Source organism: Geobacter psychrophilus, from assembly GCF_056821595.1.
The window spans coordinates 4533287-4648629 of the sequence record NZ_JBXDTU010000004.1; the positions used below are offsets into that span (position 1 = coordinate 4533287).

Here is a 115343-nt window from a genome sequence, read left to right on the forward strand (position 1 = left end):
AGGCCAAAATACTGGAGCGCAAGGCGCAATTGAACGAAGCGGAACTGCAGCTTTCCTATACAAAGATCTATGCGCCCCGTGACGGCTATATCACCCGCAAGTCCGTCGAACCGGGCGTCAACATCCAGGCCGGACAGGCCCTGATGGCGCTGGTGCCACTGCAGGACGCCTGGATCACCGCCAACTACAAGGAACGCCAGATCACCTATCTTCAGCCGGGTCAGAAGGTTGAGTTCCGGGTGGACGCCTATCCCGGCCGGGTCTTCACAGGCCGGGTCGACAGCATCATGGCCGGTACCGGCGCGGCCTTCTCACTGCTGCCGCCCGAAAACGCCACCGGCAATTACGTCAAGGTCGTGCAGCGGATACCGGTCAAGATCGCCATCGACACCAGTTCGGACCCCGGGCGCCTGCTGCGGGTGGGCATGAGCGTGGTGCCGACGATACTGACCGGCCGCAGCAGCGGAGATGTGTTGAAGGAATTGAATCCGTTCTGATGAGCGACGAACGGAACATCAACAAATGGCTGATCACCATCACCGTCATGCTGCCGGCCATCATGGAGATCATCGACACCTCGGTGGCCAACGTGGCCCTGCCGCACATGCAGGGCAGCCTGAATGCCGGCACCGATGAGGTCACCTGGGTGCTGACCTCCTACCTGGTGGCCAATGCCGTGGTCCTGCCCATGACCGGCTGGCTGTCGCGGGTCTTCGGCCGCAAACGCTTCCTGATGACCTGCATCGTGCTCTTTACCCTGGCATCGCTGCTGTGCGGTGCGGCCCCCAACCTGGGGGCGCTGATCTTCTTCCGGGTACTGCAGGGAGCGGCCGGCGGGGCCCTGATCCCCATTAGCCAGGCCATCCTGATGGAGACCTTTCCGCCCAATCAGCGCGGCATGGCCATGGCCATCTTCGGCGTGGGCGCCATGTTCGGCCCGATCGTCGGCCCGGCCTTGGGAGGCTGGATCACCGACAACATGAACTGGCGCTGGATCTTCTACATCAACCTGCCGATCGGGGTCATCGCCATGATCATGTGCGCCTTCTTCATCTTCGATCCGGCCTACCTGAAGCAGAAGGCACATGCGCTCAGGATCGACTACTGGGGACTGTTCCTGCTGACCACCAGCATGGGCTCACTGCAGGTGGTGCTGGACAAGGGGCAGCAGGAGGACTGGTTCAGTTCCTCCTTTATCATCACCTTCAGCCTCATTTTCATCATCTCGATGATCGCCCTGATCCGGGTCGAGTTGACCCATGCCCACCCTATCATCAACCTGCGCCTGTTCAAAAACGTCTCCTTCTCTGCCGGCAACCTGATCATGTTCGTGGTCGGATTTGCCCTGTACAGTTCGATCATGCTGATCCCGCTCTTCCTGCAGACCCTGATGGGCTACTCGGCCACCGATGCCGGCATGGTCATGGCCCCCGGCGGAGTAGCCACCCTGATCACCATGCCCTTTGTCGGCGCGGCCCTGGCCAAGCGTGACGGCCGCAAGATCGTATTCTTCGGACTGCTGCTGGGGGCCTCAGCCATGTTCATCATGCAGGGGCTCAACCTGCAAGGTTCATTCTGGGACTATACCTGGCCGCGTATCGTGCTGGGTGTCGGACTGGCTATGATCTTCGTACCCTTGACCACAGTGACCCTGGCCACCATCTCACGGGCTGAAATGGGCAACGCCACCGGCATGTTCAACCTGCTGCGCAACATCGGCGGCAGCGTCGGCATCGCCATGGCCGCCACCCTGCTGGCCAGATACGGCCAGTTCTACCAGACCGGCCTGGTGGCCAATATAACCCCCTACAATCCGATCTTCCAGATGCGCTACGCTGAATTGAAGCAGGCTTTGATTGCAAAGGGGATCTCCATCAGCCAGGCCGGTCACACGTCGCTGGGGATGATCTACGGCGAGGTACGGCGACAGGCCGGGGTGTTGGCCTTCAACCGCATCTTCTTCATCATCGGCCTGGCCTTCCTGGTCATCATCCCGCTGCTGCTGCTTTTGAAGCGGCCGGCCCACCAGAACGCCCCTCCACCGGGACATTGACGCAAGCGCCTACGGCAGCGCCCCACTCTTCTTCAGCAGTTCAAACACCGCCTCGGCCAGCTGCCGGTACCCGGCCGCATTGGGGTGGATATGGTCGGACTTGAGAGCGCCCTTCCCCAGGATATGTGACAAAGCCTTGCGCTCGAGGGGAATCCGGAACTCCCCGGCCAGCTCTTCGTATAAGGACGGCGGCTTCAGCGTGAGATCAGGTGATGGGACCGCCACCAGCAGCACCGCCACTCCGCGTTCCCGGGCTATGCGAAGCATGGCCCGCAGATTGTCAGCAATCAGCTGGTGGTCCTGGCGGGCAAGCAGGTCATTGCCGCCATGGCAGAGGATCAGCAGGGCGGGATGCTCCCGATCCAGCAGTTCCGGCAACCGCAGCACACCGCCGGCCGAAACCTCGCCCGGAACCCCGCCATTGATCACCTTTCGCCCGCTCAGACGCGCCAGCACCGCCGGATAACTCTCCGCATCTCCGGCGCCGTTCCCGGCGGTAAGGCTGTCGCCGAAGGCCAGGATAGTGGCATCGCCAGCCAGAAGCGGCAGCTGTGGCGCCTTGCTGCAGGCAGAGGGCAGCAGGGCTGCAACCAGAAGTATAACGGCACAGATGAATGTTCGTATGGCAATCATATTTCCCCATTGGTTCACAAATTCACTTCAGTTAGGCATCATAGCGATAATCCTTCAAGCCGACAAGCGCAGCATGTGCAACGACAGGTTATACGTCCAGCATGAGGCAAAACATGTCTACAAGTGCCCTGACTACTTCACCCACTTGTCCCAAGGAGCGTACCAAAAACCAGCATCTGCCAGCAATTGGCGACATGATAATCCGAATCAGAATTTAACATAATTTACTGTGGAATAAATATTGCGTCAGTTCTTTGTATACGGTATAAACAACCGTTTTAATGAGTCCCTGATTCCCGAAATTATCGTGCGATGCACACCGAAACGGATAAAAAATATGATGGTGAAAAAATATATCCGCCTGCGCAACTGGAGCATTTTCGCCAAGGTCTTCGGTATTTCTCTCGTCACAATCGTAACCTGCTTCAGCGCCGTTTATTTCCTGCTGATCCCGCTCTATGAAAAACAGCTCCTGAATGAACGCATGGATGCAGCAAAGCATCTGGCAGATGTTGCCATTTCCATCCTGCAGCACAATGACAGGCTGGTACAGCAGGGTGTGCTGCAACAGGATGCGGCACAAAAGTCAGCCCTGGATAACCTGCGTATGTTGCGCTATGGAAATGATGATTATTTCTGGGTACATGACCTCAACATGCAGATGGTAATGCACCCGACCCACCCGGAGCTTGACCGTACCGATATGGCCGACTTCCAGGACGCTGCCGGCAATAGATTTTTCATAGAAATGAATAAGGTCGTTCGATCTTCCGGAGAGGGATTTGTCAGCTACCAGTGGCCACGCCCAAACAGCCGGAACCCGATTCCGAAGCTGTCGCGGGTTCAACTGTTCAAGCCCTGGGGCTGGGTGGTCGGCACCGGTATCTATGTCGATGATGTCTACAGCAAGGCGACTGCGGTACGCCATCAGGTCGTTGCGGCAGGCTTTCTCTTCCTGGGGTTGATCGTGACCTTTTCACTGTATGCCGCCCGGCGGATCAATCAGCCCTTGCGGGAAACCCTGCAGCTGGCGTCACAAATGACCAGCAATGCTGCCGATTCAACCCAATTTGCGGCGATTGGCAATGACGATACGCGGCGTCTGTTACAGGTCATGCAAAACATGGTGGCCGATCTCCATGAAGCCCGCGATGCTGCTGATTCAGCCAATAAGGCCAAAAGCGAGTTCCTGGCAACCATGAGCCATGAAATCAGGACCCCCATGAACGGTGTCATCGGCATGACGGACCTGCTGCTCGATACAGATCTCGACGAAACGCAGCGTGAATATGCAAACCTGGTAAAGCTGAGCGGTGATTCCCTGCTGGACCTGATCAACGATATTCTTGATTTTTCCAAGATTGAAGCCCGCTGCATGGAACTTGAACATCTGAATTTCGAGATCCGCTCCGTGTATGACGACATTTACTCCATGATGAGTTTAAGCACACGCGACAAGGGGCTTGAGCTGAAACTGGAGATTGCTGCGGATATTCCTGAAACAGTAACCGGGGATGCCAAACGTCTCAGACAGGTGCTGATCAATCTGCTGGGCAATGCGATCAAGTTTACGGAACGCGGTTCAATAACCATCCAGGTCTGCATACAGCAACAGAGCGGGACCACACTACTGCTCCGTACGTCTGTAACCGACAGCGGCATCGGCATTCCGGCGGATAAGATCGGGCTGCTGTTCAATCCCTTTACCCAGGCAGACAGTTCCACTACCCGTCGTTTTGGAGGTACAGGACTGGGGCTTGCCATCTGCAAACAATTGACGGAACTGATGGGAGGAACCATCGCCGTGGAAAGTTCAAGCAACGGCGGGTCAACCTTTTGGTTTACGGCAGAGTTCGGCGTTGCCAGTCAGGCAAAACCCGCGACGGAAATAATTGCCGGGAAGGCCGCTCATACAAGCCCCAACGACTATGCACATATCCTGATCGTTGAAGATGACGCGGCCAACACATTCGTGCTGCAGGAACACCTGAGCAAAAACAGGTATCAAATCGAGACCGTTGCAACGGGGTCTGAAGCGCTCGCTCGGCTGCAGCAGGATCCATTTGACCTGTTATTCATGGATTGTCGACTGCCGGGGATGGATGGCTATGAAACGACTGCCTGCATACGAGACCCTGGTTCCAGCGTTAAAAACCATGCGATTCCGGTTATCGCCTATACTGCCAATGTCATGCAGGAGGATCGGGAACGTTGCCTGGCCGCCGGAATGAATGATTATCTATCAAAGCCACTGCGGATGCAGGAACTTAAAATCGTACTGGAGCGCTGGCTGCCATGAGGGTTCACCTGTGGCTGGACATAAAATGACCGCTTGACAAACACGGAACAGTTCAATTATTGTCATATCTCCATAAAGGGGAGTAGCTATCAGCCGGAGACATGGCTGATCCCACGTCCGTCAACACAGTCGCAAGACTCGGGCCGGGAACGATATATCGCAAGCAAGACCTTTATCCAATGCGTTTTCCGCCGTGGGTAAAGGTCTTTTTTATTTGTACCGCGAGCAAAATACGATGAACTTGACAGGAGGTTCTGGCAATGGAATGGATGAGGGATCCGCAGGTCTGGATGGCACTGGTGACACTGAGCGCACTGGAAATTGTGCTCGGGATCGACAATATTATTTTTATCTCCATCCAGGCCGGCAAACTGCCTGCCCATCAGCAGGAAAAGGCCAGACTGGTCGGACTTGGACTGGCAATGTTTATCCGCATCGGGCTACTGTTCTCGCTGACCTGGCTGATGGGACTGACCGCTCCGCTGTTTACGGTTTTGGGCAACGAAATCTCCGGTCGCGACCTGATCCTGATCTCCGGCGGCCTGTTCCTGCTCTGGAAAAGCACCATGGAAATCCACGAAAAGCTGGAAGGAGAGGAGGAGATCTCAGCGGCCCGCGTAGGGGCGACCTTTGGTGCGGTGATCGTCCAGATCCTGCTGCTGGACATCGTCTTCTCGCTCGATTCGATCATCACTGCCCTGGGGATGGCCAGCCAGCTTGCCGTCATGATTGCCGCGGTCGTCATCGCCGTCGGCTTCATGATGCTGTTCTCGGGAAAAATAAGTGCCTTTGTGGAAAAGCACCCGACCATCAAGATGCTGGCGTTAAGCTTTCTGCTCCTGATCGGTGTGGCACTGATCGGCGATGGTTTTGACATGCACATCCCCAAAGGCTACATCTACTTCGCCATGGCCTTCTCGGTGATGGTAGAGATGCTCAATCTGAGACTCAGAAAGGGTACTCCGGTCAAGCTTCACCAGCCGCATCTGAAGCATTCGAATAGTAAGTGAACCATCACCATCACCATCGCCTCCGGCTCAACCACTGGCGAAACACACAGGGAGATACACATGAACAGGCACATTGTCACATTATTTACTGTCGTTGCAGCGGTTCTGTTTTTAAGCATCACCGTGCTGGAGCTGAACGCCGAGGCCAGGGCCGGCGGAAGCCGCTCTATGGGCAGCCGAAGCTCGCGCAGCTATTCCCGGCCGGCCAGCCCCTCCGCCCAACCCGGCCCGTCACGGCAGCAGGCTGCGCCTGCACCTGGCGCATTTCAGCAGCAGGCCGGCGGCGGATTCATGAGAAACATGGCCGGCGGCATGATGGGCGGTATGCTGGGAAGTATGCTCTTCAGCAGCTTTGCGGGTGCCGGTGGCGGCATGGGTGGCGGCACGGGTGGCGGCGGCATCGGTATGTTTGAAATCGTGCTTCTGGTAGGCGGGGGCTATCTTATTTACCGTTTTATCAAGAGAAAAAAGGCTGACAATTCCTCTACGCCCTTTAACCGGTGATATAATCAGAATGTAATTTTAGCCGCCTGTTTTGCAGAAAGTCATTGTTGACACGTATCCTGATTATCAGGCTCAGAACCGAACTATAGAGGGGTCGCGCATGTTTAAAAACAGGTTCATTCTCATTCTGGTAATTGCCTCAGTATGTATCCCCCTGCTTTCGTACCTGCTGAATTTCTACACCGACTGGCTGTTCTTCATCGAGACAGGTTTCTCTTCGGTGTTTACGACGACGCTGTATGCCCAGACCGGTGCCGGGGTGTTCTTTGGAGCAGTGATGCTCGGATTTGCGCTGATCAATCTGCTGCTAGCAAACCGATCTGCCTTCCCCTCTGCCAGCATGTTTATCGATGCAGGCAGCTTGAGATTGCACCGCAGCGAGATCCTGCGATTTGTCAAACCGCTGGGCATCCTGGTCTGTACCGCTCTGGCGCTGTTTGCAGCCAACTGGGGTGCCCTGCAGTGGGAAAACATGCTGCTGTTCACGAACAGGCTGAACGTCGGAACGGTTGATCCCGTGATCGGCAAGGATATCGGTTTCTATCTGTTCAGCCTGCCGTTCATGGAGGTACTCAAGGGCTTTGCGAGCTTCATGCTGCTGGCAACGGCTGCCGTAACCGCAGCGGCGTATTATGTCCGGGGGGGCATCACCCTGACGGAGCGCGGCGCGGCGGTTGACCAGAAAGTCCGGCAACATCTGGCGGTTCTGGTGGGGATCTTCGCCTGTGTGATCGCCGCGGGCTTCTATCTGGACAGCTTCAACCTGTTATTTGCCAACAACGGTGCCTTTTATGGTGCCGGATATGTGGATGTCAATTCCCGACTGCTGACCTACAGAGTCCTGACGTTTCTGACACCTCTGGCGGGGGTCGTGCTGGCGGTCGGTATCTGGAAAGGCGCCTGGCGCATGGCGCTGCTGCCGCCGGTAATCGTGGTGGCAGTGTATATGATCGGCATCCGGGTCTATCCGGGTCTGCTCCAGAAGTTCAAGGTTGCTCCCAACGAACTGGCCCTGGAAACTCCCTATATCGAGAACAACCTCAAATTCACCCGCCTCGGCTACGATCTGGACAAGATTGAGACCATCCCCTTTGATGTTGATACGAAGCTGTCTGCTGCCGATATTGCCAGCAATGACGCCACCATCAAGAATATCCGGCTCTGGGATCATGCCCCGCTGCTCAAGACCTACAGCCAGCTGCAGCAGATCAGGACCTATTACAAGTTTTTCGATGTGGACAATGACCGCTACCTGGTGAACGGCCAGTACACCCAGGTCATGCTGTCGCCGCGCGAACTTTCCTACGCGGATCTGCCCAGCAAAAACTGGATCAACGAACGCCTGATCTTCACCCACGGCAACGGCATCACCTTCGGTCCGGTCAGCCGGATCAGCAAGGAGGGGCTGCCAGAGTTTTTCGTCAAGGATATCCCGGCTGTCAGCCTGGCCGATATCAAGGTTACCAGGCCGGAAATCTATTACGGCGAGCTGTCCAACACCTATGTGGTCGTCAAGACCAAGGTCCCGGAATTCAGCTACCCGACCGCCACCGGCAATATCAATACCACCTATGCCGGTAAAGGCGGCGTAGCGATCGATTCCCTCCTTAAAAAGGCCCTGTTCGCAGCCAAATTCAAGACAGAGAAGATCCTGCTCTCATCCGACATCACCGCAGAGAGCCGCATCATCTACAACCGCAACATCAATCAGAGGGTCAGAGCGGTGGCGCCCTTTCTCCGTTTCGACGGCGACCCCTATATGGTCGTAACCCAAAACGGCGGGCTCACATGGATTATCGACGCCTACACCTACTCTGACCGCCTCCCCTATTCAAAACCGCTCAAGGGGGGCATCAACTACATGCGAAACTCCGTCAAGGCGGTTGTAGATGCCTATGACGGATCGCTCAGCTTCTACATCAGCGACCCGAACGATGTACTGACCAAGGTGTATGCCCGCATGTTTCCGGCGCTCTTCAAGCCGATGTCAGCCATGCCAGATGACCTGCGCAGACACATGCGATACCCGCACCAGTTCCTCCAGGTACAGGCCGCCATGTTTGCCGCCTACCACATGACCGATCCCAAGGTGTTCTACAACAAGGAGAACCTCTGGGAGATCCCTGCCCTCGGCGAAAAGCAGATGGAACCCTACTACACCATCATGAAACTGCCAGGCGAAAAGGTGGAGGAATATATCCTGCTCCTGCCGTTTACCCCCTCCAAGCGGGACAACCTGGCGGCCTGGCTGACGGCCCGCTGTGACGGTGCGAATTACGGGAAAATCAAGGCTTATACCTTCCCGCGCGACCGCCTGATTTACGGGCCGAAACAGATCGATGCCCGCATCAACCAGGATTCCTTTATCTCCCAGCAGTTGTCGCTCTGGAACCAGCGCGGTTCAGAGGTCATCCGGGGCAGCCTGCTGGTGATTCCGATCGAAAAATCGCTACTGTATGTACAGCCGCTGTTCCTGGCAGCCGACAAGGCCGCTCTGCCGGAATTGAAGAGGGTCATTGTCGCCTTCGGTGACCAGGTTGTCATGGAGGAGAACCTGGAACTGGCCCTGCAGCGACTCTTCGGCGGCAAGAAGTCTGCCGCTGCCGTGGCCATGGCGGTCACGCCAGATTCAAAAGCGACTCCGGCCACACTGGCCAAGGAAGCGATGAGCATCTATGAAAAGGCCACAACTCTCCAGCGCCAGGGCAACTGGGCCGGTTACGGCGAGGAGCTGCGCAAACTGGAGCAAGTCCTGAAGCGGATGGCGCAGTAGCTATATATAAAATGCGATTTATAACGGTTTCTGAGAGGTTTTGATGCCCCGACATACCACCATCAGCTATCTGCTGGCCGCAGCCGCTGTATTCCTTGTCCTGCATTTTCACCTGCTGCCGGCGGTATTCGCCGGACTTGCGGTGTATGTGCTCACATTGAAGCTTGCCCGCCACCTCCCCAAAAATATGAACCGTTTTGCCCGCAAGGTCTCTCTGGGAGTTGTCGTGATCTGCGTCATAACCTGCCTGACCAGCGCCTGCGCCGCTATCTGGTCGTTCATCGGCAGCAGCCACGGTATCGCAGCCCTGCTGGCTACAGTGGTCGACACGCTTGGAAGCCTGCGACGGGCCCTGCCCGACTCGGTTGCCGATGTGCTGCCAACGACCATTGAAGGGCTGCGGCAGCAGCTCATCGAAATGTTCGGCGATCATGTCCAGAAAATATCTGTCGTCGGCATGGAGGGGGTCAAGGTCTTTGCCCATGTGCTGCTGGGAATGGTCGTAGGCGGCATGGCTGCCGTACACCATTTCACGGACCACGACCAGTCGCCGTCTTTTATCAGTGCACTGCGCTCCCGGTTGCGAACCCTTACCACAGCCTTTGACAAGGTGGTTTTTGCGCAGGTCAAGATATCGGCCCTCAATACCGCCTTGACCGCCGTGTACCTGCTGATCGCCCTGCCGCTCTTCGGCATCCACCTTCCCATGGCTACCATTCTGGTCCTGCTCACATTTGCCGTCGGTATGCTGCCGGTGGTGGGAAACCTGGTATCCAACACCCTGATTGTCGTAATCAGTCTCGGCGTATCCCCGGCGGTCGGCGTTGCATCGCTGCTGTTTCTGGTCTTGATCCATAAGGCCGAATACTTCATGAACGCCAGGATCGTCGGTCACGAAGTACAGGCCACCGCATGGGAACTGCTGAGCGCCATGCTGCTTATGGATGCCGCCTTCGGCATTGCCGGTCTGGTGGCTGCTCCGGTGGTGTACGCCTGGCTCAAGGCAGAGATCAAGGCACTGGGGATGATCTGAGTAGTACATCGCACGTTAAAACCTAGCCCACCGCCAGAACACTACATATCGACGTTTGAAACACAAAAAAGGCCCGCTGCTTTCGCACCGGGCCTTTTCTTTACAAGCTGAAACCGTACAACTAGGCTTTGGCTGCTGCCTGGGCTCTTTCAAAACCCATTGTAAATGCCTTTTTGTTCAGTTCAAGAAATGCTTCAGGAACGCTGGAAAGAACAGCCTTTTCGGCATTTTCAAACGTAACCTGACCGGTCAGAGCAACCATAGCACCCAATGCAACGATATTGGCAACGATTTCACGACCAACATCATTCTTGGCAGTATTGATAATCGGAAATGCAACGGTTTTGAAATTGCCTTTGGGAAGCGTTTTGACAAGATCAGAGTCAACAAGTAACACGCCGCCTTCTTTAAGATCGTGTGAATACTTGTTGGCAGCTTCCTGTGTCATGGCCAGCAATGCATCACATTTTGTGATCTTGGGATAATCAATCGGACCATCGGAGATGATGACTTCCGATTTTGATGCACCACCACGGGCTTCAGGCCCGTAGCTCTGGGATTGAACAGCCTGCTTGCCTTCATAGATGGAGGCAGCTTTGGCCATGATGATGCCGGCGGTAATCAAGCCCTGCCCGCCCGCACCGGAAAATCTGAGTTCATAACGTGACATCTTTATCGCTCCTTTTCCTGTAATTATTTGGCGGCCTTGGCACGCTCGATGACCTTGGCGTACTCGTCGGTGTAATGTGGCTTCTCTTCTTTGTAAAGAACACCGGTGAGCACCTTGCCCTGCAACTGCTCGGCGGTCATTTTTTCGGCGGCCTTGACGGGAACAGCAACCTCTTTCAAGCGGTTCATCATCTCGATAACCGATTTGTATTTATTGCGGCGACCATAGGTTGTCGGACAGTCGTCCAGAATTTCAACAACAGAGAAGCCTTTGTGCTGAATAGCCTCGACGATCAGTTTGTCGATCTGGTTGGCATGGAAGGCAGTTCCGCGGGCAACGAAGGTAGCACCGGCACCGATGGCCAGTTTGGCGATATCGAAGCCTGGATCAGGGTTGCCGTAGGGGGTGGTGGAAGCCTTGTGGCCGGTCGGGGTACAGGGAGAAAACTGTCCGCCGGTCATGCCGTAGATATAGTTGTTGAGGATGATGTAGGTCATGTCGATGTTTCGGCGACAGGCGTGGATGAAGTGGTTACCGCCGATGGCGGTACCGTCGCCGTCTCCGCCGACCAGGATCACGTTCATCTCCGGTTTTGCCATTTTAACGCCGGTAGCAAAGGCTGCAGCGCGTCCATGGGCAGTATGCAGGGTACAGCAGTCAATGTAGCCGGGCAGACGTGATGCACAGCCGATACCGGAAACAAGAGCGGTATCTTCTTTTTTGAGCTGCAGTGTTTCGAAAGCCCGGATCAACCCCTTCATAACGATGCCGTGACCACAGCCGGGACACCAGATATGAGGAAGTTTGCCGGGACGAATCCATTTATCGTAATCAAATGCCATGGTTACTTAACCTCCTTGATTTTCTCGAGGATCTGGTCGGGATTGATCGGCTCTCCGTCTACACGGAAGATGCCAAGGACCGGAGCCTTGCCCTGAGCGTTACGTTCGATTTCCAGCGAGCACATTCCCAGGTTCATTTCCGGGATAACAAAGCCCTTGACCTTGGCTGCCAGCGCTTTAATCTGCTTGTCAGGGAACGGCCAGAAGGTCTTGATGCGGAACATGCCGGCCTTGATGCCCTGCTCGCGGGCAACATTGACCGCATAGCGGGCCGAACGGGAGGTAGAGCCGTAAGCAACTACAACAACCTCTGCATCAGCAAGCTGGTACTCTTCGAACTGAACGATATCGTCCACATTGGCATCGACCTTGCGGACCTGACGCTCTTCCTCGGCCTGAACGATCTCGGCTTTGGTGGTCGGGAAACCGTCCTGCATCTTGTTAAGACCGGTGACATGGAATTTGTAGCCGGAACCGAATGCGGCCAGCGGAGGTACATCGCCGAAGCTGGTGTCATAGGGCTTGTATTGCTCAGGCGGAACAGTCGGAGACTTGCGCGGTGTCACTTCGATCTCGCCCGGCTCGGGGAACACAACACGCTCACGCATGTGGGCTACGATCTCGTCCGGCATAACCATGACAGGTGTGCGATATTTTTCGGACAGGTTGAAGGCGCGGATAACCTCTTCATAGGTTTCCTGCACAGAGGCCGGTGTCAGGCAGATGGCCGGATGGTCACCATGGGTACCCCATTTGGCCGACATCACGTCGGACTGGCTGGGACCGGTCGGCATACCGGTGGAAGGGCCACCACGCATGACATTGTAGATAACGCAGGGAATTTCGGCGATACAGCCGTAGCCGATCAGTTCCTGCTTCAGTGAAAGACCGGGGCCTGATGTTGAGGTCAGAACCTTGGATCCTGCCAGGGAAGCTCCGAGAATGGCGGCCATAGCCCCGATCTCGTCTTCCATCTGAATGAATTTCCCGCCAACCTTGGGAAGTTCAATTGACATAACCTCAGCAACTTCAGTTGAGGGGGTAATCGGGTAGCCACCGAAAAAATTGCAGCCTGCATACAGCGCGCCTTGTGCTGCAGCTTCATTACCCTGGAGAAACGCTACTTTTTTGGACACAGTTAATTTCCTCCCGTAGAATTATTCGGTAATAACTTTAATTGCGAAGTCTGGGCACCTGAGTTCGCACTGCATACATTTGATGCAGGCTTCCAGGTTCTTGACGCCAACTACAAAGCCCTGCATTTCCAAAACCTTGGTGGGGCAGAACTCGACACAGATATGGCACCCCTTGCAGTACTTTTCGATAATCTCAATTTTTGGCAATTTTTTCTCCATCTGGAATTACTCCTTTATTCCGTAGTAAAAGGTGTGAAATATCAAGCCCATAATGTGGCAAAAGAAGGGCACGTGCCCTTCTTTTGCTTTACACAAAAGAATCTTGATTGGATGAAATCTACTTCATGCTGCCGACAAGTTCCTTAACCGCTGCAACAGACTTGTCCATCATAGCCTGCTCCGTAGCATCCAGCTTGAACTGGATGATTTTCTCAACACCTTTTTCGCCGAGTACAGCCGGTACGCCGACGTAGAAACCGTTAACACCGAACTCACCCTGCAGGTAGCAGCAGGTTGGGAGAACGCGTTTCTGGTCCTTGAGAATAGATTCGGCCATTGCAATGGCGGAAGATGCAGGCGAGTAGAACGCAGAACCGGTTTTCAGCAGGGCAACAACTTCGCCGCCGGCACCGCGAGTACGCTTAACCATTGCTTCCATAACTTCTTTGCCCTTTTCTGCGCCATATTTCTGCTCGAGCAGTTCCGTAACCGGAATACCATTGACACTGGCATAACGGACCAGAGGAACCATGTCATCGCCGTGGCCGCCAAGGGTCATGGCAGTTACGTCCTTCACGGACACACCCAGTTCCCAGGCGATAAAGGTGGCAAAACGTGCAGAGTCAAGCACGCCGGCCTGGCCGATAACACGGCTGTAAGGGAAACCGGTAATTTTCTGGCAGAGGGTAACCATTGCATCAAGCGGATTGGAGATAACGATTACGATGGAATTAGGGGCATACTGTTTGATGCCTTCGGCAACCGAGGTCATGATCTTGGAGTTCACTTCGATCAGATCATCACGGCTCATGCCCGGCTTGCGAGGCAGACCGGCGGTCACGATAACAATATCGGAACCCTTGATGTCTTCGTAGCTGTTGGTACCTTTCAGGTTAACGTCATAACGATCAACAGGGCCGACTTCAGCGATGTCGAGCATTTTCCCCTGGGGAAGTCCTTCAACGATGTCAAACAGCACAACGTCGCCAAGTTCACGCAATGCGCAAAGCTGGGCAAGAACACCACCAATCTGACCACCACCGATGAGAGAAATCTTTTTACGAGCCATTTCTGTTTCCTCCTGGTTTTTTTGTTGCTTAATTGATTGTAGACTGGATTAAAATCTGTCCTACAACGGGTATGTAACAGTTACATATTTTCGATCAAGGCATCGGCAAAACCGGAACAGGAAAGCAGCGTTGCCCCTTGCATCATGCGCTCGAAGTCGTAGGTTACACGCTTCTGGCCGATTGTCTTGTCAATGGATTTGACTATGATTTCAGCTGCTTCCAGCCACCCCATATGTTCGAGCATCATAACGCCGGATAGTATAACAGAACCGGGGTTGACCTTGTCAAGGTTTGCGTATTTTGGAGCTGTTCCGTGAGTTGCCTCAAAAATGGCATGTCCGGTAACATAGTTGATGTTGGCTCCCGGAGCAATACCGATACCACCTACTTGTGCCGCCAAAGCATCCGAAAGGAAATCACCTTCTAGATTCATTGTGGCAACAACATCAAACTCCTTGGCACGGGTCAGAACCTGTTGCAGAGTTATATCTGCAATGGTGTCTTTAATCATCAGGAGCCTTTTCCACTTGCCGCCACTGTGGGTCGGCATCAGGGTAATGGCTTCTTCGACTTCGCTACAGATATCCTCTTTCTGCCTGGGGGACATCATATCGTAGCCCGGATCAATCGCCTTGGCGTTTTCCACTACTGAAAAGCCCGGATTGCGATCCTGATTGTCAATAATCCAGCTTTCTCGTTCAGTGACAACCTGGTCGCGAAACTCCCCTTTGGCAATTCCGTAGCCCCAATCCTTGAATGCGCCTTCAGTAAACTTCATAATATTGCCCTTATGGACAATAGTCACAGACTTGCGTTTGTGATCAAGCGCATACCGGATTGCCGCCCGTATCAGGCGCTCGGAACCTTCCCGGGAAATCGGTTTGATTCCGATTGAGGAACTGTCCGGGAAGCGGATTTTGTCAACACCCATTTCCTTAATAAGGAAATTGATGATCTTTTCACATTCCTCAGTACCGGTCATCCACTCTATACCGGCATAGATATCTTCACAGTTCTCACGAAAGATAACCATATCGACATCTTGCGGCTTCTTGACCGGTGAAGGAACACCCTGAAAATAGCGAACCGGCCGAAGGCATGTGTACAGATCAAGCATTTGACGAAGGGCTACGTTCAGGGAGCGAATTCCACCACCGATTGGTGTGGTTAAAGGCCCTTTGATGCCAACCAGGAACTCCCTGAATGCAGCAACTGTCTCGTCGGGCAACCAGGCCTTATCGCCCATCTTTTCGCGGAAAAGGTTGAATGGCTTTTCACCGGCATACACTTCCATCCAGCTAATTTTACGACGGCTGCCATAAACCTTCTCTACTGCAGCATCGAAAACGCGTACCGAGGCCTTCCAGATATCGACCCCGGTACCGTCTCCTTCAATGAACGGAATGATCGGGTTGTCCGGTACTCGCAGCTTTCCGTCAGTTCCCATGGTGATCTTGTCCCCTGAGGGGACTGTCAGATACGTATAAGCCATCCAACCCACTTCCGCTGGTAGTTCAAGTTTTAAAAGAGCATCAGAATCTTCAAACTATGCAATGGCGTCAATGATAGCATTCAGGGTCGCACTGGGACGCATTGCTTTTTCAGTCAAAACTGGGTTTGGATTATAGTATCCGCCGATATCCTGTGGTTTGCCCTGGGCGCCGATCAGTTCCTCGTTGATCTTTGCTTCGTTTTCCTGCAGCTGTTTGGCAACTTTGGCAAAACGGGCAGCAAGATCCGCATCCTTGGTCTGGGCAGCAAGGGCTTCAGCCCAGTACATTGCCAGGTAGAAGTGGCTGCCCCGGTTGTCTATCTGCCCAACCTTACGGGCCGGGTTTTTGTTGTTGTCGAGGAACTTGGTATTGGCAACATCAAGTGTATCGGCCAGGAGCTGTGCCTTTTCATTCTTGAAGGTAGCGGCCAGATGCTCCAGCGACACCCCAAGAGCCAGGAATTCGCCGAGCGAATCCCAACGCAGGTAGCCTTCCTGTAAAAACTGCTGAACATGCTTGGGAGCCGAACCACCTGCGCCAGTCTCGAAGAGTCCGCCACCAGCCAGCAGTGGTACGATCGACAGCATCTTTGCGCTGGTCCCCAGTTCAAGGATCGGGAACAGGTCGGTCAGATAATCCCTCAGTGCGTTTCCACTGACGGAAATCGTGTCCAGACCGGCTTTTGCCCGTGGCAATGTGAAGCGCATTGCTTCCACCGGAGACATGATATGAATTTCCAGACCAGTGGTATCGAGGTCTTTCAGATATTTTTCTACTTTCAGAATCATCTGGGCGTCATGAGCCCTGTTTTTATCGAGCCAGAAAACAGCAGGGGCACCGGTTGCACGTGCTCTGCGCACTGCCAGTTTGACCCAGTCCTGAATCGGCAGGTCTTTTGCCTGGCAACCGCGCCAGATATCACCCTCTTCGACAGTGTGCTGGATCAGAACAGCTCCGGACTCGTCAACAACTCGCACGGTACCGTTTGCAGGAATCTTGAAGGTTTTGTCGTGTGAGCCGTACTCCTCAGCCTTCTGGGCCATGAGACCGACATTGGAGACGCTTCCCATGGTGGTCGGATCGAACTGGCCGTTTTTCTGACAGAATTCAATACACTCCTGATACCACTCAGAATAGGAGGTATCCGGGATTACACACTTGACGTCGTGCAGCTTGCCGTCCGGACCCCACATCCCGCCGGAGTCGCGAATTACAACCGGCATGGATGCATCAATGATGATGTCATTACTGGCATGCAGGTTGGTGATGCCCTTATCTGAATCAACCATCGCCAGTGGCGGCTGTTTCTTATAGACTTCCTGAATATCGGCTTCGATTTCAGCCCGTTTTGCTTCCGGCAACTTCTGCAGTTTTGCGTAGAGATCACCCATGCCGAGATCCGGATTGACACCAAGTTCACTAAATGTCGAAGCATGTTTTTCGAATACGTCTTTGTAGAATACGGAGACGAAATGACCGAACATGATCGGATCGGAGATCTTCATCATGGTAGCTTTAAGGTGGACCGAAAACAACACACCCTTTGCCTTTGCATCCGCAATCTGCTCCGCAATGAATGTGCGCAGGGCGCGAGCACTCATGAAGGCACCGTCAAGCACTTCGCCGGCCTGAAGAGGCAATTTTTCTTTCAGAACCTTGACGTTACCGGCCTGATCCACAAACTCGATTTTTACGTTACCAGCCTTTTCCATGGTAACGGATTTTTCGCTGTGGTAAAAATCGCCGGCGGTCATATGCGAAACGTGGGTCTTTGAATCAGGACTCCACGCGCCCATTTTGTGAGGATATTTTTTTGCATATTCCTTAACTGCACGCGCCGACCTTCTGTCGGAATTTCCTTCTCTCAACACCGGGTTTACTGCACTGCCCAAGCATTTTGCATAACGGGCATTCAACTCTTTTTCCGCATCGGTTTTCGGCTCTTCAGGATAGTCAGGGAGTTTATAGCCCTGCTCCTGCAATTCCTTGATGGCAGCTTTCAGCTGGGGAATTGAAGCGCTGACATTGGGCAATTTGATGATATTGGCCTCAGGCTTCTGTGTGAGCGCGCCAAGTTCGGCCAGATAATCCGGCATTCTCTGGTCTTCGGTCAGATAGTCGGGAAAGTTCGCTATTATTCTTCCTGCTACTGAGATATCCCTTGTCTCAACAACAACACCGGCGGCCTTTGTAAAGGCGTTGACAATCGGAAGCAATGAATACGTAGCAAGTGCGGGAGCCTCATCAATCTTAGACCAGATAATTTTTTGCGTAGTCATGTTCTCTCCTTAGTTTTTATGCCGGTATACGGCGGAGTCATAAGAATAAATTTCTGCAGTTACCGGCAGTGATTCTTCCGTTCCATTTCCCTGACGAAGACCGGCATAGTAATTATACGCCGTACAGCAAACCTACCCGTTGAGTATCACCTGATATACATAATCACCATCTCAGCAAGCACATTAAGCCATACTATAACTAATTGAATTTGAAAGCTTTTACAGTGTATACTATAAATTTTGTATACAGTATACAAAAGCGTTTTGACTGTCAAGAAAAAAACTTTTCCGCAAGACGTACCTAAGCGCTCCAAAAAACGATGTATCTATTATTTTCTGCCGGAAAAACGTTTGGCTTCTATGGCTTCGTCGCGGGAAAAATGACGCGGAATCTTGAGTGCCTGACCTGGCCAAAGCTGTTTGGGGTTGCGAATCTGGTCGCGGTTGGCACGATAAATGAGGGGCCATAAGGTTGCATCATTGTATATCTCGGTACGGGCGGCAATCTGGGGAAGGGTTTCTCCGCGGCGCACGGTGTAGACTGATGTTTGCGAGACAGGTTGTTCTTTCGTAGTAGCATCACGTTTTGCCGCCGCAACGGCTTGCTCCTCCTGGGCGGCTTTCAACAATTCCTGTTCACGCAGTCTCAACTCCGCTTCTGCAGCCTGAACCATCAGGCGTTCCTCTTCGTCCCTGGCAGCCGCTTCGGCCTCTCGCTGACGCTGTTCCTCTGCCATAAGCTGTTGACGGCGCAGCAGTTCACCCTTCAACACCGTTCCCTTTTGAAGGGCAAGCAGATAAAAGATGTCAGCTTCCCGTTCATCTTCATGAACATGCAGCACGGCCTCACCATGTTCGAATGTTTCCAACAGGTTATTATACTCCTGGGGAAACATTCCGGTGACATTCTGACGGGCAAGCTCATCAACCATTGCTGCAGCTTTTGCACGCCAGGTCGGAGACGGAGCTGAGCAAGCCGTCAGTATACATAGTATCAGAGCAGCTATGAGTCGTGCCACCCCACGCATCATGAATGGCAGCTCAAACCTGTTTTTCAGCAAGACGGATACCCAACTCGCGTAACTGCTTGTTATCTACCTGTGAAGGCGCTTCAGACATCATGCAGGTACCCTTCTGGGTCTTGGGGAATGCAATCACGTCACGGATCGAGTCACTTCCGGTCAACAGCATGATCAGACGGTCCATGCCAAAGGCAATGCCACCGTGGGGAGGTGTGCCGAACTCCAGGGCATCCAGCAGAAACCCGAACTTGCTGCGGGCTGATTCTACAGAAAGGCCCAAAAGTTTAAACATCAGTGACTGTACCTGCTCCTGATGAATCCTGATGGAGCCGCCACCGATCTCGTTTCCATTCAGCACCAGATCGTAGGCCTTGGCACGGCAACGTCCCGGGTCGGATTCAACAAATTCGACATCTTCATCCATTGGAGCAGTAAAGGGGTGATGCACCGCACACCAGCGTTTTTCATCCTCATCCCACTCCAGCAAAGGGAATTCTGTTATCCATACAAAGCGATAATCATCCTTGCTGGTCAATTTAAGGAGATTGGCCAGATGGTTACGCAGCCTGCCGAGCGAATCGTTGACGACCTTGGGCTTGTCAGCCACAAAGAACAACAGATCCCCCTCTTCAGCACCAAAGGCGTTGTTCATGGTGGCGATCTCTTCCGGTGTAAAAAACTTGGCTATCGGGGAGTGCCACTCGCCGTTTTCAATCTTGACATAGGCCAGACCCTTGGCACCGTAGATTTTGACGAACTCCGTCAGATCATCGATATCCTTGCGCGAAAATTTCGCGCAGCCCTTGGCGTTGATGCCTTTGATGATGCCCCCCTTGGAAGCCACATCGGCAAAGACCTTGAAACCGGAGGACTTGACAGTATCCGTCAGATCGCACAACTCCATGCCGAAACGCAGATCCGGGTTGTCCACTCCGAAGCGGCGGATGGCCTCGGCGTAGGTAAGGCGCTCCACCGGCAGTTGAACGGAGACCCCTTTAGCTTCGGTAAAGATCCGTGCGATCAGGCCCTCCATGACCGTAATGATATCCTCCTGGTCAATGAACGACATCTCGCAGTCGATCTGGGTAAATTCCGGTTGACGGTCGGCCCGCAGATCCTCGTCACGGAAACAGCGCACCACCTGAAAATATTTGTCAAAACCGGATATCATAAGGATCTGTTTAAAGATCTGGGGCGACTGGGGCAATGCATAAAAACTGCCCTGGTTGATGCGGGACGGCACCAGAAAATCGCGGGCCCCCTCCGGCGTTGATTTCGTCAGAAAAGGTGTCTCCAGTTCGATAAAACCGTTTTCCGTTAAATAACTGCGCGTTAGCTGAGATACCTTCGAGCGCAGGATAAGGTTATTCTGGAGTTGGGGCCTGCGCAGATCCAGATAACGATATTTAAGGCGAATATTTTCGTTGATCTCACTATGCTCGTCCAGCATGAACGGCAGAGGCTTGGAACGATTGAGCAGCTTGCACTCACTGACCTGGATTTCAACCTCTCCGGTCTTCATGGAAGGATTAACCGTACCTTCCGGACGGGGTATAACCGTTCCCTTGATTGCCAGAACGAATTCACTGCGAACCGACTCTGCCACCGCATGTCCCTGGGCATTTACCTCCGGATCAAAGACAATCTGGGCAATCCCTTCCCGGTCGCGAAGATCGATAAAAATAAGTCCGCCATGGTCCCGCCGGCGCAGGGCCCAGCCCATCAGGATGACCTCTTGGCCGATTTCCCTGGCCGTAAGATCGCCGCAGTAGTGTGTACGTTTCCAATTTCCCAGTGTATGCATATAGTGCCTCCAATCAAAGTCTTGAAATCTAAAATCTGAATCTCACGGAGCTCACAGAGCCCACGGATAAAATTTGAAAAATATCACATGCTGCAAACTAAATCGATACATAGTAGGTAAAGAATTAACCTCTTGACAGATTCCACTCAGTGTCTCGCTTACAAGCGCCTACTTTTGGCTGTGAACTCTGTGAGAAAAGAGTTGTTCAGTTTATAAGCTTGCCGATGCTGCCGAAACGTGGCCGGAACTTTTCCCGGTCCCACGACCAGTACTTGATGAATGCCAGCCCCTTGATCTGGTCCCGCCGGACAAACTTCCAGAAACGGCTGTCATAGGAACGATCGCGGTTGTCCCCCATCACAAAATAGGAATCAGGTGGAACAGTAACCGGTCCAAAGGTATCACGAGGATTCATCTCTTTCGGGATGACCTCCTTCTCTTTATGAACTTCATGCGGATTTTCATACGGCTTGCCGTTGACAAAGACCTTCTTGTCCTTCCCTTCAACCACATCCCCGGGAGTACCGACCACCCGCTTGATAAAATCCTTGCTGGGATCTTCAGGATACTCAAATACAATGACATCTCCCTGACGGGGGTCGCGGATTTTAATGACTGACGTTTTAGTAAACGGTATTTTGGTGCCGTAGATGAACTTGTTCACCAGCAGATGATCGCCTATGGCAAGCGTATCCTCCATGGAACCGGATGGGATCTTGAAGGCCTGAACCAGATAGGTTCGAATCACAAGCGCCAGCAGAACGGCAATGGCAATTGATTCCGCATATTCCCGAACAATACTTTTCTTTTTATACTCAGGACCCGCTACCGCCTGCTGATTGGCAGCATTCATGGCAGTCGGTGCGGATGCTGTTTCCTTGGATTCTTCCATGGTCTTTCCTTGTACATACGTATTTAATCAGCTTACTCAGGCAGTGTTTCCAGCGACTCAATCCACCTTTAAAATTGCCAGAAAGGCTTCCTGGGGTAACTCCACATTTCCCACGTTCTTCATGCGCTTCTTGCCTTCTTTTTGCTTTTCAAGCAGTTTTCTCTTGCGGGTTATATCGCCACCATAACATTTTGCCAGAACGTCCTTGCGCATGGCCTTGACCGTTTCGCGGGCAATAACCTTGTTGCCGATAGCGGCCTGAATGGCAACCTCGAACATCTGCCGTGAAATCAGTTCCTTCATCTTGGAAACCAGATCACGGCCACGGAAATATGCCTTTTCACGATGGAGGATCAGAGACAGGGCGTCAACCACTTCGCCATTGATCAGGACATTCATTCGTACCAGATCGCTGCGCCGGTACTCCAGGTGTTCATAATCCAGGGAAGCGTATCCTTTGGTGATCGATTTGAGACGGTCATAGAAATCAAGCACTATCTCGTTCAGCGGCAGTTCGTAGATGATCATGACCCTGGTCGGAGTCAGGTACTTGATCTCGCGCTGAACGCCGCGTTTATCCTCACACAATGCCAGTACGCCGCCGACAAACTCGTTGGGCACGTGGATATGGGCCAGAATGAAGGGCTCCTCCAGAAACTCCATGCTCTGCAGTTCCGGCATCTGATTGGCGCTCTGGATTGAAAAGACCTCGCCGTTCATTTTATGCACACGATAGACAACCGTCGGGGCGGTGGTGATCAGCTCCAGCCCGAACTCCCGTTCCAGCCGTTCCTGGATGATCTCCATGTGCAGAAGCCCCAGAAACCCGCAACGGAATCCGAAGCCCAGGGCAACGGAGGTTTCCGGCTCAAAGGAAAATGAGGAATCGTTCAGCTTGAGCTTGGCCAGGGCATCGCGCAATTGTTCATACTGGACAGTATCAATCGGGTACAGGCCGGAGAAAACCATCGGCTTGACCTCTTTAAAGCCATCCAGCGGCACCAGGCACTGCCGGTTCAGCAGGGTAACCGTATCGCCGACCTTGGCATCGGCAACATCCTTGATGCCGGCGATGACAAAACCGACCTCACCGGCTGTAAGTTGCGGTACTTCAACCATTACCGGTGAAAAGATACCGACCTTGAGCGCCTCATAGGCCTTGTTGGTGGACATCAGCTGAATCTTGTCACCTTTTTTTAAGGTGCCGTCAAACAGCCGCACCAGGATGATGACACCCTGGTACTGATCGTACCAGGAATCGAACAGCAGCGCCTTCAGCGGGCCGGTTTTATCTCCCTTGGGTGCCGGTATCTTCCTGACGATCTGCTCGAGAATCTCATGGGTGCCGATGCCCTCCTTGGCACTGGCCAGCACGGCATCATGGGCATCGATTCCGATGATCTCCTCGATCTCGTGCTTGACCCGCTCCGGGTCGGCGGCCGGAAGGTCGATCTTGTTGATGACCGGAAAGACCTCCAGGTTGGTGTCCAGCGCCAGATAGACATTGGCCAGGGTCTGGGCTTCAACCCCCTGGGAGGCATCCACCACCAGCAAACCGCCTTCGCAGGCCGCCAGTGAGCGGGAAACCTCATAGGTGAAGTCCACATGGCCGGGGGTGTCGATCAGGTTGAGAATATAGTCGACACCATCGTTGGAACGATAGTTGAGCCGAACAGTCTGGGCCTTGATGGTGATGCCGCGTTCACGTTCCAGATCCATCTTGTCCAGGAACTGGTCCTGTTTGTCACGGTCGGAAAGGGCGCCGGTAAATTCCAGCAGACGGTCCGCCAGCGTGGATTTGCCATGGTCGATATGGGCGATGATGGAGAAGTTGCGAATTTTACTGATATCCATGAATTCCTTCGGGTATGTTCATCAAAATAGAATTGTGTACAATAAATAAAACCAACGGCAATGTAAAGGTCAAATGGGTAAAACGTTCCCCAATCCCCTTAGAACATGAACCTCCGCATGCTGATATTCTGCAGCAAGCCGATACCCACCATGGACGTAATCATCGAGGTTCCGCCGTAGGAGAAAAACGGCATCGGCACACCCACCACCGGGAACATGCCGATCACCATGCCCATGTTGATCACGATATGCCAGAACAGCATGGCCGTGACTCCGACCGCCAGCAGGGTCCCGAAGCGGTCGTTGCAGCGCCAGGCGATATTGAGCCCCCACAGCACCAGTGACAGGTAGAGAACTATCAGGACAAGACAGCCGACAAACCCCCATTCCTCGGCAAATACCGAAAATGCAAAATCCGTGTGCTGCTCCGGAAGGAAACGGAGTTGGGACTGGGTGCCTTTGACAAAGCCCTTCCCGATGATGCCGCCGGAACCGATTGCAATCTTGCTTTGAATGATATGGTATCCGCTGCCCAGGCGGGAACGCTCCGGATTCAGGAAATCAAGGATACGGTTCTTCTGGTAGGGCCGCAGGAAATGACTCCACCCCAGCCACGCCATCGGAATGGTGACCAGGACGATCGTCACTACCGTTGTCCAGCGCAAACCGCGATATACTGTCATGGAAAGGGCTATCAGGATCACCAGAATAGCCGTACCCAGATCAGGCTGTTTCATTATCAGCAAGGTCGGCACCGCCAGGATACTCAACGGAAAGAGCATATCCTTAACGGACAAACCGCCGATCGACTGAAAGGTGTTAAAGAAACGGGCAAATGTTATGATGATGACAATTTTCATCAGTTCGGATGGCTGGACATTGAAAAGTCCCAGGTTAAGCCAGCGGGTGGCACCCATGGAACGGCGGCCGACGACCAGAACCGCCACCAGCAGCACGATCAGTACGCCGTAAAACCAGTAGGAGAAATCCTCCAGAATGTGGTAATCAACCGTACAGACCGATAACGCAATGACCGTCCCGACCAGAAACCAGTAGAACTGTTTGATGTAGTAGGGCGTTGCCAGAATCTTGTAGGGCGCGGTTGCGCTATAGATGTTGAGCATGCCCAGCAGACAGACAGTTACCACCAGTCCGGCCAGCGTCCAGTCAATATTTGTCAGAAGGCGGCGATCAATCATTGGCTGTATTCCCCCGTACGGCCGGTTTTAATGGCAATGGCAGATCCTCTTCCTCACTGTCCTCATCGTCTGATTTCCTGTTGTTTTCCACCGGCCTGGCCAACGGTTTTTTGCCATCAAAATAGGCCCGCAACATGCGGCCGGCAATCGGAGCGGCCGCGGAACCGCCATGCTCGCCATGTTCGATGATCACCGCGATAGCAATTTCGGGTTTTTCGTATGGTGCAAAAGCCACAAACAGGGCGTGATCGCGAAACTGATACTTTGTTTCGCGCTTGCTGTCACGCATCTTGACGACCTGCGAGGTCCCGGTCTTTCCGGCTACACGCACATCATACAGCCGTGCCGAGGCGCCGGTGCCGCCAGGGTCATTCACAACCGAAAACAGGCCCTGCTTGACCAACCGGAAGTGCTCCGGCGAAATCCCTGTCCGACCAATGACCTCCGGCTTGAATTCCTTTAATGTCCTGCCTTCCGTATCTACAATCTTTTTGACAAGAAACGGCCGATATACGGTCCCTTCGTTGGCAACCGTGGCAATCATCGAGGCCATCTGGATTGGAGTCATCAATACATAGCCCTGCCCGATGGCAACCGGCAGGGTCTCACCGTGATACCAGCGTTTGCCGAAACGCTTCTGCTTCCATTCGGCCGTGGGGATCAAACCGGGCTTCTCATTCGTCAAACCGATCCCCATCGGAGCACCGAGCATGAATTTATGGGCGGTTTTGGCAATCAGATCAACCCCCAGGTGTTCTCCCAGCTGGTAATAATATACGTCACAGGATTCCCTCAGGGATTTTTTGAGACTGGTCGTGCCATGACCACGCTTGTTCCAGCAATTGAAGGTCGACCCGCCCAACTCGTAGGAACCGCTGCAGTTGACCGAGGTGCTGTCGGTGATCTTGCCCTCCTCCAGCCCTGCCAGAGCAGTAATGACCTTGAAGGTTGACCCGGGGGGGTATTGACCGGTCAAAGCCTTGTTTTCCAGGGGGTGGCGTTTATCTTCCAGATAGGATTTCCAGATATCGGCGGGGAGCTTGCCGCTGAACAGGGCGGGATCATATGACGGATAGCTGACAAAGGCCAACACCTCACCGGTATTGACATCCATTGCAACTGCCGCACCGGCCTGGTCACCGAAAGCCTTTTCGGTCTGCCTCTGAAGTGCCGCGTCAATGGTAAGCACGACACTGTTTCCTACCGTCGGAAAGGATTCGGAAATAGTCCGCAGCACCCTGCCGCGGGCATCAACCTCCAGCTGCCGGCCGCCGTCATCACCGTGCAGCTCCGGCTCCCAGCTGCGCTCAATGCCGTTTTTGCCGATATAATCGCCCGGATTGTAATCCTCGTAACCCTTTTTATCCAACTCATCATCAGATATTTCACCGATATACCCCAGCAGGTGGGCTGCCAGAAGATTACTCGAGTATTCCCGGACCGGCTTCATCTCGATCTCAACCCCCGGCAAACGCAGGCGGTTCTCTTCGATGATTTCAACCTGATCGCGGCTGATATTGGATGCCAGCACAATCGGGTAATATTTGGCGCGACCCTGGGCCTTTTTCCAGCGTTCTTCCAGCTCAACCCGATCAAGGCCAAGCAATCTGACAAGTTGATCGAGCAGAGCGTCCTTGTCTTTTACTTCCTGAGGAACTACCGCCAAACTGAAGGAGGGCCGGTTACTGACCAGAACCTTGCCTCCCCTGTCCATAATCGCCCCCCGGGAGGCGGCCACCGGCACAAAACGCAGTCGATTGTTCTCTGACATGCTGCGGTAATCATCTGCGCTCAGGATCTGCAGGTGCCACAGCCGCAGCAATAACAGGAAAAAAATTGCTCCGACTACAAATGAAATGGCCAAAATCCGCTGTTTGGACTCCAGCACCTCGCGAACAAAGCGCTGCCCCTTCATAGCACTTCCTGGGGAGATGAAAAGACCGGCAGAAGTGTAACAAGTGATGCCGCAAAGGCATTTGCCAGCAGATGGGGCAAAAGGTTGGCGGTCATGGAATACGATATGCCGGGTGTTGAAGTGAACATGATCAGCAGGATCAGATCTGCAGACACGCACGCCAGGGTCGCAGCAGTGACAGTGACGACAAAAAGCTCACCGCTTTCAGCATACAGAAGATCCGAGACACTTTTTATGACGAGAAATATCAACAGGAAGGTGAAAGCATTCAATCCAAGATAAAGACCGCTGAAAACATCCTTGACGACCCCCAAAAGCCACGCCAGAAAAACACCTGTTTCAATGGAGCCACGCAAGGCCAGATACACCATTGCAATCAGGAGCAGATCCGGTTTGAAGGGGGTGGCGACATGAATCGGCAGCACGGAGGTTTCAACAACCACCGCCAGCATGATCACGAGCAGCGCGCTAAGGTTCCTAGTCATTGGGGTTCCTCAACACCACCAGGATCTCCTCAAGATGCGAGATGTTGGCTGAGGGGCGAATGGTGACTGTCTGGAAAATTCCGTATTCTCCGCGTTTTACCATGGTTACCTCACCGATCGGCACCCCCTTGAGAAATACACCCCCAATACCTGAGGTAACAACCATGTCACCGACCTTGACGTCTTCTTCGCGGGTAGTGAATTCCAGTGAGCAGAGACCTTCTCCCTTGCCCTTTACCACGCCACGTGCGCGTGAACGCTGTATGGTTGCGGCAATGCCGCTGGCATGGTCCGTCAGCAGCAAAACCCTGGCAGAAGTGGGCGCAACCTTGACTATCTGACCAACAACACCGTCAGCCGCCACAACGGACATACCCTCGGCAATTCCACTGGAACTGCCGCGGTCAATCACAAGCGTTTTAAACCAGGAACTGACATCCTCCCCCACCACGGTAACAGGAAGTGTCGGTATTTTCAGTGTGGTTTTCATGCCCAGCAGTTTTTCCAGGCGCTGGTTGGCCAACCTGGTTTCCTCGGCGGTTATGATCCGGGAATTGAGTCCCTTGATCTCATCCCGCAGTCGCAGGTTTTCCAGTCGAACATCCACCAGATTGATGTAGTTATCCCAGACATCCTCAAAAAAACCGCTGACCTTGGTCGCCGGCTTCATTACGGGTAAAAAGGCCGTCATCACGCCACGCTCGATGATATTTGCATTGCGTTTATGAGGGATATTGAGTGAATAGAAAATCAGGGCAGCAAGAATCCCTATGCCAGTCAGGAGTACGAGACCAAATTTTTTAAAGAATTCCATTATATATTCCCATCAGGTAGACATCCACAGCACGGTAACAGGCGCAAGCCTGCCTGCAGCAAAAAAACGGATGTCATTCAGCTCCACACAACAGGGTTTCATCGTAGACCTGCTGGAGGTACTCACGGTAGGGCGATGTGGGGGTTTCGCCGATGATCTGACGCATATGGGCACAGTCTATAAAGCGGCGCCTCAGGGCTATCTCCTCCAGGCAGGCAATCTTCAATCCCTGGCGGGATTCAATGATCTCAATATAATTGCTGGCCTCCAGCAGACTCTTGTGGGTTCCGGTATCAAGCCATGCAATACCTCGCCCCAGTCGCTCGACCGTTAATTCACCTCGCCGCAGATAGTGTAGGTTGACATCGGTAATTTCCAGTTCTCCGCGAGGCGAGGGAGCGATAGACTGTGCAGTTTTCACCACGTTTTGATCGTACAGGTACAACCCGGGAACGGCATAGTTGGATTTGGGCTGCTTCGGTTTTTCTTCGATACTCAGCACCTTGCCGTCCGCATCAAACTCGACCACGCCGTAGCGTTCCGGGTCATGCACCGGGTATCCGAAGATGCGGGCGCCCCCTTCAAATTCCGCCACAATGCGGTCCAGGTTCATCTTGCCATAGAAGATGTTGTCGCCCAGGATCAGGCAGACCGGTTTGTTATCGATAAACTCCTCACCGACCAGAAAGGCCTGAGCAATTCCCTTCGGTTCTGGCTGGACCTTGTAGCTCAGCTTTATGCCCCAGCGCGAACCATCACCCAGCAAGGCCTGGAAACGAGGGGTATCCAGAGGAGTGGAGATCAGCAGTATATCGCTGATCCCTGCCGCCATCAGAGTCGCCAGTGGATAGTAGATCATCGGCTTGTCATAGACCGGCTGCAGTTGCTTGCTGGCGACCAGCGTCAGAGGATACAACCTGCTTCCGGCGCCTCCTGCCAGGATTATGCCCTTGGTTATAGGTTGTGCCATGGATTTCTTGCTCCTTCCAACGTAGTTACAACAAAATAAATAACTTTACACTCCTGCAGGTTGACTGTCAAACCTCAAACGCGCAATCCCGCAATGCTTCCTGCTGCCGCCAGCAGGTCGTCAAGCACCTCGACCCCTTCAGAAAGTCCGGGCTCCTCCTCACGACCATAGCCGGTCCGAACAAGGATTGTCCTGCACCCGGCCGCGCGGCCCGCTTCTACATCAACCCGCTTGTCACCGATCATGATCGATGACTCAAGATCGATGTCAAAACGGCGGGCCGCCTCCAGCAGCATGCCAGGCTGAGGCTTGCGGCACTTGCAGGGAAGTGCGTAACTTCCACGCCCCGAGGGGTGATGCGGGCAATACAGCCATGCATCAACCCTGGCATTGGCCAGTTCCAGCTGCGAGGCAATGTGACGATGCAGGAGATGCACATCTTCTTCGGTGTAGTAGCCACGAGCGACACCGGACTGATTCGTTACAACAACCACCAGAAAACCGGCCGCATTCAGCATCCGGATAGCTTCCGGCGCACCCGGAATGAATTCAAACTCCTCTGCCAGGTACAGATACTCTTTTTCTACGTTAATCGTGCCATCACGGTCAATAAACACGGCCCGCTTCATATCCGATCCCCCGCCTTGATAATCGTTCAAAAATCACAGAAATATATTTGCAATGTACCAAACATCCTTTTGGCTAAAATTAACATATTGATTTAGTTACGCAAATATCCAGACTTTGATTGACAATAACAGCAATAAACACTATAAATGTCAGATTACTTTACTGGGAGCCTACCTAGATGATCAAGACCAATAACCTCAAAATTTCCGGCATCACCCCAATCATCGCTCCAGCCGACCTGCGTCAGGTTTTTCCGTTATCGGCATTGCGGGCAGAGTTTGTCAACAAAAGCCGTGAGCGGCTCAAAGCGATTCTACACCGTCGGGATCAGCGACTGATGGTGGTTGTCGGCCCCTGCTCCATCCACGACCCGGACGCAGCCGTTGAGTATGCCCGGCGACTGGCAGCCCTGGCACGACGCGTAGATGACCAGCTGTTGCTGGTAATGCGGGTCTATTTTGAGAAGCCGCGAACCACCGTAGGGTGGAAAGGCTTGATCAACGATCCCGACATGGACGGCTCGCACCTGATATCCAAAGGGCTGGGGATTGCCCGGGGCCTGCTCCTGAGAATAACTGAACTGGAAGTACCGGTTGCCAATGAAATGCTTGATCCGATTACACCGGAATACGTAGCCGATATGATCAGCTGGGGAGCTATCGGCGCCCGGACTACCGAGTCCCAGACCCATCGCGAGATGTCCAGCGGATTGTCCTTCCCGGTCGGCTTCAAAAACGGTACGGACGGCAACCTGCAGATCGCCATTGACGCCATGAAGGCCGCCCAGCATCAACACAGCTTCCTGGGCATCAATCGCGAGGGGCGTACCTCGATCATCCAGACTACCGGCAACCCTGATGTACACATCGTTCTGCGGGGAGGGTCGCGAAAAGTCAATTACCATCCGGAAGACATTCTCCACACGGAAGAGAGTCTGCAGAAAAACGGCCTGATTCCGACCATCATGGTTGACTGCAGCCATGGCAATTCCAGCAAGGATTACCTGAAACAGCCCGAGGTGCTGGAAAGTGTTGTGCAGCAGGTCGTAAACGGCAACAGATCCATCTCCGGCGTGATGATCGAAAGCAATCTCGAAGCCGGGAACCAGAAGATCGCCGCGGACCTCAAGCAGCTGAAATACGGGGTATCCATCACTGATGCCTGCATTGACTGGGCCACAACCGAAAACATTCTTCTGGCGGCACACGCCAGACTGCAGAAAAGAAAATAAAGCCCGGGGCTCTGTGTCAGGGTTTGCGGGTTCGCCCCCTACCCTGACATTCCCCTACTGATACATCAACTGCATCCCCCGCCCGGCTTTATTCAATGCCCCATCGAAGCTTTCCTCAACCCCTTCAGTCAGAAAATCCAGATAATTGAGCTTCTTCTTGGGAGGCAGGATCACCTCAGGTTCACCCTTGATGCCGGCCAGCTTTCCGGCCTCTTCAATGGCATCCTGAAATGTGCCCAAACGGTCAACCAGCTTGAGCGCCAGGGCCTGCTCACCCGAGAGCACCCGACCATCGGCGATTCTGCGCACCTCCTCTTCCGGCAGCTTGCGCCCGCTGGCGACCGCTTTGATAAACTGGTTATGGGTACTGTCGATTACCGACTGGAACATGGCCCGGTCCTCTGCAGTCAATGCCCGCACCGGCGACCCTGAATCCTTGTATTTTCCGGTTTTTATGACCGTTGACTTGATGCCGATCTTGTCCATCAAGGCCTCGATATTGGAGAGCTTGATAATAACGCCGATACTTGCGGTTATCGTTCCCGGATTGGCATAGATCAACGTAGCTGGCGCGGAGATGTAGTACCCGCCCGATGCTGCCAGGCTCCCCATGGAGACGACAATCTTCTTCTTTGCAGCAAACCGTTTGACCTCTTCGTAGATTTCCTGGGAAGGCGCCACCACGCCACCCGGAGAATCCACCCGCAACACCACAGCCTTGATATCGTCTTTCTTCAAGAAGTGCCGCAACTGGCGGACCGTTTCCCGTGAGTCAAGAATCATCCCCTTGACTTCAATCAAACCGATCCCCGGTTTATCTACGAACTGTCGTTCTCCATCAGACAGCAAAGCTTTAACAATGAAGACGCAGCCGACAAAGAGCAGGGTGATGAAAACCACAATCACCGCAGCTGTCAGTAGTATTTTTTTTGTCATGGTTCAATGCCCCGGAGTGCCTTTTGTATTTTCATTAAAAACCGGTTTCTGCTAGACTTACTTCATGCGCATTCTTGTCATTTCAGATACCCATGGCAATTTCCCCCTGGCGTTCAAGTCCTGCACACTGGCGGAACCTTTCGACGTGCTGATCCACCTGGGGGACGGCGCTGAAGATGCAGCTCTCCTTGAGGATGCCCTGGAGGTGCGCGTCATTCATATTGCCGGAAATTGCGACCTCGGGTCCACCTCGCCACGAGAACTGCTTTGGGAGTTTGAAGGGAAAAGGTTGCTGCTGGTCCACGGGGATGCCTACGGGGTCAAATACGGGTTGGCCAGACTTGATAAGCGTGCCCGGGAGGTCGGTGCTGATGCCGTACTGTTCGGCCATACCCACCGTGCGACAATCACCAACCTGTCAGGGATCCTGGCCGTAAACCCCGGCACCATGATGCTCGCAGCGCAGCGTGCATCCTACGCAACACTGGAAATCACTCAACAAGGCATTACTGCAGATCTGTTTGACATCCACTGATCATACTCAGCTTCTGCAACGTCAAGGCTCCCCATCACGCAGAACCGCTTCGTGCCCCTTATGGACGGCTTTTTCAAGGCGACGGCGGCGCGGCCATGTCAGAATGAATCCAACCGGACCGGAGAGTACATATACCAGCATAATAGAAAAAGTCATTACAACCGGTTTCAGTACGACAACAATCAGCAACACAACCGCCAGGAGCAGGAATCCAAAGGGTTGCCGCCTGATCAGTGCCGGATCCTTAAAGGAATAGTAACGAAAGTTGGAAACCATCAGAAAGGCCAGCAGATAAATCAGGGTTATGATTGCCACACGTTTGAACATGAACGGGGCCTGAAAAAGGTCCTGCGGCAATCGGTTCAGGTGTTGTAAAAACAGCACGGTGGAGGCGACCATGCATGCTGCCGCCGGTATGGGCAGTCCTACAAAACGCTTGCTTTCAACCGTATTGACCTGCACGTTGAAACGCGCCAATCTCAGCGCTCCACAAGCCACAAACAAAAACGCAGCCACCCAGCCGAGTTCATGATAGGGAGTGAGAGCCCAGGAATAGGCCAACAGTGCGGGGGTCACACCAAAGGCAACAACATCGGCCAGTGAATCGTATTCCACACCGAATTTGCTGGTAGTGCCGGTCATGCGGGCAACCTTGCCATCCAGACCGTCACACACAGCCGAAACGAAGATCATTATGGCAGCCGTGCGGAAATCCTTATTGAGTATGGACACAAGACTATAAAAACCGGCAAACAGGCTGGCAGTGGTCACCAGGTTGGGAAGTATATAGATTCCCCGCTTGATGCTTTCGGTTTTTTCAACCCGCTGCTCTTGCATTTCAGTGTCCATATGAGTGCCTCTCCGCTTACTCGATGCGTCCCAATACCGTCTCGCCGGCTACAGTGATATCGCCCAGCTTGACCAACGGCTCAACATCTGCAGGCAGGTAGACATCTACCCGCGAACCGAAACGAATCAACCCGTAGCGTGTACCACGCACCAGAACATCACCCACTTTCGGATAGCAAATGATCCGCCGTGCAATCAGCCCGGCAATCTGTACAAAAGCAATCCGTATGCCGGATACTGTCTCCAGCACGACACCGTTACGTTCATTTTCACTGGAAGCCCGGCCATCCCTGGCGTCAAGAAACCTACCGGGATGATAGGCAATGTTAACCACCCTGCCATCGAGCGGGGCACGGTTGACATGCACATTAAAGACCGACATGAAAATACTGATCTTGAGTGCTTCCGTCCCCAGGGGTGTTTCAGACACGCGTTCGACAACGATGACCGTACCATCAGCCGGGGCAACAACCGTCTTATCATCGCCAGGCGGCGTACGCTCAGGATTACGGAAAAAGGATATGACAAACAGGGTCAGAAGAAAAGAAATTGCAGCCGGTACAGCCAAGACAACAGAAAGCAGCTTCCAGGCGGAAAGAGTCAGTAGTGCGGTCAGGATGACTGAATATGCGATGAAGGGATATCCTTCTCTGGCGATGATACCGTTGTTGTTCATTATCCCTGCCTGGCCCTGATATACAGGATTGGTGCGTTAATGAATTGTTTTCTGCTTGCCCCGATGCTCAGAATAAGTACGTTCACGAACTTTTTCTGATAACCGTAGAAAGAGTTCTAACGTACTAAAAGCCTCAGAAAACAATTCTAACTTACTAAATGCACAGACACCCCTTTCCCGCAAGGGCAAAGGGGTGTCGTGATGAGCACTGACTATCGGTTAGTTTTTGGTTTTATCAACAATTTTCTGGATCCAGGGCATCATACTCCGCAACTGAGCACCGACCACCTCGATCGGGTGGGCTGCATTGAGACGACGACGTGCCGTCATCTCCGGGTAGTTCGTCGCCCCTTCGAGAATGAACTGCTTGGCATAATTGCCATTCTGGATATTGTCCAGACACTCCTTCATGGCCGCACGGCTCTGGTCGTTGATGACCTTCGGGCCGGTGACATATTCGCCATACTCCGCATTGTTGGAGATGGAGTAGTTCATATTGGCGATGCCGCCTTCATACATCAGGTCTACAATCAGCTTAAGTTCATGCAGACACTCGAAATAGGCCATTTCAGGGGCATAGCCGCCTGCGACCAAAGTCTCGAAACCGGCCTTCACCAGCTCCACCGCACCGCCGCAGAGCACGGCCTGCTCGCCGAACAGGTCGGTTTCGGTTTCGTCCTTGAAGGTGGTCTCAATAATGCCGGTACGGCCGCCGCCAATAGCGCTGGCATAGGAGAGAGCCAATTCGCGGGCCTTGCCGGAAGCATTCTGGAAAACCGCGATCAGGTCGGGAATCCCGCCGCCTTTCACAAACTCGGATCGGACCGTATGACCGGGCGCCTTGGGGGCGATCATGATGACATCGAGGTCGGCGCGCGGCACAACCTGGTTGTAATGGATGGCAAAGCCATGGGCAAAGGCCAGGGCTGCACCCTGTTTGAGCTTCGGTGCGATCTCGTCGCGATAGAGGGTCGACTGGAACTCATCCGGAGTCAGGATCATCACCAAATCTGCCGTGGCCACTGCTTCGGCCACGGTTGCCACCTTGAGGCCGGCGTTCGTCGCCTTGACTGCTGAGGTCGAACCTTCACGCAGCGCCACTGTTACATCAACCCCGGAATCCTTGAGGTTGCAGGCATGGGCATGTCCCTGGGAGCCGTAACCGACTATGGTAACTTTTTTCGCTTTTATCAATGCGAGATCACAATCACGATCGTAATATACATTCATCTGTTCTATTCCTCCATTATAAGTATCCGGCAAACCGGTCAAACTGTTAGTAAGTTAGAAATATATCCTGAGGCTGTTGCCAGAAATATATTCGTCAAGACACGTTATCCTTTTTATCTGAACAAGATAAAAAGGAGCTGAAAATACTATATAAACCGTCAGCTGTCAACGTAAATAGCTGTTTCGGCCATGGTCAGGGCAATTGAACGAACTGATTAACAGAAAAGAAAAGCCGCCAGTTTCGTGGCGGCTCTTCCTTGACTTTATCGCAAAGAGCCGCTTATCCCTTCCACCCCTTGGCACCGCGCCCAATGGCAACGGCACCGGTACGAACCAGCTCCTTGAGTCCCAGTGGACGCAGGAGATCGAGGATGGCGTCGATCTTGACCGGATTGCCGGTCGCCTCAATGGTGTAGGACTTGGGTGTTACATCGATAATCTTGGCCCGGAAGATATCCACGATCCGCAGCACCTCCGCGCGGCTCTCGTCCTCGGCCGTAACCTTGACCAGGGCCATTTCACGCTCAATGCCGCTGCCGTCGGTAAAATCGATGACCTTGATGACGTCGATCAGCTTGTTGAGCTGCTTGTTGATCTGCTCCAGGATCTGCTCATCGCCGCGCGTGACGATGGTCATGCGCGACATGCCTTCTTCATTGGTCGGGGCAACAGTCACAGAATCGATATTGAAACCACGCCCCGAAAACAGGCCGGCCACGCGCGACAGCACACCGAATTCATTTTCCACCAGTACTGATATTGTATGTTGCATGGAAGAACCCTCCAGAATTTCTTAAAAATCGATTATGCGTTCAATACCATCTCGTTCAGTGCCGCCCCGGCCGGAACCATCGGCAGCACCTTTTCCTCGCGGGCGATCTTGAACTCCATGATCACCGGGCCTTTTTCCTTGAAGCCCTGCTTGATGATCTTATCCACCTCAGACGGCTTGGCAGTACTGAAGCCTTTGGCTCCGTAGGCATCAGCCAGCTTGACGAAGTCGATCGGCAGCTCCATGCAGGTGCTGGAATAGCGCTTGTCAAAGAACAACTCCTGCCACTGACGAACCATACCAAGGAAATTGTTGTTGAGGATGACAATCTTCACCGGAAGTTTGTTCTGCACCAGGGTGGCCAGTTCCTGAATGTTCATCTGGACCCCGCCGTCACCGCAGATCGTGATCACCTGGCGTCCGGGAAATGCCGCCTGGGCGCCCATGGCAGCAGGAAGGCCGTACCCCATGGTTCCAAGACCGCCGGACGTCAGCAGGGTACGAGGCTTATTGAACTGAAAGAACTGGGCCGTCCACATCTGGTGCTGGCCGACATCGGTCGAGATGATTGCGTCAGCGTCGGACAGTTCACGCAGTTTCTGGATGACAAACTGGGGCTTGATGATCGTGGTGCTGTTCTTGTATCCGATCGGGTGTTTTACCTTCCAGCCGGCAATATCATCATGCCAGGTGGCGAGTGCGGTCTTGAATTCCGTCACTTTCTCCTTGAGCTTGTCCGCCTGCTTGATCATCTTGGTCAGGACGTCCCGGACATCACCAACGATCGGCAGATCAACCCGGACGTTTTTCTTGATGGAGGTAGGGTCGACATCAACATGAATGATCTTGGCATGGGGTGCAAAGGTGGTCAGTTTGCCGGTCACCCGGTCATCGAAGCGTGCCCCGATGGCGATGATCAGATCCGAGTTGGTCATGGCCATATTGGCGCAATAGGAGCCGTGCATCCCCAGCATGCCCAGCGAATTCGGGTCATTTTCGGGGAAGGAACCCAGTCCCATCAGGGTGGTTGTAACCGGGATCGTCAGCTTTCGGCAGAGAGCAGTTAATTCTTCGGCTGCGTTCCCCAGCACGGCCCCGCCCCCCACATACATGACCGGCCGGTGTGATGCCAGCATCATGTCCATGGCCTTTTCTACCTGGCGCGGGTGACCGGTGATGTTCGGCTTGTAGCTGCGGATATCAACCGTTTCGGGATAAACGAATTCGGTCTGGGCGATCTGCACATCCTTGGGCAGGTCCACCAGCACGGGTCCGGGACGGCCGGTCCGGGCGATATAAAAGGCCTTCTTCATGATCAGGGCCAGATCCTTGACATCCCTGACCAGGAAGCTGTGTTTGGTACAGGGACGGGTAATGCCAATGATATCGACCTCCTGAAAGGCATCGTTGCCGATCAGGGGGGTTGGCACCTGGCCGGTGATGATCACCATCGGAATCGAGTCCATATAGGCGGTAGCGATCCCGGTCACCGTGTTGGTCGCACCCGGCCCTGAGGTAGCAAGGCAGACCCCTACCCTGCCGGTGGCACGGGCATAACCGTCTGCGGCATGTGTGCCGGCCTGTTCGTGGCGCGGCAGGATATGGCGAATCTCCTTGAAACTGAAGAGTTCGTCATAGATATTGATAACTGTGCCTCCCGGATAGCCGAAGATCGTATCGACCCCCTCTTTCTTGAGACATTCCAGCATGATTCGTGCACCGTTCATTTTCATGGTGATACCTCGTATTGTTTAGTTCAATTTGTAACAATCTGTTTACCGCAGAGTACGCGGAGGGTCGCAGAGAAAATCAATACCTATAAAAACACATAACTCGCTCTTCCAGTCTTGCAGACTAATTGATGCAAGCATCTGTTTTTCAGGGTTTCCTCTGCGTCCTCTGCGGTGAATTAAAACATCTAGTCCGCCGTCGTAACCGCTCCCGTATGGGCCGACGTTACCGCCTTGGCATAGCGTGCCAGCCAGCCGGTCTTGATCTTCGGTTCCGGCGCACACCACTTTGCCCGGCGTACAGCCAGGGTGGCTTCGTCCACCAGCAGTTCCAGCTTGCGGGCCGGAATATCAAGCAGGATCCGGTCGCCCTCTTCCACCAGAGCAATCGGACCGCCTTCGGCCGCCTCGGGAGAGATATGTCCGATGCAGGGACCACGGGTGCCGCCGGAAAAACGGCCGTCGGTAATCAGGGCCACCGAATCGCCCAGACCCATGCCCATGATGGCGGCAGTCGGCGCCAGCATCTCGCGCATCCCGGGACCGCCCTTGGGGCCTTCGTAGCGGATCACGACCACATCACCGGAGGTGATCTTTCCCTCCATAATAGCGGCCATGGCCAACTCTTCGGCATCAAAGCAGCGGGCCGTGCCTTCGAACTGCATCATGGCCGCCGATACGCCCGATTGCTTGACGACGGCCCCTTTGGGAGCGATATTTCCGGACAGGATGGCGATGCCACCTTCCTTCTTTATCGGGTTCCCAAGCGGGCGGATAACCTCCTCATCTACATTCTGTATGCTTTCAGCCAGCTGATGCGTCGTCAGGCCGAACAGTGTCTGTGTATCCTTGATCTTGCTTCCCAGCTGTTTGTATACCCCGGCAACACCTCCGGCGATATCCAGGTCTTCCATGAAGTGCTCTCCGGCCGGATTCATGGAGGCCAACTGAGGCGTATCCTTGCCGAGTTCATCAAACAGTTCCAGCGGCAGCTCCACTTCGGCCTCGCGGGCAATTGCCAGCAGGTGCAGCACCGTATTGGACGAGCCTCCCAGGGCCAGGTCAACCCGAATGGCATTCTCGAAAGCGGCCCGGGTCATGATGTCGCGCGGCTTGACGTCATTGTGCACCAGCTCGACAATTTTTTCTCCGGAGGCAAAGGCAATGCGGCGCTTGAGTGCCGAAACCGCCAGGGCGGTGCCGCAGCGCGGCAGACTCATGCCCATGGTCTCTGTCAGGATCGCCATGGTATTGGCGGTAAACAGTCCCTGGCAGGACCCCATACCGGGACAGGCGTTATCTTCACAGACCTGCAGTTCCTTGTCACTGATCACGCCGGCCTTGTAGCGGGCCATGGCCTCAAAGGTGTCGGATACGAATGAATACTGGCGACCGGATTGCCCGCGGCCGCTCATCATCGGCCCGGCGGTCACCACGATGCAAGGGATGTTCAATCGTGCGGCGGCCATCAGCATGCCGGGGGTGATCTTGTCGCAGTTGGTCAGAAGCACCAGACCGTCCAGACGATGGGCCTCGGCTACGGATTCAACCATATCGGCGATCAGCTCACGGGTCGGCAGGGAATAGTGCATCCCCTTGTGCCCCATGGCCATGCCGTCGCAGACGCCGGGGATGCCGAAGAAGAAGGCATAGCCGCCGCCGGAATGAACGCCCTTCTCGATGAAGCGTTCCAGGTCGCGCATCCCCACGTGTCCGGGGATCAGGTCGGTAAAGCTGGTGGCCACGCCAATGAAGGGTTTGTCCATCTGGCTCTGGGGTACGCCGGTGCCTTTGAGGAGGGCACGGTGTGGTGTACGTTCCAGGCCTTTTTTGATCATATCGCTGCGCATAAGATTTAATGTCCTTTTGTAAGTTTGTTTCGTGCCGTCAAACAGTTGATTAGCCTGTATCAGGCGGGTTTTGAACGATAATATAGATAATCGGATGTGTCAACCGGAATACACAAATGCTTCACTTGAACAACAGCGGCCCACCAAATTTCTGGCGGGCCGCTGTTGTTTCATCCAACAGAAGTCGTTTTACGGTGCCTTGATCTTCAATCGCTCCACAATCAGCTTGCCGCTCTGTATCTTTAACGGCCCCCGGACAGTCGTCACACCGCTGACCGCAGCATAACCGTTGTCGGCATACCCGCCTTTAATGGTGATGGTCTTGGGAGACAGCAAGCCAAGCGTCACACCTTGTGGTTCCTGGAAGAAATACGTCTGAACCAGGATCGTTTCACCGCTTTCGGCAGCATTATAGGCGTCCTGAATGCTAGCATATGGTGATCCGGCCAGCGACAGCTTGGCCTTGTAATTGAGGTCGAAGGTGCCGGTCACGTTTTTGTTGCCATTCATGGTGATCGTCACCGGATTCAGACCGCCGGTGTAATCGCCGCTCCACCCCGCAAAGACCGACTTCCAGTCCGTGGTGGCGGCGATGGTAACCGGCGTCCCCGCAGACACAACCATATGGCAGGTGCTGCCCTGGTCCCCTTTCAGGCAGTTGATATCGGCAGCCGGTGCCGTGCTGTCGATCTTGTTGCCACCCAGACCGCCGAAATTTACGGCCAATGTGGCAATTAGCGTATCCGTATCCGTGGCGCTGTTGTTGCCGGGGGTGGGGTCAGTCGTCCCCCCGGGCACCGATACCGTGGCCGTGTTCGACAACGTACCCGTTGCCGCAGCACTGAGCGTACCGGTGGCGGTATAGGTTATGCTGGCACCCACAGGCAGATTTATGACGTCGTTGATGTCACCACTGCGTGGGCCTCCATAAGGACCGGTCCAGGTTATGTTGGTCAAGGCGGCGGGAAATGTGTCGGTAACAACTGCTCCGCCAGCATCACTTGGCCCCAAATTGGTCACCGAAATCGTATAGGTCACCGAGCCGCCCGGTGTCGCCGTACTCACACTGTCGGTCACGGTGATGGACAGATCTGCAACGGGGGTCAGCGTATCCACATCTGTGCCGCTGTTGTTGCCGGGAGTGGGGTCCGTCGTCCCCGCCGGCGACGTTACCGTGGCCGTGTTGGACAGCGTACCGGTGGCCGATGCGCTGATGGCCGAGCTGACCGTATAGGTTACGCTGCCTCCGGCGGGCAGGTTCACCGTGTCGTTGATATTGCCGCTGCCGGAGGCGGTGCAGGTTCCACCGCCAACGCCCACACAGGTCCAGGCACCTGTCAGCACAGCCGGTAATGTATCCGCTACTGTTGCGCCGGGCGCGTTGCTGGGACCGGCATTTGATGCGGTGATGGTATAGGTTACGCTGCCGCCAGGCGTCGCGGACGTCACGCCGTCGGTCTTGGTGATCGAAAGATCGGCCATGGCGCTCAGAGTGTCAGTATCCGTAGCAGAGTTGTTGTCCGGGGCCGGGTCGGTCACGCCTGCGGGGCTTGTGACCGTTGCGGTGTTGGACAGCATGCCGGTGGCCGATGCGCTGATGGCCGCGGTTACCGTATAGGTTACGCTACCGCCGGCGGGCAGGTTCACCGTGTCATTGATATTGCCGCTGCCGGCGGCTGTGCAGGTTCCGCCGCCGACGCCCACACAGGTCCAGGTGCCTGTCAGGTCAGCCGGGAATGTATCCGCTACCGTCGCGCCGGGCGCGTTGCTGGGACCGGCGTTAGATGCGGTTATTGTATAGGTCACAGACCCGCCGGGAGTGGCAGTGGTTACGCCGTCAGTCATCGTGATGGCAAGATCGGCCTGGGCCACAATCGTTACCGTAATCGTCCGCGTGGCTGCGGCAATGCCGTCGCTTACCTGGACAGTGAAGCTGTCGCTGCCGCTGTAGCCTGTGGTCGGGGTGTAGGTTATGATGCCGCCGGGGGTGATGTCGGCGCTGCCGGAACTGGCCGTGGCGCTGGAAAAGCTGAGGGTTCCGTGGCTGGGGGCGGCGCTCTGGGACCAGGTCTCGGTCTGGCCAACGTCGCTGTCGCTGACATGGAGCAGGCCCTTGATGTCAGTTGCGGTGGAGTTCTGGTTGACCGTCAGGGTGGTGGTGGCGACGACGAAGGTCGGAGTGACGTTGGCTATATAGGTAAAGCCGCCCGTCAGTGTCCCGGTCTGGGTATCCGGATTGGTCACCACCACATTTTTCGCTCCTGCCGTCCCTGCCGGGGTAGTGGCCGAAATCGAAATAGCGCTGTTCCAGGTTACGCCCGTGGCGGCTGCGCCTCCGATGGTCACGGTCGCGCCGTTCTCGAAACCGGTGCCGGTAATTGTTACCACTGTTCCCCCGGCGGTTGAACCGAAGGTGGGGCTGATGCCGGTTACGGTCGGCGGAGTGAGCGAGGCCACGGCGTACATTAATTTGCGGGGCCGTGCATCAAGGGCATTGGCGAAAGCGATCAACACCTTGCCATCATCCCGGAAGGTGGCGCCTGTAGAATTATAACTGAAGCCGGCGTCTTCCCAGTCGGTTCCGGTATCCGCTGCCGACAGGGAGGAGATTTGCCACGGATTACTTCCCTTCTTGAGCAATGCCTTGAAGACCTTGTCCGCTTGTGAACGTACCGGGATGACCATGTCTCCATTGCCGTTGATCGCCAGTTCAAGAGGAGTGAATCCCTTCTGCCATCCTGCCGTCGAGATCAGCAGCGGCTGCACTACCCATGAGCCGGTCTTGTTCGTGAGGTACATAACCTTTCTGCCGAGCAAGGCATCTTCACCATAAGTAACGTGAAACTTGCCGCCGCTGTCGATGGCACCATAGAGTTTATAGGGAGAATCAGTGCTGCCGGAGAAGATGATCTCGTCGGACGGGGATGCGCCGCTATTAGTCCAGTGGTGGAGATCCCTCACGCTCATGGCAGTCTCGCGGAAGTAGAAGATGTGCTGTTTATTGTTTGAGTCGCTGATGAGCACGTAATCGTGCTTGACCTCGTTGTAGCTATTACTGCCGGGAATTGTGCTCAGGGTCTGGTAGGTCCAGTTGGAGCCGTTCCAGGATGCCAGCTTTATGTACTGTGTATGGGTGTTCGCATCGTTCAAGTCATAGAGAATATGGGAATTGCCGTTTCCGTCCACCGAAATTACAGGAGTATAGGTGTTTTTCCACCCATTGGGATCACTGTTGAACTCAACGTTCTGGAACAACCATGCCCCACCCTGATATTTGGCATGAATGACCCCCCTTGGACTGGAAGTCAAAGAACCGGTCCCGCCCTGGATGGCCAGACGCAGATCGTCAGTACCTATTACCGCTATGGACGAGTAATCACTGATTGAGGTATATCCGGCGGAAGTGGCGTTGAAACTTGTAAGGGTGGACCAGGCAGAACCGTTCCACTTTTCCACCCGCATCTCATACCCGGCGCCGCTGTAACGATGGGCCACGTAACTGTTGCCGCTGTTGTCCCGGGCGGCGTCGGTCCAGGTCCAGAAGTTCTCCGCATTGAGAGTTTGAATATCTCCCCTGGACCAGACGCCGAGGCTTCCGCCCGTAGTCTGGTTAAAGACGTTACCAGCGACGGTGGCAAGGTATTTCTCGTTGCCGCTGGAACCATTGTATTCAAAGACCACGAAGCGGTACTGGGCCGTAGCGGTCAGGCCTGACACAAAGACAGAGCTGCCATTGCCGTTGTAGACGCATTTCCAGCCGTCGCTGTCCGGGTCGGCGGCAAGGCTGAAATCGGAATTGGCCGCATAGGTGGTGCTGTTAACGGGGGATGGCGCGCCGGTGCTTACACCGGCCTTGGCGAAGACCACCCGGGAGCCGCCGTTACCGCTGGTCCAGCCCAGGTTCAACTCGGTGCTGCCGATAGCAACCGTCTGGGCATTAGTCGCTTGGATTGTCGGCGGATTAATGGTCGGATAGACCTCGTTGGCGAGGGTAATAGTGGAGAAATCGATGTTGTAGACCGCGTTGTTCGTGGTGATATCGAAGGAAAGCTGGGAAATATTGGTGAATGCACTCAGGGATGTTAATCCTTCCAGGGTGAATGAGGCCCCTGGAGCCGTGGAGGGGGGATTCACCGTGACGCTTACTGTTGTGGTATCAGCCCTGGTTCCGGTCACCATCAGGTTCGTAATATCTTCCGACGGATTGGAGGGATAGTCATAGATGGTGAACTTCATGCCCGTAAGGTCAAAAGAGGTAAGATTCGTCCCATCGGCCTTGATGATCATGCCGGTGACGGTTTTCGGATCGGGCGCGCTGACATTGTTGTACCAGATGGCGGTTGTGTTGGGAGCCGAGTCGTTTTCAAAGGCCTTACTGACGAGAAAGCGGTTCCCCTGAGGCTTGAATTCACCGACTGCCGCTCCCACGCTGGCAAAATCGTAAGTCGCGGCAGAGGCCTGACCCGCCACAGCAAAAACAGACAGAACGACGAGAACCAGAGTGACGCAGTAGCGGTACCAGTACTTCAGGCTGTTTCGTACTATCATGATTTTCCCCCTTTGCTTGTACCCCGTTGTCAATGTATCCATTAATAAAAAACCATCTACGACGTTATCTTCACCCTCTCCGTGTGGAAATAAGGGGAGGCAGCTTATTACCCATCCGCTTCTTCCCTTTACCCCATCCTCACAGTCGCGTCGTCACATCCAACGCCATGTTTTTCGCGTAATTCTTAACGTTATTCCTCTCTTCTAAGCTGTTGCTATTCCTGTTTGTGCAGTGGTGCAACAATGTGCGTTCTTATGTTATTGACAAGTGAATCCCCATGCCATCTCCGGTCCGTTACTGCCACTATAAGTCGCGGCGCTTCCATCGATCTTGATGCTGATATAACTCCCGGCAGAGATACTTACCGAATGTGTGGTGTCACTGCATTTAGTTACAGAATCGGCAGCTCCGGAGTTAGCTACCGTGCATGTCAATGCTTGCGGGCTCTGAACACCGTTCGTCCCGAGCATAAGTGTCACGATATAACTTCCACTATCGCCGGTTTGCCAGTGATAGAGAGTGATATACAAATTCCTGGCAGTACATGACATCGGGACTACATTCATCATACTGTCGCTGTATATGTTGGGAAGAGATTGGCCATTGGCCGAATAATAGTTCACACCCGTTTTTGCGTTGCTGGTGCCGCCTGAATATACAATGGTCGCAGAGCCTCCGGCAGCAGTACAGCCTTCTGCGTTGCCGGAGGCATCAACACCCAACGGGTACTGCCCCGCAGGGCAGTTAGTGCCATTGGCTGCCAGGGCTGTTGCAGTCATGGCATTTCCACTAAGATTGGCAGTAATGCTGTTGGCGGAGAAGTTGCCGGAGGCGTCGCGCCGTGCAATCGTGTTGGGAGTATTCATGGAAGTGGCATTGTTGGCAGCTACTACACCGGATGCCACGTTTGCAGCACTCTGCCCCCAAACAAAGCTGACAGTGGTCGCAGCCTGAGTCCCGCTGACATCTCCAACAAGACTGCCGCTGAAATTCGTCGCCGCGGCGGCGGTGTTGGCGTTTTCCGCCCTGAATGTGTATCCCGTGCTGGTCAGCGGTATTCTGGGTGTCATCTCACCAGCGCCCCCGGCTGCCACACCGAGAAAATAATTGACATCAAACGGAAGATTCACAGGAACACCTGCCGAACCCAGCAGTACGCTATAGATACCATTGGTGACAACGACCGAATGCGACTCGGTCCAGAGCGCCGCCCCCCCCGAAGCCACATCATAGAGCGAGAAAACCATGGGGATTGTGTCACTGACCGGCGACCCGGCGGTATTGGTCAGGTATCCCTGGTAGTTGATAGTCTGTGGAACCGCGCTAAAGGCACCGGAAACGGTCACATTGAACAGAAAGACAACAATCAGTATGATCCTTTCATATTTTCTAAGCATAAGATTCTCCTTCAATGAAATTTTGGACCGAAATTCTGAAGCGACCTTCGTGCGCCCCTACTTCATCATGACCCCCTTCACCCTGATTCCCCGCATAACCACCTTGCCCCCCTTGACGATCACCTTGCCGTCCAGAACCGTATACCCGGTGATGCTGCCGAAGCCAGAGGCATAGCCCCCTTCCACCCGGATCGCAGCTGCCTGGTCGAAGGTGACGTCACCGCTGAACAACAAATCCAGCAGCAGGATTGAGTCACCCTCGGTAGCGTCTGCTAGGGCATCGGCAATATTCAGGTAGTACGCGGGAGTGCTGCCGGTCATGCGCCGCACGAAGTATTCCTGGAAGGTGGCGGCGACAGCGTGATCCACGGTGACACTGGGGATGTTGTATTTGTTGACCACGATAGCCGCAAACACATCTTGGTCATTATCCGTCAGTGCTGCGGTGTACCAGCCGCTGTCGGGTGCTAGTGTGCAGACCGACGGGGTACCTGATGTCACAGGCGAATCGCAGGTGATGCCGCCGCTCCCTAGGGTGACGCTGCCGGTGACGATGCAGGTGGGCGGAGCGGTGTTAAACAGATTGAAAGAGACGCCAGTGGTTCCAGCAGCGCTGGCGGTAACGCTGTAAGAACCAACGGTACCGTTGGCGGTTACACCCTGGGAAACAGCACCGCCGGCAATGGTAGCGGTACTGCTGGCGGGACTGGTGCTGGGTCCTGAACTGGGGGCGGTGAAGGTAAGTACACCGCCGTTGACCGGTTCACCGGGAAAATTGGCCGTAATGGTCAAGGTCAGCGGCGCAGTAAAAGGTGTACCGGCCACTGCGCTCTGACCGTCACCACCGGTTTTAGCCAGCGAGAATCCCCCGGACTCGAAGGCGCCGATGTCGCAGCCAGCCAGTTGTGGACGGATCAGCCCGCGCTGGTCGGTGGCGGCGCAGGTGGCTGGATCACCGGCATCGATGGCCGCTGAACCGGGGAGCAGCGCCATGGTCTGAATCACGCCGCCATGCCAGCTGATCGGAGTCAGTAGTGGGTCGGCCGAGAGGTTGCCGGTGCCGGCATAGCCACCCTGTACGATGCTGTAGCTAACATTGAGGGTACTGGAGAAATTAATAATCTCTCCGCCGCTGTTGCCCCAAAAGATGCTGTTACGTACTGTTGTGTTGCTATTCTCTGTACCATACATTCCACCGCCGAGTTCGGCGGCGACATTGGCACTAACGGTACAGTTAGCCAGCGTCGGATTGGCACTGAAATTCGCTATTGCTCCGCCGCCGATTGCTGAGTTGCCGCTGAAAGTGCAGTTGGTAATTGTCGGACTGGAAACTACATTGAAAATTGCTCCGCCTAAATAAGCGTGATTGCCGCTGAAGGAGCAGTTGGTTACTATCGGATTGGCAGAATCTTGATTGTGCATCCCTCCGCCATTGGAGGCAGCGGAATTGTTACTGAACACACAGTTGTTCACTAACGGGCTGGCGCTGACATTGTACATCCCACCGCCGAGAGTATTCTGGTAAGTTCCGTTGGCATTGCCGCCGGTTATGGTGACGCCATCCAAGGTAGCACCGGTAGCACCAGTAACCACATGGTAGGAGTTGTCGCTGGAATCCTCCTGAGTACCAATGTCGCCGCTCAGGATGGTGACATTCGTTGTCCAGTTGCGCTCTTCCCGGGTAGTTTCGCTACCGTTGAAGCCGCCGTAGAGCGCCACGCCGGAGACAAGCTGAAAGGTTGCACTGCGGTCGGTGCCTACAGTCGGCGTATAGGTGCCCGCCTTGACCCGGATCTCCTGTCCGCTGACCGCATTGGCCAGGGCAAAACGAAACTCGCAAGCGTTGCCCCAGGTGTCGCAGAAGCCGCTGGCCGCGCCGCCGGGCGCAGCGTACAGTACGCTGTAGACGCCAACCGTAACCGGTGAGCCGAAGACCGCTGAAACATCCCCGGCAGCATCCTTTACCCAGGGGTAGAGGGTGTAGCTGCCGCTGCCGGGAACGGTATAGGAGGTCGGTGCGCTACCGCTCCAGCCCGCATCTCCGGCAGCCGGCGGGGTGTTGGTGGTGGTGATCAGGTAGCCGGCAACACCTGCGCCAACGTCGCTGGCGATAAATTCAGAGATAGCAACCGAAGTGCCGCTGGAACGAGTGGCAGCAACAAATGAAGCGACGCTCGTGGTACTGACACACGGAGCTGTTGTGAAGGTCAGGTCTTCGCCGGTGGTAGTGCCGCCGCTGCTAACCCCGTTGACCCGGAAGTGATAGGTGGTGCCACCGCAGGTCAGGCCTGTTATGGCCGTGGAAACAGCTGTGTTGGTGGATCCGGTTACCGAACTCGGAGCCGCGGCGAGCCCGGTAGTTGTATAACTGGCGGTCAGGCCGTAATCAAAGGTAACGGTGGTGCTGTAACCGTTGGCGTTGATCGTGCCGTTCAGGGTCGCCCCGCTGGCGGTAATGCCGGAGGCAGCAGTAGTGGTTACAGTCGGTGCGGGCATCACGACAAAAGTGGCGCCACTGGTGGGGGCAGCAACGACACTGTTTCCCGCCAGGTCGGCGCCGACTGAGAGCGACACCGTGGCGACGCCGCTGCCGGCAGCGACCGTATGGGCATAGGTATACACCGAGGCACTGCTTCTGGTCATGGTGGTGGCGGCCAGGGTATTGGCGCCGGAGATGACGATCTGCGGAACCGGAGCAGCAGCCATGGCCTCGCTGAAGGTGGCGGTGATGGTCACGCTGTCACCTGCCTTGTACGGACCGGCCGGCGAGTACGATATGGCAGCGGTCGGAGCCACACCGTCCACCATGACAGCTGCCGTGGAGGCGACCGCATTCAGGGTCAGGTCGGCGTTATCCGCATCCGCGTCCCGTAACGTGCCGCCGTTGGCGTTAAGTACTGTCCCGACTGTTATGCCATTTGAATCAGCACCCCCGCTGGCCACGGTATAGCGGAAGACCAGGGCCGTTGCTGTACTGCTACCCGGCTGATAGGTAGCCTGCACTGTGCCGCCGGTGTCCAGTGTGACCGGCAGGGACGGAGTGCCGCCTGCCACCGTTACCGCCTTGTTGAAGGTGACTGTGAAATAAAGATTGTCGCCGCTCTTATAGGTACCATTGGCCGGAACTGCAACGGAAGTAACATAGGGGGGGAGCGGAAGTTTCTTGACCCTGATCCAGTTCTGATACAAGGGATAATCGGTCGATTCTCGCCACACGGCATAGAGATCGCCGTTGAAGCTGGCGAGTTTTGGCTGATACACTGAATTTGTGGTCGTTCCGTTCAGGCCGGTGAAAATGTTGCCATCGATCATGGTTCTGCTCGTGCCGTCAAAGCTCGCCACGCGAAGTTGCTGAAAATAATTATTGGATCCAGCCGGGACTTCCGCCGCCTCGCTCCAGGCCGTATACAGGAGATTGTTGTGTACGGCGGTCGTAGGGTAATACGGGGCATTGGTAATGTCAAAGTTGAGCAGACTCCTGCCGTCGCTGCTCCCGTCACTGCTCCAGGCAGTGCCGTTAAATTTTTTGTAGCGAAGTTCACTCGTAGCGCCCCAGGTTGGATCGTTATAGGTAATTTCCGACCAGATCGCATACAGCGCCCCGTTGTAGGCGGCCAGGTGTGGGTCAATGGCATCCCGGTTGATGGGGTCGATGGGGCTGGGTGGGTCGTAATTCAGACCGGTGGCGGCGCCGCCATCCACGAACGTCCAGGTTCCTCCAGCCGGGTTATATTCCTTGACGCGCAGTTCCGAACGGACATTGGCCTCGTTCCAGCCGACGTAGAGTTTACTGTTGAACCAGGCCATCTGGATGGGACTACTTTGCGCGGCATCCTTGTTGACGTCAAAGTTCAGACCGGTATTGCTGTTGCCGTCGATCATCTGCCAATCAGGACTGACGCTGGTATCCAGCTGAGCCACGCGGATATTGTAATGACCGATGCTATTGGGCCACTCCATCCAGGAAACATAGAGTTTGCCGTTAGCAGCCAAAAGCGACGGACTGGTGGCCTGCGCGTTGAACATGTGGTTGATATTTGCCCCTGGATAATCGTTGCAATGAGGATGGGTATCCGGGCAAGAACCTATGGGATCAAGGACGATATTGTAATTGTTGTTGTTGTAATTACTCCAGGTTGAACCGTTATACCGTTTTATCTGGATCCTGGAGTTGCCCCACAAGCTGTCATAGTCCACATACGCAACGTACAGAGAGCCATTGTAGGAGGCGAGCGCTGGCTGAACCTGGTAGATAGTGGTCCCTTCCACCAGGGTTGCGCTGCTGCTGCCGGCATCGCTCCACGATGTGCCGTTGTATTTCTTGATCCTGATACCCGGCGGGGATGGGAGTGATTCGTACCACGCCACATACAGTTCGTTGTTGTGGAGTGCGGTAGTCGGGAATTGGGGAAAGGCGGCGTTATTCGAACTGAGACTGCCGCCATCGACAAACGACCAGTCGGCCGCATGCGCCAGGCACGCCCCTCCTGCACATATACCGGCCAACAGGCCGATAATCATCACAAGCGCTCTGCATGTTTTCATTTTTCCACCTGCTTTCTCTCAAATGGTTGAAGCATCCGGTAAGATCTCACCGCTCCAGGTCATCCGTTTCAGGCAGCCCGTGTCACGGTAATGATGTAAGTGCCGGTTGTATAGCCGCTGCAACTGACTGCAACCGTAATGGTGTTGCTCCCCACATTCATGCTGAGTAATCCTGATTTGATGCCACTCGCCACCGGGGAGCCGTTGACTGTAATGCTGGCACCGGCAATAGTGGTGGAAGGGGCTACTTTCACCGTTGCTATGCCATTGGCTACAGTAATTCCGTACCCGTTGATATCTTTAGTGAACGGAGGGGTAAACGTGAGTCCCTGATCACGACTGTTGAAAAGCAGCAAACCGCTCAAGGTTGCCGTTTGGGCAATACCCGGCCTGACCACGGTGATGTTATAGGCTACTGTCATGGAACGGTCGACTGACGTCACCGTTACCGGGATAGCATTGTTGCCCGTATTCAGTGTAATCGTCGCTGAAGGCTGGCCACTGGCCACCACAACTCCCTTCACCTTGATCTCCATGCCAGCCGGAGCGGCGGGGGTAATTTGAATGCCCCCTGTTTCGCTCCCTACGTTGACCGTATAATTGTACAGCGCTTGTCCAAAAACCGGTGAAAGCGTCCAGTTGACCGGTATGAGGTTTGTCAGATACGGGGCGTTGGCGGCATCGTACACCTCGAATTCCAAGATGGCGGCCAGGCTGCTATTGACACTGAGTCCACTGGTGACGTAAACCCGCGCATAGCGAACCTGCCGTGCGGTCACGGTTCGATCAACAACGCTGGAGCTGTTGTTGACAATACTGTCCATATCAAACCAGGTGCTGTTGTCCAGACTCCCCTGGAGCTTGAAATTCGACATGTTGTAGCCAGTCGACCAACCGCTCCCCCCCGGCATTTTCACCACCCACCTGTTGATCCAGTAGACGGCGCCCAGATCGACCCCCATCCAACAGGGGAGACCGGTGGCCATCCAGCGGTTGAGAGGTGTTATCAAACCGTCCACCGCCCGTGCCGGCAGATAGGGGGCAATGGATTTATTGGCGAATGCGGTTTTATTGAGTGCAAGATTTGACATTGCGTTAACTCCTGAACGGAATGAGGTCTCTGATTATTAGGGCTGCGTCGGGAAAAGCCCATCCCAGCAGATAAGAAAGTGGGTCCCGGGGATTGGTTCAGTCCCCTGCAGGTTGGGAACGGCAAAGGTATTCATGCCGTCCCCGCCGTACTTGTTGCCGATCAGGGCAAAGAGCACATCGTATTCCATAATGTTGAGCATCTGGCCATTACAGTACAGCCACCCGTATGGTGCAAAGGTGTAGGGGAATAATTCTACGGTCCCTATGAAATAATCCATTCTGTATTCCTCCTGAATAATGCGTCTACGCTTCTAGGCCCGGCTTGGGAAGATGCCCACGACACAGATACAGTAGCGCATACCCGCCTGGGGAGAGGCATTGGTCAGGTTGGGGAGACCGAAGGTGGTGGTACCGTTACCACCAAACTGAACGCCGATCAGGCTGTAAAGCGCACTGTACTGGCTAATCTGCAGGGTCTGTCCTTCACAAGCCATCCAGTAATTCGGGACAAAGTTAAACGAGAACAAACCGATCTGTCCTATTAGATAATCCATTGTAAATTCTCCTTTCCTAAGAGCTCAACTTGTTACTTTAAATAATCAAACGCAGAGATAGGCGTTGCTCCAACCACTTTTTGCACAATCCATGGAGCGGTCCGGAAGTTTTGGCCATGCAGAGAGATTCGGCAACTTTTTCAGCACGACATTTCTCCCGGCACGAACCTCCCTGAGATACAAGGGGGCATCGGCATAGCCGGTTCCATGGTTCATGGACAACTCACCCCTGGGTCCAATGAATCTGGCGCTGCGCAGGGCACGCGCCAGACCTTGCCCGGAACCGCTGAACCTTGTGGTGATGATTGTGGCGGTTTCATACCCCAGCACGGCAAACAGGTCGGCTTCTCTGCCGATGGCGCTGGCATAGGCCGTGCGGAAAGCGATATTCTCCGGGGTTGCCAGACCGGGCGCCCAGGTGAGGCAGCTCCTGATGCCGAGGGCCGCTGAGCCCATGGCAGGCAGCAGCGCCTCATCCACCATGAATGGCGCCGCAGCGAGCGGCAGCACCCCGGCCAGTCCGGCTTCGGCATAAGACCTGACAAACTCAACGGCAGACTGGCCGCTGTACATTGCGTAGACCAGATCCGGCTTACACTCACGGATAGTTGCCATCAGGGCGTCCAGTTCACTTTTACTGTCGGCAATGTGGAGGGTACCACTACGAACGATCTCCCCTCCCGCGGCCTCGAACCCGGCCCGGAAGGCATGGGTTGAATCGTAACCGCTTTCATAGCTGGAGCACGCGATGAAGGCCCGCTTCCCCAAATGTTCGGCGGCCCATTCCCCCATGGCCCGGCTGGCCTGCCAATAGCCCCAGGAGTTGTGGCTGATCAGCGGATGCTCCTCATTCGCAGTCGGGATATTGGCACCGCCTTCCAGATTGATGAACGGTGTGCCGCTCTTTTTCAGGCTTTCCAGCAGTCGGGGCTGGCTGAGCGGATTGAGGAACCCGGCCAGAATATCCACGCGTTGCCCCGAGAGCAGCTCTGCAGCCCCGGTCAGGGCTCGACCGGGAGAGCGCCCGGCATCCGCTGTCAGCAGGTTGACCCTGGTCCAGCCTGCCTCTGCGAACTGCAGCTGCATGCCGGCGACAAAGTTTTCCCCCATGCGAGGCGCCAGAGCCGAGCGGGGGGAAAGAACCCCCACTGTTATAGCTGGATTCCGGGACAAGAATTTTGCGGCATGGGCCTGCAAAGGGAATGTCGCTACCCCCCCCCGCAACCAGACCAACTGTCGCAAGAAATTTTCTCCGGCTCATTTCCATTTCATGGTATCGCTTGTTCACCATAACCTCCTGTTCAGATCAATTCAGCGCGTATAAAAAATGGACTTCAGCTGTTGTTACCCATCAAGTTGCGCAGCATTGCGACTCGCGCTCCGTAGCCGGGCAACCGCCGCGATTCTTCCCGGATAATCGAACTCTTCGGGCAGCAGAAGCGGCAAGGCAATGGTTTTTTCTATACAGTCTCGCACACTCTCACCCCAATCACTGCCGCTGCACGCCCCGACCCCTTGTGCCGCCAGTGCGTGAATCAGTAGTTCCTGGCCCCAGAAATAGATGCAGTCGGCCTGCACATGTGCCTGCATGCAGCGCACGTCCGCCAGGGTGTGCGGTTCTTCCAGACAGCGCCAAATATCGGCATAGAGGAAATCAACAGGTTCATCCGGCAGCCAGGTAAGCGCATCGTTCTGAATAATGCGGACCTTTGCTGTGATATCAGCCTCCAGCCCGTCCAGAGCCCCCGATACAAGGAACAGCTCGATCACTTCCGGGTCGCGCTCAATAATGGTTACTTTCTGTACTTTAGAATTCAGGGCACAATTGACCGCCACCCAACCCATGCCGAGCCCCATCACCACCGTGTTGCCAAAGGCGTTGCGGCATCCCAGCTCCTGGCTTTCAATCTCGTGGGGAGAAAGGGACATCCAGGTTTCCCATTTTTCTCCGTCACCGCGGCTGTCACGCATCAGCACCGGCATCCCCTGCACCCCCCACAAGCCGCTATGGTAGCCACGATCCAGGCAGAAACCGGTACGAGTCAACTTCCAGCGGCCGATCTGACCGTCATGGTAGCGGGGCATATACAGGTCTGAGCTGTACATTGTCACGCCGACTGCATCAGCCAGTACTGCGGCGTGTTCGGAAGTGCTTACAGGTTGGTTCATGACAGCCACGCTCCGTTAAAAATATCTGAGAGTTTATCGCAGATAACCAGCAAGACAAATCTATTGCTTGATCCTTAAACGCTCCACCGTCAGCCGCCCGGCCTGGATCTTGAGCCAGCCGTTGATGGTGCTGTAGCCGGTCCGGTCCGTGTCGCTGAAGTCCGGGGTAGTGAAGCCGCCGCGCAGTCTCAGGCTGTTGCTGTTGGTCATGGTGGCGGTTTCGGTGAAGAGGCCGGTCTGGGCCAGGATCTCCGTGTCGAGCACCGGATATTCAGGGGCTGGCGCCGCATTTAGTGCGGCTCCGATGGAGTAATAGGGTGTCTGTAGTCCGGTCACCATTACCGTCGGATCCGGCGTGAAGCTGGCAGCGACCGACTTGCTGCCGTCCATGAGAAGACTGGTGTATGGATTGAGATTACCGTTGATAGCGCCTGTCCAGGCTGTAAAGGTCGAGTGCGGGTCGGCGGCAGCGGTCAGACTGACGGTGTCGCCGACATCGAATATGGCATCCGTACAGGAGGCGCTACTGCAGGTATAGCTGGCAGTGCCATTGGAGCTGGTGACGGAGCCGCTGCCGCTGATGCCTACTGTCAGCTGCACATTGGCGCATTGGCTGCCGCTAAAACCGGAATTGCAGAGGCAGGTATCCGGTGACGAGCAGATCCCGTGAGCGCTGCAGACGGACGGATCTGTAGTGGAGACACCATTGCAGAAAAATGTTGTGCACTGTACGCCGGAATAGCCGGTAGCACATAAGCAGGTATCCGGACCGGCGCATGTCCCGTGACCGTCGCAGACAGACGGATCTGTTGCGGAGACACCATTGCAGGAAAATGTTGTGCATTGTACGCCGGAGTAGCCGGTAGCACAGATGCAGGTATCCGGACCGGCGCATGTCCCGTGGCCGCCGCAGACAGACGGATCTGTTGCGGAGACACCATTGCAGGAAAATGTTGTGCACTGTACGCCGGAGTAGCCAGTAGCACAGATGCAGGTATCCGGACCGGCGCATGTGCCATGACTGCCACAGACAGACGGATCTGTAGCGGAGACACCGAAGCAGACCGGTGTGTCGCAGGCAGCGCCTGAAAATCCCGGTGCACAGGTGCACACATTCGGGCTGGTGCATGCGCCGTGAACGCAGCTTGGGCTACAGACCAATGGATTTACCGTTACCGTAATCGTCCGGGTGGCTGTGGCCGTGCCATCGCTGACCTGCACGGTGAAGCTGTCACTGCCGCTATAGCCACCGGTGGGCGTGTAGGTTATGGTGCCGCCGGGGGGTATGTCGGCGCTGCCGGAAGAGGCCGTGGCCGGAAAGCCGCTCAGCGAGCCGTGGTTTGGTGCACTTGTTACCGTCCAGGTCTCGGTCTGGCTGGCATCGGGGTCGCTGACATGCAGCAAACTTGTTATATTGTTGGAAGTTGAATTCTGGTTGACTATAAGGGTGGTGGTGACTCCGACAAAGGTCGGGGCGGTGTTGTTTGTATAGGTATACCCGCCAGCCAGCGTCCCGGTTTGCGTATCCGGATTGGTCACAACCACATTCTTTGCCCCTGCCGTCCCTGCCGGGGTGATAGCGGTGATTAACGTCGCACTGTTCCAGGTCACGCCGGTCGCTGCTGCTCCGCCGATGGTCACTGTTGCTCCGTTTACAAATCCGGTCCCGGTAATGGTGACACTGGTGCTACCGACCGTTGCCCCGCTGGTTGGAGAGATTGAGGTAACGTTAGGCGCAGGCAAAAGATAATACTGGAAATCATCCCATATGGGGTCAAAGACTGTGTCCGTGGTTGAAGCGATGCGCAACTCGGTAATACCGGCCCATGAGGTACCGGGTACGTAGGGGGTCCAGGTCATCCCCGCCCCGGTGCATACGCTTACGGGTTGACTGCCACTATCAAATATTATGGTGCCCACCCCGTCATACCCTCGATAAGTGACATTAGTCGCTTGGGTAAAGCTGCATACGCTTATCCCTTTGAAGGTGAAAGTGCCCCCCCCGTTTCTCGTAATGTCCAACTCGCGACCGGTAAGGGAGCCTTGAGAATCGGTGGAGAGATTTGCGGAATCCGCAACTCCGCCGGAATTCCACCAGTAGACATCGCTGACAGGAGTTCTAGCCAAGTTCCGGTAGGTGTAGACGAACGAACCGTACGTGCCCGGATTAGGCCCGAGAGTAGCCATACCGCTGGTGAATGGGTCACTCAGAGGCGCACCGGGATTGGCAGTGTAGTTGTCCGTTATCGCCAGGGCAGAGGAGGTGATGAACGTCAACAGTAAAGTCACGCACGATACGAACAGACGGGGATGTATCCATAATGAAAAGGATGTTAACATAGAGCGCCTCCTGGCAAGGGTGCAGCGTATTGAATGCGTATGGTTAACGGCAGTAAACGGCTGCTGTGTGCCGTTGTCTATTCGTACTTAATTAATGGGGTCGCGTCTCAACTGCCTACAGGATCAGCTCGTTATCTTCCTGCCACGTCTTGAGCGTATCGTGCTACGACAGCCAGCCCCGCGGCTCTTCGTGCGCCAGTGTCAGCACATCGAGGCAGATATCGAGGACCGTCCGGGCGATGCACGTTTATTTGACCTTGATCCCCTTCACAACCATCTTGCCACTCTTGACAGCTACCTTGCCGTTCAGCATCGTATAACCGGAAATGCTCCCGAAGCCGGATAAATACCCACCTTCCAGCAGCACCGATGCCCCCGGCCGGTCAAAGGTTACGCACCCGGGATAGAAGATATTCTGCAGCAGGATGGTGTCGATGTTCAGCGCCGCGTCGAAGGCATCCTGGAGATGGGTATAGTAACTGGTGGCAGCCCCGCTCTGCCGCCGCACCAGATACTCCTGATACGTGGCTACAACCGTATGGTCCGATGCAACAGCAGGTATGGTGTACCGGTTGTTGCCGTCTATCAGAGTGGTCACATCACCGCCGTTGTCCATCAGACCGGCAACATACCAGCCGGTGTTGAGGGTAAGCGTGCAGACCGAGGGTGCACCGGACGTAACCGGAGTGGGAGTACAGTTGATGGTTCCTCCCTGACCGAGCGTGACGCTGCCGGTGACGGTATGGGTCGGCGGTGGGTTGACCGTTTGGGAAAGAGCCTGTGAGGTGGAAGGATTGTAGGTGTTGTCGCCGCCATATTCCGCTGTGATGAAATGGCTCCCCTGGGTCAGTGCCGAGGTGGTGCAGACGGCGGTATCGCCGCTGATAGCAACTGCCAAGCAACCGTCGATGAGGGCACCATTATCCTTGAAATCCACCGTGCCGCTGGTGACGATGATGCCGCTGGTGACGATAGCGCTAAAGGTAACCGGGGCGCCTGCCAGGGACGGATTGATGCTGCTGTTAAGGGTAACAGTGCTGTAGCTCTTGTTGACAGTGAAACTGCCGCCACTGGTGGGGGTGGCGGTGATCAGGTTGCCCGCCAGGTCCCTGCCTGCCGAGAGGGTCACCGAGGCGCTGCCGTTGCCGCCCCCTACCAGGTAGGTGTAGCTGTATTGGGTGGCCGAAACTTTGGTCATGTTGGTGGCAGGAAGCGCACTGCCGCCGGTTATGGCGCTGACGGCAATCTGCATGACCGGGCTGTCGGCGATCGCCTTGCTGAAAGTGGCGGTGATGGTGACCGCATAACCCTTCATATAAGGGCCGGCAGGGGTATAGCTTATGGCCGCCGTGGGCGCAGTGTTGTCAAGAGTGTAGATGTTGTCGTTGGTCCCTGTAGGGGTCGTGTTGGCAAGGGGGTTACCCGCACTGTCGGTGATGTTCTGACTGCCGGAAAAGCCGAGGGTGACGGTGCCGTTGAGACCTGCCAGGTTGCCGCCGGAGACAGTGACATAGCTGACGGTGTGTTCCGCTGAAGTTACTCCGGAGCCTATGAATGAAGTGACGTCGGTAACCATGGCGGTGGTGCCGGAGACGGAGAAGTCATCGGTGCTCAGGTTGCTGACCACTTCGCTGAAGGTTATCAGGAACACCAGGCTGTCGGCGTTGGTAACGGCGCCTGCCGGGGTGCTGCGATTGATCGAGGTGACCCTGGGGGCCACGCTGTCGGTGATGGTGATGGAGAATGCAGTGCTGGCGATGCTCCCCCCTGCCCCGTCGCTCACGGTGAAGGTAAAGCTGTCAGCACCGATCTGAGAGACGGATGGGGTATAGCTGATGCGATTGTTATCGACATCGTCCTGGGTAAAGGTGCTGGCAGCACTCAAGACAGCACCATTGTTTTTTAACGTACCTTTGGTTGGTGCCGTACCAATCGTGTACGTCAGTGCAATGGCCGCCTGTTCCGCGTCGGTCGCCTGCAACATGGCAGTGGTGATGGTAGTCTGGCCGGCGGTCTGGGCCGTGGTGATGGTAGTCTGGCCGGCGGTCTGGGCCAGAGTGGCACCGGTATTATGAGTCAAAGTCGGGGCAGTGTTGACCACAGTAAAGCTGTGCAGCCAGAGATCACCGGTACGGCCGTTGATAAACAGGATTCCTTTGGAATATCCGGTGACCGTCTCCATCGGGATATAGCCCGGTTGATAGGTGGCGCAAGTCCAGTTCGGGTCATTGTCATCCGTGATGCACCAATTCCAGTAGGCGTTGTCCAGGTTTGTCGCGCTTTGAGCCACTACCCCGCTATTGTCGTAGCGGACCCCGTAAGCGGTGGTGTAGGTGTTGGTCGCGTCGCTGCTAGTACTGTTATCAAAAGCGACGAAGCCGCCATCGCCGAGTGACCTGAAGCTCGGCCAGGATACGGAGCTTGAATCGCTGTATGAGCCTGCGGCCGTCACTGTCCCCGTTGGGGTAACCTTCTTGAATTGATAGGTGCCGGCTGCATCCCTATAGGCAACCATAAAATTGTTGTCGGTCAGCCCCAAGACTGTTGGTAAGGCCATGGAAAAATTTACATTGTCGTAGGTCCCGATGGGAAAATGCTGGGACGAGCCAACCGTAACCTGTGTTCCAGCGTTGGTATACAGGACACCGTACAGATTCGCATTGTTGTTGCAACTATATGCGGCCATGAAGTTGCCGTTATGGTTGGCACTCAGAGTGGCGCCGTCATTGGTTGCATCCCCCGTAATGCAGCTGCCGGAACCGGTCTTCTGGATCGAGCTCTCACTGGTGACGGCGGTGCCGCCCGGCTGCATGATGCGCAATAAACTGGAGAAATTGCTGTCAGCAGAGCTGTAGCTGAACGCCAGATTGCCGTTGGAAAGCTCGACCATTGATCCGCAGCTGTTGCCGGAACTTACGGGGGTCAGTGTGGTGGCAATCGTACCTGTGGCACTCAGGCGCAGGAAGGAGAGACGGGTGGAGTCGGCAACCACGCAACCGTTTTCATTGCCATTAACAACAACGACGACTTCGCCATTGGCAATGGCGTACATATTTATATACGTAAAATTACCGTTGTTCCGAGTGCCCAATACAGTACCAATACCAGTCTCGTATACCTGGTTACCACTGGTGTCGACTACTTTTACCGATGGCGTGGCCGTCCAGACGTTCCGGAGCATGGCGATGTTGCCGTTGCTCAAACCGACGATCTGCTGCACGCCGCTCCCGTTCAAACCGGATATCTTAGGAGAACTAACCGGGTCGATGTAGGCGGCCGAAGACGGCCCACTCATGCAGAATACTGTCAGCATTATCAGGCAAATGCACAGAATGTACGGTCTAAACCAGTATGTGGATAATGCCGCCTTATTTCCTCCCTTTCCCCCATCTTCGCACCCGAATAACAGTTTCCAACATACTGTTTTCACACAATTCATCCTATTGCCCCTCCCATATATCGTAAACGGCCGAATCGTATAGCGGCAAAGCGACGACTAAACCTGAACTGAAGAAATATACCACCATTTGTGTCGGCTGCATTAAAGACGACCACCAACGCTGCTCCCGCGTATCTGCGCGCCAGGATCCGCCACCGTGCAGACAACATTACTGAAGTACACCGCAATGCCATCCCAGTCGTGAGGGTACGCTTATCAACGGGACGCGCTCTCAATCGCTTGATGTTCCTGACATGGTCATTGCGGTAGCTGTCTACGGCCTAATCTTCAGCCGCTCAGGGATAGTTATAAACACTTCCTAGTTTTGTTATTTCTCCGCCTGCCCCGCTTGCCCGCACCACGGTTTAACACCACTGCCAGCTCGTCGCTGTCGGTAAACGGCGTCCGTTCCCCGCTACCGTCCAACGCCTCCACCAGGCCGGTAAGCTTCCTCGGGTCCTCCGGATCGGTCCGGTAGACCCGAACGATGTAACTTTGTGCTGTCGAAAGTTCGGTCATAGTGAAAAAAGTCTAGCATTAGGTTACCCACAGATAACCCACAGATTGAAAAACATTCCGGAATTGTATTGAGCTACTGAGTCAGTTTAGTGTCGAGGAGAGAGGAGTTCAGGAGTTGTTACTGGACAATGGCGGAATATACGGCGGTGGTTTCCGGCGAGGGAGCAATACCAAGTTCGGAATGGAGCAGGCTTCGGCAGCGCTGGTAGGTTCTGACCAGATCGGCGTGGTTGCCGAGCTGGCGCTGACAAATCATCAGACGTCGGTACAGTTCCTCGGCCAGAGGGTCGATCTCGATCCCACGGCCGTAACAATCGGCGGCCGGCTCCCATGCTTCGCTGAACTCGTGATGGCGACCCATCGTGAGTAAGATACGAAGCAACCGGTTCTTCAGTGTCTCGCGGCATGCCACGACCCAGGACAGAACTGTATCTGCGGTGAGAAACGAACCTTTGTACAGGCCAAGGACTTTTGTTCCCAGCGCCGGGACCTGTTCAACGGTTGCATCCCGCATTGCTGCAAACAGCTGTTCCAGCGCCAGACTGTCCACCCAGCAGAGAAGGGAATTGATGGAGAAGTGTCGGTTCTGGCAGAGGATGATATCATCCCGGCCGAGCAATTTACGCAGGCGGCTGATGGCCATCTCCAATGACTTGAGGGCCAGGTCGCCGTCGGCATCAGGCCAGAGCGCATCGGTCAGCCGCTCTCGCGGGATGTCCCGGCCGCCAAAGGCGATCAGCGCCTTGAGGAGTTCCAGCGGCTTTTTCTGTTCCTTGCCGGAGAAGTGCAGCGGCTCGTCATCCCTGAAGATTTCGAACCGGCCGAGGGTATGGATCTTTATCGGGAAAGGCCAATCTTCAAGGCAATCCTTGCCGGAGCTACGCTGCGGCGGGGTCAGCCCAAGTTTCCGCACCAGCCCCTTCACATACTCCGGCTCGATGCGTTCTGCCAGCGCCGTGGCGCACAGGAAGCGCATGACCGCCGGCTGGTAGAATTCCAGGTGAACATAACCGTGCCGCCTGCCCAGCATCATGGCACGGTGCAGTGACAGCAGGCCTTCGGTGCGCTGCCCCTGCTGCAGCAGTATCCATGATTCGACCAGGAGCGCATACCACTCCATGACCTGGCTTTTCATGGCCAGGGCGATGCGAAGGGCCGTTCGCACCAGTTCTTCCGCCTCAGCGGCCCTCCCCAGCTGAAAAGCGGCTTGCGCCATACCGATCTGCCACAAGGCGCGATAGTAGGGGGTTCCCATGCTTTCGGTCCGGCTGGCAACAGCCTCCAGATGTTCGGCGGCGCGGGCAGGGCTGTCGCTCAGCAGCGCCAACCAGGCGGCGTTGACATGATAAAAGAAGAGGTTGAGGGCACTCTCCATCCCGAACATGGAGCGCAGTTGCTGCTGCAAAGAGTTCTCCCCATCTGTCAGATTGCCGGATGCCAGATCCGCCGCCGTCTTGAAACTCCAGAGCAGTGAATCGTACAGGTGGACTCCGCTCTGCGCCGAAACATCCAGCCCTTCCCTGAGGGTCTGCCTGGCCTCCTGGTAGCGGGCGGTGATCCATAACTGAATTCCCTGCATCAGCTTGATGCGGATAACGGCAAAGGGTGATGGCTGACGATGTCTGACCTCCAGAGCGGACCGCTCCAGCAATACGGCATTCTTGTCGTACTCGCCTCGCCAGAGGTGATAGACGCTCATGAAGAATATCGTATCCATCCGGATATCAAGGGATGGCTTCTTCTGCAGCAGGTCGGTTACCCTTTGCAACCATCCCTCTACCCGATGCGATTGATCGGTTTTTCTGATGGTCAGCGCCAGCAGGACCCGGGAAGAGGCGATCAGCTCCACCTCCGGCGCGGGAAAGGCGGGGAAGCGGCGCTGCAGTTCATCGAAATCCGTTAGACAATCGTCCAGCGGCTTCCACTCATCGCCATAGGCATGAGAATCGACGATGCCGGCCCAGGCCAGGTAGCAGCCGGTCGGGTCACCCGTGTCCCGGAATGCTGCCAGGGCCAGTTCCAGGAAAGTTCTGGTGCGGGGCAGATCCATCGGGAACGCGCACATGCCGTTCCAGTACAGCAGCCAGGGATCACGTTCCACCACCTCTGCGGGGATGCAGGCGAGCCAATCGGCCAGGGTCCTGCTTCTCCCCTGCACGAGCAGTGACTGGCCGTGCGCGCACACCATCCGGGCGAGGCCTTCAGGGTTGCCCGATTGACAGTGCAGATGCGCCGCGTCGTCCAGCTCTCCCGCCTGTTCCAGGATCAGCGCGGCCTCATGCCGCAGGGCAGCCAGTGTCTCCGGGATAAATGCCGTTTCCGCGCGGTTCAGGAGGTATTCCCGCAGCAGGGGATGGTACTGGTACTGCTGGTCATTGCCCGACAGCCGGTCAGTAAAGAGGTGGCGACTGTTCAAGGCGGACAGAATGCGGCCGGCATCGGCGCATCCGGTCAGCTGCTTTGCCTGTGGCACGCTGATCGTGGGGAGCAGGGAGCTCTTCAGCAGGAAGTCCCGGATCGCGTCTTCCGTTCCGTTGAAGATCTCATTGGCGAAATAATCAAAAATCCTTTCCCCGGCCATGTCCACGTCCGGAGCATACTCTCCCCCCCCCTGCATTTTCCGTTCTATCATCAGGACCATGCCGGCGGCCCAGCCACGGGTTTTTTCATACATGAGCCGGATGCGTTCCCGATCCAGTACCGGCAGTCGATTGGAAACCAGTTCGCAGGATTCAGGCAGGGTGAAACGTAGATCGTCATATCCAATTGAAGCAAGACACTGGTTGGCCTGCAAACGTGCCAGCTGTGGCGGAGGTTCGCTGCGGCTCAGCACCACGATGCGGACATCGTCCCGGATATTGGCTAATCCGGTGGCGATCATGTCGTGAAACGGACTGGCGGCGGGTACATCCTGGAAGTTGTCAAACACAATGACTGAGGCGGGAGAAGCCTGGGCACCGGCAGTCCGGGGCAGAAGGCGGCTGTAAAGGGTTTCGAAATAACGTCGGGTAAAGGTGGGGATGCCGGCCAGATACTCGGGGGTCAGAAGAGGTAACGCATTTTTCTGGCGCGGCGCAGCCCGTTTGGCCGCCAGCCCCATGTAATAGAAAAAGGTGGCCAGGTCGGCGTCCCCCTCATCACAATGGTACCAGATGCAGGGAAGAGCGCGTGCATCCAGGTAACCGCCGACAAGCGTCGACTTTCCGGAACCGCCCGGCGCGCATATCCAGGTAACCGGTTTTACAAAGGAGTTGTCAAGCAGGGTAAATAGGCGCTCCCGTTGAACAGCGCCAGAGACGACCGGACGGGTTATCTTGGCGGATTTTATTGTACGTGTTGTCATGCTCGCTTGCCGCGTGCCATTCTCAATCCTCACTTTGGAGCACTATTGTAGCGAAACAGAACGATGTTGCAACTGAAAAGAGACCGGCTTTCAGCAGCACGCCATCCATCGAAAATGCACGCCAAAGTCCCGTGCGAAACAGTGCTGTGAAGCACGCTCCGGCACTTGCATTATGTGCGAGGACTCTATATACTTCGCTCCCTGAACAAACATTAATATCGGGGGAAACCACATGAAGAGTGCCGACGCCAATCCCGTCACCCAATCGAAACCGACTGCCGCCGATCTGCAGCGCTCATTCCTGCGCCACCTTCAGTACACCCTCGTCAAAGACAAATACTCCGCCACCAAGGCCGACCTGTACCTGGCCCTGGCCTATGCCGTGCGGGACATGCTGGTGGAACGCTGGCTGGATACCCAGCAGTCCTATTACATCAACGACGCCAAACGGGTCTATTATATCTCCATGGAGTTTCTGATGGGCAGGACCCTGGGCAATAGCCTGATCAACCTGGGGATTATGGACGAATGGGAAACGGCCCTCAAGCAGATGGGGATCGACGTCGAGGAACTGCAGGAAAACGAGTGGGACGCCGGACTGGGTAATGGCGGTCTGGGACGCCTGGCAGCCTGTTTTCTGGACTCCATGGCCACCATGTCACTGCCGGCCTACGGCTACGGCATCCGCTATGAATACGGCATGTTTTACCAGCGCATCGTGGACGGCAACCAGTTCGAGGTGCCGGACAACTGGCTGCGCTACGGCAATCCCTGGGAGTTTGACCGCCAAGAACATCTGCACAAGATCCAGTACCAGGGTCACTGCGTGGAATACAACGGGGAGCAGGGCGAGAAATGCCATTCCTGGGTCGATACCCACGATGTCATGGCCCTGGCCTATGATGTGCCGATTCCCGGTTTCGGCAATGAAACCGTCAACACCATGCGCCTGTGGAGCGCCAAATCAACCCGTGATTTCGAGCTGGAATCCTTCAACCGCGGCAATTACATCGGCGCCGTCGAATCCAAGATGAAGACCGAGAACATCTCCAAGGTGCTCTACCCGGCCGACCACATGCTGGAGGGCAAAGAACTGCGCCTGCGCCAGGAGTACTTCCTGTCTTCCGCTACGGTGCAGGATATCTTCTACCGCTTTGCCAAGAAACACACCGATCTGAGTCTTCTGCCGGAAAAGGTCGCCATCCAGCTCAATGACACCCACCCTACCCTGGCCATCCCCGAACTGATGCGCATCCTGATCGACGACAAGAAAATGCCCTGGGATGCAGCCTGGGATATCGCCACGCGCACCTTTGCCTATACCAACCACACCATCCTGCCCGAGGCCCTGGAAAAATGGCCGGTGGCCATGATGGAATACATCCTGCCGCGTCACCTGCTGATCATTTACCAGATCAACGACAACTTCCTGCGCGAAGTTGCCCAGCGTTTTCCCGGGGATTACGCCAAGACCCGGCGCATGTCGATTGTGGGCGAGGATGGCGAAAAGCATGTCCGCATGGCCCATCTGGCCATTGTCGGCAGCCACTCCATCAACGGCGTTTCGGCGCTGCACAGCGAGATTCTCAAGGATGACCTGTTCCATGATTTCTACCAGCTGTGGCCGGAACGCTTCAACAACAAGACCAACGGCATCACCCAGCGCCGCTGGCTCAAGCACGCCAACCGCTGGCTCTCCGACCTGATCTCTTCCAAAATCGGAGAGGGCTGGATCACCGATCTGGACGAGCTGCGGAAACTGCGGGAATGTGCCGATGACCGTGAATTCCAGCAGCAATGGATCGAGGTCAAGCGCGCCAACAAACAACGCCTGGCCGATCATGTCTTCAAGCAGATCGGCGTCGAGCTGTCACCGGATTCCATGTTCGACTGCCAGACCAAGCGCATCCATGAATACAAGCGCCAACTGTTGAACGTGCTGCACGTCATCACCCGCTACAATCGCATCAAGGCCAACCCCGGGCTGAACATCGCGCCGCGCACAATCATTTTCAGCGGCAAGGCCGCCCCCTCCTATCACATGGCCAAACTGACCATCCGCCTGATCAATGCCGTCAGTGCCGTTGTCAACAACGACCCGGCCGTCAACAAACTGCTCAAGGTGGTCTTCCTGCCCAACTACAATGTTTCCCTGGCCGAGAGGATCTTCCCGGCCTCGGACCTGTCCGAGCAGATCTCCACCGCCGGCACCGAGGCCTCCGGCACCGGCAACATGAAGTACGCCCTGAACGGCGCCCTGACGATCGGCACCCTGGACGGCGCCAATATCGAGATCATGGAAGAGGTCGGCCGCGAGAACATCTTCATCTTCGGCATGACCACCGAACAGGTCAACAGCCTCAAGGCCGCCGGTTATCGTCCCCAGGACTACTATTACCGCAACCAGGAGCTCAAGCAGGCCATCGACATGATCGCCAACGGCAGCTTTTCCCCCGGCGACCCGCACCTGTTCAATGCGATCGTCGATACCCTGCTGGGGGTGGACAATTATCTGCTGCTGGCGGATTACGCCGCCTACATCGACTGTCAGGCAGATGTGGACAAACTCTACCAGCAACCTCTCGAATGGGCCCGCACCTCGATCCTCAACACCGCCGGTATGGGCAAGTTCTCCAGTGACCGCACCATCGCCGAATATGCCCGCGAGATCTGGGGCATCAGTCCGGAGCAGGTCAGCCGTCACAGCCGGCGCGACCTGCAGTGAGCCGCAACAGCCAGACAGACATGCCCGGCCTCTGGGATCAGACCTCCGGGGGGCTGAAAAGCCAGGAGGCCTCAAAAAACGCCCCCCTGGCCGAACGGATGCGCCCCCGCACCCTGACCGAGTTTACCGGTCAGGAGCACCTGCTGGGCGAAGGGCGGATCCTGCGCCGCATGATCGAGACCGACAGCCTCTCGTCCCTGATCTTCTGGGGGCCGCCCGGCTGCGGCAAGACCACCCTGGCCCATGTCATCGCCGCTGAAACAAAATCCCACTTTATCTTTTTCTCGGCCATACTGTCCGGCATCAAGGAGATCCGCGAGATCTTCCGCGAAGCCGAAGGTTATGCCGCCCGCGGCCAGCGGACTATTCTTTTTGTCGATGAGATCCATCGTTTCAGCAAATCCCAGCAGGACGCCTTTCTGCCGTCCGTGGAAAAGGGGCTGGTGACCATCATCGGCGCCACCACCGAGAACCCCTCCTTCGAGGTCATCGCCCCCCTGCTCTCACGCTGCCGGGTCCTGACCCTGCAGCAGCTGGAACCGGCCACCCTGCACAACATCCTGGAGCAGGCACTGGGCGATCAGGAGCGCGGCCTGGGAACACTTTCCCTGACCGCCGATGAGGATGCACTTGCATTTCTGGCACAACAGTCCGGCGGGGATGCCCGTATCGCCCTGAACACCCTGGAAGTGGCAGCTTCGATACTTCAGGGTCAAGGGGAACATCAAACCATAACGCTTGAGGACATCCAGGAAGCGCTGCAGAAAAAGGCCCTGCTCTACGACAAGGGGGGCGAAGAGCACTATAATGTGATCTCGGCCTTCATCAAGTCGATGCGCGGCAGCGACCCGGATGCGGCCCTGTACTGGCTGGCCCGCATGCTGGAAGCCGGCGAGGATCCGATCTTCATCCTGCGGCGCATGATGATCCTGGCTTCGGAGGATATCGGCAACGCCGACCCCCGTGCCCTGCAGATGGCGGTCGCGGCCCTGCAAGCCTTCCAGGTCATCGGCATGCCCGAAGGTCGCATCATCCTGGGTCAGGCGGTCACCTACCTGGCCACGGCGCCCAAGTCCAATGCCTCCTACGCAGGCATCAATGCGGCCCTGGCAGAGGTCAGGAACAGCGGGGCCCTGCCGGTGCCGCTGCATATCCGCAATGCCCCCACCAGGCTGATGAAGGAGAGCGGCTACGGCAAGGGCTACCAGTACGCCCATGACTACGACGAAGGCTACTCGGGCCAGCCCTGCCTGCCGGACAGCTTGAGCGGTCGGAAGTTTTACGAACCAAAAGGGCATGGCTACGAGAAGAACATCGTCGAGCGCATGGCGTGGCTGCGTTCCAAATCCAGGAATAATCAGGATCCCGACACTTGACTTGAAACGGTTATTACTTCAATAATGAACCTGACGGATTTAATCGCTACTACAGAGGAGGCCATACCACCATGATCAGTAAAAAAATGGCAGATGCACTTAATACACATATGAACCTGGAGCTGTACTCGGCACATCTCTACCTTTCCATGTCGTCATGCTGCAATGAAAAGGGGCTCAAGGGGGCCGCCAACTGGTTTTTTGTCCAGTACCGCGAAGAGATGATCCATTTCATAAAATTCTACACCTACCTGGTTGACCAGGGCATCATCATCACCCTGCAGGCCAGCAAGGCGGTACCCAATTCCTACAAATCCCTGCTGGAGATGTTCGAAAAGACCCTGGCCCATGAACAGCTCATCACAAGCTGCATCAACGAGTTGAGCGAACTGGCCGTCAAGGAAAAGGACCATGCAACCCAGATCTTCCTGCAGTGGTTTGTGACCGAACAGATCGAAGAGGAGAATAACGATCGGGACCTGATTGCCAAACTGAAGCTGGTGGGCAATAACGGCCATGGCATCCTGATGATCGACAGTGAGATGGCCGCGCGGGTCTTCGTGGCGCCTCCTGGAACGATACTGGCGGTCTGACATGAAAATTCGCTTCTGCGAACATAACAAGGGCAAAGGCAAGGTCTATCGGCGCCTGACGGAAGAGTTTCCGGATCTGAACATCAAGATCAAGGAGTGCGTCAAGCAGTGCAGTGCCTGTCGGGATAACCCGGTGGCGGTTGTGGATAAAAAGAAGGTGTCCGCCAAGGATGGTGATCAGCTCTACGAAAAGATCGTCGAGCTGATCAGAAAAGAAACAGTGCAAGGATAACAGACCAACGCCGGGCAGATTGCCCGGCGTTGACGTTTCCGGCATGCATCTGGTGCAATTCACGGTTGCCGAGCAGGGCAATTTATGCTAGTGTGCTTTCCCGTTGCCATTGAGGCACAGTATCTACGCGCTCTTAGCTCAGCTGGATAGAGCAATAGCCTTCTAAGCTATAGGCCGCTGGTTCGAGTCCAGCAGGGCGCACCAATAAAAACAAGGGCTTAGCCATTATCGGTTAAGTCCTTTTTGTATTATGTATTCTCTCACGTATCCCGAGAGGACGTTACCTGCCACGAACAAAAAAGTCTTTCACACATAACGAATGATTATCATGGCCTGAAACCGACACCCCTGAACAACTTGCACACAACACCATCCCACTCGGGGCATTCTATTCCATTCTCGCTTGATACTTGTTTGCTATTTCGGGTATTTCATGTAAATTCCATTACGATTTCAATCTAACAAAAACGATACTGGAGTGGGGACATGATGATCAGGAAATCATTCACACCGTGCATTCTTTTCTCAATTGTTTCTCTGCTGGCAATTCCCGGCCTCTGCCTGGCGGCTGACACGATTATTATCAACGGTTCCGGCAGCGCTCTTGATTTGATGAAACCAATGATTGCGGCCTTCCAAAAAACAAACAAGGATATACGCATCACCATGGACAAACCGCTTGGCAGTTCTGGTGCTGTCAAGGCGCTCCTGGCAGGTGCCCTGGACATGGTGATGAGCAGCAAACCACTCAAACCGGAGGAGATTGCCAAGGGAGCCAGGCAGGAGAAATACGGGCTGACCCCCCTGGTCATCATTGCTGAATCAAATGTCCGCAAGACAGATATCACAACAAAGGAACTTGAAGATATCTACACCGGCAAAAACACCACATGGCCGAATGGGGAGCCAATCCGACTGGTTGTACGACCACACGAGGATGTGGACAGCAGGATCCTGGGCACCCTTTCTCCCGGAATGTCTGGCGCCATAAACGCAGTCAGATCCCGTCCCGGAATGTTAGTCGCAGTCACCGACCCCGAGGCCTATACAGCCGTATCGAAAACACCCGGTGGGATTGGGGCAACCGGCATGACCAGTATCATTGCCGAAAAGATTCCGGTTACGTCACTGACGCTGAATGGGGTAACGGCCTCACCGAAATCACTGGCCAACGGCACATACCCGCTCTCAAAGGAAATCAGCATCGTAACGACCCCCAAAACACCACCTGCAGCCCATAAATTAATCAGATTTCTTCTTTCTCCGCAAGGACGCGCCATCGCGAGTAAAACCGGCGTTCTTGTGACCACTGGAGCTGCGGCACGCAAATGACCCAGATAAACCGCTCTCTCCAGCGCCTGACCCTTATCCTGGCCTGGGGCATATCCTCGCTGATCGTGGTATTGACTCCCACAGCCTATTTTCTGATTTCCAACCAAAGCCTGCAAAGTACACTTGAATCACAGACCGTGCTCACAGCCAACACAGTGAGCGGCATTATACAAGCCAATCCGAAAATGTGGTCTTTTGAACAGGTCAGACTTTCGGAATTGCTGGAACGCAGGGCTCATGACGAAATCCCACAGATAACACGGATTCTGGACCTGGCTGGCAATGAAATTGCCCGAAACGACACCATCTTACCGGCGCCTGTAGCTTCACACTCTCTTAACATTCACGATGCAGGCGCAGTGGTTGGCAGTATATCAGTATCCCGGTCACTGCGGCCGTTACTCCAGCGTACGGCCATAACTGCATTTTTCTCACTCATCGCTGCTACAGTCCTTTTTTTCATTTTCCGGGGGCTGCCGTTAAAGACCATTAAAAAAGCATTTGAGACACTGGAGGAAAGTGAAAAGAGGTATCGTTCGCTCTACGAAGCCATGGGAGAGGGAATGGCACTGCACCGGGTGGATCTTGACAAAAACGGGGAGCTCTCTTCACTCACCGTGATAGATGCCAACCCCAGTTGCATAGCCATGTTCAACGACAAACTGGTCGGGATGATCGGACAAAACAGTTTTGAGCTGTTTGGGGATACCTTCCGGGAATTTATCTTAAAGATGCTGAAGGTACTTGATCAAGGCGATCCCATTTCCTTCGAGTTGTGCCTGCCGGGTACAGGCAATTACTACAACGTCCAGAGCTTTTCTCCCAATCAGGGCCTGATCGCAACCCTGTTCGAAGATATTACCCAAAGAAGAAATTCTGAACAGCAGATTCAAAAGATGGCCTATTTTGACGCCCTGACCGGTCTTCCCAACCGGGCCCTCTTTTATGACCGCATCAAACAGGCTATTGCCCTGGCAGTCCGCGAAAAAACCTGCATGGCGGTGCTGTTCCTCGACCTGGACCACTTCAAATACATCAATGACACCTTGGGGCATTCCATTGGTGATCAACTGCTGATCGAGTCCTCCCAGCGCCTGAGCCTACAAATCCGCACCAGCGACACACTGGCCCGCCTGGGAGGAGACGAATTCGTTGTCGTAATTTCACGACTTGGTGAACAATTGAACGCTACCTACGTTGCCCAAAAACTGATCGAATCACTTCAAGCCCCTTTCAACATCCAGGGAAATGAACTGCATATTTCTGCAAGCATCGGAATCGCACTGTATCCGGACGACGGCATCAACGCCGAAACGCTCATCAAGCACGCCGATATGGCGATGTATTACTCCAAGGAAGCGGGCCGCAACGCGTATAATTTCTTTTCACCGCTCATGAATCAAAAAGCGCTCATGCGCATGGAAAACGAGACCGGCCTGCGCCATGCACTGGAGCGGGAAGAGTTCTTTCTCGAATTCCAGCCGATTATTGATCCGGATACCCAGGCCATAACAGCAGCAGAAGCACTGGTCCGCTGGAATCACCCCACCCGCGGGAGGATTCCGCCAAACGAGTTCATTTCCCTGGCTGAGGAAACGGGACTGATTCTTCCCTTGGGTGAATGGGTGCTGCGCACTGTCTGCCGCACCATGAGATCCTTGAGTGATGAAGGTCTCCCGGCTATCCGTTATTGCGTCAATGTATCCAGCCGTCAGATAGATCAGCAGAACTTTCCAGAGATAGTCAGCAGCATTCTGCGGGAAACCGGCGCCAATGCTGCACAGCTCGAGATAGAGCTTACCGAAAGCTGCCTGGTCACAAACATTGATAAAAGTATTTCTGATGTTTTCGGGATGAGAGACTGGGGGGTCACCATTGCTATTGACGATTTCGGCACCGGTTACTCATCATTGAGCTACATAAAGACCCTGCCCATCGATCACATCAAGATCGACCGGTCTTTTGTCACTGATGTCAGCTCGAATATCCAGGATCAGGCGATCGTTGAAGCCATCATTACCATGTCAAAAAAACTCGGCATCCGGAATATTGCTGAAGGAGTTGAGACGCTTGAACAGTTGGTGTTTCTGCAGGAACGCGGCTGCAGTGAGATTCAGGGGTATTATTTCCACCGCCCCCTTTCCCTGGATGCCCTCAGGGTACTATTAAGGACGCAGCATGATCTCAGCCGGGCATCGCACACGCAGGGATTCAACTAACAGATAACGTCATCCCATCCCGCTGGATGATGTGCAGCATTAAAAGTATGACTTCACTTCAAAATTCCTGTCGGCTATTTTTTCAGCATCCTCACTGTTGAACGAGAATTCATGTACCATCAGGCCATTGATCATCCGTGTCGCCTGTTGCAAATGAATGATGATTTCCCTGACCGGCCGACCTGTCTTGTCGATCTGCGCTTCTGCTTTATTGCCATATGCTATCTTGACAGAATGGTCGGCATTTTTTGCATCTTCTACAGACCCTTTGGCTTTGGTTTTCGAAATCAGGAAACTGGCCGATGCCGGTAACAGCTGCTTCATTTTGACGCTGAAAAAGTCGATTTCTCCCGAGATTGTCAATACATGCTCGGCATCCTTGCGTTGCTGGTCAGTCAGATTGAATTTCCTGGGATGGATGATCTTTTCTCTGCTGTCTTTCACAATATCCGTTGTCAGGTTTGTCGCCTCGTACATTTTATTTTTATCACCGGCTTGAACTCCCTGCATAAACTTGAGAGCAGGTGCATTGTCTATGCTGTGGTCGCTGCAACCGACAATGAGCATCCCTGCTGCCAACATTCCCACCAGCCATACTGTTGTTCTCATATGTGCTCCTTACATTACATAGCCCGAGAGTGGTAAACACTCTCAGGCCATTGGATTGTGTGCAGATTGAAATTCCGTGGCACGGGCTACCGTACCACGGAATCGATGTACCTCATTGTTTGTGTTTGTGTGTATTTCTAACATACTGGCGCACTGACGGGAATACTACACCATCCCCGTCAGTGCGAATTACTACTAACGGTGAACAGACTTGATGTCGATTGCCTTGCCGGGACCATGGCAAAACAGACAGGCTTCAAAATTTGCCCCAATGGCCAAACGGGTTCCATTGATCGTACCACCATTTGAAGTCATATGACCAATTGCAACGCTGTCATCGTGGCACGAGAAACATGCTGCGGAGATCGGCGAGGTCACCAGAGTAGTTGCCGCTGCAGGGGTTGTCACACCGGTAGCAGCTGCAAAGCTGAAACCGGAACCATAGACTCCGCTGGCAACGACGAAGGGCGAGATAACAGTGTCGGTGCTGAGGACAGTTTCAGACCCGGTTAAAATGGAGTAAGCAGCTGCATTGATTGTTCCTGTGGCAGTGGTGCTCCACAGGAGATTTGGTGTGGCGCTGCTGGAAGCAGCGGCGCTGAAGTCATAGGTGCCGGTGATGTGGCACTGCTCGCAGTTTCTCAGGTAACCGGGATAGGTAACGCCCCAGTACTTAGCCCCTGCAGTAGCTTCCCAGGAGAATTTGTTGGTACGTTTCGCTTTGGCATGGATAGCATGAACTGCATCCTTGGTATTTACCGACCAGCCAGAATTAACCTTGTTGGCGGTGTGGCAGAACGAGCAGGTCGGTGCATCGTTGCGCTGACCCGAATGGAAGGTCGGTGCAATGCCAAGTTTGGCATGACAGGCGTTGCACTTTTCATTGCTGACGATAGCACGGCGACCGGTAAATTTGTCGGCGACTTTCCAAACGTTTGGAGCAACTGTTATGAGACCGCCAAGATTTGTAGCGGCGTTATACGAATATAAAGGCACATTGGTCTGGGTAAGCGGTGATGTATTGATACCTGGTGTTATGGATGAACCATAGGTATAGCCGATTCCGCCGGTCAGCATGGTAGCCGATGCAGGTACAATCGCGCTGTCGATGGTGAGGGTGTAATATCCGCCGGTATCAGGCACAGGTGAGATGGTTGCCAGTTTCGTACCTATTGCAGTGCCATTCCAGGCATTTTTGATGTAGGCACTTGTAGAGGCGTTAAAATCTGCCGGCTTTACAATGCCGTCTTGAGGAACGGCAAATGCAAAGTAGGCACTCGGTGAACCGATAAAGTCGTTCATCAGGTCGGTTGCGCCGGCTCCAAAGGTGTTGAAGACAACATCTGTTCCATCCTTCTTAAATTTAAAAACAATCACCGGATGCAGTGCAGCATTCACGGAAACGCTCTTAACATCCCAGGTAATGACCGCAGCACCAGGAACAATTGCACCAGCTGCAGGCAGATAACCTGAGAACGTGTGGGTATTGGTGCCACCCATTTCAGGGCTGGTGGGATCTGGAGGAAGAACAGCAACGTGCTTGTCGGTAACATCTGAATGACAGCCATTGCAAGAGGTGTTTGGTCGAGCTCCTCTTGCATGGCCGGTTGCTGCACCTGCATTCGTGGTACCTAGACCAGTGGCAAAGTCAATGCCGTTGTGGCATGAACCGCAGTTATTGATGTTCGCTTTGGACTTCCAGTTGACGCCGTCAACACCTGCATGGCACTTGACGCAGTTTCTGATATCCTGCGGGTAGGTAATTTCTTTGTATAAACCTTTCATCAGGTTTGCAGTGCGGGCCAGCGGTTTGGTCGGATTGATAACCGATTCTGCAGGTGGTTCCACGGGAAGTTTTTCACCCATATGAATGCGGTGTATCAGGGTTACAAATTCGCCTTCTCCGGAATTGTTCGTGTTGGTATGGCACATTACGCACAGCTGTGTATTCCAGCGTGCGAAATGACCACCCGCGGTCGCCAGGTTAAAGTGACAGCCGTTACAGGCCTCTGTTGTAACGATATCACGGGCTGGAACAGTCTGCATGGCACCGGTGGCCGGAATGAAATCATATACGACTGCCAGTCTGTTCTGAGCAAGGAAGCTGGTGTTAACCGTGTTCGTTGGGGTGAGCGGACCGGTAGCGGTAACGCCGGGGGTTGCGATCGATGTTACCGTTACGCCGATACGATGTATGGCAGCCTTATCGTATGCTGCATTAGGGTTGGAGGTAATGTCCGAACCAAAGGTAATGGTATAAGTACCATCGCCCTTGTCGACTACGGTATACCCGGGAATCAGGACAGAACCGACGGGATGTGCTGCCAGGTCAAGACCGTTCTGATTTGACGGCACAAGGGTTTTACCCGGATCAGCCATAGGTTTTGTAACAGCACCGGTCACCGCTTTCATGGCGGTACCGGTTCCGGTTGTAGCGAAGGCCAGCGGGGCTGGCAAAGAGATGCCCTTGTCGATGTAGTTTACCCAGTAGGAGCTGGTGTTCGTGGTTGTATTTTCAGGCACAAGCTTGGCAATATGCAGTCCGAAGGTTTTCAGGCCCGCAATGCCGGCACCGCTGACCTTGTCGACAACCTGGATCTCGACAACCGGATTTTTTCCAGGAATGGAAGCAGTCAGAATTTTACCGCTTGGAATAACGGTATTCAGATTGTCATTTGTAAACGTACTGGCATTGACGGTTCCGGTGGTCGTTACCGGATTGGTGCCGTTAGTACCATTGGTGCCATTGGTACCATTCGTCCCGTCACTACCGGAGCAGCCGTTCAGCATGAAAGCCACCGTGGTTGCGGTGGCCAATAGCAGACTGATTCGTTTGCATAAAATTCGTTGCATACTACCTCCTTGGTTGATGTTGGGTGATGTTCCCGTTTCGATGCAGCGATGAACCAGTTGAACCTACCTAATCACGCATCTCCTTTATGCGCTGCTGCAGATGATTTCAGATGACGTGTATAATTGTTCACACTTCATTCATGAGAGATATTTCAAACCAACATCTTATAGCAACTTGCGTGCCTTCGAATTTAACTCAATAATAACTTGTAGTTACACAGAATAGCCCATCATACAACGACAGAATCGTTCAATATCCGGCGAAGGCATGCTGTGGTTTTTATGGTAAATGGAGAGCAACTATCTGAATTACCGAGGTAACTTCTGCAAAAGGGGGTTTTGTTCAATATCCGGCGGTGGGCGGCAGCGAAGGGAGCGGTCACAGACAGAAACGCCAGGAATGGGGGGCACCACAGCGCTTGTTCAATATCGGTCGTTGGTGATTCAGGGTCAGGCGGGTTTATGGATCTGGTATCTCTTCATCTTGCTGTAGAGGGTTCCGCGTGCAACACAGAGCGATTCGGCGGCCTGGGTAAGATGCCAGTCATTCTCCTCAAGCGCAGCCAGAATCAGGACGGACTCGGCTGAAGAAAGCGAGCAGTCGTGCAGGGTTAACAGAAAATTGGCAGGAGGGGCCTGGCGGATCTCGTTCGGAAGGTGTTCGAGAAAAATCTGATGTCCCTGGCAGAAGATGACGGCATGCTCGATGACATTAGCCAGCTGGCGCACATTGCCGGGCCAGGCGTAGTCGCGCAGCATGCTCATGGCGGCGGCGCTGATGCCGGCAATATTCTTGTCAGCCTTTCTCCGGTACAGTTCAAAAAAGAAGTTGGCCAGCAGGGGGATGTCGGATTTGCGCGAGCGCAGTGACGGCGCCGGCAGTGAGACGACGTTGATCCGGTAGTAGAGGTCCTCGCGAAAGGTCTTCTCCTTGACAGCGGAAGACAGATCCTGATTGGTGGCACAGATCACCCTGACATCCACCTGAACCGTGTCGGTTCCACCCACCCGCTGGAAGCTGCCCATCTCTAAAACGCGCAGCAGCGCCACCTGGGTCTGTATGGAGATATCACCGATCTCGTCGAGAAAGATCGTCCCGCCGGACGCGACTTCAAAAAAACCGGCTTTTCTGCTGATGGCCCCGGTAAACGCGCCTTTTTCGTGACCAAAGAGCGTGCTGTTGATCAGTGTTTCAGTCAGTGCGGCGCAGTTAACGCGCACAAACGGCTTGTCGCTCCGCCTGCTTCTGGCATGGATCGCCTCGGCAATCAACTCTTTGCCGGTGCCGCTCTCACCGGTTATCAGCACCGTAGCGTCGCTCTGGGCCACCTGCCGTATCTTTTCGAACAGTTCAAACATGATCGGGTCCTTGCCGACCATGTTCTCAAAACGCAGTTCGTCCCCCACGGGTTGCGGGGCTTCGCTCAGCAGCTGTCTGTGCTGCAGAATCTTTCCCAGCTGCCGCTGGATCATTTCCATGTCCAGCGGCTTCAGGATGTAATCGTAGGCGCCGCTCTTCATGGCCTTAACCGCCTTGTCGGCGGAATCCACGCTGGTCAGGAGCAGGACAAAGATCTCCGGCCACAGGGTCTTGATCTCTTCCAGCAGGGCCAAACCGTCCATGCGCGGCATCAGCAGGTCGGTCAGCACGATCTCGGCCGGTTCGTCGTGCAGCAAACGCAAGGCCTCTTGGCCATCGGCAGCCGTCCTGATGACAAAACGCTCATCGTCGGCCATGCCTCGACAGAAAAGCCGACAATAGGCCGGTTCATCGTCCACGTACAGTATGCGGCATTTTTCTGCGCTCATGTTTTGAGTCCCTCTGTTTTATTGGTGCGGATACTATCAGGCACGGGCGGGATCCACGGGCGACACGCCCAGTGGAAGACGCACGGTAAACACACTGCCCACGCCGGGTACGCTCTCTACCGTGATCTCGCCATGATGCAGGTTGACAATATCCCGGACAATCGGCAGTCCCAGTCCGGTCCCCACGCCAACCTCCTTGGAGGTGTAAAACGGTTCAAACAGCTTGGGGAGATCCTCACTGTCAATGCCGCAGCCGGTATCGGCGATAGCAACGTAGATGTTGTCCTGATCCGCCCGGGTGGTGATCGTTATCCGGCCCCACTGCTCAATCGCCTGTGAGGCGTTGATCAACAGGTTCATGAAGACCTGATCGAGCTGCTGCGGATAACAGAGCAGCAGCGGAATATCGTCGAAATCCCTGATAATGTCGGCCTTGTAACGCAGCTCATTCATCACGATGTTGAGCGTACTCTCAAGACAGTCGTGGATATTCGCCAAACGGGCTTCGTTCGTATCCTGCCGGGAAAAACCCTTCAGGTTCAGCACGATCCGGTTGACCCGCTCGGTGCCCTCAAGGGATTCATCAACCACGTCACCGAACTGCTCCAGCAGACTGTCGACCTTCAATGCCAGGCGGCGCTTTGCAACCAGGTCCAACAGCTCTGGTGATCCGCATGAATGAAGGGATTCCTGCTGAAACCGGACAAAGGTCGCCAGCTTCATCCAGAAGTTTTTAAGCACCTCCAGATTGCCGGCTACAAAGCCGATCGGATTGTTGATGTCGTGGGCGACACTGGCAGCCAGCTGGCCGATACAAGCCAGGCGGTCCTGCTGCAGAATGGTTGTCTGCTGGGTCTGTAGATTTATGCAGGCCTCTTCCAGCTCGCTGGTGCGGTCCAGGACCCGCTGCTCAAGATGTTCGTTCAATGACAGCAGGTTTTCTTCTGCCCGCCGCCGCTCTTGCACCTCTATCTCCAGTTGTCTGTTTGTTGCGGCCTGTTTTTCAAACTCTGCTACAAGCTGCTCCCGGTTTTCCTGCAGCCGTTTGTCAACCTTGGTAAGTACCCTGAAGGAATAGGTAAACAGCCCGACACACACGACAATACTGAATGAAACCACCTGTGCCATAAACAGTCTGAAAGACGCGATATCGGCCGTTTGATCGGTAAAGACAACAAATTCCCCGACATTTTTCAACGCGACATCCTGCATCGGAAATGACTTGACGCGGTAGGTGCGGCCATGCACTTCAAGTATTTTTCCGTATTTCCTGGCATCCGTGCCTGCCGCGAAAATAGTTTTAAAGGCCGTGGAAGATAAGCTGACGGTTTGATCAATCAGTACCCGATCCGGGAGAAAATCCCAATCAGGGGTGCGGCCGACCAGCCTCAGTCCATCTTCCCACGCCTCACGGACAAGATTTTTCTTATCCAGGAGCACGGCAAAGTCAATCAGGGAAACGGTCTTGAGATCCTGCAGGATCTGGTCGTACTCCTGACCGATTTCGATGTAACCGATCAGCTCGCCCTGCACCTTCCACGGATATACAACCCTGAGGGTGAATGTGCCGCTGCGGCCAAGCTCCAGTCCAGAAACCGGTTTTCCCTGTGCCATTGCCTGCTGCAGTGTAAATCGGGGGGGGGATTGACTGGTGTCGTGCGGATTGTACACCCGCAAAACCAGCGCTCCGTTGGAGTCATAAAAGTAGAAATGGGTAATCTGCTGCTGCCTGAACAACAGTTTCAAAATCGGGGAGCCGAGGTTTAAGAGGGCGCCCCGGTCTTTTGTCCGCATGGCGTCTTGAAAACTTCTCTGGTCTGATATGTATTCAGCTGCTGTGGTCATGAACTGGGTACGGTCGTTGATAAAACTCCGCAACACGTGCTGCAGGCGCTGATAGCGATTTACCAGCCCGCGTTCATAATCGTCCATGCGGATATGGTAACTGGTATACACAAAGGAACTGGTGATGATGATGAATGTGAGCGTCAGTGGGATCAGCACCTGGCTTCTGATGTTTCGTTTCAGCATGCTGCCTGCCTTACCCCGAATTGCCCCAGATCACGTATATCTTATAGGTGATACTTCGCATCTTACGTGCCAGAAGGACGTGCAACGGCCACGATGTTCAACAGCCTGTTTGTATTAATGAAAAAATGCGGAGTGTGTGCAGAAAGGACTTCATGGCGCCGGCGCAATCCGTCACATGCGACATAATCGTCATATGTAGCGGGGCGGATGGCGATTTTCGGTTTATCGATCTGCCGACGCTGCAGGGCAGGTCATGAATCGCGCAGGATGCCGAATTTCTGCATTTTGTAGCGCAGCGTACTGGCGTTGAGTCCAAGCAGCAGCGCTGCGCCCTTTTTCCCTTCAATGCGCCAGCCGCTTTTCTGGAGCGCCTGGAGGATCAGGCCATGTTCCAGCTCTCCGAGGGCTTTGACGTCCTGCACGACCAGTTCCTCGGTATTGCGGAAGGTATCGAAGCGGTCCAGGACCTGCAGTGCAGTCCCCTTGCTGATGATGACCGCCCGCTCGATGACGCTTTCCAGTTCGCGCACATTGCCGGGCCAGTGGTATTCCTGCAGGGCGCTCAGGGTGTCTTTTGAAACGGTCTCGATCCGCTTGCCGATTTTGAGATTGAATTTGGCCACAAAGTGATTGACCAGCAGCGGGATGTCTTCCTTTCGCTGGCGGAGCGGGGGGATAGTGATCGGAAAGACGTTGAGCCGGTAGAACAGGTCTTCGCGGAACCTGCCGTTTTTGACTTCGTCTGCCAGGTTGCGGTTGGTGGCGGCGATGATCCTGACATCGGTCTTGATGGTGCGGGGACTGCCCAGGCGTTCAAACTCGCCGTCCTGGATGACCCGCAGCAGTTTGCATTGCAGCTCCAGCGGCATCTCGCCGATTTCGTCCAGGAAGATCGTGCCGCCGTCGGCCAGTTCGAAGCGTCCGATCTGCTTGGTATCAGATCCGGTGAAGGCACCCCGTTCCCGGCCGAAGAGCTCGCTCTCCACCAGAGCCGCCGGCAGTGTCGTACAATCGACGGTGATCAATGGCCGCCCCTTGCGGGTACTGCTGCTGTGGATGGCGCGGGCCACCACCCCCTTGCCGGTGCCGGTCTCGCCCAGCAGCAGGACAGTGGCATTCATCGGGGCGACCTGCTCGACCTTCATGAATACATGCGTGAGGGCATTGCTCTGACCAATGATATCGCCGAAGTTGAACTGCCGGTCAACCTCCTGCTGCAGGTAGACGTTCTCGGCCTGGAGCCGGTCTTTCAACTGTTTTATCTCCGCATAGGTACCCTGAAGTGACGATTCTGCCCGTTTGCGTTCGTCTATTTCCTGGGTCAGCTGCATATTCGTTCTGATCAGCTCTTTTGTCCGCTCATGTACGATGACCTCCAGGTTGTCATGGGCGTTTTGCAGCTCCTCATGCAGCAACCTGACCTGCAGCAGCATCTTTATTCTGGCCAGCACCTCGGCGCCGTCGAACGGCTTGGAGATGAAATCCTCGGCCCCGGCCTCGATCCCGCGGATGCGGTTTTCCGTGTCTGCGTGGGAGGTGATCATCACTACCGGGATGGTGCGATGCAGATCATCGGATTTGATCCGGCGGCAGACCTCGAAACCATCCATGCCCGGCATCATCACATCCAACAGGCAGATGTCGATCCGCCCCTCCCGGATCTTCTCCAGCGCCTCCGGGCCGTTGATTGCCAGGACTACGTCATAGCCCCGCGGGGAGAGCATGGCCTCCAGCAGGCTGAGGTTGAGAGGTTCGTCGTCCACACACAGGATTCGCGCCATAACGTTATTCATATTTGTTCTTCCTCCAGCCATTGTTTTACCAGGTCGGGCAGTTCACGGGTGCTGATCGGCTTGGAAAGATAACCGTCGAATCCGGCTGCCAAAAATTTTTCCCGGTCGCCCTGCATGGCAAAAGAGGTCAGGGCGACAATCTTCAGCCCGCGGGTGGCCGGGTCCCCCTTCAGGATGCCGCCGGCGGTCATGCCGTCCATGCCCGGCATCTGTATGTCCATAAGGATCAGATCCGGAATCAGCTCCCGGGCCAGGGCCACCCCTTCATGTCCGTCAGCGGCCACCGACACCCGGTAGCCGTGAAACGTCAAAATATCCCTGAAAAGACAGCGGTTATTCTCGTTGTCCTCAACGATCAGTATCTTATGTGGCAACATGGTTATCTCCCGTTTTTACTGTGGGCCGACGGCACTTTCCACCAGACTCAAAAACTCATGGGTCGACAGGCTCCCTTTGCCCTCGACCCGCCAGACCTTTCCCGCCAGCCGCTCCCGGTTTTCAGCCGAGAGATCCATGGAGGTCAATACCAGGATCGGTATATTCGCGGCAATGTTCTCATCCCCCAACTGTTCGGCGACATCGAAGCCGCTCATGCCCGGCATTACCAGGTCAAGGACAATCAGATCGGGAGAAACGCGCCGCGCCATCTCAACCCCCTCCACCCCGCTGCTTGCCCGCAGCGCTTTATACCCTTTGCACAGCAGGGCATTTTCAAGGGCAGCCAGGGTCAAGGGATCGTCCTCGATCAACAGGACGGTGTTGCCGCTGTTGCTGGCTATTTCCGGCCGGATGACAGGGGCGGCTTTGACAGCCGCTTGTGACAGCGGGATAGTGAAGCTGAACCTGCTGCCCGTACCGAACTCGCTTTCCATCCAGATTCTGCCGCCGTGCAGCTCCACCAGCTGCCGGGTCAGCGCCAGGCCGAGCCCGGTCCCTTCGAAGCCCTTGGTGTACACCGATTCCAGCTGGGTGAAGGCCTGAAAGAGTTTGGGGATATCTTCCTCCCGTATGCCGATACCGGTGTCCGCCACGCTGATTTCGATGAAATCTCCGTCTCTCACAGCTTTCACATGCACGGTACCGGCCCTGGGGGTGAACTTGACCGCGTTCGAGAGCAGGTTGAAGAGGATCTGTTTCATTTTTCTCAGGTCTGCCGACAGGCGTACATCGGCCTCCGGGAGCAGATCCAGGTGGAGTTCGATCCCGTTTTTCAGGGCTTTTTCCCTGAGCATCATCACGGAGGCATCCAGTGATTCCCGCAGCAGGAATGAGCTCAACTCAAGCTCCATCTTGCCCGATTCCACCTTGGAGAGATCCAGGATGTCGTTGATCAGGGAAAGCAGGTGTCTGCCGCTGGTCAGAATATTGCCGACATATTCCTTCTGCTTTTCGTTGATCTGGCCGAACATCTGGTCCTGCAGCACCTCGGAAAAACCGATGACCGCGTTGAGCGGGGTCCGCAGTTCGTGGCTCATGTTGGCCAGAAAATCGGATTTCGTGAGATTGGTCTTTACCGCCACGGAGCGGGCGTTTTCCAGTTCGATATTCTTTTCCTGCAGCACCTGGTCCAGGCGTTTGCGTTCCGTAACATCACGCGCAGCGGCAAAGACGCCCTGCAGTTTCCTGTCTCGGTCATAGAAGGTGGTCGCATTGATGGAGACCACGGTTTCCTTGCCGTCCCTGGAGCGGGCGGTAAGTTCGTAGTTGGTGACCTTCTTCTCCCGCAGCACCTGTTTGATACTGGTCTGGGCCTGTTCCGGATCGGTGAAGTAGTTCTTGAAGGGCGCTCCGATCAGTTCATCGCGGGTGCAGTCGGTCAGTACCTCCATCTGTTTATTGACATCGGTGATGATGCCGGAGGGATCGGTGGTCATGATCGCGTCGATGTTGGATTCGAACAGGGAGCGGGTGTAGAACTGGTGGTCGCGCAGCCGTTGGCTGAGCTGCTCCTGCTCCGCCTCGATCTGCTTGCGCGCCGTGTTGTCGGTGCCGATCAGCAGGTAGCCGATGATGGCATCCTGCTCGTCGCGCAAGGCCGTGACCGAAACGACCGCCGGAAAGCGGCTGCCGTCCTTACGGATGTAGGTCAGTTCATAGATGTCCTCGATGCCGCGCGAGGCCTTGAATACCAGGGCCTCGAAACCGGGAGTAATCGGGGTGCCGAGTTCGCTGCTCAATTCCTCGGCGCGAGCGATGACCTCCTGAGGATCGGAGATATCGGCCGGCGTGATCTTGTTCATGACCTCGGCGGCGGTGTAGCCCAGCATCCGTTCCGCACCGACGTTGAAGATCTGGATGACCCCCTTGGCGTCAGTGGCGATGCTGGAGAAGTTGGCGCTGTTGAAGATGGCGCTCTGCAGGGCACCGGCCTGGAGCAGGGCCTCTTCGGCCTGCTTGCGGGCGGTGTTGTCGGTGCCGATCAGCAGGTAGCCGATGATGGCATCCTGCTCGTCGCGCAGGGCCGTGACCGAAACGACCGCCGGAAAGCGGCTGCCGTCCTTGCGGATGTAGGTCAGTTCATAGATGTCCTCGATGCCGCGCGAGGCCTTGAATACCAGTGCCTCGAAGCCAGGCGTAATCGGGGTTTCGAGTTCGATGCTCAGTTCTTCGGCCCGGGTTATGACTTCCTGCGGATCGGAGATATCGGCCGGTGTGATCTTGTTCATGACCTCGGCAGCAGTGTAGCCCAGCATGCGTTCCGCACCGACGTTGAAGATCTGGATGACCCCCTTGGCGTCAGTGGCGATGCTGGAGAAGTTGGCGCTGTTGAAGATGGCGCTCTGCAGGGCACCGGCCTGGAGCAGGGCCTCTTCGGCCTGCTTGCGGGCGGTGTTGTCGGTGCCGATCAGCAGGTAGCCGATGATGGCATCCTGCTCGTCGCGCAGGGCCGTGACCGAAACGACCGCCGGAAAGCGGCTGCCGTCCTTGCGGATGTAGGTCAGTTCATAGATGTCCTCGATGCCGCGCGAGGCCTTGAATACCAGTGCCTCGAAGCCAGGCGTAATCGGGGTTTCGAGTTCGATGCTGAGTGCTTCGGCCCGTGCGATTACTTCCTGCGGATCGGAGATGTCGGCCGGCGTGATCTTGTTCATGACCTCGGCGGCGGTGTAGCCCAGCATGCGCTCGGCTCCGACGTTGAAGATCTGGATGACCCCCTTGGCGTCGGTGGCGATGCTGGAGAAGTTGGCGCTGTTGAAAATCGCATTTTGCAGCGCCCCGGCCTTGAGCAGGGCCGCTTCACTGCGGATCTCGGGTATGATGTTCGCCTTAGCGGCTGCAGATTCCTGGTTCCTGTCTTTTTTTACACCCATTGCGGACTCTCTTCTGTACTGAATTTTGTTACCTGTACAGCTTTCCGCATGCCAGCGACCGTACTCCGGCCGCAAACAGACGGTGAACCTATACATTCACCTCACACAGGTATCCAGGGCGCGCCAGGAACAGCGACAAAGGCGCCGATATCAACAGATAAAAACGTGAATAATCGTGGAGTGGTTGGGTCTTGCTCTGAATTGCTATGGGCAGGATCTGTAGCGCTGCATCCCTCTATATGTATTTTCATTAATATAAGTGTATCATTTTTTCATTAAATGTGCCAACTGTATTATGGCACCGCAAAAAACGTGCTGGAATCCCGCTTGAATTAACTGCGACAACACGCCTGAATGCTACTTCCGCCCACAGATCGCCACAACCGCCCCTCAACATCATGCAGTTCCCACAGAAAGCTGAGGCCGATCCAACGGTTTCATTCCAGCGGCTTTTAGTATGTATCGTTCTAACCAGCTGTTGTTACAGGCGCATTTATGACTGGTTATTTATTTGAGGATTTTGGCAGGCTACTTGCGTTTAAACAATCAACCTGAGCAACTGACTCAAAATCAATTTCAAGCTGTTTTGCGAAGTGGTCAGGCGAAGCAAAGGAGACAGATTTTAATAAGGGAGCGAAACAGCAGGTTGAGCGCAGAGCAGGATCAGAAACAAAAATCGTAACAACATGAAGTACAAAAAAAAGGGGCACGTATGAAAAGGTTCAAGACACCAAAGGCATATCTGGTATTTACGTTGATTATGGGCTTTGTTATCAGCAGCTCGATGGCTTTCGCAGGTTCGCGCAACCATGATTCACACACTAAGCCGCCAGTCACTCCGCCAACCACACAAACGTCAGTAACTCTTGGATCGGCCGCAAACTTTGGAGTATTCGGCGGCGGCGCCGGGATGACCAACCAGGGGATTTACACTGTCGTTAAAGGGGACATCGGCACCACAGCGACATCCACCCTGGTCACAGGTTTCCACGACAAAAATGCCAAATTTACAGAAACGACACTCAATATCGGAGCAGTGAGCGGGACAGTCCACACAGCCGTTGCCCCTGCCGGTTCCGTACCGAATGTAATCGCAGCCGCAGCCGCACTTGACACACAAAAAGCCTTCGACAAACTTTCTCCTGCAGCGATGCCCGGCGGAATCGATGTATCCTCATTGGGCGGCGGAGCCGGTCAACTGGGTAACCGCACACTGGCCCCCGGCGTCTACAAATCCGCACCCGGCTCATATGCTATTCAGGGTGGCGATCTTACCCTTGACGGACGCGGCGATCAGAACTCAGTCTTTGTATTCCAGATGGCATCCACACTTACTGTCGGCGGCCCTGGTGCAGCATTTCCCCAGAGCATCCACCTTGTAAACGGTGCACAGGCCAAAAACGTGTACTGGCAGGTCGGCAGCCACGCCACTATTAACGCAGCTGGCGGCGGCACCATGGCCGGAACCATCATTGCCTCTTCAGGCATCTCGACCTCTACCGCCGGTAACGTCAATGTAGTAACACTGAACGGCAGAGCATTGGCCCTGCATGCTTCAGTTACCCTGGTTAATACCAAGATCAACGTACCGGCACCATAAGCAAACCTGAAACGCAGTAAGGGTAGAATGGAACAAGGGCTTACCTCATCATGGGTAGGCCCTTGTTATTGTTGGATTGGGGAGTTGTCGTTCAGGGTGATCTTCGAAAATTTCTGTCGGTGGCGAGATTCCTATCAACAGGCTTTTGTGGCGTACCCGGCTGAGCACTCTTTTTCCTGCGCTCGGCAGCCGCGTTGGTTTCCTCCTGGGCTTTTGTAGCTGCAGCGGTCTCTCTCTGACGTCTCAGTTCGTCACTCCTTTGTCGCTGGTTGGCCTCTTCCTGGCGCTTCTCCTCTTCCTGATTGGCCTTTTTCTGTGCTTCGGTCAGCGGTTCTCCAACACAGACAGCCTCCACCCGGTCCTCGTACTCAACAATCCGGAATTCCTTGCACTCTGCCAGGGCCAGACGGGGAAGCAGCAGTACCGCCAGCAGCATTATAAGGGTGGTTTGACATCCGGGGTATACATAGGGCTGGAATGGCTTTTTCATGCGGTACCCTCACACGTATCAGATTGCTGTTGTCACAACCAACTGCAGAGCATCGGAAGCTTCCCTTGATCTGGCGGCGTTTTTTTCAGGAACAGGCTGTGACGGGATTGTAGTTTCTAATTTTCCTGCGGTCAAGCAGTCACAGTTTTTTTCATCCAGGAAGCCTTGGTTGCGGTACGCACGCCGTCCTCAAGGGTCGCCTGAGTAAGGCTGCCAGCTTCGGCCTGGATGCAGATAAAATACAGGTCCTCATCGCCGGCCTTCCAGGCCCGCTCCCCTTCCGGCGCGACCCGGACCAGGCTCCCCTCCTGAATCGGAAATTCCTCCCCATCCATATAGAAAACACCGCTGCCCCGCAGAATGATATAGAGCTCCTCGTTCTTTTTGTGGGTATGCACGAACGGCATGCCCTTGCCGGCCGGAAGCCGGTTGATTGAGACCTCGCAGCCGGTGAGGCCAAGTTCCTTTCCAATGAAGTACTTGCCGTGAAATCCCATGAAATCCTTCTTGAGCAGGTTTTCAAAAGGTCCGATATGCTCCGCACTGTAGTTGCTCTTCTGAACTGTCATCTGCGCGCTCCTTTTTTTCACGTAGTGATGTCCTCAAGATATCCACAGGTAACGTTGAGAACCCGGTGGATGAGGACCTGAATCCTTTCGGGATCGTTACAATTTTGTTACTTTGACCATTATTTCAGCACACCATTACGACCTCAGACGTCCTCTTTCCAGGACAACGGAGGTCATCGATAACAGCCGGCCTCACCCCGTCCGGAACCGTAATCATTTGGCCCGCAAATACTGGTTCGGCCAGGTCACGTCCGCGTGCAGTGCCCGGGCGGCATGTAGCGGCCAGTAGGGGTCGCGCAGCATCTGCCGCCCCAGCAGCACAACATCTGCCTGGCCGGTGGCCACGATCTGCTCGGCCTGGACCGGCTCGGTGATGAAGCCGACCGCACCGCTGGCAATGCCGGCCTCAGCCCTGACCCTGGCAGCAAACGGGACCTGAAAGCCGGGACCAAAGGGAACCGGTTCATCCGGCACAGCAAATCCGGAAGAGCAGTCGATCAGGTCGACTCCGATCTCTTTGAGATGTCGGGCCAGGACCACCGACTGATCGATATCCCAGCCCCCTTCAACCCAGTCAGTAGCCGAGATCCGCACAAAAAGCGGCAATTCCGCCGGCCACTCTTCGCGCACCGCCCGGGCCACCCGCAGGGGAAAGCGCAGGCGGTTTTCCAGAGTGCCGCCATAATTGTCATCCCGCTGATTCACCAAGGGAGAGAGAAACTCGTGGAGCAGGTAGCCGTGGGCCATGTGCAGTTCAACCACCTGGAATCCGGAGACAAACGCCCTTCGCGCTGCAGCGCGGAACTGGTTTTCAATCACATCCATCTCGTCCAGTGTCAGGGCCCGCGGAACCGGGTGTCCGACATCAAAAGGAACGGAACTGGGCGCAAGCGGCTGCCAGCCGCAGGCCTCCATGCCCAGCGGGCCGCCTCCCAGCCACGGCAGTGAACACGACCCCTTGCGACCGGCATGGGCAAGCTGGATCGCGGCAATAGCGCCCTGTTCCCGGATAAAGCGGGTAATCGGAACAAATGCCTTGGCGTGGTCATCACTCCAGATACCGCTGTCATCGGGGCTGATGCGTCCCTCGGGGCTGACCGCGGTTGCCTCAACCATGACCAGTCCCGCGCCACCCACGGCACGGCTGCCGAGATGAACGATATGCCACTCCGTGGGCAATCCGTCATGACTTGAATACTGGCACATGGGGGAGACAAAAATCCGGTTGCGAAACGTGATTGACTTTACGTCGAGAGGTGAAAAGAGAACACTCATGAGCAGACTCCTGAGGTGTGATGATCAAGCTCTGAAGGAATTATACTGCCATGGACAGGCAAAATACAGCTGATTCAACCGGCAGCGCGTGCGTGGATCAAGTTCCACGGACCGGAACGTTTTTCAGCTCACAACCTGCCCAGGAGCATCCTGCGGAAATCGATGCTGACCCGCTCCCGCTCTTCCTGCAGTACAAAGCCACGTTTGATAATATTCTCTTCAATCTCCTTCATGTGCAAGGCCCCCCAGGGGATAACAACCGTATCATATCGGGCAAGGGCCTTTTCCAGATAACCGATTACGACCATATTCCTGCGATGCAGGATGTCGTCCATGATGATTGCATACATCTCCGGGGTAACGTTCTTCTCTGCCCAGGTATTAAGCGCCAGGACGCCTTGTACGAAGGAAGGGCTCTCCCGCAGGTGTTTCCCGATGGCATCCAGAAAGGTAATGGTCGGCGGACGGAAGGAGCTGATATCCACATCGGCCCTGAAGATGTCGGCCTCCCCCGCCTGTTTCCCATCCACTGCGCCCGGGGTAGTCAGCCGGGGCGCGGCCAGCTCTTCCTGATCAATGAGCCGGCCCTTGAATCGCATCTCCTGCTGGGAGGTCAACCCGAGAAATCCGGCCACTTTCCCGTAATCGATCCTGTTCCGCATCAGGTTCTTATCGTCCGAGACCCCTTCTGCCAGGACAATGATCCTGCCCGTAGCGATTGAACTCACCAGCTTGTCGTAGTATTCCTTATTCCCCACATGAATCATGGCGGCCAGCCGGATCGTCCGGTTATCACGCCGATAGACCCGCTCGGTCATCTTGAGGCCATTGGGAGCCAGATGCATGAATCCTGAGGTATGTTCAGACATGTAGGCATTTGCCACGGAGCCTGCGAACATCACCAGCACGGCCGGGACGATGAAAAGGTTTGCCCCGCAGAAGATCAGGGTGTTTTTGAGGCTGAAAAACGGTGGTGTGAACAGCTCCGGCGGCAGCGTCAGGCTGCGGTCGTTCCCCTTTCGCAGATAGTAAAGCGGGAGCATGCCGAGCCCAACCTGGGCTGCGGCAATCAGGAGTCCGTAAATCCGGAGGTCGGCCAGAACCGGAATAAGCCAGGTTGAGACGAGGGACCAGAACACAAAAAGGATCAGAGGGAGAAAGATCCGTTTGGGCAGGCGCCGGTCAATGCCGAGACACAGGTAAACCGCTCCGCTCATCAAGATCACGGCGATGGCCAGGAGGTTTCTGAGTGCGGTAAACGGCATCAGCGGGGTAAGCAGGGAAACCAGCTCGTCAACCAGGGAGAAGCCCCCGTCGGCTAGAAACAGGATTAGGAACAGATTGGCAAAAGCTCTCATCGGGTAACGTCCTTATCGATAATGATTGTGTGGCCGGTCATAGCTCAAGGATCGGCAGGACCTGCAACACAAAAACACACAACGACTCCATTTGATTCAATTTGACACATATTATTTTCCAAGCTTCGCACCTGCAGTCAATTTCAGAGCGCAGTGTAGATATCACGCACAAGCAGTGGATCGTATTTTCGTTCGAGCTTCCGGACGACAAAATGACCGCGGCTCATGTCCTGGAAGTGTTCCATAAATAGCAGATTGATGCCGCCACCGCCAATAGCGCCGATCAGGGGCACCGCCATTGCAGCGGCCTTTTCGGACACCTGGACCTGAAATCGTGCTGCAATGATCGCTACGAGGCGGACGAGCGCCGGAGCACCTTTCTCAACAACTGTTTTTTCTGCCAGATATTTGGAAGCCTCCGACACCGCACGCGCCAGCGCACTCCGAACGGCAAAATAGCCGGACTCGCCGGAATCATCACCACCGGACTCCCCTCCCAATGCAAAGACTTCCAGGCAGGCGATCTGCGCTTGAGGCAACGACAAATCTTCGCCCTGTGATCGTCCGATATCGGCGATTGAGCGCAGCATGATCGTTGTCGATACCGGCAATTCCAGCAAAAGAGCGGGCAGACCGAAAGCGCCGCCGATCCCGCCGGACAGGGTTGCGGCAAATTTATGCCAGCGCGGAGAGGCTACTGTGGTTCCCGGGCCCATGGTCAACAGGGCACCCTTCAATGCGGTCATGAGGGCGTCACTGGTTGTCAGGCTGACCTTGTGCTGCCAGTCGGCAGGCAGGAGCTTGAGTCCCCTTTCAAGCGGCCGTCCGGCCAGACTGGTCAGCCTGGCAGTGAGGCCGGGATGTTCGAGAAGTATTTTTGCGGCTCTCAGCTCTGCCAGATCTTCGGGTAACATGCGCATTAACGTGGCTCCTTGACACTAACTCCATCCGTATGCCCGATTCCACCACCCGTTCGGGCGGTCTCCGGACCGATCAGCCTTCGATCATATCCGGAGGCCGTACCGGGGTAAAGTTGGTTTTCATACTCTACCAGAAAAGGGTCTGTGATGGTACGGCAACTCGAGCGGCACGTGGAAAGATTCGTAACTGTACTCTATTGCCGCACGCCGCAGACCTGGCAATTAGTTCCTGCAACTGCTGGATCATTTGCCCTGATACCCTTCCGAATGTCCTTTATGATCCTCAAAATTCCTGATGTATCGCTCCACCAGCGGCTTGTTGCCCTTCAGGATCAGCAGGTTTTCTGCATTCTTCTCTTCTGCTGCCCGGGAGAAATTAAAGGAGCCGGTAATCAGGGTGCTGCGGTCAATAATGAAGATCTTGTTGTGGGCAATGGCATGCGCCGCATCGATATAGGTTGGAATGCCCGCATGGGCGACAAAATCGGCCGAGGTGTACTTTGCCTTACGCTGGCTCCGGTCCAGGACGGCTTCAATCCTGAGCCCGCGTTTGCGGGCATCTACGAGGGCCTTGGCGATCGGCGCGCTGGTGAACGAGTAGGCCTGCAGCAGGATCTCGCGCCGGGCTGCATTGATCTCCCTGACAATGGCCTCGGTGGCGCCGCCTCGGGGTGAAAAGTAGACATCTGATGTGCCGGTTGATGTGAAGGATTCGCTGCTGCAGGGAGTGGAAAGGGCCAGTAATACCAGTGTAGCGCTAAGGGACGTTCAAAACATGTGGGACTCCTTGATGTGGCGGCCAGGAATAATTCCAATTTCAGATCAAGGATGATATCAAGGCGGCGAGGATTGAGGCTGCGAGGCGTACATGGCAGTACGTTGAGCAGCCTGCCCTGACAAGTCAGAATAGTTCGTTCACGAATGTTTCACATTCTAACTCACTAAGACGAGCCAACGAAGATAGGGCCTTGATATGGAATTGGTATAATCGCCCTGCTACCCATACCACGTGAGGCGGTACATAGATAGGCATTACTATTTCGGGCACGATTGCAATCCGCAGTATGTGACGGCCTCGTTATATGTTGCGGCCATCATTGACGGTTTTTCCAAAGCCGCTGAGCCAGCATTTCATTTTACCCAGCAATATTCGTATATTGCCACCGCACGCACCGGGTGTTCCCTTGGCACGTTAGTTGTAAACTCTATCCGTGGCAGTATCTGCCATACAGACGAGAGAAGCAGCCTGGCGTTCACGAAGGAACATACGAAGTACAAAGGGGATAATGCGATGGTATCACGGACAATCATGATGTTGCTGACACTGCTGCTGGCCGGCTCACTAACCTACGCCGACGACAGTATCAAGGAAGGCGGCAAAGAGGTCGGACAAGGGGTCAAGAAAATGGGTAAGGCCACCGGCAAAGCGGTCGTAAAATCGGGCAAAGCCACCGGCAAGGCCTTTAAGAAAGCCGGCAAAGCCACCGGCAAGGCCTTCAAGGAATCGGGCAAATCCACCGGCGAGGCCTTCAAAGAGAAATAGCCGTGTCTGATGTATGAAACCACGGAAAGGTGCTCAATTGAAAACGGCGGTCATTCTGTACATGCTGGTATTGCTTGCGTCGTCTGCATCTGCTGAAGTCTACCGGTGGGAGGATGCGAACGGGATTCACTTCACCGATGACTCCTCCACTCTCCCTGAGCAATATCTGGAAAAGGACGCCGCAGAGGTCAGGCAGCAATCCGGCACGCTGGCCCAGCGTGCCAACCGTGCCGCAACCCGGCAGTATGCGCTTGCAGCCAATCAGGAAAAACAGGCTGCAGGCCATCAGGACAATCTGGAACAGCGCAGGCGGACGGCGGAGGTAAAGAAACAGCTGCAGATCAACTCCCGGGACTTTGACAGCACACTGCAGTCGTTGGCAAAATACATCATCATCTGGATAATTCTGGGATTGCTGCTGTTCGTCGTCTGGGCAGGAACCCTTGTGGACATCGTCAGAAGCGAGTTTGAAACCGCCGCTCAAAAAACCGTCTGGATGCTGCTGGTGCTGCTCCTGCCATTGCTTGGCATGCTGTTCTATCTGATTTTGGGATTAAAACAGAAGTGCACCTCAGAGGACAGCAGGGAGAATCAGCATCTGGAATTGCCGGCTCCGGTACCGGGCTGACAATACCAGAACAAACCTGAGCATTTTCCCTGCCTGCCACTGATGCCTACTCTCTGAAGCCGCCCGCAAAATCAATGACACACATGCTCTCGAAGCGCGGATGGGAACCGCAGGCCACCCCCGCCGTATCAAAGGCTGCGCTGAAGGTATTCTTGCGATGTCCCCGCCCCGGCACCCCGTCGTCGATGATCAGCTGCATGACCATATTGCGAGCATCTGTGGGCCCATAGCCGATATTTTCTGCGATGCTCCGCAGCCATTTTCCGTGTCGTTCAATCCGTTCCTGCATGCCACGACTCCGGCTGCCGAAATGGCCGAGGCCACCACTGCTGCCCTGCTCCTCTGCCAGTTCAGCCGCAGCCTCGGCAAGACCGTCCGACCAGGCCAGCGGTGGCAGGGGTTTCTGGCGGAAAAGGGCCTTGATCGCTTCATCGACAGCCTTGGTCCCCTCGTTGGTCTGCATGCGGGTCGCACTGCCCGGCAGCAGATAGTAGCTCCCGTGAAAACGGGCGCGGAACTCGCGCAGAAAGCCGGCATAGCTGCGCGGCGCACTGCGCGCCAGATTGATCTCCTCCAGGACCTGTCTAGCCAGACCCTGATCCAGGGCAGCAGCCGGGGCTGACAGCAGAAGCAGCAGACAGATTGTTACATAGAAACATCTCATTATATTCTCCGAGTCATGCATTTTTTCTCACCCAACAAGCCAACAACCAGACACAACCTGACACACCATGATACACACTGACACCAACGACAAAGACCCATAAAAACCGGGCGGTTGCTGTACTGTCCTATGAACTGATGACACGATGGACGGCGGCGAAATCCAAATCACCCAGATCAGCCGCAATTGCCGCTTTATAGAGCTCATTGACAGCGGCCGTGGCAAAGAGCGGCTGCCGGACCTCTTCCGCCAGGCGCAGGGCCAGACGCAGATCCTTTTGCATATGCTTGAGGGGAAAGGCTGGCGGATACGCGCTATTTGCGGCAATCTGGGGGCCTTTCAAGCGGAACATGGGATTTGACAGGGCACCGGAATCCAGCACCTCGAGCAGCTGCGCCGTATCCAGACCGCTTTTTGAAGCAAGCGCCAGTCCTTCACACAACGCCGTCAGCATGCCGCCCATCACCAGGTTGTTGGCCAGCTTCATGCGGGCAGCAGAGCCCGTCTCGCCGAGGTACAGGATCTTCCTGCCCATCTTTTCCAACAGCGGCAGTGCCCTGTCGTACAGCTGCTTGTCGCCGGCCGTCATGATAGTCAGGGTCGCATCTTCGGCCGGCTTGCGGCTCCCGGCCACCGGTCCCTCAAGAAACAGGGCACCTACCTGGTGAGTCAGGCGGGCGGATTCCTGCGAGGTCTCCGCATCTACCGTGGACATATCCAGATACCCCTTACCCGGAAGCAGCCCGGCGATAATGCCGTCCGACCCGTCCCGAACCGACCGGACGGCATCCGGGGTCGCCATCATAGCGATCACCACATCCGCAGCTGCCGCCACAGCCCGGGGCGAGTCAGCAACAGCAGCCTTCAGTTCTGCCAGATGAGCATATTTGTCAGGAGACCTGTTCCATACCGTGACCTCAAACCCTGCCTTGAGCAGATTTGCCGCCATAGCGCTGCCCATGATACCCAGTCCCACAAATCCTACCTTCATGATTTCGCCTCCCGTGTAATGACCGCTGTTGTGAACTGCTGCACTGCACCCATGAACCGTTCGAACTCGGCGTGCAGTTCAGCATAGTGAAGCGTCAACTGGCTCCCCCCGTCTGCCAGGGGGTTAGGCCTGCGTATCCTGCGGGACATGCGCTGCAGTGCCGATTCAATCCCTGAAACGGTGACATAGGACGGCAGCAGCTCGTTGAAAATGACTGGCACGAATTCCTGGAGCCGCGGCGGCAGGATCTCACTGTACTTGTCAATCGTTGAGCGGGCTGCTGCGATGTAATCCGGAAACGGCACATCTGACCACAGGTCCCAGTCTCGCGCCAGGAAGTGGTCATAGAACAGATCCACCAGCACCCCCCGGTAGAGTCCGAAATGCGGGGACAGCCGGAGTCTGCTGCCTTGAAAACTGGCATCCCTCTGGGCAAATGAATCGATGTACCTGTGCAGCTGAAGCCCCTGACGGATGCGGGGCGGATAGGTGCCGCCCATCAAGGGCCCTTTGACAAAATCACCCATGATATTACCGACCAGCAGCTGGTCGTCATCACCGGAGAGCAGCATATGGAACAGGAAATTCATAAGCGGATTTCCGGGGATAGCCTGGAGATGTAATTGTTGTGATTAACCGGCATAGCTATGAGGAGAACAGGGTTGCATGCGGCAGGCAAGAGGATTCAGCTCTGAACTTCATGCTTTGATGTTGAGCAGTTCCCGGGTCATCTCATCAGCTGTCCTGAGGACCTTGAGATTTGCCGTGAAGCCCTTTGAATTTGAAATCATATTCGTCGCCTCGCGGGAAACATCGACCGTAACTTCTGTACCTGATACGGATGCGCTGACACCGGAACCCCGGTTATCCTGAAACGTGGTCCTGGACGCCATGAAGCCATCGCTGTTCAGGTTGGCCAGATTGTTTGCTGTTACCTGCTGACTTGTAGCAAATGCCTGCAGAGCACTGCCGGTTATGCCGCTGATGCTGTTCATGCCGAACCCCTTTCTCCCTCAAAAAGACCGTACAGAAAAACCAGCAAAACAATTATATACCCCGTTCCGGAACAGTGCTACAGCATCTTTATTACTATCGCAGAAACAGATAGTTATAGCGACTGCTTGCAATACATCCAAGAGTTCAGTAACAGCCGCGCCCCCCCCACCCCCACCCCCACCCTACCGGACCGAAGTAAGGTATGGTCTTGACTAGTATCGTAATCGTGTCAAAAATCTGTAACAAACGCGCAGATATTCCGAAATCCGACAAAATTCTGGCTCCGGAGCAGCAGGCATCTGCGACTGTCACACCTAATCTGCTTTAGTTACTGGTGGTTATAGCACTGGCACACCTTATGCTTGGTAACGATAACACCAGTACGCCAGACACCATTGGTAGCAGGTGTGCAATCATAATCTGAACAGGATGGTATCCAGAATATGCAACCAGTAAACGACAACCGGATTCAGCACCAGGTTAACCCTGCTCGGCCGAGCGTCCCCGGGCAGCGGGAAGCTTCAGCTGCCCCCGCCAAAACGCCACCTAACAGGAATTTGCTCACCCTTCCGGAAGATGTCGTGCAACTGTCGACTGACCGCTCTGCCAACCTGGATGCTATTATCAACAAAAAGCCCTCAGTACCGGTCAGCACTGTTGAACGAAAGGCATTACGGGACAGTTTTTCGGTCTACGCCTGATGCCGCGAAACTCCGGCGCCTTCAATCATGCTGGTTCGGATCCGGGGCTGTCGGCAGGTACAACAGATACAGTGTGATGGCGGCGGCCATGCCAATCAGCAGTGCCTTCAGCCAGAATGCCCGGGCAAACAGGACGGTGGAGGACGTAAACGACACCCAGATCATACCGATGGCGATGGTTTTGGCCCTGAAGGGAATACCTGCACCGTTCAGGTAATCACGCAGCAGCGGTCCCAGGTGGTTGTGTTCCACCAGCCAGGTATGAAAGCGTTCAGAACTTCTGGCAAAGCAGGCCACCGCCAGCAGCAGAAACGGCACCGTCGGCACCAACGGCAGGAAAATTCCGATCACACCCCCTGCGATCGCAATCCAGCCGCAGGCAATCAAGAACCAGCGAAGAACAGCATTCTTTACATGTTTATCGGTCGATCCCGGATTATTAGGCGGCATCTTTTGTACCCTTGTAAGTAAACGGCTCCGGTGGCACACAGCTCAACGCGGAGCCGACTATTTCAGACTTTGGCTGAGGATGAGTGCGATCAAAGCAGACGTACCAGCAGAAAAAGGCCGATCATGGCGATACCGATGGCAAGTTTGCCCGCGACTCCGATGGCCAGTCCCACCACGGTGCCGAAACCTGCCCGGCTGGCCTGTTCCAGATCGCGCTGCAGCGACAGTTCCCCGATCACCGCCCCCACAAACGGTCCCAGCAGGATTCCCGGAATCCCGAACAACAGCCCTGCAATCCCCCCCAGAACAGCGCCGATCATGGCCCGTCGTGAGCCGCCGAATTTCTTGACCCCCAGGATGGAAGCGGCAAACTCCACCACATAGGTCAGAGCGGCCATTCCCGCCAGTATCAGCAGGGTCCAGACTCCTACATAGCGAAAGTCCTCGGCCCAGGCCCCCAGGAGCAGCCCCAGAAACAGCAGCGGCGCACCAGGCACAATCGGCAGCAGCAGCCCTGCTAATCCGGTGAAGGTCAGAATTGCTCCGATGATCCCGAGTATCAACGACTGATCAGACATCCTTACCTCTATGCCCGCTGTTCTACGTATCTGATGGTTCGATAAATCCGTTTGTAGCAGCCTGCATCAGTACGGTCGCAGCTGCCGGCCGCAGCCGATATGCCAGTGGAGATGCTTGGAGGACTGGTAATCGCCCAGGTTGGTGTACACCCGACAGGCCCCGTAACGCTCCATGAAATCAGCAGCGATGAGCTTGGCCGTACGCATCAGCTCCAGCAGCAGATCATCGTCGACCTCTTCCAGGGTCAGCAGGGATTCAATATGCCGCCGGGGGAGCAGGACGACATGATGCTCCCACAGCGGATTGGAGTGGTGAAAGGCAAATACCCGCTCGTTCTCAAAGTATACCGGAACATCCAGCAGACCTTTCAGTATCTTATTGCAATAGAAATCACAGCTGTGCTCGCTCATTTTCGCTGTTTTCTCCTCTCAGGTCATTATGATCAGGGCAGACGCCCTTCCTGGCGCAGTTTTGCAAGCAGCGCATTGATCTGCGGCATAGCAGCCAGGGCCGCTTTTTCCCCCTCCATGATCGCCTCGTTGCGGCGGCTGAAATCCGCTGACCCGACGAAACTCACGATCGGCCTGATCACCACGTCGGCCTGGCCGATTGAGGGCTGGGACATCTTGTTGTACATGATCTGGATCGATTTCAGGATGGTCTCCATGGTAGAGGTGGGCACAATCGAATCGATGCCGGAAGAGATATCGACCGCGATCACGATATCGGCACCATGCGTCCTGGCGATATCCACCGGCAGCGGCTTGACCACGCCGCCATCCACATAGCTGGCCCCCGAGAAACGGGCCGGCTGAAACACGCCGGGTATGGCACAGCTGGCCTGGACGGCCATCCCGGAATTACCGGAGTGAAACACGGCGCTCTCGCCTGTTTTGATATCGGTGGCCACGGCATAAAACGGAATCTTGAATTTCTCGATCGGAGACTGGCGCACTTTGGTATTGATGTAGTCCCGCAGCCGCTCTCCTTTGAGGAAGCCATTGTCGGGTATGGTCAGCTCACCGATGTCGCTTCTCTCCATCGACAATGCAATCTTCTGCAGGCCATAGGCATCATATCCGTAGGCATACAGGCTGCCGACAAAGCTGCCCACACTCGTGCCGACGATCATGTGGATCGGGACCCTGCTGGTTTCGAGGATTTTCAGTACACCGATATGGGCAAAGCCTTTGGAGGCGCCCGCGCCCAGGACCAGCGCTATTTTGGCGGGCCGTTGGGACGGCATGTGTGACGGAGCTGTTGCGACACAACCGGAAAACATCAGGCTGCAGCAAAGCAGGGCGGACAGTTGCAACATTCGGACAGGATTCATGATGACCTCATTACAATTCGTATCTTGGCATTTATCGGGAATTTATCCGGAACCACTGCCCCAGGAACCGGTCGCTTGGAACACCTTGCAGACGCCTATCGTGTGATGTTTTGAAATCAGCCATACCCGGGCGACAGAGAGTACATCGGTGTCATATTTTTCCCACCGGCGCAATATAGATAGTGAATTCGTAAACCCCGTCCACCCCCAGTAGTTCATCGGCCAAACCCTGGTCATAGGCTGCGATTGCGCAGGTGCCGGTGCCAATGGCTTCACACGCCAGATAAAGATTCTGGCAGACATGCCCGGCATCCAGTGCAATCACTTTATAGGAAGCTTCAGAATAGCGCCACTCGGTTCGGGCCGGAATAACGGTCCAGATGAAGGTAACAGCCGCCTGCCCGGAAAAGCCTTGTCCGCGGGTTGCTGCAGTCAGCTGCTCCGGCAGCCTGTCGACCGTTCTGACATGAACCAGAGCGTGCTCAAGGGGAAGATAGCGATAGATTCCGCTCTCCAGGCCAGCCACTCTCATAATGGCAAGATATGTTTCGAAAGGATGGCGACATCCGGCAGACGGGACCGTTCGCAGAACGGCTGCATCGTGAACAACGTGCCGGACACCCTGGGTAGACCAGAGCAGAAAGGCCAGCTCAGCCAGCGAAAGTGACTGCGGAGTGAATCTGCGATGGCTTTGGCGGCCTGTTACGGCCACCAGCAGGTCGCACGGGGGAATCTGCCAGTCGGCCTGATCCGGCAGCCTGATAAAAGTGCTGTCCGGAGGTGGCGCTTTCTGGACAGGTGGCGGTGGCAGCCCACCGGATTGGGGGGTTGACCAGAAATCCACTTCATCCCTGATGCGGTCGGTCAGAAAATATCTGCCGGTTTCTGTAGTAATCAGCTGTTTCTTTTTCATCTGTGTACCCGCAAATCAGATAGCACCTTTCCGGAGAAATTCATCTCTGTCTATTGTGTAGCTCCTCAAGCATTATATGGAGTTCTGCGATAGCAACATTCTGCGCTTCAAGTGTATCCATCATCGCCTGTATCTCAATCTCGGCCTTCAGGTTTATCTCGTAATCGTTGTGCGCCTCAAGACGATCGCGGGCGGCCTGCCGGTTCTGGCTCATCATGATCATCGGGGCCGTATAAGCGGCCTGGAGCGAGAGGACCAGGTTCATCAGAATAAACGGATACGGATCCCAATGTCTGATCCAGGCGGTAACGTTGAGGAGTGCCCATACACCGAGCAGAGAGGATTGACCGATGATGAATCCCCACGATCCAACCTTCGCAACAACCCAGTCAGCAGCCTGTTGGCCGAAAGTCAACTGCTCGCTTATTACCTCATTGACGTTTTTTACGGGGGCATGGTCATGCCGGTAGGGCTGAGGGAATTTCGGTCTGGTCATGGCTCAACTCCTTGTTGTTATCAATGATAGCATGTCAACAAGCTCACTCTCTCAATCTGCATTTCTGTCATTTTTTCAGGAAGCTTAAAAGGGCCTCGTGGAATGCAGCCTTCATCTCCATGTGGGGAATATGGCCAACCTTGTCCAGTTCTACCAGCTGGGCACCCGGTATCAGCTTGGCTGTTGCGCGGCCGTTGCGGCAAAGAACAGCGAGGCAAACAGAATCAGGCGGTGTATCGGTGATAACGTTTTCATAGTGTTGATCTCCAGTAGGTATGTCCTTCAGGGTATGTCAATCTTCATGCAGTTTTCTTCCCGTTATCCCTGATCAGGACAAACAGCAGGTAGGAAACCACGCCAAGATTAACGATCAGTATGGTGACTCTCGGCCAGGTGACAGTGCGGGCAACCTCGTAGATCTCCACCGGGATGTACATGCCGCCGGTCAGGACAGCAAACCACTCTGCCCACGACTTCCTCAGCCAGAGTCCGGCTGCTTCCACCATGCGTACGATAAAGTACAGAGCCGCAGCGATGGCAATACTCCACAGCTCTGTGTCGTTTACGCGTCCTGCCAGGTCGAGAAATATCTGCGGGTAATGGCTGGCAGGGTTGAAATGGAAGTGCTCCACCAGTCGAACTGCAGCCTGGTGGAGGTCTTTGTGGATAAATGTCAGCAGGCCGAAACCGGCCACAAGCACCAGCAGTCCTTTGGCGCCTTCAAAGAGCGCCACGATATGTAGTCCGCGCGCATGCGAGCCTCTGGCGGATGTGCCTTTGCGATGAGAGAAGTGCATCATCCGGTCAGTCGCTTATGAATCAATCCGGGTCATCTTGTGCACGACCTTCTCTGCAATCATGCTGCCGACCGCATTGACGTAGCTCTTGAAATGTTCCGTGTTCATGTGCTGCTCAAGACAGGCAGTGTTCTGCCAGGTTTCATAGAAGATGAAAACAGCCGGATCTTCGTTGTCCTGATGCAGATTGTAGGCAATGCAGCCCTGCTCTTTTCTGGTCGGCCCGATCATCTGCAGCAATTCGCGCTTGACCTGCTCCAGACATTCCTGTTTCGCGACGACCTTCGCTACTACGGTGAGTGTTGACATACGAATCCTTTCTTTCTTCCCAGAGTTATGCATCGGCCACATCGCTTCCCCATCTACAACAGCAGGGAAACCGCATGCAGCAGCAGGCCGATAACGCCCCCGACCAGGGTGCCGTTCATGCGAATGAATTGCAGATCGGAACCGATGCTCAGCTCGATCTCAGTGACGTAATCATCATTTTCCCACTGCTGTACCGTTTCCGAGATATGCTTGGCAATTGCAGTCCGTGCTGTGTCGCCATACCTGATTACCAGCATTTCAAGGTGTTCATTCAATGACTCTTTCAATTCGCGGTTTTTTGACAGCGTATGCCCAAACCCTGTAACAGCCTCGGCCAGCTTCTCCCTGATTTTTGAATGGGGCTGTTTCAGATCATTGCTCAACCAGGTCTTGAGATCGCTGCCGAGCTGCGTGACGTAATCGGATAAAAACGGGTTCTGTACGGTTTCAAGCTTGATCGTCTCTATCCTGCTGCGTAAGGCTTGGTCCGATTTCAACCGGACAACAAAATCCGTCACAGCGTTGTCAAATGTCTGCCTGAGAGGATGAGCCGGATCGGCGTTGACGCCCTGAATAAATTCATTGAGTCGTCGGACGATCTTTTCACCGGCGCCTTTTGAAAACTGGTCCCGGTTGGGAATGAAGTGGCTGAGCAGGGGATATTCCTTGGTTACCATGCTGTCGATGGCATTGGCCAGACCGGTCTGCGCTTCAGGGGTTGAAAGCCACAGAGCACAGCGGTTCAGCACGTCATCAAGCACGACCTGGTGACGATTGTCAGTCCTGAATGTATCTATCAGGGTCGCGGCGGAAGAGGACAGATCAAAGTTTTCAATCCGGTCGTAGAGCGCCGCCCGCAATATTTTCTGGACACGGTCGTCATCAATAAAATCCAGTGAATCGGAACAGACCCTGGCAAATCCATTCGCTAAACCATCGGCGTTTGGTCTGGCCATCAGGTAGGCAGCCAGGCGCTCGGCCGGATTTTGCTCCCGCAGCTTGCTGAGTAGCGTCTCGGGTGCCAGAAACTTGTCCCGGATAAAGTCGGCCAGATTCCCGGCAATGGCGTCCTTCTTGTTTTTGATGATGGCCGTATGGGGAATCGGTATTCCCAATGGATGCCTGAACAGCGCCACAACGGCAAACCAGTCAGCCAGCGCGCCGACCATGGCCGCTTCTGCAAAGGCCGCAACCCACTCCCATGCGCCGAGCCCTTTTTGGGAGCGGGCAACCACAAACAGTAGCGCCGCTGCGATCATCAATCCGGAGGCAATGGTTTTGTTTCTGATCAGTAATCTCTTTCTGTTATCCACTTCTTCACTCCATGTTGTTTTATTGTAACATCCGGCCGATCGACCGCCCTGAACGTTAATCCAGCAGCGTGAGTATAAAAGTTTAATACACTCTCATTTATTCACGCAAGTACGCAACCAGTTTAAATAGTTATAATTAACACAGACTCAGCAGCACACTAGTATGAATTTTCCATACAGATTCGTGGAAATTATTTCACACGAACCGTGCCGCGCATAATCCTACCGCAATAACCTCCATAAAATAAGACACTTGCAATATATATCCATCCTGCATGCTACTTGGCTGCAGCTATGCAGTGCTCATAGCAAAGGATTCTCTTTCGCAGCTCGGATTATCAGGAGGATGTCATGAGCGCACTAACTACGTTTCTGGTAATTATGGCTTCAGCAACAACATGTGCACCATCGGGAGCACAGTATGACGGCAGCGGGATTTTCCAATGCGTTTTTCTCGGGTATTGCGCATTGATCTGCATTGAGCAGATAATTCCGGCAACGCTGGTACTGTTCGGCAACCCGAGTGAATTGAGTCTGTAGAAACGACCAGCATGCGGCAGAAGACCTGAACACAAGATCAGCGCTACCATCCGCCTGTCAATCCCCCCCTGTAATCAATCCCGGCCCTGTAGTAAAACAACAAAGGCTTCTCGGCCATACTACCCGCAAAGCCTTTATTTTTCAGGCAGCAGAGCCGGTATCAATCGTACCCGACACCTGTCACAATCATCCGGCAATAATCCTAAAAACAGCGGTTAACCACGGATACATGGGATGAACACGGATAAAACCAGAAACAATCCTCACCTTATGGGCTTGGATGCTGCTGCATTTAATGCTGTGATGTATCTGTGTTTCTCTTATTCATCCGAGTTCCCACTGTTTTTCCAGAATAATTTGTCAATCATTATCGCCAGAGGGTTCCAGTTTTCTACGAATTCCCATCCGACTGTTGCTCCCCTTTCCTTCCAGATAACATCAGCGCCGATTCCCGGTAAATCTGAGCAGCATCAGGAACAGGTTGATGAAGTCGAGATAGAGCGTCAGTGCGCCGAGAATGGCCGGTTTTCTCCCCTCAGTCCCCTGGGCTGCCATTTCCTTGATCTTCCAGGTATCATAAGCGGTCAGCCCGGTGAAGACGATCACCCCGATGCCGGAGATGATCCAGGAAACCGCGCTGCTTCCGACAAAGATGTTGACGATTGAGGCGATCACCACGCCGATCAGACCCATGAAGAGGAAGCTGCCCCATGAGGTCAGATCTTTCTTGGTCATGTATCCATAGATGCTCATGGCCCCGAACATGCCGGCCGTGATTACAAAGGTGGAGGCGATCGAGCTGCGAGTGTAGACCAGTGCCACAACCGAGAGGGTGATCCCGTTAAGCGCTGAGTAGGCAATGAACAGAAGCGTTGCCGTTGACTCGTTCATCCGGTTTATGGCGCCGGAAAGGGTGAAGACCAGGGCCAGTTCTCCGAATACCAGGCCGTAGAACAGCAGCCGGTTGCCCGTAATTGCATCCAGTATTGCCGGCGAGGAAAGCGTGATCAGCGCCATAAACGCGGTAATGGCCAACCCTGCCCCCATCCAGGCGTATACCTGGCGGATGAGGGCGTTCTGCTTGACGATGACGTGACTTGCGTTGCGCGGGTAGTTGGGGTTTATTTCATTCATGATGTGTGCTCCTTGGCGTCAGATTCCCATGCGGGGCCGCTTACAGACAACGTTTCCGAGTTCTCATTATAACAGGTTACCGGCAGAGCAGCCGGATTATTTTGAGCAGGTACCGCAGGCGTACCTACGCAGTTCCTGTCGTGGCACATTACAACAGAACCACCAGCAGTACCCCACCCGCCAACACGGTAAGATTGCATACAGCCGATACGCCATGCAGTTTCGAGAATTCTTTGCGCAGCGGGTGGTCCTTACTGGTCGTCTCAAAAGATCCGATCTGTCGTTTTAGTTCTGCAGCGCGCGGTTCTACGTAGAAGGCCTGGAATGACGAGACCAGCAGCATGACAACCAGCACAATCACCGGCAGTTTCGGATTCACCCCTTTACTGACCAGGCGGCAGACCAGTGCGATCACGCCGCAGGCCATCCCCCAGCGAAAGTAGCCGGGGAACAGATTACCGACGATCCGGCCGGCAACATCGCGGCTTTCGGTTTTAAAGAGAATCGGTGTCAGCATCAGCGTGAATATGGCGTTACCACCCGCCCAGAGACTGATCGCCAATCGGTACAGCATGTCGATGTAATGCATGGTTTTCTCCTTGTGAGTTGATCTGCGGCCATAATAATGCGCTTCCGCTTCCATAAGCAATCAAGAAACAGGAGAAACATGTGCCGGCTCTATCATGGAGACATTGGGCAAAACAACAGGCGAACACCGAAACTACGGTTGTCCGCCTCTGGTTTGCTCTCTATGCGTGAGACCCTGTAGCTTGTGCTGTGCCTATTTCCCGGACGGAATTATTTTCTTGATACCGTGCTCATAGTCACTGGTGATTGACTTGAGGTTACTCTTGACCTGACCCCGGGTATAGGACTGATACATGTACCACGCCCCGATCAGAGCCAATAAAAACACAATTACAACGATTACGCCACCACGCTGGTTACGCAGAGGACCGGCCGGATTTTTACGTGTAGTAACACTGTTCATTGCAGTACTCCTTGTGGTGTCATCTCACCATTGGTGCCTGTCTATAGCCAGACAGACCTCCGCCGGCAGGTTTAAATTGAGGTTCACAGAAGGCAGGCAAAGTCACCCTCAACAGACAGATGCTTCAGGCTGAACACCACGACAGGTCTTGCAAACCCCGCGGGACTCTCCTTGATGACGGTGCTCATGATCTGCCAAGACATATACTCACATTGCGTGCCAGAGGAGATCTGCGGATTCCAGGAGCGTAACAGTCAGATGTTACAGTGTAAAAGTAATGGTGAGCACAAGCACTTGAAGCAAGGCCCTCAACAAAATCCATCAGATGTAACATAACCGCACTATGTAACAGCTCGCGTTTGATGCATCCCGAATCCGAGACGCCGGAATGAGGCAGAACACAGGCAGGGCTGAGATCATGCTTGACTTACTGACCTGTTCGGATCAATAACAGCTATATTCCCTCGTGTATCCAGCAGGTGCCCACGTGGCCTGACAGCATGCAGAACAGTTACACGGCAGGTTTTCAAGCGAAAGCAATCACTATGAGCGATCCCATCCTCGACCACCCTATCCTCTCCAGCCGCTACTTCTACCCCTGGCCCAACAGCTTCGCGGAGCCGTTTTTTGTGGAGGGTGACGGCTTCCGGCTCGGCTGCCGCTTCTGCCGCGCACACGCAGATGCCCCGACCATCATCCACTTCCACGGCAACGGCGAGTCTGTTGCTGATTATGTCGGAGAGTTTGAGAAGCACATGACCGACCTGGGAGTCAATCTGCTGCTGGCCGAGTATCGCGGCTACGGCATGTCCAGCGGTGTACCGGCGCTGGCCGCAATGCTGGACGATGTGGAGCTGATCGTCGCAGCCTCCGGCATCCAGCCGGAGCGGATCATTTTTTTTGGACGCTCGCTGGGCTCGCTCTATGCCCTGCAGGGTGCTGCGCGCTATCCTCAGGCCGCCGGGCTGATTATCGAGAGCGGCCTGGCCGACCTGCTGGAACGGGTACTGGTCCGTATCGCACCACGCGACGTCGGAGCGACCATGGACACACTGCGTGCGTCTGTCACCCTCTGCTTCAATCAGCACGAAAAGATCTCAGCCTTCAAAGGGCGCGTGCTACTGATGCATACCCGCAATGATGACCTGGTATCCGTCTCCCACGCCGAACGGCTTTATGCCTGGGCCAACGAGCCGAAGGAACTGATCGTCTTTGAGCGGGGCGACCACAACAGCATCCTGCCGGTCAATCAGGAGGCTTATTTTGCGGCAGTGGAATCGTTCATACACTCAATTCCCGTGCGTACCACCGCTGGCAACGGTACGTGCCCTGGCACGCTCCGCACAACCATCAAACCCCTATGAAACCACGGCACGAGCCCCCCATCGAAGTAACGCTTAACAAGTCCCCTTCCGGGACGTGGAGTGCGACTGACTCTCCCAGGCGCACCTTCCAGCCCTGGCAGCGCCTCTGGCTGGTGACCGGCATCATGTACCTGCTGATGCTGGCGGGCGGCTATTATCTGCTCATGCCCACGCAGGAGAGCATACAGCGGCGGATGGTCTTTTCCGTAACAGAGGAGTTGAAACGGTACGACGGTATGGCATTTGCCGGCGAATCCCCGCAGCGGATATTCGAGTCGGCCCGTTCCCAGGGGTATGGGCAGTGGATCGCACAAGCACGTGCCAGGTACCATAGCGGTAAGGAGGGGAATGCCGCCTTTGACAGGATCGAGACGAAGTACCGGGAAGCGCTTGCTGATCTGCCGGTGAAACAAACGGTTGGCGTCTTGCTATGCTTCGTCGTCTGGCTTTTTCCCATGGGCGTGCTGTACGCCTGTGGTTTTATAGTGGATTGGATCAAGCGGGGTGCCGGTGGCTTCAAAAGATGATGCAGTAACGTATGACTCTGTCGAGTGTTCAGGGATAACCATAGAGTACCGTTGGTGCCATTCCCGGCGAAAGACCCTTGGCATAACGGTTCGCCCTGACAGGTCTGTTTCAGTACGGGTGCCGATGCGGACACCGCTCAAAGACGTCAGAATATTTGTCCGGCAGAGGGTCGAATGGATCCTGAAGGTCTGGAAGAAGCTGGGAACACGAACAGACAGCCAGAAACAGGAGTACGGTCGCGGGGCAGTTTTCATGTACCGGGGGGAGCCGTATCGTCTGGAGTTTGCAACGGGGCTGCGCAACTCCGTGTTTCTGCACGATGGGCTTCTGATAATGACGGCACCGGAATGTCTGCCGGAGGAGACGGTTCGCACAAGGATTGACGCCTGGTACCGGAAACAGGCGCTCGAGATCGTAAAGGAACGGGCAGCAGCATGCCACCGCTTGATGCGTGATCAAGGCTTCCCCTTGCCCCCATCACCGTACGCTCCATGAAAACCCGTTGGGGAAGCTATTCATATCGAACCGGGCGGATTACGCTCAACCTGCAGTTGATCCGGACACCGCAGGCCTGCCTCGATTACGTCATCATCCACGAACTTTGCCATATCACGGCACGCCACCATGGACCGGATTTTTGGAAACTGGTCAGTCGCTATGTGCCGGACTACCTGGAGATCCGTAAACAATTGAAGAATTTTCTATAAGCCCTTCCAAAAAGAAAAGCCCCTTGTTTCTCAGGGGCTTGCATGCTAAACACCAAAACAACTAGGTATGCAATGATTCAGTTTCCGGGGTGAGGTCACATGAGGACGCTATCCTCTTAAACCAGTTTTCCCGCCAAGACATTGATCTTATCCCGTACACTTTCCGAAAGTTTCGGGTGTTGTTCCTTGGCAATCATTCCCGTAAAGAGTGTGCCTACAACATCGGCGCCGATCGTCTTTGCCGTCATTTTGAGTTGTTTCCCGGTTCCAAATAGCCAGCGCCCAATAATTCCAGGTGCTGCACATGAAGATACCAACAGCGCCTTTTTCTTTGGCTCCTGCGCTTTCCTGAACTGAGGTCCATTCATATCCCACGGCCAATAGGCATAACCAGCCAACCGCTCCATAAACCGTTTAAAGATGGCTGTACCTGAACCAAAATTAGTCGGTGTAGCGATAATATAACAATCCGCACGTTCGATCTTATCGATCAACTCCTTCATACCATCATGGAGTACACACTCCCCTGGGGCCGTGCCGGGTTGTTGGGTGCATACACGGCAATTCACGCAAAACTCGATAGGGTATTCACGCAGAAGTATAATCTCGACTTCGGCTCCAGCCTCTTCTAAAACCTGTGCAAAGACATCAACCGTTTGATCAGTTATACCATCATCCCGATATGAACCATTTATTGCGAGTACCTTGATCATGGTCGTCATCTCCTTCTGCTTCCTTTTACTTAATGGGGGCACCGGCCACGGCCTGTCCATCAATGGCGCCGCCCGGAGCGAGCAGGTATGCCAGGTGCGTGAACAACGGCAGGACAATCCCTGGCAACCTGTTGTGATGTGTAGTGTTCAACACCTTTCGGCATCATAGATTTGTAATCGCCCTAGCATCATATTTCCAGCAGTCATGGATACAGGAGATGATGCCTTCACATACTCAGTAACGAGGGGTAACCGCTTTTTTTAATGCTACCCATGAATCTACAACTTTTTGAGAAGGCTTAGAATCGGGTAACATGGTGATAAATATGGCCTATAATTGGAGTTTCTGGGTAAGAGTGGTTTTCTGTCATTACATCGCCCCAGTCCCGAATGTCAGGACCATCACATCCTCTGTATCGGCACTTATCGTTTGAATAAGACTTAAAAGCCCTCTCACAGCGGGGACACCATCTCCATGCCTGTTTCATTGCCGTTCTGGAGGTGGCCCGCGTGTGATATTTTGGTATAAGTATCTTCATTTTTAGCCCCTTACGGTAAGCTTACTTTATCCGTCTTCTTAATTTCCCGCATCACAGAGATCAAGTAAAATCTCAATAAATCTGTTTATGAACAGGTGTTATTCTTATTTTGCAGTTATCCTGCCAACAGGTTGATCTACAAGTAGCAACGGTATAAGTCGTGTATTTTCAGAAAGATAGCTGAGTATCGTTGATGCTGAGTTGATGTGTATCGATCTGTCTAGCCTCAAATAATGGTGGATTACGTGTTTTAGGTGGCCTGCCCTCAGGTTATTGTGGCTCAGGAGGAGTTTTGCGGAGATAATGGGTAGAGTAGAGAACAGGTTTCACCCTACCCTCTCTCATCAAACCATCGATGTTCTTCACTACAAGGCATGCGCTTTCGTCAAGAATGATGATGTCGGAACTTTGTACAGATTGTATCGTTCATTCAACATCCTGCTGGGTAATTTAACGTATCCTGTTTTCATATAAAGTCTATATAGTCATAAACACCATTATATAGTCTTTTTATAGTCCAATTAACTATTGTCTCCGTCGAGACAGGTCTCATCTAGCAACAATCTATTAATTTGAAATTGGAATCATTGGAATCAGTTGACAAATAAGCGGGGAGAGAGAGGGGAGAGAAAACCGTTTAACCATACTACAGAAAAAGGCCTTGCGAGCAGTAAACCCGCAAAGCCTTTATTTTTGGTGCCTGAAGCCGGAATCGAACCGGCACAGCGTTTCCGCCGAGGGATTTTAAGTCCCTTGTGTCTACCAGTTCCACCATTCAGGCAATGAACCGGACAGGCCGGAACACAAAATTACTGGCAGTTGACCCGCTCTTTCAGATCCTTGCCGGTTTTGAAGAACGGAGTCTTTTTGGAGGGGATGCGGACAACCTCACCACTCTTCGGATTGCGGGCCTCACGGCCGGTGCGCTCCCGAATGGTGAAACTGCCGAAACCGCGAATCTCCACCTTATCGCCGGCTTTAAGTGCATCTTCGATAGAATCAAAGACAGTGTTTACCAGCATCTCCGACACCTTCAGGTTCAACATGCCGTGTGTCTGTACTACCTTTTCGATGAGTTCACTTTTTGTCATGGCAACCTCCTACTACTCCGCCTGATTATTTTTTTTATTATCAATTTCCTGCTGGAGCAGATCTCCAAAGCTGGATGTAGCCTGACCCTGTGACCCCATGTACTGCTCAAACTCCGCCTTTTCTACGGCGGCATGCATCGATTTGATGGAGAGGGAAATCCTGCGCTCACGCGAATCGCAGCTGAGCACAACCGCTTCAAGGGAATCACCTACGGCCGCAAATTCCTTGGCGGAAGCAACCTTCTCGCGGGAAAGTTCGGAAACATGGATCAGCCCTTCAACACCCTCCTGCAACTCAACAAAGACACCGAAATCGGTCAATGATGTCACCTTGCCGGTGACAACCGTTCCGGGGCGGTACGTGTCAGGAGCAAGACTCCAGGGATCAGGCTCAAGCTGCTTGATGCCGAGCGAAAGGCGCTCGTTTTCGATATCAACCTTGAGAACAACGGCCATAACAAGCTGGCCTTTGGCATATACATCGCCGGGATGCTTGATACGCTTGGTCCAGGAAATATCCGAGACATGTACCAGGCCATCGATGCCTTCTTCTATGCCGATGAACATGCCGAAGTCGGTCATGTTTTTAATCTGGCCTTCGATTTTAGTGCCGACCGGGTATTTATCGGCAATCGTGGACCATGGATTTTCCGAAATCTGCTTGAGGCCGAGGGAAATCTTGCGGTTGCCCATATCAATGCCGAGAACGATCGCTTCAACCTCTTCACCGACAGTCAGGATGTCGGAGGCACGGCGGACACGTTTGGTCCAGGACATCTCGGATACATGGATCAGACCTTCAACGCCCGCCTCCAGCTCCACAAATGCGCCGTATTCCATCAGGCTGACAACCTTGCCCTTGATGCGTGTGTCTACCGCGTATTTGGCGGGCACATCGATCCACGGATCGGGCAGCGTCTGCTTGATGCCCAGTGAAATCTTGCCTTTGGTGCGGTCGAACTTCAGCACCTTGGCGGTAACGGGCTGACCCGGCTTGAGGATGTCGGAAGGTTTGCCGACGCGGCCCCAGGAAAGATCGGATACGTGCAGAAGTCCATCAACGCCGCCCAGATCCACAAACGCGCCGTAGTCGGTCACATTTTTAACAATCCCTTCAACGATCTGACCCTCTTCCAGTTTTTCAAGAGTGACGTCACGGACCGAGGAGCGCTCTTCTTCAAGTACGGCGCGGCGGGAAAGAACGATATTGTCGCGCTTCTGATTCAGCTTGATGACTTTGAAAACAGCCTTCATGCCGATATAGCTGTCTGCATCGGATGAGGGGCGGATATCGACCTGTGAGGCTGGCAGGAAGGCCTGCAGCCCGATATCAACGGTGTAACCGCCATTTACGCGGGCGGTAATGGTGCCCTCGATCATGCCGCCTTCCTGGCCGGCGTCTCCGATTTTTTCCCAGGCTGCCAGATAATCGGCTTTACGTTTGGAAAGGATATACCCTTTTTTGCCGTCTTCACGCGTCATGAGAACCTTGATGCGATCGCCGACCTGCACATTCATGACACCATCAGGTCCGCGAAACTCGGAGGCGTTAACATGCCCTTCCGATTTGAGGCCGATATCCACGAGCACGGTTTCCTGGTCAATGCGGGCAACCGTTCCTTCAATTATTTTATCCTTCTCTGGCCTCTCTTTGAGGCTTTCAGTGTAGAGATCTGCAAATTCATTGCTCTGCTGCTCGGCATCCAAATCATCTTGATCACCGTTGTCTGCAGCATCGAGCCTTTTGATATCAACCATTAAACCATACCCCCTGGACGTTTTTCTTGCTCAAGTTCGCGAACCCTATCGCGATTGAAGCGTGATAATGTAGCACATTTCTATAAAATTTCAATCGCTTTTATTAATCTCCCCAATCATGGCCATCACCTCGTCGATAATCCACTTGGGGGTGGAAGCCCCGGCGGTCACCCCGACCCGTTCGACACCGACGAACCAGGAGGGATCGATCTCGGATGCGGTTTCAATATGATGGGTGCGGGGCTGGATCTCGGCACAGACCTCGGCCAGGCGCCGCGTGTTGGCGCTGTTGAAGCCGCCTACGACCAGCATGCAGTCAACCTGGCAGGCCAGCTCCTTGGCCTCTTCCTGACGAACGGCCGTGGCATCGCAAATGGTATTGAAGACCCGGATCTCACCGCCGCGCAGGAGGCATTCTGATACAACATTCTTGAGGTTTTCGAAGGACTGGGTCGTCTGGGCAACCACACCGATCTTGTTCATCTTGGGAAGTTTTTTGACCTCTTCCCCCGAACCGACCACGAAGACCTTGTCGCCGCCATAGGATACAATACCCTGCACCTCCGGATGATCGGCGTCACCGACGACAACTACGCCATAGCCTGATTCGGAAAGGCTTTTAACATGTTCCTGGGCCTTCTTGACAAAGGGACAGGTTGCGTCAACAATCTCAAGCTGCTTCTGGACGGCCTCGTCGATCTCGCCCGCTGCCACCCCATGCGAACGGATGATGATCGTGCCCGTATCCATGCTGTTGAGATTTTTGAGTACCTTGACACCCATCTCCTCAAGCTTGTTGACAACCTGGGGAGAGTGAATGATCGGTCCGAGGGTAAAGGTCTTCTTGTCCATACCGGCGGCTTCAAAGGCCATCTGCGTGGCGCGCTTGACGCCGAAACAGAACCCGGCCCGCTTTGCGAGTATAATTTTCATAGTTCAGTTCCCGAGGAATGTGATGTCGTACGACTGGCTGCTACCATGATGTCGAGCACCTCGTCAATCGTCCTGCCGGAGGAGTCAACGGCAATGGCGTCCCCCGCCATTCTGAGCGGCGCCAGATCGCGCTGGGAATCCTGCTGATCGCGCAGGACAACAGCCTGTATCGTGCTTTCCAGGGTGACCTGTTCGCCCTTGGCACGCAGCTCCAGATAGCGGCGTCTGCCACGCTCTTCAGCCGAGGCGGAAAGAAAGAATTTCACATCGGCATCCGGAAATACGACCGTGCCGATATCCCGCCCTTCCAGCACCACCCCACCCCGGGCGCCCATCTTGCGCTGGGCCAGCATCATGGCCTCTCGAACCGGCCGGAGCGCGGAGATGCGCGAGGTCAGCAGGGACATCTCCGGTGTACGAATCTGACCGGTAACCTCCAGACCGTTGGCAAACACCCGCTGATACCCATCGGAACGATCCAGACGGATATCAACCGTGCTGCAGAAGCGCTCCACAGCGGCAAGGTCTTCAGGGTCAATGCCGGCCTGATGCATCAGGTACGCCACCGCACGGTACATGGCACCGGTGTCGATCTGCAGGTACCCCAGGCGCTCAGCCAACAGATGGGCCACCGTGCTCTTGCCGGCCCCCGAAGGACCGTCAATGGCGATGACCAGGCCGTCAGCACGCACTACAGCAGGCTTATCCACGGGCGACCTTTGCAAGCAGCGGGAAAAAAGAGGGGAACGAGGTGTCTACACACCCCGTGTCAGAAATGGTAATGCCGTCCTGCGACACCAGGGCGGCCACCGAAAGCGACATGGCGATGCGGTGATCGCCGAAGCTTTCAACGCTGCCGCCGGAGAGGCGCTCCACCCCGGTGATGGTCATGCCGTCATCGCACTCATCCACCGTTACACCCAGGGCGCGGAGGTTGGTGGCCATGGCGGTAATGCGATCAGTCTCCTTGACCCGCAGCTCGCGGGCTTCACGGATGGTGGTCGTGCCCTCGGCACAGGCAGCTGCCACGCAGATGGCCGGGAATTCGTCAATTGCCCGCGGTACAACGCTGCCGGCGATCGCACAGCCTTTGAGCCGGGATGAGCGCACGAGTATATCGGCCACCGGTTCGCCGGAGACCTCGCGTTCGTCCAGCAGCTCGATGCTGCCTCCCATGGAACGGAGGATATCGATCGCACCGGTGCGGGTCGGGTTGACCCCCACATTGCGGATCAGGAGCTCGGATCCGGGGGTTATCAGGGCTGCCACGATAAAGAAGGTAGCCGATGAGATGTCGCCAGGAACGGAGATTTCCTGCCCCTGCAGCTCAATGCCCCCCTTGACGGTCACACCGTTGTTGAAGATCTCCAGAGAGGCTCCGAACAGGCGGAACATCCGTTCAGAATGGTCCCGAGACAGGCTGGGCTCACGAACGGAGGTTTCTCCGTCGGCATAGAGACCTGCCAGCATGATGGACGATTTTATCTGGGCGCTGGAGACCGGTGATTCGTAGCCGATGGCGTTCAAGGCGCCGCCGCTGATCGCCAGCGGGGCCAGGCTACCCTGGTTGCGCCCGAGAATACGGGCTCCCATGCGGGAAAGCGGCTCCACCACCCGTTTCATGGGGCGCTTACGCAGATACTGGTCACCGGTAACCACCGAAAAGAACGACTGCCCGGCCAGCAGACCGGTTATCAGGCGGATGGTGGTGCCGGAGTTTCCGCAGTCGATCACATCGCCCGGTTCGGTCAGACCGTGCAGCCCCTTACCTTGAATGACGACGGTTTCGCCATCATCGTTGATCTCAACCCCCATGGAGCGGAAGGCACCCATGGTGGCCATATTGTCCCCGCCGCGCAGAAAACCGCGTACGGTGGTAGTGCCGTTAGCAATGGCCCCCAGCATGATGGAGCGGTGTGATATGGACTTGTCGCCCGGAACCGTAATCTCGCCCTGGACGGATGCAGCCGGTTTGATGGTGATGGATGTCACGGGAACTCCTCTAATTGAACTCGATAGTTATACAATCCCGTCGCGGAACTGCTTGGCGATGGTGAAGAACTCTGCCAGACCCTCCGGGTCCTGGCGGTCAATCCGCTGGCGCAGCTCGGCCAGGCTTTTTGAAAACCCGTCTATACTGGCCAGGAGCGCGTCACGATTCATCAGCGAGATATCCCGCCACATGGCCGGATCGGATGAGGCAATCCGGGTGAAATCCCTGAAACCACCGGCAGTGTAGGAGAGGACATTTTCACCCTCCACATCGGCCGTACCAACCGCATGCACCAGGGCATAGGCCACCATATGCGGCAGGTGTGATATCTCGGCGAAGATCCGGTCATGATGCCCCGGTTCCATACGGCAGACATTGGCGCCGGTCAAGCTCCAGACCCTGGAAACCAGATCCAGGGCAGCGGTATTGGTCTGTTCCGTGGGTGTCAGGATGCAGCGTTTGCCCCGGTAGAGTGTGGCAAACGAGGCGGATGCACCGGAATGTTCGGTTCCCGCGATAGGATGCCCCCCCACAAAGTGACAACCGGGCGGCATAAGCGCTTCACACTCAAGCACAATCTCCGTCTTGACACTGCCGCCGTCGGTGACAATGCAGCCGGGAGCAAGAAACGGGGCGATCTCGGCCACCACGGCCGGGATGGAACAGACCGGCACCGAGATAAACACCAGCTGGGCGCCCTTCACGCCAATGGCGGCGTCCTGAGTGATTTCATCACAAATCCCGAGAGCCAGGGCTTCTTCCAGGTTGGCACGGGACCTACCGATGCCAACAACGGTCTTGACAGCACCAGCTTCGCGCAGTGCGCGAGCCAGAGAGCCGCCAATCAACCCCACCCCGATGATGGCCAGACGTTCAATAATCAGTGACA

96 protein-coding genes and 2 tRNA genes (2 of these 98 running past the window's edge) are annotated in these 115343 nt (G+C 54.8%); 25 read left to right on the forward strand and 73 right to left on the reverse strand.

Features of this window, described 5'->3' with window-relative positions:
* Together ACOCF6_RS23645 and ACOCF6_RS23650 are read left to right on the forward strand one after the other, a co-directional pair.
* Window positions 1-497, forward strand: the end of a protein-coding gene (locus ACOCF6_RS23645) for an HlyD family secretion protein (RefSeq protein WP_482462933.1). Its footprint begins 610 nt before the window's first position; the window shows 497 of its 1107 coding nt (coding positions 611-1107); its start codon lies off the left edge, out of view; the stop codon is at window positions 495-497.
* Window positions 497-2053: a DHA2 family efflux MFS transporter permease subunit gene (locus tag ACOCF6_RS23650; RefSeq protein WP_482462935.1), complete on the forward strand. Its 1557-nt coding sequence runs from the start codon at window positions 497-499 to the stop codon at window positions 2051-2053. The genes ACOCF6_RS23645 and ACOCF6_RS23650 overlap by 1 nt, the downstream gene beginning before the upstream one ends.
* A gap of 9 nt (window positions 2054-2062) precedes the next feature.
* Here ACOCF6_RS23650 and ACOCF6_RS23655 read toward each other — a convergent pair whose 3' ends face one another.
* On the reverse strand, window positions 2063-2686 hold the full coding sequence (locus tag ACOCF6_RS23655; protein ID WP_482462937.1) for an arylesterase: 624 nt from the start codon (window positions 2684-2686) through the stop codon (window positions 2063-2065).
* Window positions 2687-3023: 337 nt separating this feature from the next.
* Here ACOCF6_RS23655 and ACOCF6_RS23660 point away from each other — a divergent pair, with 337 nt between their 5' ends.
* From ACOCF6_RS23660 to ACOCF6_RS23680, 5 genes are all read left to right on the forward strand, one after another.
* Complete coding sequence (locus ACOCF6_RS23660; RefSeq protein ID WP_482462939.1) at window positions 3024-4985, forward strand: cache domain-containing protein; 1962 nt, start codon at window positions 3024-3026, stop codon at window positions 4983-4985.
* A gap of 260 nt (window positions 4986-5245) precedes the next feature.
* Window positions 5246-5995 carry a TerC family protein gene (locus ACOCF6_RS23665; protein WP_482462940.1) on the forward strand — a complete coding sequence of 250 codons (750 nt, stop codon included), beginning with the start codon at window positions 5246-5248 and terminating at the stop codon, window positions 5993-5995.
* Window positions 5996-6055: 60 nt separating this feature from the next.
* Window positions 6056-6499, forward strand: a complete 444-nt coding sequence (locus ACOCF6_RS23670; protein WP_482462945.1) for a hypothetical protein — start codon at window positions 6056-6058, stop codon at window positions 6497-6499.
* A 100-nt stretch (window positions 6500-6599) separates the two neighbouring features.
* Window positions 6600-9272 (forward strand): UPF0182 family membrane protein, encoded by a 2673-nt coding sequence (locus ACOCF6_RS23675; RefSeq protein WP_482462947.1) that lies wholly within the window; start codon window positions 6600-6602, stop codon window positions 9270-9272.
* Window positions 9273-9315: 43 nt separating this feature from the next.
* Window positions 9316-10305, forward strand: coding sequence for an AI-2E family transporter (locus ACOCF6_RS23680; RefSeq protein ID WP_482462949.1), 990 nt, complete (start codon window positions 9316-9318; stop codon window positions 10303-10305).
* 121 nt (window positions 10306-10426) lie between these two features.
* Here ACOCF6_RS23680 and ACOCF6_RS23685 read toward each other — a convergent pair whose 3' ends face one another.
* The 17 genes from ACOCF6_RS23685 to gmhB all read right to left on the reverse strand — a co-directional run bounded on the left by ACOCF6_RS23685 (window position 10427) and on the right by gmhB (window position 29598).
* Complete coding sequence (locus ACOCF6_RS23685) at window positions 10427-10975, reverse strand: 2-oxoacid:acceptor oxidoreductase family protein (RefSeq protein WP_482462951.1); 549 nt, start codon at window positions 10973-10975, stop codon at window positions 10427-10429.
* Window positions 10976-10998: 23 nt separating this feature from the next.
* Complete coding sequence (locus tag ACOCF6_RS23690; protein WP_482462953.1) at window positions 10999-11817, reverse strand: 2-oxoacid:ferredoxin oxidoreductase subunit beta; 819 nt, start codon at window positions 11815-11817, stop codon at window positions 10999-11001.
* A 2-nt stretch (window positions 11818-11819) separates the two neighbouring features.
* Window positions 11820-12953, reverse strand: coding sequence for a 2-oxoacid:acceptor oxidoreductase subunit alpha (locus tag ACOCF6_RS23695; protein WP_482462955.1), 1134 nt, complete (start codon window positions 12951-12953; stop codon window positions 11820-11822).
* A gap of 21 nt (window positions 12954-12974) precedes the next feature.
* Window positions 12975-13172, reverse strand: coding sequence for a 4Fe-4S binding protein (locus ACOCF6_RS23700; protein ID WP_482462957.1), 198 nt, complete (start codon window positions 13170-13172; stop codon window positions 12975-12977).
* Window positions 13173-13290: 118 nt separating this feature from the next.
* Window positions 13291-14241 (reverse strand): malate dehydrogenase, encoded by a 951-nt coding sequence (gene mdh / locus ACOCF6_RS23705; protein ID WP_482462959.1) that lies wholly within the window; start codon window positions 14239-14241, stop codon window positions 13291-13293.
* An 80-nt stretch (window positions 14242-14321) separates the two neighbouring features.
* Complete coding sequence (gene icd / locus ACOCF6_RS23710; protein ID WP_482462961.1) at window positions 14322-15734, reverse strand: NADP-dependent isocitrate dehydrogenase; 1413 nt, start codon at window positions 15732-15734, stop codon at window positions 14322-14324.
* 54 nt (window positions 15735-15788) lie between these two features.
* The gene (locus ACOCF6_RS23715; protein ID WP_482462963.1) at window positions 15789-18014 is read right to left on the reverse strand and encodes an NADP-dependent isocitrate dehydrogenase; all 2226 of its coding nucleotides are present in this window, start codon (window positions 18012-18014) and stop codon (window positions 15789-15791) included.
* A 329-nt stretch (window positions 18015-18343) separates the two neighbouring features.
* Window positions 18344-18946, reverse strand: a complete 603-nt coding sequence (locus tag ACOCF6_RS23720; RefSeq protein WP_482462965.1) for a LysM peptidoglycan-binding domain-containing protein — start codon at window positions 18944-18946, stop codon at window positions 18344-18346.
* A gap of 109 nt (window positions 18947-19055) precedes the next feature.
* Window positions 19056-20840, reverse strand: coding sequence for an aspartate--tRNA ligase (aspS, locus tag ACOCF6_RS23725; protein WP_482462967.1), 1785 nt, complete (start codon window positions 20838-20840; stop codon window positions 19056-19058).
* A 205-nt stretch (window positions 20841-21045) separates the two neighbouring features.
* Window positions 21046-21693: a signal peptidase I gene (lepB, locus tag ACOCF6_RS23730; protein WP_482463432.1), complete on the reverse strand. Its 648-nt coding sequence runs from the start codon at window positions 21691-21693 to the stop codon at window positions 21046-21048.
* Window positions 21694-21789: 96 nt separating this feature from the next.
* Window positions 21790-23586, reverse strand: coding sequence for a translation elongation factor 4 (gene lepA, locus ACOCF6_RS23735; protein ID WP_482462969.1), 1797 nt, complete (start codon window positions 23584-23586; stop codon window positions 21790-21792).
* A 98-nt stretch (window positions 23587-23684) separates the two neighbouring features.
* Window positions 23685-24785: a rod shape-determining protein RodA gene (gene rodA / locus ACOCF6_RS23740; RefSeq protein ID WP_482462971.1), complete on the reverse strand. Its 1101-nt coding sequence runs from the start codon at window positions 24783-24785 to the stop codon at window positions 23685-23687.
* On the reverse strand, window positions 24778-26700 hold the full coding sequence (gene mrdA / locus ACOCF6_RS23745) for a penicillin-binding protein 2 (RefSeq protein WP_482462973.1): 1923 nt from the start codon (window positions 26698-26700) through the stop codon (window positions 24778-24780). The genes rodA and mrdA overlap by 8 nt, the downstream gene beginning before the upstream one ends.
* Window positions 26697-27185 (reverse strand): rod shape-determining protein MreD, encoded by a 489-nt coding sequence (gene mreD / locus ACOCF6_RS23750; RefSeq protein WP_482462975.1) that lies wholly within the window; start codon window positions 27183-27185, stop codon window positions 26697-26699. Before mreD ends, mrdA begins: the two co-directional genes overlap by 4 nt.
* Window positions 27178-27999: a rod shape-determining protein MreC gene (gene mreC / locus ACOCF6_RS23755; RefSeq protein WP_482462977.1), complete on the reverse strand. Its 822-nt coding sequence runs from the start codon at window positions 27997-27999 to the stop codon at window positions 27178-27180. The genes mreD and mreC overlap by 8 nt, the downstream gene beginning before the upstream one ends.
* 73 nt (window positions 28000-28072) lie before the next feature.
* A complete protein-coding gene (gene rfbA, locus ACOCF6_RS23760) occupies window positions 28073-28969 on the reverse strand; it encodes a glucose-1-phosphate thymidylyltransferase RfbA (RefSeq protein WP_482462979.1) in 897 nt (298 codons plus the stop codon).
* A 74-nt stretch (window positions 28970-29043) separates the two neighbouring features.
* The gene (gene gmhB, locus ACOCF6_RS23765) at window positions 29044-29598 is read right to left on the reverse strand and encodes a D-glycero-beta-D-manno-heptose 1,7-bisphosphate 7-phosphatase (RefSeq protein ID WP_482462981.1); all 555 of its coding nucleotides are present in this window, start codon (window positions 29596-29598) and stop codon (window positions 29044-29046) included.
* 179 nt (window positions 29599-29777) lie between these two features.
* Between gmhB and ACOCF6_RS23770 the strand changes: the two genes are divergently transcribed.
* On the forward strand, window positions 29778-30830 hold the full coding sequence (locus tag ACOCF6_RS23770; protein ID WP_482462983.1) for a 3-deoxy-7-phosphoheptulonate synthase: 1053 nt from the start codon (window positions 29778-29780) through the stop codon (window positions 30828-30830).
* A gap of 54 nt (window positions 30831-30884) precedes the next feature.
* Here the strand turns inward: ACOCF6_RS23770 and sppA are convergent, their stop codons facing one another.
* Window positions 30885-31766, reverse strand: a complete 882-nt coding sequence (gene sppA, locus ACOCF6_RS23775) for a signal peptide peptidase SppA (RefSeq protein ID WP_482462985.1) — start codon at window positions 31764-31766, stop codon at window positions 30885-30887.
* 64 nt (window positions 31767-31830) lie between these two features.
* Between sppA and ACOCF6_RS23780 the strand changes: the two genes are divergently transcribed.
* Window positions 31831-32301 carry a metallophosphoesterase family protein gene (locus ACOCF6_RS23780; protein WP_482462986.1) on the forward strand — a complete coding sequence of 157 codons (471 nt, stop codon included), beginning with the start codon at window positions 31831-31833 and terminating at the stop codon, window positions 32299-32301.
* 21 nt (window positions 32302-32322) lie between these two features.
* On the opposite strand, the gene pssA is transcribed toward ACOCF6_RS23780, so the two are convergent.
* From pssA to ACOCF6_RS23865, 17 genes are all read right to left on the reverse strand, one after another.
* Window positions 32323-33138 (reverse strand): CDP-diacylglycerol--serine O-phosphatidyltransferase, encoded by an 816-nt coding sequence (gene pssA / locus ACOCF6_RS23785; RefSeq protein WP_482463434.1) that lies wholly within the window; start codon window positions 33136-33138, stop codon window positions 32323-32325.
* A gap of 28 nt (window positions 33139-33166) precedes the next feature.
* A complete protein-coding gene (locus ACOCF6_RS23790; protein ID WP_482463436.1) occupies window positions 33167-33829 on the reverse strand; it encodes a phosphatidylserine decarboxylase family protein in 663 nt (220 codons plus the stop codon).
* Window positions 33830-34045: 216 nt separating this feature from the next.
* Window positions 34046-35056, reverse strand: a complete 1011-nt coding sequence (ilvC, locus tag ACOCF6_RS23795; RefSeq protein WP_482462988.1) for a ketol-acid reductoisomerase — start codon at window positions 35054-35056, stop codon at window positions 34046-34048.
* 280 nt (window positions 35057-35336) lie between these two features.
* Window positions 35337-35828, reverse strand: coding sequence for an acetolactate synthase small subunit (gene ilvN, locus ACOCF6_RS23800; protein ID WP_482462990.1), 492 nt, complete (start codon window positions 35826-35828; stop codon window positions 35337-35339).
* 32 nt (window positions 35829-35860) lie between these two features.
* Window positions 35861-37561, reverse strand: coding sequence for a biosynthetic-type acetolactate synthase large subunit (gene ilvB / locus ACOCF6_RS23805; protein WP_482462992.1), 1701 nt, complete (start codon window positions 37559-37561; stop codon window positions 35861-35863).
* A gap of 185 nt (window positions 37562-37746) precedes the next feature.
* Window positions 37747-39408, reverse strand: a complete 1662-nt coding sequence (gene ilvD / locus ACOCF6_RS23810) for a dihydroxy-acid dehydratase (protein ID WP_482462994.1) — start codon at window positions 39406-39408, stop codon at window positions 37747-37749.
* A gap of 189 nt (window positions 39409-39597) precedes the next feature.
* A complete protein-coding gene (locus ACOCF6_RS23815; RefSeq protein WP_482462996.1) occupies window positions 39598-43956 on the reverse strand; it encodes an IPT/TIG domain-containing protein in 4359 nt (1452 codons plus the stop codon).
* Window positions 43957-44214: 258 nt separating this feature from the next.
* On the reverse strand, window positions 44215-45354 hold the full coding sequence (locus ACOCF6_RS23820; RefSeq protein WP_482462998.1) for a hypothetical protein: 1140 nt from the start codon (window positions 45352-45354) through the stop codon (window positions 44215-44217).
* Between the two features lie 57 nt (window positions 45355-45411).
* Complete coding sequence (locus ACOCF6_RS23825) at window positions 45412-49899, reverse strand: choice-of-anchor Q domain-containing protein (RefSeq protein ID WP_482463000.1); 4488 nt, start codon at window positions 49897-49899, stop codon at window positions 45412-45414.
* A 68-nt stretch (window positions 49900-49967) separates the two neighbouring features.
* On the reverse strand, window positions 49968-50990 hold the full coding sequence (locus ACOCF6_RS23830) for a cadherin-like beta sandwich domain-containing protein (protein WP_482463002.1): 1023 nt from the start codon (window positions 50988-50990) through the stop codon (window positions 49968-49970).
* Window positions 50991-51026: 36 nt separating this feature from the next.
* Window positions 51027-51269: a phage tail protein gene (locus tag ACOCF6_RS23835; RefSeq protein WP_482463004.1), complete on the reverse strand. Its 243-nt coding sequence runs from the start codon at window positions 51267-51269 to the stop codon at window positions 51027-51029.
* 33 nt (window positions 51270-51302) lie between these two features.
* Window positions 51303-51545: a phage tail protein gene (locus ACOCF6_RS23840; RefSeq protein WP_482463005.1), complete on the reverse strand. Its 243-nt coding sequence runs from the start codon at window positions 51543-51545 to the stop codon at window positions 51303-51305.
* A gap of 45 nt (window positions 51546-51590) precedes the next feature.
* Window positions 51591-52787, reverse strand: coding sequence for an ABC transporter substrate-binding protein (locus ACOCF6_RS23845; protein WP_482463007.1), 1197 nt, complete (start codon window positions 52785-52787; stop codon window positions 51591-51593).
* Window positions 52788-52889: 102 nt separating this feature from the next.
* A complete protein-coding gene (locus ACOCF6_RS23850) occupies window positions 52890-53714 on the reverse strand; it encodes a hypothetical protein (protein ID WP_482463009.1) in 825 nt (274 codons plus the stop codon).
* A gap of 60 nt (window positions 53715-53774) precedes the next feature.
* Complete coding sequence (locus tag ACOCF6_RS23855; protein ID WP_482463011.1) at window positions 53775-56054, reverse strand: IPT/TIG domain-containing protein; 2280 nt, start codon at window positions 56052-56054, stop codon at window positions 53775-53777.
* 247 nt (window positions 56055-56301) lie between these two features.
* Complete coding sequence (locus tag ACOCF6_RS23860) at window positions 56302-59349, reverse strand: Ig-like domain repeat protein (RefSeq protein ID WP_482463013.1); 3048 nt, start codon at window positions 59347-59349, stop codon at window positions 56302-56304.
* Between the two features lie 781 nt (window positions 59350-60130).
* Window positions 60131-63355, reverse strand: coding sequence for an AfsR/SARP family transcriptional regulator (locus ACOCF6_RS23865; RefSeq protein ID WP_482463015.1), 3225 nt, complete (start codon window positions 63353-63355; stop codon window positions 60131-60133).
* A 232-nt stretch (window positions 63356-63587) separates the two neighbouring features.
* On the opposite strand from ACOCF6_RS23865, the gene ACOCF6_RS23870 reads away from it, so the two are divergent.
* The 7 genes from ACOCF6_RS23870 (at window position 63588) to ACOCF6_RS23900 (ending at window position 71832) form a co-directional block, all read left to right on the forward strand.
* Window positions 63588-66080, forward strand: coding sequence for a glycogen/starch/alpha-glucan phosphorylase (locus ACOCF6_RS23870; protein ID WP_482463017.1), 2493 nt, complete (start codon window positions 63588-63590; stop codon window positions 66078-66080).
* Window positions 66081-66100: 20 nt separating this feature from the next.
* On the forward strand, window positions 66101-67456 hold the full coding sequence (locus ACOCF6_RS23875; RefSeq protein ID WP_482463438.1) for a replication-associated recombination protein A: 1356 nt from the start codon (window positions 66101-66103) through the stop codon (window positions 67454-67456).
* A 71-nt stretch (window positions 67457-67527) separates the two neighbouring features.
* Window positions 67528-68049, forward strand: a complete 522-nt coding sequence (locus ACOCF6_RS23880) for a ferritin (RefSeq protein ID WP_482463019.1) — start codon at window positions 67528-67530, stop codon at window positions 68047-68049.
* Between the two features lies 1 nt (window position 68050).
* Window positions 68051-68281, forward strand: coding sequence for a DUF1450 domain-containing protein (locus ACOCF6_RS23885; RefSeq protein WP_482463021.1), 231 nt, complete (start codon window positions 68051-68053; stop codon window positions 68279-68281).
* A gap of 127 nt (window positions 68282-68408) precedes the next feature.
* Window positions 68409-68485: transfer RNA gene (locus ACOCF6_RS23890), tRNA-Arg, on the forward strand.
* A 282-nt stretch (window positions 68486-68767) separates the two neighbouring features.
* Window positions 68768-69613, forward strand: a complete 846-nt coding sequence (locus ACOCF6_RS23895; RefSeq protein WP_482463023.1) for a PstS family phosphate ABC transporter substrate-binding protein — start codon at window positions 68768-68770, stop codon at window positions 69611-69613.
* The gene (locus ACOCF6_RS23900; RefSeq protein ID WP_482463025.1) at window positions 69610-71832 is read left to right on the forward strand and encodes a putative bifunctional diguanylate cyclase/phosphodiesterase; all 2223 of its coding nucleotides are present in this window, start codon (window positions 69610-69612) and stop codon (window positions 71830-71832) included. The genes ACOCF6_RS23895 and ACOCF6_RS23900 overlap by 4 nt, the downstream gene beginning before the upstream one ends.
* A 39-nt stretch (window positions 71833-71871) precedes the next feature.
* Here ACOCF6_RS23900 and ACOCF6_RS23905 read toward each other — a convergent pair whose 3' ends face one another.
* The 7 genes from ACOCF6_RS23905 to ACOCF6_RS23935 all read right to left on the reverse strand — a co-directional run bounded on the left by ACOCF6_RS23905 (window position 71872) and on the right by ACOCF6_RS23935 (window position 84238).
* Window positions 71872-72441 (reverse strand): hypothetical protein, encoded by a 570-nt coding sequence (locus ACOCF6_RS23905; protein WP_482463027.1) that lies wholly within the window; start codon window positions 72439-72441, stop codon window positions 71872-71874.
* 195 nt (window positions 72442-72636) lie between these two features.
* The gene (locus ACOCF6_RS23910; protein WP_482463029.1) at window positions 72637-75294 is read right to left on the reverse strand and encodes an OmcA/MtrC family decaheme c-type cytochrome; all 2658 of its coding nucleotides are present in this window, start codon (window positions 75292-75294) and stop codon (window positions 72637-72639) included.
* Between the two features lie 450 nt (window positions 75295-75744).
* Complete coding sequence (locus tag ACOCF6_RS23915; RefSeq protein ID WP_482463031.1) at window positions 75745-77103, reverse strand: sigma-54-dependent transcriptional regulator; 1359 nt, start codon at window positions 77101-77103, stop codon at window positions 75745-75747.
* A 36-nt stretch (window positions 77104-77139) separates the two neighbouring features.
* Entirely contained in the window at window positions 77140-79134 is a 1995-nt protein-coding gene (locus ACOCF6_RS23920; RefSeq protein WP_482463033.1) for an ATP-binding protein, read from the reverse strand.
* A gap of 251 nt (window positions 79135-79385) precedes the next feature.
* The gene (locus ACOCF6_RS23925) at window positions 79386-80927 is read right to left on the reverse strand and encodes a sigma-54-dependent transcriptional regulator (protein WP_482463035.1); all 1542 of its coding nucleotides are present in this window, start codon (window positions 80925-80927) and stop codon (window positions 79386-79388) included.
* Window positions 80924-81304 (reverse strand): response regulator, encoded by a 381-nt coding sequence (locus ACOCF6_RS23930; RefSeq protein WP_482463036.1) that lies wholly within the window; start codon window positions 81302-81304, stop codon window positions 80924-80926. The genes ACOCF6_RS23925 and ACOCF6_RS23930 overlap by 4 nt, the downstream gene beginning before the upstream one ends.
* A 15-nt stretch (window positions 81305-81319) precedes the next feature.
* Window positions 81320-84238: a hybrid sensor histidine kinase/response regulator gene (locus ACOCF6_RS23935; RefSeq protein ID WP_482463038.1), complete on the reverse strand. Its 2919-nt coding sequence runs from the start codon at window positions 84236-84238 to the stop codon at window positions 81320-81322.
* Between the two features lie 712 nt (window positions 84239-84950).
* Here ACOCF6_RS23935 and ACOCF6_RS23940 point away from each other — a divergent pair.
* Entirely contained in the window at window positions 84951-85838 is an 888-nt protein-coding gene (locus ACOCF6_RS23940) for an ice-binding family protein (RefSeq protein WP_482463040.1), read from the forward strand.
* A gap of 91 nt (window positions 85839-85929) precedes the next feature.
* Here ACOCF6_RS23940 and ACOCF6_RS23945 read toward each other — a convergent pair whose 3' ends face one another.
* From ACOCF6_RS23945 to ACOCF6_RS23970, 6 genes are all read right to left on the reverse strand, one after another.
* The gene (locus ACOCF6_RS23945; protein WP_482463042.1) at window positions 85930-86328 is read right to left on the reverse strand and encodes a hypothetical protein; all 399 of its coding nucleotides are present in this window, start codon (window positions 86326-86328) and stop codon (window positions 85930-85932) included.
* A gap of 131 nt (window positions 86329-86459) precedes the next feature.
* Window positions 86460-86897, reverse strand: coding sequence for a cupin domain-containing protein (locus ACOCF6_RS23950; RefSeq protein WP_482463044.1), 438 nt, complete (start codon window positions 86895-86897; stop codon window positions 86460-86462).
* 213 nt (window positions 86898-87110) lie between these two features.
* Complete coding sequence (locus ACOCF6_RS23955) at window positions 87111-88172, reverse strand: NADH:flavin oxidoreductase/NADH oxidase (protein ID WP_482463046.1); 1062 nt, start codon at window positions 88170-88172, stop codon at window positions 87111-87113.
* Window positions 88173-88300: 128 nt separating this feature from the next.
* On the reverse strand, window positions 88301-89530 hold the full coding sequence (locus tag ACOCF6_RS23960; RefSeq protein ID WP_482463048.1) for a hypothetical protein: 1230 nt from the start codon (window positions 89528-89530) through the stop codon (window positions 88301-88303).
* Window positions 89531-89673: 143 nt separating this feature from the next.
* On the reverse strand, window positions 89674-90450 hold the full coding sequence (locus ACOCF6_RS23965; protein ID WP_482463050.1) for an EcsC family protein: 777 nt from the start codon (window positions 90448-90450) through the stop codon (window positions 89674-89676).
* 243 nt (window positions 90451-90693) lie between these two features.
* Window positions 90694-91200, reverse strand: coding sequence for a phospholipase D family nuclease (locus ACOCF6_RS23970; protein ID WP_482463440.1), 507 nt, complete (start codon window positions 91198-91200; stop codon window positions 90694-90696).
* Between the two features lie 541 nt (window positions 91201-91741).
* On the opposite strand from ACOCF6_RS23970, the gene ACOCF6_RS23975 reads away from it, so the two are divergent.
* Entirely contained in the window at window positions 91742-91993 is a 252-nt protein-coding gene (locus tag ACOCF6_RS23975) for a hypothetical protein (RefSeq protein ID WP_482463052.1), read from the forward strand.
* Window positions 91994-92006: 13 nt separating this feature from the next.
* Window positions 92007-92621 (forward strand): DUF4124 domain-containing protein, encoded by a 615-nt coding sequence (locus ACOCF6_RS23980; RefSeq protein ID WP_482463054.1) that lies wholly within the window; start codon window positions 92007-92009, stop codon window positions 92619-92621.
* Window positions 92622-92667: 46 nt separating this feature from the next.
* Here the strand turns inward: ACOCF6_RS23980 and ACOCF6_RS23985 are convergent, their stop codons facing one another.
* The 4 genes from ACOCF6_RS23985 to ACOCF6_RS24000 all read right to left on the reverse strand — a co-directional run bounded on the left by ACOCF6_RS23985 (window position 92668) and on the right by ACOCF6_RS24000 (window position 95271).
* Window positions 92668-93285: a CAP domain-containing protein gene (locus tag ACOCF6_RS23985; RefSeq protein WP_482463055.1), complete on the reverse strand. Its 618-nt coding sequence runs from the start codon at window positions 93283-93285 to the stop codon at window positions 92668-92670.
* 127 nt (window positions 93286-93412) lie between these two features.
* Complete coding sequence (locus ACOCF6_RS23990; RefSeq protein ID WP_482463057.1) at window positions 93413-94276, reverse strand: NAD(P)-dependent oxidoreductase; 864 nt, start codon at window positions 94274-94276, stop codon at window positions 93413-93415.
* Complete coding sequence (locus tag ACOCF6_RS23995; protein WP_482463059.1) at window positions 94273-94866, reverse strand: acyl carrier protein phosphodiesterase; 594 nt, start codon at window positions 94864-94866, stop codon at window positions 94273-94275. Before ACOCF6_RS23995 ends, ACOCF6_RS23990 begins: the two co-directional genes overlap by 4 nt.
* 108 nt (window positions 94867-94974) lie before the next feature.
* Window positions 94975-95271 (reverse strand): flagellar basal body rod C-terminal domain-containing protein, encoded by a 297-nt coding sequence (locus ACOCF6_RS24000; RefSeq protein ID WP_482463060.1) that lies wholly within the window; start codon window positions 95269-95271, stop codon window positions 94975-94977.
* Between the two features lie 444 nt (window positions 95272-95715).
* On the opposite strand from ACOCF6_RS24000, the gene ACOCF6_RS24005 reads away from it, so the two are divergent.
* Complete coding sequence (locus ACOCF6_RS24005; protein WP_482463062.1) at window positions 95716-95973, forward strand: hypothetical protein; 258 nt, start codon at window positions 95716-95718, stop codon at window positions 95971-95973.
* Window positions 95974-95994: 21 nt separating this feature from the next.
* Here ACOCF6_RS24005 and ACOCF6_RS24010 read toward each other — a convergent pair whose 3' ends face one another.
* The 9 genes from ACOCF6_RS24010 to ACOCF6_RS24050 all read right to left on the reverse strand — a co-directional run bounded on the left by ACOCF6_RS24010 (window position 95995) and on the right by ACOCF6_RS24050 (window position 102163).
* Window positions 95995-96423 carry a YbaN family protein gene (locus ACOCF6_RS24010; protein ID WP_482463064.1) on the reverse strand — a complete coding sequence of 143 codons (429 nt, stop codon included), beginning with the start codon at window positions 96421-96423 and terminating at the stop codon, window positions 95995-95997.
* A gap of 89 nt (window positions 96424-96512) precedes the next feature.
* Window positions 96513-97001: a DUF456 domain-containing protein gene (locus ACOCF6_RS24015; RefSeq protein ID WP_482463066.1), complete on the reverse strand. Its 489-nt coding sequence runs from the start codon at window positions 96999-97001 to the stop codon at window positions 96513-96515.
* Window positions 97002-97067: 66 nt separating this feature from the next.
* Window positions 97068-97412: an HIT domain-containing protein gene (locus ACOCF6_RS24020; protein WP_482463068.1), complete on the reverse strand. Its 345-nt coding sequence runs from the start codon at window positions 97410-97412 to the stop codon at window positions 97068-97070.
* 32 nt (window positions 97413-97444) lie between these two features.
* Window positions 97445-98335, reverse strand: a complete 891-nt coding sequence (locus ACOCF6_RS24025; protein ID WP_482463070.1) for a patatin-like phospholipase family protein — start codon at window positions 98333-98335, stop codon at window positions 97445-97447.
* A 151-nt stretch (window positions 98336-98486) separates the two neighbouring features.
* On the reverse strand, window positions 98487-99248 hold the full coding sequence (locus ACOCF6_RS24030) for a SagB/ThcOx family dehydrogenase (protein ID WP_482463072.1): 762 nt from the start codon (window positions 99246-99248) through the stop codon (window positions 98487-98489).
* Window positions 99249-99288: 40 nt separating this feature from the next.
* Entirely contained in the window at window positions 99289-99744 is a 456-nt protein-coding gene (locus ACOCF6_RS24035; protein WP_482463074.1) for a DUF1003 domain-containing protein, read from the reverse strand.
* A 299-nt stretch (window positions 99745-100043) separates the two neighbouring features.
* The gene (locus ACOCF6_RS24040; RefSeq protein WP_482463076.1) at window positions 100044-100478 is read right to left on the reverse strand and encodes a DUF2127 domain-containing protein; all 435 of its coding nucleotides are present in this window, start codon (window positions 100476-100478) and stop codon (window positions 100044-100046) included.
* Between the two features lie 78 nt (window positions 100479-100556).
* Window positions 100557-100850 (reverse strand): putative quinol monooxygenase, encoded by a 294-nt coding sequence (locus tag ACOCF6_RS24045; RefSeq protein ID WP_482463078.1) that lies wholly within the window; start codon window positions 100848-100850, stop codon window positions 100557-100559.
* Between the two features lie 53 nt (window positions 100851-100903).
* Window positions 100904-102163 (reverse strand): DUF445 domain-containing protein, encoded by a 1260-nt coding sequence (locus ACOCF6_RS24050; RefSeq protein WP_482463080.1) that lies wholly within the window; start codon window positions 102161-102163, stop codon window positions 100904-100906.
* 351 nt (window positions 102164-102514) lie between these two features.
* Between ACOCF6_RS24050 and ACOCF6_RS24055 the strand changes: the two genes are divergently transcribed.
* Window positions 102515-102703 (forward strand): hypothetical protein, encoded by a 189-nt coding sequence (locus tag ACOCF6_RS24055; RefSeq protein WP_482463082.1) that lies wholly within the window; start codon window positions 102515-102517, stop codon window positions 102701-102703.
* A gap of 438 nt (window positions 102704-103141) precedes the next feature.
* On the opposite strand, the gene ACOCF6_RS24060 is transcribed toward ACOCF6_RS24055, so the two are convergent.
* The 3 genes from ACOCF6_RS24060 to ACOCF6_RS24070 all read right to left on the reverse strand — a co-directional run bounded on the left by ACOCF6_RS24060 (window position 103142) and on the right by ACOCF6_RS24070 (window position 104828).
* Window positions 103142-103837, reverse strand: a complete 696-nt coding sequence (locus ACOCF6_RS24060) for a Bax inhibitor-1/YccA family protein (RefSeq protein WP_482463084.1) — start codon at window positions 103835-103837, stop codon at window positions 103142-103144.
* 148 nt (window positions 103838-103985) lie between these two features.
* Complete coding sequence (locus ACOCF6_RS24065; RefSeq protein WP_482463086.1) at window positions 103986-104426, reverse strand: DUF4149 domain-containing protein; 441 nt, start codon at window positions 104424-104426, stop codon at window positions 103986-103988.
* A gap of 192 nt (window positions 104427-104618) precedes the next feature.
* Entirely contained in the window at window positions 104619-104828 is a 210-nt protein-coding gene (locus tag ACOCF6_RS24070; RefSeq protein WP_482463088.1) for a hypothetical protein, read from the reverse strand.
* A gap of 545 nt (window positions 104829-105373) precedes the next feature.
* On the opposite strand from ACOCF6_RS24070, the gene ACOCF6_RS24075 reads away from it, so the two are divergent.
* From ACOCF6_RS24075 to ACOCF6_RS24090, 4 genes are read left to right on the forward strand one after another with little or no spacing between them, the layout of a single operon-like run.
* Window positions 105374-106192, forward strand: coding sequence for an alpha/beta hydrolase (locus ACOCF6_RS24075; protein WP_482463090.1), 819 nt, complete (start codon window positions 105374-105376; stop codon window positions 106190-106192).
* Entirely contained in the window at window positions 106189-106719 is a 531-nt protein-coding gene (locus ACOCF6_RS24080; protein ID WP_482463092.1) for a hypothetical protein, read from the forward strand. Before ACOCF6_RS24075 ends, ACOCF6_RS24080 begins: the two co-directional genes overlap by 4 nt.
* On the forward strand, window positions 106703-107215 hold the full coding sequence (locus tag ACOCF6_RS24085) for a M48 family metallopeptidase (RefSeq protein WP_482463094.1): 513 nt from the start codon (window positions 106703-106705) through the stop codon (window positions 107213-107215). Before ACOCF6_RS24080 ends, ACOCF6_RS24085 begins: the two co-directional genes overlap by 17 nt.
* On the forward strand, window positions 107212-107427 hold the full coding sequence (locus ACOCF6_RS24090; RefSeq protein ID WP_482463096.1) for a M48 metallopeptidase family protein: 216 nt from the start codon (window positions 107212-107214) through the stop codon (window positions 107425-107427). The genes ACOCF6_RS24085 and ACOCF6_RS24090 overlap by 4 nt, the downstream gene beginning before the upstream one ends.
* Window positions 107428-107543: 116 nt before the next feature.
* Here ACOCF6_RS24090 and ACOCF6_RS24095 read toward each other — a convergent pair whose 3' ends face one another.
* The 8 genes from ACOCF6_RS24095 to ACOCF6_RS24130 form a co-directional block, all read right to left on the reverse strand.
* Window positions 107544-108140: a flavodoxin family protein gene (locus tag ACOCF6_RS24095; protein ID WP_482463098.1), complete on the reverse strand. Its 597-nt coding sequence runs from the start codon at window positions 108138-108140 to the stop codon at window positions 107544-107546.
* A 1233-nt stretch (window positions 108141-109373) separates the two neighbouring features.
* Window positions 109374-109460: transfer RNA gene (locus ACOCF6_RS24100), tRNA-Leu, on the reverse strand.
* Window positions 109461-109488: 28 nt separating this feature from the next.
* Window positions 109489-109770: an integration host factor subunit beta gene (locus ACOCF6_RS24105; RefSeq protein WP_482463100.1), complete on the reverse strand. Its 282-nt coding sequence runs from the start codon at window positions 109768-109770 to the stop codon at window positions 109489-109491.
* Window positions 109771-109782: 12 nt separating this feature from the next.
* Window positions 109783-111528, reverse strand: a complete 1746-nt coding sequence (locus ACOCF6_RS24110) for a 30S ribosomal protein S1 (protein WP_482463102.1) — start codon at window positions 111526-111528, stop codon at window positions 109783-109785.
* A gap of 90 nt (window positions 111529-111618) precedes the next feature.
* The gene (locus ACOCF6_RS24115) at window positions 111619-112461 is read right to left on the reverse strand and encodes a 4-hydroxy-3-methylbut-2-enyl diphosphate reductase (RefSeq protein ID WP_482463104.1); all 843 of its coding nucleotides are present in this window, start codon (window positions 112459-112461) and stop codon (window positions 111619-111621) included.
* Window positions 112458-113171 carry a (d)CMP kinase gene (cmk, locus tag ACOCF6_RS24120; RefSeq protein ID WP_482463106.1) on the reverse strand — a complete coding sequence of 238 codons (714 nt, stop codon included), beginning with the start codon at window positions 113169-113171 and terminating at the stop codon, window positions 112458-112460. The genes ACOCF6_RS24115 and cmk overlap by 4 nt, the downstream gene beginning before the upstream one ends.
* Window positions 113164-114453 (reverse strand): 3-phosphoshikimate 1-carboxyvinyltransferase, encoded by a 1290-nt coding sequence (aroA, locus tag ACOCF6_RS24125; protein WP_482463108.1) that lies wholly within the window; start codon window positions 114451-114453, stop codon window positions 113164-113166. The genes cmk and aroA overlap by 8 nt, the downstream gene beginning before the upstream one ends.
* Window positions 114454-114480: 27 nt before the next feature.
* Window positions 114481-115343, reverse strand: partial view of a prephenate dehydrogenase gene (locus tag ACOCF6_RS24130; protein ID WP_482463110.1) — the 3' portion only. Its footprint extends 1 nt past the window's final position; the window shows 863 of its 864 coding nt (coding positions 2-864); the start codon is cut by the window's right edge — 2 of its three bases fall inside, at window positions 115342-115343; its stop codon occupies window positions 114481-114483.

Bases quoted from the DNA above. Each gene is read 5' to 3' on its own strand.
- ACOCF6_RS23650 (WP_482462935.1), top strand. From the start codon at position 497: ATGAGCGACGAACGGAACATCAACAAATGGCTGATCACCATCACCGTC.
- ACOCF6_RS23655 (WP_482462937.1), bottom strand. From the start codon at position 2,686: ATGATTGCCATACGAACATTCATCTGTGCCGTTATACTTCTGGTTGCA.
- ACOCF6_RS23660 (WP_482462939.1), top strand. From the start codon at position 3,024: ATGATGGTGAAAAAATATATCCGCCTGCGCAACTGGAGCATTTTCGCC.
- ACOCF6_RS23665 (WP_482462940.1), top strand. From the start codon at position 5,246: ATGGAATGGATGAGGGATCCGCAGGTCTGGATGGCACTGGTGACACTG.
- ACOCF6_RS23670 (WP_482462945.1), top strand. From the start codon at position 6,056: ATGAACAGGCACATTGTCACATTATTTACTGTCGTTGCAGCGGTTCTG.
- ACOCF6_RS23675 (WP_482462947.1), top strand. From the start codon at position 6,600: ATGTTTAAAAACAGGTTCATTCTCATTCTGGTAATTGCCTCAGTATGT.
- ACOCF6_RS23680 (WP_482462949.1), top strand. From the start codon at position 9,316: ATGCCCCGACATACCACCATCAGCTATCTGCTGGCCGCAGCCGCTGTA.
- ACOCF6_RS23685 (WP_482462951.1), bottom strand. From the start codon at position 10,975: ATGTCACGTTATGAACTCAGATTTTCCGGTGCGGGCGGGCAGGGCTTG.
- ACOCF6_RS23690 (WP_482462953.1), bottom strand. From the start codon at position 11,817: ATGGCATTTGATTACGATAAATGGATTCGTCCCGGCAAACTTCCTCAT.
- ACOCF6_RS23700 (WP_482462957.1), bottom strand. From the start codon at position 13,172: ATGGAGAAAAAATTGCCAAAAATTGAGATTATCGAAAAGTACTGCAAG.
- mdh (WP_482462959.1), bottom strand. From the start codon at position 14,241: ATGGCTCGTAAAAAGATTTCTCTCATCGGTGGTGGTCAGATTGGTGGT.
- icd (WP_482462961.1), bottom strand. From the start codon at position 15,734: ATGGCTTATACGTATCTGACAGTCCCCTCAGGGGACAAGATCACCATG.
- ACOCF6_RS23715 (WP_482462963.1), bottom strand. From the start codon at position 18,014: ATGACTACGCAAAAAATTATCTGGTCTAAGATTGATGAGGCTCCCGCA.
- ACOCF6_RS23720 (WP_482462965.1), bottom strand. From the start codon at position 18,946: ATGGTTGATGAGCTTGCCCGTCAGAATGTCACCGGAATGTTTCCCCAG.
- aspS (WP_482462967.1), bottom strand. From the start codon at position 20,840: ATGCATACACTGGGAAATTGGAAACGTACACACTACTGCGGCGATCTT.
- lepB (WP_482463432.1), bottom strand. From the start codon at position 21,693: ATGAATGCTGCCAATCAGCAGGCGGTAGCGGGTCCTGAGTATAAAAAG.
- lepA (WP_482462969.1), bottom strand. From the start codon at position 23,586: ATGGATATCAGTAAAATTCGCAACTTCTCCATCATCGCCCATATCGAC.
- rodA (WP_482462971.1), bottom strand. From the start codon at position 24,785: ATGATTGATCGCCGCCTTCTGACAAATATTGACTGGACGCTGGCCGGA.
- mrdA (WP_482462973.1), bottom strand. From the start codon at position 26,700: ATGAAGGGGCAGCGCTTTGTTCGCGAGGTGCTGGAGTCCAAACAGCGG.
- mreD (WP_482462975.1), bottom strand. From the start codon at position 27,185: ATGACTAGGAACCTTAGCGCGCTGCTCGTGATCATGCTGGCGGTGGTT.
- mreC (WP_482462977.1), bottom strand. From the start codon at position 27,999: ATGGAATTCTTTAAAAAATTTGGTCTCGTACTCCTGACTGGCATAGGG.
- rfbA (WP_482462979.1), bottom strand. From the start codon at position 28,969: ATGGCACAACCTATAACCAAGGGCATAATCCTGGCAGGAGGCGCCGGA.
- gmhB (WP_482462981.1), bottom strand. From the start codon at position 29,598: ATGAAGCGGGCCGTGTTTATTGACCGTGATGGCACGATTAACGTAGAA.
- ACOCF6_RS23770 (WP_482462983.1), top strand. From the start codon at position 29,778: ATGATCAAGACCAATAACCTCAAAATTTCCGGCATCACCCCAATCATC.
- sppA (WP_482462985.1), bottom strand. From the start codon at position 31,766: ATGACAAAAAAAATACTACTGACAGCTGCGGTGATTGTGGTTTTCATC.
- ACOCF6_RS23780 (WP_482462986.1), top strand. From the start codon at position 31,831: ATGCGCATTCTTGTCATTTCAGATACCCATGGCAATTTCCCCCTGGCG.
- pssA (WP_482463434.1), bottom strand. From the start codon at position 33,138: ATGCAAGAGCAGCGGGTTGAAAAAACCGAAAGCATCAAGCGGGGAATC.
- ilvC (WP_482462988.1), bottom strand. From the start codon at position 35,056: ATGAATGTATATTACGATCGTGATTGTGATCTCGCATTGATAAAAGCG.
- ilvN (WP_482462990.1), bottom strand. From the start codon at position 35,828: ATGCAACATACAATATCAGTACTGGTGGAAAATGAATTCGGTGTGCTG.
- ilvB (WP_482462992.1), bottom strand. From the start codon at position 37,561: ATGAAAATGAACGGTGCACGAATCATGCTGGAATGTCTCAAGAAAGAG.
- ilvD (WP_482462994.1), bottom strand. From the start codon at position 39,408: ATGCGCAGCGATATGATCAAAAAAGGCCTGGAACGTACACCACACCGT.
- ACOCF6_RS23815 (WP_482462996.1), bottom strand. From the start codon at position 43,956: ATGATAGTACGAAACAGCCTGAAGTACTGGTACCGCTACTGCGTCACT.
- ACOCF6_RS23820 (WP_482462998.1), bottom strand. From the start codon at position 45,354: ATGCTTAGAAAATATGAAAGGATCATACTGATTGTTGTCTTTCTGTTC.
- ACOCF6_RS23825 (WP_482463000.1), bottom strand. From the start codon at position 49,899: ATGAAAACATGCAGAGCGCTTGTGATGATTATCGGCCTGTTGGCCGGT.
- ACOCF6_RS23830 (WP_482463002.1), bottom strand. From the start codon at position 50,990: ATGTCAAATCTTGCACTCAATAAAACCGCATTCGCCAATAAATCCATT.
- ACOCF6_RS23835 (WP_482463004.1), bottom strand. From the start codon at position 51,269: ATGGATTATTTCATAGGGACCGTAGAATTATTCCCCTACACCTTTGCA.
- ACOCF6_RS23840 (WP_482463005.1), bottom strand. From the start codon at position 51,545: ATGGATTATCTAATAGGACAGATCGGTTTGTTCTCGTTTAACTTTGTC.
- ACOCF6_RS23850 (WP_482463009.1), bottom strand. From the start codon at position 53,714: ATGAACCAACCTGTAAGCACTTCCGAACACGCCGCAGTACTGGCTGAT.
- ACOCF6_RS23855 (WP_482463011.1), bottom strand. From the start codon at position 56,054: ATGTTAACATCCTTTTCATTATGGATACATCCCCGTCTGTTCGTATCG.
- ACOCF6_RS23860 (WP_482463013.1), bottom strand. From the start codon at position 59,349: ATGAGTGGGCCGTCTTCGGCCGCCTACATCGACCCGGTTAGTTCTCCT.
- ACOCF6_RS23865 (WP_482463015.1), bottom strand. From the start codon at position 63,355: ATGACAACACGTACAATAAAATCCGCCAAGATAACCCGTCCGGTCGTC.
- ACOCF6_RS23870 (WP_482463017.1), top strand. From the start codon at position 63,588: ATGAAGAGTGCCGACGCCAATCCCGTCACCCAATCGAAACCGACTGCC.
- ACOCF6_RS23875 (WP_482463438.1), top strand. From the start codon at position 66,101: ATGCCCGGCCTCTGGGATCAGACCTCCGGGGGGCTGAAAAGCCAGGAG.
- ACOCF6_RS23880 (WP_482463019.1), top strand. From the start codon at position 67,528: ATGATCAGTAAAAAAATGGCAGATGCACTTAATACACATATGAACCTG.
- ACOCF6_RS23885 (WP_482463021.1), top strand. From the start codon at position 68,051: ATGAAAATTCGCTTCTGCGAACATAACAAGGGCAAAGGCAAGGTCTAT.
- ACOCF6_RS23895 (WP_482463023.1), top strand. From the start codon at position 68,768: ATGATGATCAGGAAATCATTCACACCGTGCATTCTTTTCTCAATTGTT.
- ACOCF6_RS23900 (WP_482463025.1), top strand. From the start codon at position 69,610: ATGACCCAGATAAACCGCTCTCTCCAGCGCCTGACCCTTATCCTGGCC.
- ACOCF6_RS23905 (WP_482463027.1), bottom strand. From the start codon at position 72,441: ATGAGAACAACAGTATGGCTGGTGGGAATGTTGGCAGCAGGGATGCTC.
- ACOCF6_RS23910 (WP_482463029.1), bottom strand. From the start codon at position 75,294: ATGCAACGAATTTTATGCAAACGAATCAGTCTGCTATTGGCCACCGCA.
- ACOCF6_RS23915 (WP_482463031.1), bottom strand. From the start codon at position 77,103: ATGAGCGCAGAAAAATGCCGCATACTGTACGTGGACGATGAACCGGCC.
- ACOCF6_RS23920 (WP_482463033.1), bottom strand. From the start codon at position 79,134: ATGCTGAAACGAAACATCAGAAGCCAGGTGCTGATCCCACTGACGCTC.
- ACOCF6_RS23925 (WP_482463035.1), bottom strand. From the start codon at position 80,927: ATGAATAACGTTATGGCGCGAATCCTGTGTGTGGACGACGAACCTCTC.
- ACOCF6_RS23930 (WP_482463036.1), bottom strand. From the start codon at position 81,304: ATGTTGCCACATAAGATACTGATCGTTGAGGACAACGAGAATAACCGC.
- ACOCF6_RS23935 (WP_482463038.1), bottom strand. From the start codon at position 84,238: ATGGGTGTAAAAAAAGACAGGAACCAGGAATCTGCAGCCGCTAAGGCG.
- ACOCF6_RS23940 (WP_482463040.1), top strand. From the start codon at position 84,951: ATGAAAAGGTTCAAGACACCAAAGGCATATCTGGTATTTACGTTGATT.
- ACOCF6_RS23945 (WP_482463042.1), bottom strand. From the start codon at position 86,328: ATGAAAAAGCCATTCCAGCCCTATGTATACCCCGGATGTCAAACCACC.
- ACOCF6_RS23950 (WP_482463044.1), bottom strand. From the start codon at position 86,897: ATGACAGTTCAGAAGAGCAACTACAGTGCGGAGCATATCGGACCTTTT.
- ACOCF6_RS23955 (WP_482463046.1), bottom strand. From the start codon at position 88,172: ATGAGTGTTCTCTTTTCACCTCTCGACGTAAAGTCAATCACGTTTCGC.
- ACOCF6_RS23960 (WP_482463048.1), bottom strand. From the start codon at position 89,530: ATGAGAGCTTTTGCCAATCTGTTCCTAATCCTGTTTCTAGCCGACGGG.
- ACOCF6_RS23965 (WP_482463050.1), bottom strand. From the start codon at position 90,450: ATGCGCATGTTACCCGAAGATCTGGCAGAGCTGAGAGCCGCAAAAATA.
- ACOCF6_RS23975 (WP_482463052.1), top strand. From the start codon at position 91,742: ATGGTATCACGGACAATCATGATGTTGCTGACACTGCTGCTGGCCGGC.
- ACOCF6_RS23980 (WP_482463054.1), top strand. From the start codon at position 92,007: ATGAAACCACGGAAAGGTGCTCAATTGAAAACGGCGGTCATTCTGTAC.
- ACOCF6_RS23985 (WP_482463055.1), bottom strand. From the start codon at position 93,285: ATGAGATGTTTCTATGTAACAATCTGTCTGCTGCTTCTGCTGTCAGCC.
- ACOCF6_RS23990 (WP_482463057.1), bottom strand. From the start codon at position 94,276: ATGAAGGTAGGATTTGTGGGACTGGGTATCATGGGCAGCGCTATGGCG.
- ACOCF6_RS23995 (WP_482463059.1), bottom strand. From the start codon at position 94,866: ATGAATTTCCTGTTCCATATGCTGCTCTCCGGTGATGACGACCAGCTG.
- ACOCF6_RS24000 (WP_482463060.1), bottom strand. From the start codon at position 95,271: ATGAACAGCATCAGCGGCATAACCGGCAGTGCTCTGCAGGCATTTGCT.
- ACOCF6_RS24005 (WP_482463062.1), top strand. From the start codon at position 95,716: ATGCAACCAGTAAACGACAACCGGATTCAGCACCAGGTTAACCCTGCT.
- ACOCF6_RS24010 (WP_482463064.1), bottom strand. From the start codon at position 96,423: ATGCCGCCTAATAATCCGGGATCGACCGATAAACATGTAAAGAATGCT.
- ACOCF6_RS24015 (WP_482463066.1), bottom strand. From the start codon at position 97,001: ATGTCTGATCAGTCGTTGATACTCGGGATCATCGGAGCAATTCTGACC.
- ACOCF6_RS24020 (WP_482463068.1), bottom strand. From the start codon at position 97,412: ATGAGCGAGCACAGCTGTGATTTCTATTGCAATAAGATACTGAAAGGT.
- ACOCF6_RS24025 (WP_482463070.1), bottom strand. From the start codon at position 98,335: ATGAATCCTGTCCGAATGTTGCAACTGTCCGCCCTGCTTTGCTGCAGC.
- ACOCF6_RS24030 (WP_482463072.1), bottom strand. From the start codon at position 99,248: ATGAAAAAGAAACAGCTGATTACTACAGAAACCGGCAGATATTTTCTG.
- ACOCF6_RS24035 (WP_482463074.1), bottom strand. From the start codon at position 99,744: ATGACCAGACCGAAATTCCCTCAGCCCTACCGGCATGACCATGCCCCC.
- ACOCF6_RS24045 (WP_482463078.1), bottom strand. From the start codon at position 100,850: ATGTCAACACTCACCGTAGTAGCGAAGGTCGTCGCGAAACAGGAATGT.
- ACOCF6_RS24055 (WP_482463082.1), top strand. From the start codon at position 102,515: ATGAGCGCACTAACTACGTTTCTGGTAATTATGGCTTCAGCAACAACA.
- ACOCF6_RS24060 (WP_482463084.1), bottom strand. From the start codon at position 103,837: ATGAATGAAATAAACCCCAACTACCCGCGCAACGCAAGTCACGTCATC.
- ACOCF6_RS24065 (WP_482463086.1), bottom strand. From the start codon at position 104,426: ATGCATTACATCGACATGCTGTACCGATTGGCGATCAGTCTCTGGGCG.
- ACOCF6_RS24070 (WP_482463088.1), bottom strand. From the start codon at position 104,828: ATGAACAGTGTTACTACACGTAAAAATCCGGCCGGTCCTCTGCGTAAC.
- ACOCF6_RS24075 (WP_482463090.1), top strand. From the start codon at position 105,374: ATGAGCGATCCCATCCTCGACCACCCTATCCTCTCCAGCCGCTACTTC.
- ACOCF6_RS24080 (WP_482463092.1), top strand. From the start codon at position 106,189: ATGAAACCACGGCACGAGCCCCCCATCGAAGTAACGCTTAACAAGTCC.
- ACOCF6_RS24090 (WP_482463096.1), top strand. From the start codon at position 107,212: ATGAAAACCCGTTGGGGAAGCTATTCATATCGAACCGGGCGGATTACG.
- ACOCF6_RS24095 (WP_482463098.1), bottom strand. From the start codon at position 108,140: ATGATCAAGGTACTCGCAATAAATGGTTCATATCGGGATGATGGTATA.
- ACOCF6_RS24105 (WP_482463100.1), bottom strand. From the start codon at position 109,770: ATGACAAAAAGTGAACTCATCGAAAAGGTAGTACAGACACACGGCATG.
- ACOCF6_RS24110 (WP_482463102.1), bottom strand. From the start codon at position 111,528: ATGGTTGATATCAAAAGGCTCGATGCTGCAGACAACGGTGATCAAGAT.
- ACOCF6_RS24115 (WP_482463104.1), bottom strand. From the start codon at position 112,461: ATGAAAATTATACTCGCAAAGCGGGCCGGGTTCTGTTTCGGCGTCAAG.